Raw genomic sequence first — 115,343 nt, forward strand, 5'->3', positions numbered from 1 at the left:
CGGCGAGCCGTTGCTGAGCGTGAATGCGCTGCATGCTGCGACCGAGGATCTCTTCGCCGCGACGCAGAAGGAAAATTTCTATCCTTACCAGCTGCCGGCGCGGAAGACCGTGACGCTGAATCTCGACCTGAAGCAGCGGGGTTTGGGCGGCGACAATTCATGGGGAGCGATGCCCCATGATGCGTTCATGCTCTGGCTCTGGCCGACCACCTATCGGTATCGCCTGCACGTGCTGAACGGCGGCGAGGATCTGGCGACGCTGGGCCGCACGCGTGTCGACGATTGAGGCGGCCGCGCGCAATCAGCGCTGGTAAAGGCGGGGCGCGGCGGGGTTCCGCCTCTCCATGTGCGTTTCGGGATGAGGCAGCGGCGTGAATCCGAATTGCGAATACAGGCCGTGCGCGTCCTGCGTGCCGAGGGCGAGCCGACGCACGGTTTGCAGCCGCGGATGATCGAGCACGGCGCGGACGAGGGCCTTGCCGAGACCGTGACGCCGGTGCGTTTCGAGCACGAAGACGTCGCAGAGCCAGCCATACGTCGCGAAGTCCGTGATCACCCGCGCCAGTCCCACCTGTTCGCCGGTGGACGTGTAGACGCCGAGGCAGAGCGAGTGGTCGAGGGAGCGGTCCACGATTTCGCGGGGAATGCCTTTCGCCCAATAGCTGGTGCGATTCAGGTAGGCGTGAATCGCCGCCCGATCGAGGCGGGCGGGATCGTCCGAGACAAGATAGTCGCCGTGACGGAGCTCGAACGACATGGTGCGGGCCGTTCGCAGTCGGATCAGAGTTTCGCGAAGTCAGCAGCGAACGCCGCTTTGTCGGTTGCTTTGAAAAACGACGTGCCGGCGACAAACGTGTCGGCACCGGCGGCGCGGCATTGCGGCGCGGTCACGAGATCGACGCCACCGTCAACCTCGAGGCGGAACGAGAGCTGGCGTTCGCGCCGCCAGGTGTCGATTTGCTGGATTTTGGGCAGCACGTCGGTGCGAAACGCCTGGCCGCCAAAGCCGGGTTGCACGGTCATCACGAGCACGAGGTCGACGAGCGGCAGCACGGCTTCGATCGCCGACGCGGGGGTATCGGGGTTGAGGACAATGCCGGGATGGCAGCCGAGCTCGCGGATGTGTGCGAGCGTGGCGGCATGGTCGTAGTCCGGCTCGATGTGGATTGTGATCTGGTTGGAGCCGGCCTTGGCGAACGCTTCGACGTAGCGGTGCGGTTCGTCGAGCATCAGGTGCGTGTCGAAGAAGAGCTTAATGCCGTGCTGGCGCAGCGCGTTCACGGTGCCGGGCCCGAACGTCAGATTCGGCACGAAATGCCCGTCCATGATGTCGACGTGCAGCCACGGTAGTTCGAGTTCCTCCACCAAGCGCGCGCTGGAGGCGAGGTGGGCGTGATCGCCGGCGAGGAGGGAAGGAGCGAGGAGGGGAGCGTGCATCGTGGCGGGTTACCAGACGTCGAGCACGGTGTGTGCGACCTTTTTCGCGAGCGCTTCCGCGAGGAGCGGCAGGGTTTGATATTCGGATTGGAGCTGGCCGCCGTCGACGAACGCGTCGCGCTGGCTCGTGATGGTGCGTTCGGTGAACAGCGCCTGGCCGGTGCGGCGATCGCGGAGCGTGCAGTCCACCGCGAGCGTGAGGGTCAGTTTGCGGGCGAGGGCCGTGTCGGCTTCCTGCACGGACGTGACGTCGCGATGGTAGTCGCGCACGGAGAGTCGCAGGGTCGCATCGGCCGCTTCGGGCGAGGCGACGAGCGTCACGCGACCGTCGCGTTCGAACGCGGCGCGCACCTGCGTGCCGATGACGGCGTGGGCCTGCGGCAGGAGGGTCTTGTTCTGGACCGGCTCGATGTAGAGCGTGCTGAAACCGGGCTGGGCGTCGGTGCCGAGCTGGTAATGGCCGCAGCCGGTCAAGGCGGCGAAGGCCAGTGCGGCCAGGCAGAGAGAGGAGAGAAAAAGCCGGCGAGTCATTCCGCGTCGGAGTGGACGGGAGCGTCGCGGCCGGAGCAAGACTGAGTTTGCCGGCCGCTGCGCGGCGCGCCGGGCAGGGAACTCAGAAGAAGAAGAAACGTTTCTTCTTCTTGAGGTTTTCGCCGCCTGCGGCGCTGGCCTCGACCTGCGCGAGCTTGACCCGGGCGCGCTCGGCCACGGGGGAATCGGGGTAGGCGGTGATCGCCTCGTTGTAGAAGACGCGCGCGGCGGTGTAATTGCGGCGCTTGTGGAAATAGAAATCGCCGATGACGATTTTGCTCTCGGAGAGCACCTGTTTCATCTTGTCCAGGCCTTCGGCGGCCTTGGGAACGTTGGCATCGTTCGGGAAGAGGATGAGGAAATCCTCGAAATAGGTGATGGCTTCCTTGGTCGAACCCTGATCGTAGCGGGGACCGTCGACGAGCTGCGCGTGGGTTTGGGCGAGGCGGAGGTAGGCGTCGGGCGCGAGCAGGCTGTTGGGATAAAGATTGATCATGCGATCGAGCGAATCGATCGCCTCCTCGATGTCGCGTTGCTTGAGCTGGCCGCGCGCCTTGTTCATCAGCGCGAGCGGTGCGTAGTCGCTGTAGGGTGCGCTTTGGACGATGACCTCGAAATATTCGAGCGCGCGGGTGCGATTCTGGAAGCCGGGGATGATGCCCCAGTAGCGGTTGCGCGCGCCGTCGAGCAGGGCGCTGGCGATGCGGTATTCCTCGCCGATGATGTCGTTAAAGTGCTTGGTATTCGGATACGTCGCGATGGTCTGCGCGAAGGCCGTGAACGATTTGAAATACTGCTTGCGCAGCAGGTAGAGCTTGCCGGTGCGGTAGAGCGCCTCGGAAGCATAGGCGGACGACGGGTGCTTCTTCGTGACGCGCTTGTAGGACCGGAGGGCCGAGCCGATGCTGCCGCGTTCCTCCGCTTCGCGGGCGCGGTTCATCAACTCGAGGGCGTTGCGCGCGGCCGGGCCGGTGACGCCGGCGAGCACGCCCCCTTCAATCTGCCATCCGGTATCGGGATGCCAGACGACATCGGCACGGGCCGTGGCGGCGAAGAGCAGGCAGAGGCTGGAAAGGAAGAGCCAGAAGCGCGGGGCGCGTGCGGAATCGAAACGCATTTAGAAAGGGAATTACCAGCGAATCAGCGCGCTTGCGTAGGTCAAGCCCGCCCCAAACGCGACGAGGAGAGTGAGGTCCCCGGGCTTGATCCGGCCAGCGCGACGGGCCTCGTCGAGGGCGATCGGAATCGAGGCGGCGGAAGTGTTGCCGTAACGGTCCACGTTGACGAAGAACCGATCCATGGGCAGCTCGAGGTATTGCGAGATGGCTTCAATGATGCGCTGGTTCGCCTGATGCGGGATCACCAGCGCGATCTGATCCGCCGTCACGCCGTGTTGTTCCAGGATATCCCGGGCGGCTTCGTCCATCGCGCGCACCGCGAGTTTGAAGACTTCCCTGCCCTTCATCTTGATCACGCCGCCGGGAGTGGGGGTGGGATGCTGGGCGGAGCCGTTCACGCCGTGGCCGGTGGAAACGTAAAGCAGGTCGGCGCTTTCCCCGGACGCGCCGAGTTTCGCGCCGAGCAGACCGACGCCGGGGCGCTCGCTCAATCCGATCACTGCGGCGCCCGCGCCGTCGCCAAAGAGCACGCAGGTCGTGCGGTCCTGCCAGTCAAGGATGGTCGAAAGCTTCTCGACGCCGATCACCAGGGCGTGCCGATGGCGCCCCGAAGCGAGCATGGCGCACGCGGTGTCGAGCGCGTAGATGAAGCCGGAGCAAGCGGCGTTGAGGTCGAAGCAGGCGACGTCGGTCCGCAATCCGAGCTGATGCTGGATCAGACAGGCGGTCGCGGGCATCGCCATGTCGGGCGTGACGGTCGCGACGATCAACAGATCGATCTTCTCCGGGGCGAGCTTCGCGTCGGCGAGCGCGGCCTGCGCCGCTTTCAGGCCCATGTCGGAGGTTTTTTCATCCGGCGCGGCGATGCGTCGCTCGCGAATGCCGGTGCGGGTGCGGATCCATTCGTCGGACGTGTCGACCGTCAATGAAAGTTCGTCGTTGCTCAACACTCGGGCCGGAGCGTAGGCGCCGGTGCCGAGAATGACAGTGGAGGCGTTAGCCATGAGAATGGTCGCAGCGGTGCCGGAACGCGCAGCAGGCGCGTCAGGCCACGGGCACGGCGAGCAAATCGTTGGCGCGAGCGATGTCCGCCTCGATGTGCTGGTTCATGTCGGCGCGGATGATCTGGCCGGCGGCGTGGATCGCGCTCTTGATCGCGTGGCGATTGGACGAGCCGTGCGCCTTAAGGATGTTGCCGCGCAACCCGAGCAGCGGGGCGCCGCCATAGCGTTCGGGATTGATGCGCTCCTTCAACGCGGCGAAAGCGCCTTTCGAAAGCAGCGCGCCGGTCGCGCGCATCGGGTTCGCCTGCAACTCCTCGCGCAGCATCCCCGAGAAAAATTTCACGAGCGACTCCCAGCTCTTGAGCATGATGTTGCCGACGAAACCATCGCACACGACGACGTCCACATGCTCGGCAAACACATGAAACCCTTCGATTGGCCCGGCGTAATTGAGCAGGTCGCCGGTGCGGCGGAGCAGGTCGTTCGTCTCGGTGATGAGAGCGTTGCCCTTGCCCTCTTCGGTGCCGATCGTCATCAGGCCCACGCGGGGCGACTTCACGCCAAGCATCACGCGGCAGTAATGGCTGCCGAGGATCGCGTTGTGCACCAGGTGCTCCGGTTTCGCTTCGGGATTGGCGCCGGCATCGATCAGAATGAAATGACCGTTCTCGCGCGGGACGACCGCGGCGAGCGCGGGGCGGGCGACTCCGTCCATGGTGCGGAGGCGAAGCGTGCCCGCGGCCATCAAGGCGCCCGTGTTGCCGCAACTGACGACGACCTTGGCGGCGCCGTCCTTCACGAGCTCGATGGCGCGGACCATGGACGAGTCCTTTTTGCGCTTCAGCGCCATGATCGGCTTGTCCTCCATCGTCACGACCTCGGAGGCGTGATGCACGGAGACGTTGGCCCGATGAGCGAGCCCGGCGCGTTGCAGCAAGGGGTTCAGCACCCCTTTGTCGCCGACCAGCGTGATTGGGTTAAGCGACGGATACTGGCGCAACGCCAGACGGACGGCTTCTACCACCTCGGCGGGGCCGAGGTCGCCGCCCATGGCGTCGACTGCGATTCGCCCTGTTGCGCCCGAAGAGGTGACCATTCGTGGGAACGGTAAACCGTGGGGCTGGGGCGAGGTCAGACCTCGACGTTCAGAACCTGGCGACCGCGATACATCCCATTCTTCGGGTTCACGCGGTGAGGACGGAACAGACTGCCGTCCGTCGGATCTTTGGCGAATTCAGGAGCTTTGAAAGCGTTTGCGGCGCGGCGGTTGGCGCTGCGGCGTTTCGACTGCTTGCGTTTCGGATTGGCCATGGGAGAAAGTTTATTTGTGACAGCTGGCGCTCGCGGAGAAACGCCTGGTTTTAGAGTGAAAGGGTCGGAGTAAAGAGCGGCGTTTGGGGCCGTCAAGCGTCATCATTGTGACGCCGGACGCGGCGAGGCGAGCTTCGAGCGGACTAGAACCAGCCGGCGGCCGCCAGCCCCGACAACAAGGCGGCGAGCGCCAGGCGATAATAGGCGAACAGCGCCATCCCGTGACGTGACAGCCAGCCCACGAGGAACTTCACCGCGAGCGCGGCGGTGAGGGCCGCGACGATGCAGCCGAAAAGGAGGTGCGACCAGCCGAAGACCGCGATCATGGCACCGCCGCTCTTGTAGCTCTTGTAAACCGTCGCCGCCGTGAGCGTGACCAAGCCGAGGAGAAAACTGAACTCTGCGGAACGGCGCGGATCGAGACCGGCCAGGTAACCGCCGATGATTGTCATCATGGAGCGGCTGGTGCCCGGCCACAGGGCGACGCATTGCAGCAGGCCGATGTTGAGCGCCTGCCGCAGGGTCAATTCTGCGCCGGGATCGGCCGAAACGGATCGACGCGCGGCGTGACGCTTGCGCCAAGCTTCCGCCCACAAAATCAAGAACGCCCCGCCGACTTGGGCGGCGATGACTGCGCCGACCGAGAAGAGGTAAGTGTCGATCCAATCGTGCAACGCCAGGCCGATCACCGCCGCCGGGAGAAACGCGACGACCAGATTGCGCAGGAGTCGCGCGCCGGCTTCGTCGCGGCCGAACAAGCCCCGCAGGATCGAGAACACCTGCCGCCAATAAAGCAGCGCGACCGCGGCGATCGCGCCGAACTGGATCACGATCGTATAGGTGTCGGCGGCGAGCTTCACCGTGAGCGGCGTGCCTTGCGGATGTTTTTCGCTGGGCCGCACGTGCCAGCGGGTTTGTCCATCGGCGGTGACCAGCGGCGCGGGCGAATCGAGTTTCAGCGCACGGGACGCGACGATCAGGTGTCCGGTTGACGAAATGGGCAGATATTCCGAGACGCCTTCGATCGTGCCCAGGATCGCGGCGTCGGCGAGCGACAGCTCCGCGGCGGGCGCGTCCGCGGGAGGCCGGGCGTCCTGCAGTGCAGGTTGCGCGAGCGCAAGCGACGCGGTAAATGCGAGCGGGAGAAGGAGTCGGAGGCGCACGCGCGTCTGTTTCAATTTTCAGCCGGCGGAGCAAATGTATTTGCCGGCGGCTCCTCCCGGTATTTGTCAGCGGGTGTCCTCGCGTGCGCAGTTCGGACTTTATATGCGGCGGAGACGGTGTTTTCTCGAATTGCCACATGCCTCCCCTGACCGAACTCACCGCCTCGCTTTCCGCCGGACAAGACCTGACCCCTGCCGAGGTGGAGGCCGCGGCGGCGGCCTTGTCGGCGGCGGCCGACCCGGACGAGGTGAAGGCCGCGTTCCTCACCGCGCTGGCGACGAAGGGCGAAACCGCGGAGGAGGTGGCGGCGTTTGCGCGCGCCTTCCGCGATCGCGCCATCAATCCCGGGGTCGAGCGCTGGGCGGCCGACGCGATCGACATTGTCGGCACCGGCGGCGATCACGCGGGCGGGTTCAATATTTCGAGCCTCGTGGTGCTCGTGCTGGCGAGCGCGGGCGTGACGGTAATGAAGCACGGCAACCGCGGCGTCACTTCGAAGTCCGGCAGCGCCGACCTGCTTGCGGCGATGGGCGTCGACCTCGATGCGCCTCCGGCAAAACTCCATCGCGCGCTCGACGAGCTCGGCTACGTCTTCTTTTTCGCGCCGGCGTATCATCCGGCCTTCAAACATATCGCGGGGGTTCGCAAAACCCTCGCCGCGCGCGGGCAGCGGACGGTGTTCAACATCCTCGGACCGCTGATCAACCCTGGTCGCCCGGCGCATGTCGTGCTCGGCGTGTTTTCTCCGGCCTGGGTGGCGAAGCTGGCCGATGCGATGCACGAACTCGGCGCGACGGCCGGTCTCGCGGCGCACGGCGTCATCGACGCGCAGCGCGGCATCGACGAACTCACGACCGCAACCCGGAACCGCGTGCGCGGCTTCGGCCGGTTGCGGCATATCGACGCGGATTGGAACGGCACCGATTTCGGCCTGCCGGCGGCACCGTTTTCGGAACTGCAGGGGGGCGATGTCGCCGCCAACCTCGCACTCGCCGAGGCCGTGCTGGCCGGACGCGCGCCCGGCGGGCTGGTCGATACGATCGTGCTCAATGCGGCCATCGGCCTGTGGGTGGCCGGAAAAACGGCGAACGTGCGCGAGGGCATCGCGCCGGCGCGCGAGCTGCTCCTTGGCGGCGCCGTCGAGAAGAAGATTGCCGACACCCGGGAGTTCTACCGGTCGTGAACGGCGGCCCAGCGTCGGCCGCGAGGCGTGGCGACGAACTCGGGCGGGAGCGACCCGGCGGATACCTTTTCCAGCAAACATGAAACGTCAGTATTTCGGCACGGATGGCGTGCGCGGCCCGTATGGCGGCCCGGTGATCAACGAAGCGTTTGCCGAGCGGCTCGGTCGCGCGGCGGCCGCGTGGATGCCGGGCGGCGGCACGGTCTTGATCGGACGCGACACCCGTAGCTCTGGCCCCGCGCTCGAAAAAGCGCTGGCGCGCGGCCTGCGGGCCGGCGGGGCGGATCCGGTTTCGCTCGGCGTCGTCCCGACGCCTGCCGTCGCCCGCGCGGTGGTGAACGAAAAGGCGGCGCTGGGCATCGTGATCACGGCGTCGCACAATCCGGCCGCGGACAACGGCATCAAATTTTTCGGGCCGCGCGGCCTCAAGCTCACCGACGAGGACGAGGCGGCGATCGAAGCCAGGCTCCCGGCGACCCTGCCGCACGAGGAGCCGGTCCAGGCGCTGCCGACGCTGGCCGGCGCCGCGGACAATTACATGACCCGCGTGAAAGCCATTCTGCCCGATCGCAGTCTCGCGGGTTGGCGCATCGTGCTCGACACGGCCAACGGAGCGACGTGCGCGACCAGTCCGCTGGTGCTGCGGGCACTCGGCGCGGAAGTGACCGGGATCGGCGACATTCCCACCGGCGAAAACATCAACGCCGGCGTGGGCAGCGAACACCCCGGGCCACTGGCCGCGAAAGTGCGGTCGCTCGGCGCCTGCGTCGGCATCGCGCACGATGGCGACGGCGATCGTTGCGTATTGTGCGACGAGACGGGCAGCGTGCTCGATGGCGACGAGATGATGACGATCGTGGCGACGCATGCGCTGCGAACCGGCGCGCTGCCGAAATCGACGCTCGTGGTCACGGTGCAGAGCAATCTCGGCGTCGACGCGGCGATCCGCGCCGCCGGCGGGCGCGTGTTTCGCACCGCGGTCGGCGATCGCTATGTGATTCAGGGCATGCTCGCCGAAGGAGCGCTGCTCGGCGGCGAATCGAGCGGACATCTCATCTGCGCCGACATTTCGCCCACGGGCGACGGGCTCGTGGCCGCGTTGAAAGTGCTCGAAGTGATGCTGGCGACGGGCCGGCCGTTGTCGGAACTGCGTCGCAGCCTGCGAAAATTTCCGCAGCTCACCGCGGCGCTGAAGGTGAAGGAAAAAATCCCGGTCGAGCGTCTCCCCGGCCTGACCGCGGCGATCCGTGACCTGGAAACCGAACTGGGTGAAACCGGTCGCGTGCTGGTGCGCTATTCCGGCACCGAGGCGAAACTGCGGCTGCTGGTGGAAGGTCCGTCCGACGCGATCGTGCGGGCCGGACTGCAGCGGCTCGACGCGGCGGTCCGTGCCGAGCTGCAGGTTCTCTGAACGGTCGCGCGTCTACTCGCGGAATTCGTCGTAGGCCGGTTTGGCGGCGAGCGACGCCGCGCGGACCTGCAGGTCTTCCTCGCGCTGTTCGAGCGCGATTTCCTTTTCCTGCTGCTCCTGCACTTTCGCGAACAGGCGCGTTTCGCTTTCCTCGAGAAACTTTTCCCGCTCGCGCAGCGCCTGCCGCGATTCGCGGAGCGTCGCTTCCTGCCGGTCGAGTTCCTCTTTCAACTGATACAAGGCCTCGGCTTCGCGGTGGGTGACGACGTGGCGGCCCTCGTTTCGCCGGGCCTGGGCGGAGGCAAACAACGCTTCACGGGCGCGCAGGAGCGCCTCCGACTCGGCGAGGTCGCGCAGCCGCTCGGCCAGGCGCGCTTCGGCTTCGGTGACGGTGCGTTCGCGCTCGACCAGGCCCTGTTCCATCTGGCGGAGCAGCCGCTCGGCGTCCGCCACGGAGGGTGCGGGAAAACGCGGCCCCCAATCGGCCGGCGGGGCGGTGCGCTGGCGTCGTGGAAGTTCCAATACGGGAGCCGGCGGGAAGCGGGTCGGGAACGGTGGCGCGGTGCGGGAATGCGGGGCGGACATGGTTTCCGGAGGTTGAGGTGGACGTGAAACTCAGCGTTTGAACCAGCGCGCGAGGCCGGACCAGCGGCCGGGCTTGGTCGTGTAGTCGCCCAAATGCGGGATCAGCAGGCGCGTGATCGTGTCGGCGAACGCGCGGTCTTCGAGGACCGAGAGCTGGCGGGGTAGAAACTCGCGGTCGGTCTTCACTTCGCGCTGCCAGTCTGCGAATTCCTCCGCGAACCAGGCGACCGCACGCGCGGTGTTGTCGACCGGCTCGGAACTGGCGGCGGCGTGCGCGAGCGACTCCGGCAGATGCAGCCCGCTGGAACCGGGCCGGTAGGGCAGCAGCTCGGCGAGCGTCTTTTCGTCGAAGTTCGCGAGCGCGTTGAGCAGGCGTTTCAGGTCGCCGCCGACGATCACGCCCTGCGAAAGCCGCTGCGCCAGGAGCGCGAACTGGCCGAGGGTCTCGATTTCCTCGAGCAGGCAGAGATCGCGCGCGGGGGCGTCGAGCGCGCAGAGCGCGATCGGAAAATCGTCGGGAATGCCGGCGCGCGCGAGGGCGCGGAGGTGCGGATTGTCGCGCTCGGCAAACGCCTCCGTCTGCTGCACCATTTCCCCGAACGGCTGGTCGAACGCGAGGGTCTCGCGCAGGATCTGGAGCAGCAGTTCGGCGGCGTTGGGATGACCGCGCGCCTGGAATTCGAGGCAGAGCTCCTCGTAGGTAAAATCCAGATACGCGGAGGGCGTTTCCGCGCAGGATTTGAGCGGCCAGTCGAGGCCGTCGAGATTCTGGGCGAGGCTCGGGAGCGAGGTTTCCACCATCAGCGACGACGCGAACGCGGCGCGCAGACGGTCCCACTCCTGGGCGAGGGCGGCGGGTGTGGTCGGGGAGTTCATAGGAGGGAAGGGGTCAATCGACGACCACCGACGGATGCCGCGTGCCGGTGGACGGGCGCGGGAACGGCGAACGGGTCGTGCGCGACGGCGCGGGGGAACGCCGGTCGGCGGCGGATTCGATCTGCGCGCCGTGGCGGACGAGCTCCTCGGCGAGCTTGCGATAGTCGGTCACGACGTTGTCGGCATCGGGCGCGGCGTTGGCGTCCTGCGCGACGAGGTTGACCGGCAGTCCGAGCGTGACGGCGCGGCGGACGATCATCGCGTCGCGGATCTGCGTATCGAAGATCCTGGCGCTCGGGGCGACGCGGCGCGCGGATTTGAACTGGTTCAGCCGGAGCTGCATTCGCATCCGCGGGACCTCGATGTCGCTGCCGGTCTTGATCGCGTTCATGATCACGCCCTGGACCTGCGCCGGCGGACCCATGTCGGCGCGGCGGAAGCTGGCGGAAAGTGCGTGGAAGCGCTGCAGCTTCTCGATCAGCAACGTGAAACCGATCAGGCTCAACGCGTCCGGGTTCGCGGGGACGTAGATTTCGTGCGACGCAAACACACCGCACTGCGACGCGCGCAGGATGTTGGGCGGGCAGTCGAAGAGGATGAAATCGTAATCGCGTTCGACGACGGCGAGCTGCTCCTGGAACAGCAGATACGACGGACGCTTCGGATCGCCGCGGTATTCGCCCTCGAGGTCCACGAGGTTGAAGGTGGTCGGCACGAGATCGAGTCCGGGCAAGAGCTTCTCGCCGGATTTGCCCTCGAGGACGTCGCGGATGATGAGGTCTTTTACGTGCGCGCGGCCGGGATCGAAGATGGAAAAGATGTGGCCGGCGTCGTCGGCGTTGAGCTTGTTCCAGCGCTCGAGCCGCATGAGCCAGATGGAGGCGTTGGACTGCGTGTCGAAATCGAACAGCAGGACGCGGTGGCCGAGGCGCGCGAGGCACGCGGCGGTGTTGACGATCAGGGAGGTTTTGCCGACTCCGCCCTTGTAGTTGAGAAAGGAAATTTTCCGAGGCATGCGTGGCTGCCGGGTTGAACGCGTGGACGATGCGAACGGCTTTCCTCCTGCGGCCCGATCGCAACCGGCGCGAGGGCGAAAGGCGCCGGCGCCCGGCTTTTACGGTTTCTTGGTAAAGAAACGGTAAGTCTTTCGCGCGGCGAAACCTGTAGTGGAAAAGTTACGACGAAAGCGGGGGCAAACGCGCGCCTTGCTCCGCGCCGGAGGTTGGGCCATTCAGGCGCGCATGACGAATTCCGGTCACGCCGCGGGACTGGCTCCGTCCGGCGCGCGCGGCGCCGGCGGGGGCTTGTCGCCGTCGCGGGTTTACTGGACGGCGTTCATCGGGCTCTTCTTCGATTACTACGACCTGTATCTGTTCGTGTATCTGGAGAAGGTGCTCGCGGCGCATTTCGGATTGAGCGTCGCGGAGAGCAATGCGCTCCAATTCACGGGCCTCGCGGGCGTCGGCCTGGGGGCGCTGGCGTTTGGCTTTCTCGCGGATCGCTTCGGCCGTGGGCGGATGATGCTGGTGGTCTTCGGCGTGTATGTGCTCGGCATCGGCGGATTGAGCGTCGCGTGGGATTTCGGCAGCGTGCTCGCGTTTCGGCTCGTGGCGTCGCTCGCGCTCGGCGCCGAGTGGGGCATCAGCCATGCGTTCATGAGCGAAAACGTCGGTCCGGAGCGCCGCTATCGTTATGCGGCGTGGCTGCAGTTTTCCATTCTCGGCGGACTGCTGGCGGCGCTGGCCACGCGTTATGTGTTGCCGGAGATCGGCTGGCGCTGGCTGTTCGCGGGGTCGCTCGTGCCGATCGTTGCGCTGTCGGCGGCGCGGTGGCGGTTTCTCGTCGGAGATCGGAAATCGGAGCTCGAAGATCGGAGATCGGAGATCGGGGGGCGCGGGGCGGAGATCGGACGAAATACGAAACTGGTCGGGCCGTTTTTGCGGTGTCTCGGGATCGCGAGCCTCACGATCGCGAGCGGGACGGTGAACGTGTTTTTTGCGAAGGAGCTGCCGCAGTCGCCGCTCTACACCGTGCTGTTCTGGGCCAACGTCGCACCGGGAATGCTGCTCGGCGCGTGGGTCGTGCGACGGCTGGGCGTGCGCCGCGCGCTGATCGGCTACGCGGTGGCGTTGCTGGCGCTGTCGGCGTTTGCGTGGACGAGCGAATGGGACGGCCGGAAGCTGGCGTTCGCGCTGGTGCTGCCGTTGTTGAACGGCGTGCCGTTCGGTCTGATGGGCGCGTATTTCAACGAGGTGTTCGCACGCTATCGCACGATGCTGTCCGGCGGCGCGTATAATCTCGGACGCATCCTCGCGGGGTTTTCGCCGGTGCTGGTGACCGCGCTCGGATTGCACACCGGCGGGCACTATTTTCTGTTCACGGCGGCGATCGCTGCGGGCGTGCTGGTGATCGGCTGGGGAATGGCGGCCGAGGAGCGCTGAGCTGCGCTTACACGCGGAAGATGGCGCCGAGTTTCTTGCCGAGCAGCACGCTCAAACCGGCAATCGTGATACCGAGAAACACCATGGCCCAGACGCCGAGCGCGCTCGCGAGGAACTTGCCGTCGCCGAGCAGTTGGAAGAGTTCCATGATCGCTTTCGTGATCGGGTAGAACGCCTGCTTTTGCGCGAGGATGAGCGAGTCGCTGACCTCGAGCATGGCGAACGCAAACGCGAGCAGGCCGCCGGCGATGAGGTTGGCGGCGATGAGCGGCAGAGTCACGCGCGCGACGGCCTTGAGCGGCGGACAGCCGAGATTCTGCGCGGCTTCCTCGAGGGTCTCGCTCGTTTGTTGAAAGCCCGCCGCCGCGGCGCGCACGACGTAAGGCAGGCGGCGGATCGAGTAGGCGACGATCAGGAGAAAGGTCGGGTTTTCGACGGGATTGAGAAACGCGAACAGCCGGCCTTCCTGCGACATCGCGAGGTAACCGAACGCGAGCACGAGTCCCGGCACCGCCAGCGGCAGCATCGCGAGAAAATCGAGCAGCTGCCGGCCGGCGATTTTCGAACGCACGACCACATACGCGATCGCGATCCCGAGCACGACGTCGACGATCGTCGAGATGCTGGCGAACTTCAGGCTGTTCGCGATCGAGCTGACGGTGAGATCGTGACTCAGCGCGAGCTGGAAGTTTTCCAGCGTGTAATTCTGCGGCAGCACGGAGCCATACCACTCGCGGGAAAACGCGACCAGGATCACGCCGAGATGCGGGATGACCGCGAGCAGCGTGACGCCGCCAAACGCCGCCGTGCACAGCAGCGCCCAGCCGCGGGGCAGCGAGCGCGGACCGGCGGAGCTGGTGGCCTTGGCCATCATCGCGTAGCTGTTGCGTCCGAAGATGCCCTTCCCGAGCGCGTAGAGTGCGACCGAGCTGGCGAGCATCACGGCAACGAGCGCGTAGGGAAACGGATTCCCTCCGATGTCGCGCAAGCCGTAATAGATCTGCACGCTAGTCACCTGCGCATAATCGAAGATCAGCGGCGTGCCGAGCTCCGTGAACGACCAGATGAAGACGATCGTGCCGCCGGCGAACAGGCCGGGCTTGATCAGCGGCAGCGTGATTTTCATGAAGCGCCGCAGGCCGGTGCAGCCGAGGTTCTGCGCGGCCTCCTCCATCGCGGGATCGATGTTGGCCAGCGCCGCGACGGCGTTGAGATAAATGATGGGATAAAGCGACAATGCCTGCACGACTGCGACGCCCCAGAACTGGCTGACCGCGAACCAGTCGAACGCCCAACCCTCCGGCCGCAGACCGAGCGCGATGAGCAGGGAATTGAACGCGCCGTATTGTCCAAAGATCTGCTTGATGCCGATCGCGCCGACAAAGGGTGGCAGGATCATCGGAATCAGCACGAGCGAGCTGAGGAGGTTCTTGCCGGGAAACAGGAACCGGTCGCTGATCGTCGCGAGCGGCAGTGCGATCAGCAACGCGAGGCAGGTCGTCGCGCATGCGAGCAGGAAGGAGTTGCGCAACGCGGTGAGATAAACGGGGTCCGCCAGCAACGCGGTCACATACGCGAAGGTCAGCCGGCCGTCGGCGTCGATGAAGCCGCCCTTCAAAATCTGCAGGATCGGCCAGAGAAAAAACGCGCCGAAGAATGCGATCGTGACCACGAGGATCGTGCGGGCGAAGGACTGCGACATCGGCGGGAGAGTGGCGGGAGCGAAGGAGGTCCGGCAAGAAAAGTCCGGCACTGTGGCCCGGCGTGGGGTTTGGGCTGGCGACCGGTGCCGTTCTCCGCTTGTGACAGCGTGGGCATGCAAATCCGGTCATCGCAATGTCTGCCGGTAATCTGGCTCTGGTTCGCCTGTGCGGCGCTGCCGCTGGACGCCGCGGCGCAAGCCACCGAGTCCGCCGGAACCGTCGGCGTGAGACGCGCGATGATCGAGGTGGATGTGTTGAGCTTCGCGCACGATCACGACCGCGGGAGCGGCGAGAGGAGGGAAACTTGGAACGTCGCGGCGACGATCCTGAGCGTCGGCTTGCGCGCCGATCTCGATGCGCAGATTCAGTTCGACGTTTTCAATCACGAGCGAATCGAGGCGGTCGGATTGCGCGAATTTCATTCGGGGCACGGCGACGTGAGCCTGCGCGCGAAATGGGCGGTGTGGCAGGACGAACGCTGGGGTGCGTTGAGCCTGATTCCCTACGTGAAGTTGCCGACGAAAAATCCGAACGGAAACAACCACGTCGAAGGCGGCATCATTGTGCCATGGGCGAGCTCGCGTCGGGAGGGATGGATTCCCGGCGCGATGATTCAAGCCGATGTAATTCGTCGCGACACCGGCGACGGCTACACGTCGCAGTGGCTCGCGTCGGGCTTCGCGGAACACGCGTTGGGACGCGGTTGGACGATCTACGGCGAGGCGCTGGTCGAAACGGAACGCGGCTGGATGGACGCCGCCTTTACCGCCGGAGCGGGAGTTCGCTGGGCGTGGTCGGACCGGATCGAACTCGATTGGGAAACGCTCCGCGGCGTCAGCCGGCGCGCGACGGATTGGACGCAGGTTTTGCGGCTGACGGCGACGTGGTGACGCGTCTCGCCGGCGTGAGCCTTATTTCAGCGGTTCGACGAGAATCTTGCCGGCGGCAGCGAGGCTCAGCGGCGTGGAAGGTCCGGAGCTTCGTTTGAGGGTCACGAGACTAGCGGCGAGATTACGATCCGCGACTCGCACGCTCGCGCCGGGCAACAGGCCATGTTGTTCGGCAAACTGGAGGAACTCCGCCGACTGGTCGGTGATGCGCACGATCCGCAGCGGTTTGGCGACGAGGCAGGTCGCGAGCGTCGCATAAACCTGGGAGCTCAGCTTGCCCTGGGCGCTGGGAATCGGATCGCCGTGCGGATCGGTCGACGGGCGGCCGAGCAACGCGTCGAGCCGGTCGAGGACGTCGTCAGAAATCGCGTGTTCAAGCTGCTCGGCCTCCATGTGGACGCTGGCCCAGTCCATTTTCAGGACGTTGACCAGAAACGTCTCCACCAACCGGTGACGACGGATGACGCTCAGCGCCAGCAGCCGGCCCTTTTCGGTCAGGCGGACGCCCTGACGCGGCCGGTGCTCGACGAATTTCTCGCTGGCGAGGGCTTTCACCATCGTGGTCACCGTGCCCGGCACCACCTCGAGGGACGCCGCCAGGGCACCCATGGACACGAGGCCGTCCGTCTCCTCGGCGAGCAGCAGGATGTGTTTCAAATAATTCTCGACCGTGATCGAGGCCATGTCGGAACCGATAACGTGCTCCGTGTTCGAGGCAATCAAACGTTTGTCTTTGACTAATCAAAATAACGCCTTTGGCTCCCCGTCGCTTTATGCTGGTTCTCAATTCGCGCTCGCTCGGGAATGTGCGGCGCCGCCCTCGCCGTTGGTGGGGCGGGCTGGTGGCGCTGCCCCTGCTGATGGCCGCGGAGGTCGAGGGCGGACGCCCGGACGGGATGGGCCGGGCGGCCGCGGCGAAGCCGGGACTGCGCGAGATGACGACCGATCGCCCGGATGCGACGGAAAGTCCGTTCACGATCGATCCAGGACATGTGCAGTTGGAGATGGATTTTGCGCGTTACGGTCGCGATCGGAACGCGGGTCGGAAAGCGGAGGTGTGGGAGGCGGCGTCGTTCAACGTGCGCGTCGGTCTCGCGCCACAGTGGGAGGCCGGCGTGTTCATCGTGCCGTTCCAGAGCGAAAGGGAAACGGCGGTCGGACGGCGCGAGCGAAGGAGTGGTTTCGGGGATATGGTGCTGCGCGCGAAATGGAACGCGCGTGGGAGTGACGGCGGCGATTTCGGGCTCGGGATCATCGCGGATGTGAAACTGCCGACCGCGGCCGAGGATTTAGCCAATGGAAAAATCGAAGGAGGCCTGACGCTGCCGGTCGCGTTTCCGCTAGCCGGCAACTGGAGTGGCGGGGCGATGACCTCGGTGCAGGCGGTCTACCACGAAGCCGGCGGCTATCGCGCGGTGTGGCACAACACGGTCACCGCCGGTCGGGGGCTGGCCCGGAACTGGGGTGGGTTTCTGGAGCTGACCTCCTCGACGGGAGACGGCCGTCACGTGGCGACGTTCAACTGCGGCGTCACGCGTCGCATCGATTCTGATACACAATGGGATGCCGGGGTGAACTTCGGGCTGAGCCGCGCCGCGGAGGATGCCGTCGTGTTCTCGGGACTCTCGCGGCGCTTCTAGAACTTATGAACACACGATGCCAGTCGATGGGACGGAGATGGTGGCGGTTGACGATCCTGGGGGTTGCGGCGTTCGTCGGCCTTGTCGTCGTCACGGCTGAGGCGGCCCCAAAAAAGCGGGTGGTCACGACCTTCACGATCATCCAGGACATGGCGCAGAACGTTGCGGGAGACGCGGCGATCGTCGAATCGATCACGAAGCCCGGCGCGGAGATTCACGGTTATGAACCGACTCCGCAGGATATCGTGAAGGCGCAAAAGGCGGACCTGGTGTTGTGGAACGGACTCAATCTCGAACGCTGGTTCGCGCGGTTTTTCCGCAACTTGAAAAACGTGCCGGGCGCGGTGGTCAGCGACGGCATCGAGCCGATCGGGATCGCCGAAGGGCCCTACACGGGAAAACCGAATCCGCACGCATGGATGTCGCCGGGGAATGCGCGGATCTATGTCGAAAACATCCGCCAGGCGCTCGTCGCGGTGGATCCGGAGAACGAGGCAACCTACAACGCCAACGCCGCGGCCTACGCGGCCCGGTTTGCGCAACTCGAGGAGACCGTGCGTGCCGAGCTGGCGCGGATCCCGGCCGAGCAGCGCTGGCTCGTGACGAGCGAGGGGGCGTTCCCGTATCTGGCGCGAAGTTTCGGGTTGAAGGAGCTTTTTCTGTGGGCGGTGAACGCGGACCAGCAGGGCACGCCGCAGCAGGTGAGAAAGGTGATCGATGCCGTGCGAGAAAACCGGATACCGGTTGTCTTCAGCGAGAGCACGATCAGCGACAAGCCGGCCCGACAGGTCGCGGCGGAAACGGGTGCGCGTTACGGGGGCGTTCTGTATGTGGATTCGCTCACGACGCCGGACGACGCGGCGCCGACTTATCTGCAGCTGATGGAGTATAACGCGCGCACGATCGTGAAAGGACTGAGGGGCGAATGAACGCAGCGGATTTCAAACTCGATCTCGCGGTCGACGGCGTGACGGTGGCGTATCCGAACGGCCATCGCGCGCTGCACGACGCAACCTTCCGGCTCGAATCGGGCACGATTTGCGGACTGGTCGGCGTCAACGGCAGCGGCAAGTCGACGCTGTTCAAGTCGATCATGGGTCTGCTGCGTCCGGGCGCGGGCGCGGTGCGCGTCGGCGGCAAGCCGGTCGGCGTCGCCTTGAAGGAAAACCTCATCGCGTATGTGCCGCAGGCGGAGGAGGTCGACTGGACGTTTCCGGTGAGCGTCTGGGATGTCGTGATGATGGGACGCTACGGCTACATGAATTTTCTGCGGATTCCGCGGGCGGAGGATCGGCGGGCGGTGGAGGAAAGCCTGGCGCGCGTCGGTTTGTGGGAGCTGCGCGAACGGCAGATCGGCGAGCTCTCGGGCGGTCAGCGCAAACGTGTGTTTCTCGCGCGAGCGCTGGCGCAGCGCGGACGCATCATTCTGCTCGACGAGCCGTTCACGGGCGTCGATGTGAAGACCGAGGTCGCGATCGTCGCGCTTCTGCGCGAACTCCGCGCCGAGGGACGCATCATGCTCGTGTCGACGCACAACCTGGGATCCGTGCCGGAGTTTTGCGACCAGGTGGTGTTGATCAATCGCACCGTGCTCGCGGCGGGGCCGACGGCGGACGTGTTCACGCAGGAGAACCTGAGCCGCGCGTTCGGCGGGGTGTTGCGGCATTTCCGTTTCGATGAATCCACCGTGCAGAAACACGACGGCCGCGCAGTGACGCTGCTGAGCGACGACGAGCGGCCCCTGGTTTTGGGAAAAGACGGGCACGTCGAATTCAGCGAGCGGCGTGGACGCGAGGACGTGCTGCGCGAGCGAGCGGAAGACGACCGCGATACGTGAGCGTGGACATGATCGAGACGCTGCTCACGCCGTTGCAGTATGATTACATGCTGAAGGCCATTCTGGTCAGCGGCGTGATCGGGACGGTGTGCGCGTTTCTGTCGTGCTTCGTGACGCTGAAAGGCTGGTCGTTGATGGGCGATGCGCTGTCCCATGCGGTGGTGCCGGGTGTGGCCGTCGCCCACTACGTCGGCTGGCCGTTTGCGGTGGGAGCGTTTCTCACCGGGCTCCTTGCCGCGGCCGGAATGGGTTTTGTGAAAATGAAAACGCCGCTGCGCGAGGATGCGGTGATCGGTGTCGTGTTCACCGCGTTCTTCGCGTTCGGACTTTTTCTCATTTCGGTCCATCCCAGCGAGGTCGATCTCCGCGCGATCGTGTTCGGCAACATCCTCGGCATCTCGGACGCAGACATCGTGCAGATGCTTGCGATCAGCGTGCTCACGCTCGGCGTCCTCGGCTTGAAATGGCGCGACCTGCTGCTGCTGTGTTTCGACGCGACGCAGGCGCGTGCGCTCGGCTTGAGTGCGACGCGGCTGCACGCGCTGCTGCTGGCGCTGCTGGCGGCGACGGCCGTGGCAGCGCTGCAAGCAGTGGGCGCGGTGCTGGTGGTGGCGATGTTGGTCACGCCGGGCGCGACGGCGTATTTGTTGACGGACCGGTTTGGGCGGATGATCGGACTCGCGACTGCGATGGGCGCGGGCACGTCGATGCTCGGCGCGTATGCGAGCTACTTTTTCGACGGCTCGACGGGCGGTTGCATCGTGACGTTGCAGAGCGCGATGTTTGTTGTGGCGTGGATTTTTGCGCCGAAACACGGTGTGCGCGCGTCGCGGATGCGCGCGCGGCTCGCCTCGGAGGGCGAGGGAACATGAGCCGGGTCCTCGAGCCGTTGCAGTATCCGTTCATGGTGGACGCGATGATCGTCGGCGCCGCCGTGGGTGCGGTGTGCGCGGTGTTGTCGTGTTATCTCGTGCTGAAAGGCTGGTCGCTGATGGGGGACGCGGTGTCGCATGCGGTGCTGCCGGGCATCGTCGGCGCCTACGCGATCGGCGTGCCGCTGGCGCTGGGAGCGTTTGCGTCGGGTTTGTTGTGCGCGGTGCTGACGGGCTATGTGAAAGCCAACAGCCGGGTGAAGGAGGATACGGCGATGGGCGTGGTCTTCACGGGGCTGTTTGCGCTCGGGCTGGTGATGTTCACGAAGGTGCCGAGCGACTTGCACCTCGATCACATTCTCTTTGGCAACATCCTGGGACTCGAGGAGGGCGATTTGCGCAACACGCTGATCACAGCCGGGGCGACGCTCGCGGTCGTGCTCGGGCTGCGGCGGGATCTGCTCCTGTTCTGTTTCGATCCCGGCCACGCGCGGACGATCGGGCTCCCGACGCAGCTGTTGTATTATTTGCTGCTCTCGCTGCTCGCGGTCACGATTGTGGTGTCGTTGCAAGCGGTCGGCGTGATTCTCGTGATCGCGATGCTCGTGACACCGGGTTGCATCGGTTATCTGTGGAGCGATCGTTTTGGACGCATGATAGCCATTGCGACGGGAAGCGCGATCGGTGCGAGCGTGCTCGGGGTGTATGCGAGCTTCTTTCTGAACGCATCGACCGGCGCGTGCATCGTGCTGCTCGAGGCGCTCATGTTTGCAGTGGCGCTGGTCACGTCGCGGAAGCGCGGATTGCGGCGCAACCGCCGGACGGCGACAGCGACGGTTGCCAAGCTTGATGGTAACGGTTTGGGGTTCCCGCAGAATCCTTTTTGACGACTCAAACTAAACGCGCCACGCTGCGGGAACGTGAACAGCGATCCGGATGGTCAGTTCGGAGAGTCAACGGCCGGTGCGCCGCCGAGCTTGGCGGAGTCGCACCGCACGATTGCGATTCCGGCCGGCGCGGGTTTCTGGCGGAAGCTGCTGGCGTTTTCGGGGCCGGGTTACCTCGTGGCCGTCGGTTACATGGATCCGGGAAACTGGGCGACGGACCTGGCGGGCGGATCGCAGTTTGGCTACACGCTGTTGAGCGTGATCCTGCTGTCGAACCTGATGGCGATCCTGCTTCAGTCGCTCTGCGCGAAGCTCGGCATCGTGACGGGACGCGACCTGGCGCAGGCGTGCCGGGAGCATTACTCGCGGCCGGTGGCGATGGGACTTTGGTTCTTGTGCGAGATCGCGATTTGCGCGTGCGATCTCGCGGAGGTGATCGGGACGGCGATCGCGTTGAATCTGTTGTTCGGGATTCCGCTCGTGTGGGGCGTGTTACTGACGGCGCTCGATGTGCTGGTGGTGTTGTGGCTCGCGAATCACGGTTTTCGCTGGCTGGAGGCGCTGGTCGTTTCGCTGGTGCTGTTGATCGGCGTGTGTTTCGGACTGGAGATTATTTTTTCGAAGCCATCGGTGACCGAGATCCTGGGCGGGTTTGTGCCGACCGCGGAAATCGTGCGGAATCCCGCGATGCTGTATGTCGCGATCGGCATTCTCGGCGCCACGGTGATGCCGCATAATCTCTACCTGCATTCCTCGATCGTGCAGACGCGAAAATACGAGCAGGACGCGGGCGGCAAGGCCGAGGCGATCAAGTTCGCGACGCTCGACGCGACGGTGGCGTTGATGTTCGCGCTGTTTATCAATGGCGGGATTCTCGTGGTCGCGGCCGCGACGTTTCACACGTCGGGGCAGACGCAGGTCGCGGAAATCCAGGACGCCTACAAACTCCTCTCGCCGACGCTCGGCGTCGGGGCGGCGAGTGTGCTTTTCGCCGTGGCGCTGCTGGCATCGGGGCAAAACTCGACCATCACCGGCACGCTCGCGGGCCAGATCGTGATGGAAGGATTTCTCAACCTGCGGTTGCGGCCGTGGCTGCGGCGCTTGATCACGCGGGCGATCGCGATCGTGCCCGCGGCGATTGTCGCGGGCGTTTACGGCGAAAGCGGCACGGCGCATTTGCTGATCCTGAGTCAGGTGGTGCTGAGTCTGCAGCTGCCGTTTGCGGTGATTCCGCTGGTGCAATTCACCAGCTCGAAGACGAAGATGGGCGTCTTTGCGAATCCACGCTGGATCAAGGTGCTCGCGTGGCTGACGGCGGCGCTGATCGTCGCGCTGAACTTGAAACTGCTGCTGGATTTCGTTGGCGCCACCGGCGCCGTGGAGTAGAAGGAACGCGGCGGCTCACCCGCGTCACACCTCAACCTCCCGAGCCATGTATAAGCGAATCCTCGTTGCGTTGGAGAACGGACGCGCCGACGACACGCTGGTCCCGCACATCGCGCAGCTGGCGCACACGCTCGGCTCGACGCTCCTGCTCCTGCACGTCGCGGACGGTTTTGCGGCGCGAAACTACAACCAGCTGAAACTCGCGGAATCCGACGAGATGAAGGGCGACCGAATTTATCTGGAAACGATCGCGGCGCGGCTGCGGGACGAAGGCCTCGACGTCGAAGCGGAACTGGCGTTGGGCAATCCGCCGACCGAGATCCTGAAGACGGCGATCGACAGGAACTGCGATCTCATCGCGATGACGTCGCACGGGCACAAAGTCATCGGGGATTTTTTTCTCGGCAGCACGATTGAGCGCGTGCGCCACAACACCTCGATCCCCATTCTCGTCGTGCGTGCCGGCAGCGGAAAAACGGCGGCGACTCCTTCGAATCTCTCGTCATAAAAGAACGCGCGACCGGACATCAGCCGAACTTGCGTCATGGCGAAATCCGGACTTTCGCCGCGCCGCGGAATGACTCTAGTAACGCCATGCTAACGCGTTTCTCCGTTCCCCCGCTGCACACGTTGACCCGCACCCTGGCCGCCGTCGCGATGGAAAAGGCGGCGCCGGACCTCGTCATCACCGACGCGCGCATCCTGTCGACCTACACGGAACGGATTCACCCCGGACGCGAAGTGTGGATCAAGAGCGGGCGCATCGCCGCGGTGAAACCTGCGGGGACGTTCAAGAAATCGAAGCTCGGCGGTGCGAAAATTTACGATGCGCGCGACGGCATCGTCGCGCCCGGCCTGGTCGATCCCCACGTGCACATCGAAAGCAGCATGATGACGGCGTGCGCGTTTGCCGAAGCGGCGCTGCTCAATGGAACCACGACGGTGTTCTGCGACAGCCATGAGATCGGGAACGTGTGCGACGTCGCGGGCATCGAGTGGATGCTCGAGGATGCCCGGCGCGCGCCGCTCTCGATTTACCTCACGGTTCCGAGCACCGTCCCGGCGACGAACGCGAAACTCGAAACCGCCGGTGGCGATCTGACGCCGGCGAAGATCGGCCGGCTCTTCGACCGCTGGCCCGAGGCGGCCGCGCTCGGCGAGAAGATGGATTACGTGTCCGTCGCCATGGGCGATGCGCGCAGCCATGCGATCCTGGCGGAGGCGTTGAAACGCGGCCGGCCCGTGTGCGGGCATATTTACGGACGCGAGTTCGTCGCGGCTTGTGCGGCAAGCGGCGTGACCGACACGCACGAGGCGATCGATCGCGAAATCAGCAACGATTTCCTGGAGGCCGGCGTGTGGGTGTTCCTGCGCGGCGGCAATCCGCAGACGCCGTGGCATTCGCTCCCGCAGGCGATCAAGGCGGTGACGGAGCTCGGCGCGAACGCGAAACGCGTGTGCGTGTGCACCGACGATCGCGATGCGGACGATCTGTTCCTGTTCGGGATGGACTGGGTCGTGCGGCAGGCGGTCGCCGCGGGACTGCGCACGACGACCGCGTGGAGCATGGGCTCGCTGCATCCGGCGACGCGCTACGGCTTCGACGGCGAATTCGGCGGCGTCGCGCCCGCGCGCCGCGCGGACCTCGTGTTGCTCGACGACGCGCTCGAAGTGCAGAACACCTGGTATGGCGGCGAACTCGTGGTGGAACGGCGAAAAATCACGCCGATGCTCGAGCGGGCGCTGCAACGTCGCTATCGGTATCCACGCGCGGCCTACGCCACCGTGAAGCTGCCGCGCAAAGTGTTGCTCACCCCGGCGCTGCCGAAAACGGAAACCACCGCCAACGTGATCCGCGTGGTGCCGCCGGGCATCGTGACGGCGCACGATCGGGTGACGTTGAGGGCCGGCCGCACCTGGGCGGAACACGCGGCCGAGCACGACCTGTGTTTTCTGACGGTGGTCGAGCGTCACGGCCGCAATGGCGGCGTGGCGCATGGCTTGTTGCGCGATTTCGGACTGCGCGACGGTGCGGTCGCGAGCAGCGTCGGCCACGACGCGCACAACATCGTGCTCGCCGGCACGAACGAACGCGACCTGCAGCTGGCGCTCGCGACGGTGAAAAAATTGCGCGGCGGCGTCTGTGTGGTTCGCCAAGGGAAGGTGCTCGCGAGTGTCGCGCTGCCGATCGCCGGGCTGTTGTCGGACAAACGCGCGACAGCCGTGGCGAAGGAGACGACGGCGTTGAAACGCGCATGGGCCAAGCTCGGCTGCAAGGTCCCGTATATGGGTTTCAACCTGCTGCCGCTGTCGGTGATCCCGGATCTGCGCCTCACCGACAAGGGACTCGTCGATGTGAAAGCGATGAAGCTCGTGCCGCTGTTCGAATCCTGATTCGGCCCGCAGCGGACTCGGGCCGCCGGTTTACTGGCTGAACGGCCAGATCTTGAAAAACGAGAGGAAGAACACAGCGGCGACCGCGTAGCCGAGCGCGGTCATGCGTTTCGGTTCGCCGAGCGCGAGGGCGAGCAGCGAGGCGGCGATCAGCCCGAGGCCGATGCCCTCGGCGATGCTGAACATGAGCGGAATGCCCAGAATCGTCAGCACCGCGGGGGCGGCGACTTTGAAATCGGCCATGTCGATTTCCGTTACCGATTGCATCATGAAAATGCCGACAATCACGAGCGCCGGTGCGGTCGCGGCGGCAGGAATCGCGAGGATCAGCGGCGTGAGAAACAGCGCCAGCAACATCAGCGCGGCGGTCGTGAGCGTGGTGAGGCCGGTGCGTCCGCCGGCCTCCACGCCGGACGCGGATTCGATGTAGCTGACGACCGTCGAGGTGCCGCAGAGCGCGCTGAGCAGCGTCGCGGTCGAATCCGCGACGAGCGCGCGACCGGCCTTCGGCAGCGTGCCGTCGGGTTGAAGATAACCGGCGCGTTTCGTGACGCCGATCAGCGTGCCGATGTTGTCGAACATATCGACGAGCAGAAGCGTGAGAATCAGCGGCAGCGCGACGAGAAATGCGGTCGAACTGGCGAGAAATCCGAAAGTCAGTTTGAGAAACACCGGCTCGGGCGAGGCGGGCAACGACAGGAGTTGGGCGGGCAGTTGCGTCACCATGTGCCCGTCGCCAGCGGGCACAACGAGCCCCGCGAGCGTGGTGGCAAAGATGCCGAGGATGATGGCGCCGGGAATGCGGCGCGCGACCAGGACGGCCGTGAGCAGCACGCCGCCGAGACAGAGTGCGACCGGACCGGCCGTGAACTCGCCGTGCGTGACAAACGTCGCGGGATGGCTCGCGACGATGCCGCCGTTCTTCAGGCCGATGAACGCGATGAACAGGCCGATGCCACAGGTGACGGCGATCTTCAGCGAATGCGGGATGGCGGCGATGATCTTCTCGCGCACGCCTGTCAGCGAAAGCACGAGAAACAGGACGCCGTTGACGAACACCATCCCGAGCGCCTCGGACCACGGCACGCCGCGGCCGAGGCAGATCGTGAAGGTAAAGTAGGCGTTGATGCCCATGCCCGGCGCGAGCGCGATGGGGTAATTGGTGAGCAACGCCATCAGCGTCGTGGCGATCGCGGCGGTGATCGCGGTAACGGTGACGAGGGCGGCCTGGTCCATCCCGGTGTTGGCGAGGATCGAAGGATTCACCGCGAGGATGTAGGCCATCGCGGCAAACGTCGTGAATCCGGCCTGGATCTCGCGACCGACGGTGGTGCGATGCTGCTCGAGACGGAAGATGCGATTTAGCATGGTGGGAGGAACCACGAGAGCCACGAATCACAGGAAAGCGGTGGCGTGGCGAGCGGAAGGTGTGAGCCGCGGATGGACAGGCGCGAAAGGGCCTGGCAAGTATCGCGCCGTGAAAAACCGAGCGGCGTTCACCGGGAATTTTTCGAATTCGGAAGGCGGCCGATGATCGTCGACGCCCATGTGCACCTGTATCCGGCGGAGGTGGACCGCGATCCGGCGGGTTGGGCGGCGGCGTGCGGCGAAAAGCATTGGGCGCTGTTGTGCACGCGGCGCCGGCGCGACGGCCGGCCGGTGCAGTCGCTGCCGACGCTCGACGCGCTGTTGCGGGCGATGGATGAGGCCCACGTGGAACGCGCGGTGCTGCTCGGTTGGTATTGGGAAAAGCCCGACACCTGTGTCTGGCAGAACCGGTTTTACGCGGACTGCGTGCGTGCGCATCCGCAGCGGCTGGCGGCGTTTGCCACGCTCCATCCGGCGGCCGGACGCGAACAGGCCCTTGCGGAAATCTGGCGGGCGCGGGACGACGGGCTGATCGGACTCGGGGAGTTGTCGCCGCATTCGCAGGGCCACTCCGTGGACGATCCGGTGTTGAGCGCCGCGCTCGATCTGGCCGCGGAATTGAGGATGCCGGTGAACCTGCACGTCACGGATCCGGCCAGCCGCCGTTATCCCGGCTGGGTGGAGACGCCGGCGGAGGATTTCGTGCGGCTCGCGCAGCGGCATCCGGCGACGACCTTCGTGCTGGCGCACTGGGGCGGCTTGCTCGCGCTGCAGGACGAGCGCTTTCGCCAATGCGCGAATGTTTACTACGACACCGCGGCGTCGCCGCTCATGTATGGACCGGAGATTTGGCCCCGGATGTTGGCGGCGCTCGGCCCGGAGCGAGTGTTGTTCGGATCGGATTATCCGCTGAATCTTTATCCGCGTGTTTCGGTGGCGGCAGAGATGGCGCGTTTCGTGGCCGAGGCGAAACTCGGCGCCGCGGGCGACGCGGTGCTGGGGGGCAACGCGCGACGCGTGCTGGGACTGCGCGGCTGAACGCGGCGTTACTGCGAGAGCGCCCAGTCGATAACGGGGCTTCGCGGATCTTTGACGACGATCTGAAGTCCGCTCGTGAGACCGGAGGGCAACGGCACGGGAATCGTGAGGACGGGCAATCCACCGAGACTCGCCGGCGCGGTGAGCGCGAGCAGGCGGTTGCGGTTCGCGAGTGTGCATTCCGGCTTCGTCAGCGCGCCAAACGGCGTCGCAGGAAGAACGAGGAAGTCGTAACTTTGGAAAAACTTTGCCCAGAGATCGCGGGTGGCTGCGAGCCGGCGCTGCGCCGCATCGATCTGTGCGGCGGTGAGCGTGTGCACGCGATTGAGTCGCTGCCAGACGGCGGGATCGTAGCGGTTGCGAAAACGCTGCGCCCAGGCTTGGTGCACCTGCCAGGCTTCGACGGCGACGATCGTGTTGTAAGCGTCGGCGTCCGACGAAAAGCCTGCGAGCAGGGCGTCGCCGGTTTCGCGGTCGGCGGGAGGAGCGAAGCGGGTGGCTGATTCGCGGCAGGCGCGTGCGACGTCGGACTCGAGGTCGGGCCAGTCGAGATAGCAGCCGCGCGGCGCCGGTGCGGGCGGCTCGACGTCGATCAGGGCAGAGATCGCGAGGCGCATGTCGGCGGCGTTCGCCGTGAACCAACCGGCGGTGTCGAACGACGGCGCGAGCGGAAAGGCGTCGGCAATCCAGGAATCGCGCGGTTGTAACCTGAATCCGAATACGCCGCAGAACGCCGCGGGCACGCGGACCGAGCCGCCGGTGTCGGTGCCGATGGCGAACGGCACGACTCCGACGGCGACGGCGGCCGCGGAGCCGCTGCTCGAACCGCCGGAGGTGCGGCCCGGAAAACGCGGATGCTCGCAATCGCCGTAATGCGGATTCTCGCCGGTGATGCCGTAGGCGAATTCGTGGAGCTGCGCTTTTCCGGCGAACACGGCACCGGCGCTCTGCAGCGTGCGGACGAGGGCGGCGTTGGTGGTGGAGGCGGGCCGGACTTCGGGGAGAAACGTGGAGCCGGCGAACGTCGGCAGCCCGGCCACATCGAAAAGATCCTTGAGCAGATATGGCACGCCTCCGAGCGGCGTGGCGCGATTGCTGGCGGCGAAGGCGCGCGTCAGCGACGGTTCGTCGGGCAGAAAAGCGAGCACGGCGCGTTGTTGCGCGGACGAGAGCCGCTCGCGGACGCGATGGTGCAGTTCACGGGCGGCGGCGTCGGGGGCGAGGAGTTGCCAGTCGCGGAAAGTCATGCAGGCGGCGGAGGTGGACGAGGTTCGCGGATCGGCGGGCGGCCGTAAAGGCCGGGCTGCGCGGGCGCAACGGTGACGCACTTCGGCTTTGCGTCGCGCGGTCGAATCGCGAGGTTGGCGGCACGATGAATCCTGAAGCGAAACTGGCTGAACTTGGTTTGACGCTCCCGCCGCCGCCCGCGGCCGCCGGCAGTTACGTGCCGACCGTGCGCACGGGCAACCTGCTGTATTGCGCGGGCACGATCGCGATGCTGAACGGGCAAATGACGCACACCGGTCAGGTGGGGAAGGAGCAGACGATCGAGACGGCGAAGAAGTCCGCCGAAGTCTGCGCCCTCAACACGCTCGCGAATATCAAGGCCGCGCTCGGCTCGCTGGAGCGCGTGAAGCGCGTCGTGATGCTCAACGGATTCGTGAACGCGATCGACGGCTTTGGCGACAGCCCGGCGGTGATCAACGGCGCGAGCGATCTGTTCGTCGCGGTGTTCGGCGAGGCGGGCAAACATGCGCGCGCGGCCGTCGCGGTGAACGGATTGCCCCGCGGCTCGACGACCGAAGTGCAGGTGGTCGTCGAAGTCGGCTAAGCGATCGCGGTCGCGATCGGAGATCGGAGTTCGGAGCTCGGGGAAGCAGCGGGCGGCGCGGGTGATCGCGTTCAGCTCAACTGTTTCATGAGGACCTTCGGATTCCGGCCGCTGTCGTCGTAGGATTTGAGGCGCGCTTCGGGGAGGATCGACTTGTCGGTCTCCTCGAAGCCACAGACGTTCTGGAAGAAGCCGAAGCTCTGGGTCGAGAGCGCGATGACGGTTTTCGCCCCGCGCTGTTTTGCCATCAAGGTGGCGTATTCGACCATTTTCTTGCCGATGCCGCGGTTGTGGTAGAACGGCATCACGTAGAGCGAACCGATCTCCGCCATCTGCGGTTTGTCCGGATAGAAATACAGCGTGACGCACGCGATGATGTTCTCGTCGATTTCGAAGACGAAGAACTGGTCGATGTTCTTTTCGATCGCCTGCTGCGTGCGATGCAGCAGCTCCTCGCGGCGGACGGCGGCGCGCGTGAGATTATAGAGGAGCCGGACGTCGCTTTTCCGCGCTTTCCGGATCTGCTGGTATTCGTTGCCGTAGACGAGCGAGCCGACGCCCTCGTTCGAGAAGATCTCGTTGAGCAGGCCGTCGAAGATCCGGCCGTCGACGATGTGCACGCGCGGTGTGCCGGTCTCGATCGCCTTCACGGCATGCATCGCCTTGCTGCGGGTCACGTCGGCGATGCGCTCGGGTTCGGCGGCGAGGATGTTGCGGACAGCGTCGACAGAAATTTCGCGGCGGACTTCGCCATCGATCTCGAGGCCCGCGTGCGGGGCGAGATAAATGATTTTCGTCGCCTGCAACGCTTCCGCGAGCTCGGCGGCGAGCAGGTCGGAGTTGACGCGCAGGGATTTCCCGTCGGGGCCGAACGCGATCGGTGAGACGACGGGCACGACATCGCGGTCGATCAGCTCGAACAGGAAGTCCTTGTCGATGCGCTCGACGCGGGCGGTGAACTGCTGGTCGACGCCTTTGATGATGCCGAACGGCAGCGCGCGCACGGCGTTGGTGACGGCGCATTTCAGGGAGTTTTGCGTGAGACCCTCGACGAGGGCGTGGGCGACGCGGGAGGACGCGCGGATGCCGAGATCAAGCGTGGCGGCGTCGGTGACGCCGGTGCCGTCGACATTCGTGATCGCGATGCTGCGCGCGATCGCGAGCTCCTGGAGCTGGTGGCCGATGCCGTGGACGATGACGAGTTTGATATCGAGCGAGCGCAGGACGGCGACGTCGACGAGCAGATTGGCGAAGTTTTCGTCGGCGACGATCGAACCGTCGATCGCGATCACGAAGATCTGTCCCTGGAAACGCGGCACGTATTGGAGAATGCCGCGGAGATCCGTGGGTTTGAACGTAGTCGAAGGCGCGTTCGTCGCTGAAGAGGAAGACTGGCCGTTGCCGTTGCTCATTGCCGTGGGCGTCGGTTTTCGGGGAAGCGACCCGGCGCGTCAATAGTCGCGGGGCTCCCGGCGCAGCGCAGGGCGCGCGGCTATTTGACCTCGAGTGACCAGGATTTCGCGGTGTGGGAGCCGACCAGCGTCACGCGATAGCGACCGGTCTTCAAGGTGCCGGGCGGCACGTTGAGGCGGACGAGGGACGTGCGGGAGCGTGCGAGGAGGTCGCCATTGAGCTTTTCAAAATCGACGACGACGTAGATCTCGCTGCTCCGGATATAAAGATGAGCCTCGTTGATCTGCTGCTTGTTGTCGGGCACCGTGCAGGTGAAACCGATGGAGTAGGGCAGCAGCGGATTTGCGGTCGCGGCTGCGGAAACGGAAACGATGTCGCCGGGCAGGAGCGGTTCGTCGACCAGCGATGCCGCGAGCGCCGGCGGAAGGCCGGCGGCGGCGTCGGTGACGGTGGCGGTGGACGGCAGCGAGATGGGATCGGCGGGGCGCTCGGCCTCGATCGTGACGCGTTGAAACCCGGCGGACAACAGCCGCAGGGTGTTCGCGCGATCCTTCATGTCGTGATACGGCTCGAAGGCGTGGCCGGGCTTGCGATAGTGCCAGCGGATGAAGGTGTAGGGCACGATCACGAGGAGGATCGCGACGACGATCCATTTCATCGACCAAGGCTGGCGGCGCTGGGACATGCCAGCAGGGAGAAGCGACGGGCGAGGAGGGGGCAAGCCGTTTTCGGCGGAGACGGGAGCCGCGCCTTGCTCCTTGCTCCGCGCGCGCGGGCCTGTTTGCCTGCCCGACTTCATGAAACTCTGGTCGCAGTATTTCATCCCGACGTTGAAGGAAAGTCCCGCCGACGCGGAGATCGCGTCGCACAAGCTGCTCGTGCGCGCGGGGCTCGTGCGCAAGCTCGGCGGCGGCCTCTACACGTATCTGCCGTTCGGCCTCCGCGTGATGCAGAAGCTCACGCAGATCTGTCGTGAGGAAATGGAGCGCGCCGGCGCGATCGAGTTGTGGATGCCGCACGTGCATCCGGTGGAGCTCTGGGAGCAGGGGCCGCGCTGGGCAGCGGCGCGCGAGATCATGTTTCGCGCCGACAGCGCCGGCGACGGCAAACGGGCGCCGCGGGATCCGGAATTCGTGCTCGGGCCCACGCACGAGGAAGTGATCACGCCGCTCGTGAAAACCGAGATCACGAGCTATCGCGATCTGCCGAAAAACTTTTTCCAAATCGCGACCAAGTTTCGCAACGAGATCCGGCCGCGCTACGGCCTGATGCGCGCGCGCGAGTTCGTGATGATGGACGCGTATTCGTTCGACGTGAACGACGACGCGGCGGTCAAGAGCTACTTCGCGATGAAGAGCGCGTATGAGGCGTTTTTCAAACGCATCGGCGTGACGGCGATCGCGGTTGAAGCCGACACCGGCGTGATGGGCGGCAGCTTCTCGCACGAGTTCATGGTGCCGGCGGAGATCGGCGACGACGACGTGATCTACAACGAGGCGAGCGGCTACGCGGCGAATCGCGAGAAGGCGACCAGCGCGCTCGTGCCCGCGGATCTCAAAGACGCGGACCCGGTCGGCGCGATCGAGGAATTCGCCACGCCGGGCGTGGTGACGATCGCCGCGCTCGAGGCGGCGCCGTATTCCGTGCCGGCTGACCGGCAGTTCAAGACGCTCGTCTTCATCGGCGACGGGAAACCGTTCCTCGTGGTGCTGCGCGGTTGCGACGAACTCGAGGAAGCGAAACTCGGCGCGCTCGGCTTCACGCTGTTCCGCCCGGCGACGGCGGAAGAGATCGAGCCCATCATGGGCGCGAAGCCCGGCAGCCTCGGGGCGGTGAAAGGCACGATCAAGGACGCGGGGGCGCTGGCGGGGATTTTCGCCGACCACGCGATCCGGTTGATCGGCAACGGCACCACCGGTGCGAACAAGGACGGCTTCCATTTGCGCAACGTGAACGTCGCCCGCGATCTCGCGGTCACGAAGTTCGGCGATTTCCGACGCGTGCGCGCGGGCGAACCCGACGTGAAGTCCGGTGAGCCGCTGCAGCTCCGGCGCGGCATCGAAGTCGGCCACATATTCAAGCTCGGCACGAAGTATTCCGAGAAGTTCGGCGCGGTCTATACCGACGACCAGAAGCAGACGCATCCCATGGTGATGGGCTGCTTTGGCATCGGCGTGAGCCGGACGATGCAGGCGGTCATCGAGCAGACTCACGACAACGACGGCATCGTCTGGCCGTGGAATGCCGCGCCGTTTCACGTGCTCATCTGCGTGCTCGACCCGCAACTGCCCGAAGCGATGGAACTCGCGCGAAAGCTCGGCGCCGCGGCCGAGAAAGCCGGCGCCGACGTGTTGATCGACGACCGTGTGGAGCGGCCGGGCGTGAAGTTCAAGGACGCCGACCTGATCGGCATTCCGCTGCGGCTGACCGTAGGCGGGAAAGGTTTGAAGGAAGGCGTGATCGAACTGAAGTGGCGCGCGCAAAAGGACGTCGCGAAAATCCCTGTCGCCGAAGCGGAGGCGAAAGTCGCGGCGGCGGTGACGGACGCGGCGGCGAAAGCCGGCGCTTAAACGCGAAGATGCGGGCAATCGCCGGAGCCGGCTTGCAGGCTCCGGTGTGACGCCTTCATTTTTCGCCAGCGGAACCTCGCCCGACCTGGGGCGACCCCCCGTCCAGATCACGCATGGCCTATTTTGCCGAATCGAGTCCACGAACCACCACCGCACCCCAAGCCGACACCGCGCTGGCGTTGGAGGGAGTGTGGCGTGTGGTCGTCCTGAACGACCCCGTCAACCTGATGTCGTATGTCGTCATGGTTTTTAAAAAGGTGTTCGGCTTCGACGAGACGAAGGCGCGACGGCACATGCTCGAAGTTCACGAACTCGGCCGCTCCGTGGTCTGGAGCGGTTTGCGGGAAAAGGCGGAGGCGTATGCCTACACGCTGCAACAGTGGCACCTAACGGCAGTGCTCGAGCCCGATGAAACGCATTGAAGTCAAACTGAGCCTCGCGATCGTCGCGCCGCTGCTCGATGTGATCCGCGAAGTGTCGTCCGGCTTGAGCGAACGCCTTGCCGCGCCACTGTCGATCGACGATCTCGATCCGGAGTTTCGCGATGCCTGGACCGCGGATCTGGTCGCGAGCCAGAGCTCGGACGTGCGGATGCTGCTGGGCTTGTTCGACGAAAATTTTTTCGCGGAGGGCGTGATCGGTCTGGACGAGACCAATGCCGAACAGGTGCTGCGCGCGTGTGCGGCGGTGCGGCTTCGGCTGCGGGAGAAATACCTGAAGGGGCTCGGCGACGACACGCTCGAGTCCAGCGAGATCGAGCTGGAGGAACTGGAGGAACCGGTGCGAAAGGCCTTTCTGTGTTACCTCTTTCTCGCGACGCTTCAGGAGTTGATCATCCAGCATCTGGACGCGACGATTCTCGAGGGTTGAAACGAGCGTGCGGGCGGAAAAAAGCGGCGGCGCGATGGAACGCGTCCGCGGATTTTCCAAAAGCGCAAACCGCGTTTGACGGACGGTGGGTGGCTTCTACCTTCACAGCCGACACCCTGCAGTGTTCGAGGTGCTTTCAATAACTGCTCTTTGCCTTAGAATAATCATGGGAGCTGAAACCGCCGCGGAAGATGCCAGGCCGTAAATCGGAAGGCAGATGACGCGGAGGAGGCGCCCACCTTAACCTAAAAAGGTCTTGAGCCTTTGGGCATACGGCACAGGCGGGGTGTCTTCACTTTCACGAGCCGGTCAACACGACCGGCTCGTTCTGTTGAAAAGCGTCGACGCTGGACGGATCTCGCACTCAGCTGCGGGCTTCGCTAGCCTTTCTCCCTCACATGAATCCCGCCGAATACAACGCCCTCCACATCCTCCACGTGCTCTCCGTCATCGTCATGGGAGCGACCGTGTTTTACGCCTGCGCCGGTGCGCCGGAAACGCGCAAGAAAACCTTGATGTGGAGCGGCGTCGCCAGCGTCGTGGCGTTGCTCACGGGTATTCGCATGTGGCAGGCGCTTTACGAGTTTTCCGGCGGCTGGGCCATCGTGAAGCTGGTGTGCTGGCTGGGACTCTCGGCGTTCGTCGGCCTCGCCTACAAGCGCCGCGCCAAGGCGGGCCTGTGGATCACGCTGACGCTGCTGCTGACCGCGATCGCGGTCGTGATGGTCTACACGCGGCCGTTCTGACGATCGTCGCGCGGGCGTGACGTCCGAAACCAAAACGCCGGCGGGCTCGCTCTGCGGCGTGTGGATCGCCGCCGACGGTACGGTGCACGTCACGCGCGCCCGGCCCGACGGCTCGCGCGTCCACGAGACGCTTTCCTTCCGGCCCTTTGGCTGGCTCGGTGACAGACCTGCGCCCGAGCCGCCGCCGGAAATCGGAATCGAGCCGCTCGGCGGCGAGGGGCCGTTCAACCGGCTCTTTCACGCCGACAGTCTGGAGAATTTCGACGCGTTCCTGAAGGCCGCCCGCGGCGCGGGCGCGGGCGTCGACGCGATCCGTCCGCTCGAGAGCCAGTTCCTGCTGCAACAACGCGAGCGGCTCTATCGCGATCTCGCGTTTCACGAACTCCGACGCTGCCAGCTCGATATCGAAACGGCGTCGTCGGACGACGGTTTTTGCGATCCGGCGCGCCCCGACGATCGCGTGCTGGCGATCGGTCTGCGCACCGGTGGTCAAAATCGTCTCCTCGTGCTGGAGGAAATGACCGACGCGGCGGAAAAGAAATTGCTCGGTGACTTCAACGCCGCGCTCGCCGAGATCGATCCCGACGTGATCGAAGGGCATAACGTCTTCAAATTCGATTTCGATTACCTGCGTCAGCGGTGTCGCCGCTTCAAGGTGCCGTGCGCGTGGGGCCGCTACGGACAGAAGGCAAGTTTCAGGAGCAGCCGGCTGAAGGTGGCCGAGCGCTGGATCGACTTCCTTCGCTGCGATCTGCCCGGTCGTGCGATCGTGGATACGTATCTGCTCGTGCAACTCTACGACATCACGACGCGCGAGCTGACGTCCTACGGGTTGAAGGACGTCGCGGTGTATTTCGGTATCACGGAGGAGGACAGCGCGACGCGCACCTACATCGAAGGTCCGCGGATCAAGGACGTGTATCTCAGCGATCGCGCGCGTTTCTGTGCGTATTTGTCGGACGACTTGCGCGAAACCGAGGGACTCGCAGGCCAGTTGCTGCCGACGTATTTCGAGCAGGCGCGGACGTTTCCGATTCTGCTGCAGGAGGCCACGCTGCGCGGGGCGACCTCGAAGATCGACCTCCTGTTTCTCGAAGAATACTACCACGCGCGGCAGGCGTGCCCGGTGCCGCCGGAAGTGCGGCCCTTCGAAGGCGGCTACACGCGGAGTTTCCAGGAAGGCGTGTTTCGCCACGTGCTGCATTTCGACGTGGCGTCGCTGTATCCGAGCCTCCTGCTGCATATCGGACGCAATCCCCGCAACGACACCCTGGGCGTCTTCATTCCTTTGCTGAAGCGGTTGCGCGAGTATCGGCTGAAATACAAGCAGCTCGCGCGGACCGGCCCGACGGAAATCGAACGCAGCGAGGCGCAGGCACGGCAGACAAATTTCAAGATCCTGATCAATTCGTTCTACGGTTACCTTGGGTTTTCCGGGGCGCGGTTTGGCGACGGCGAACTGGCGGCGGAGGTCACGCGACGCGGCCGTGAGTTGCTGCAGGCGCTGATCGACGAGTTTTCCAAGCACGGCTGCACGATCCTCGAAGCGGACACCGACGGGATTTATCTCTCATCGGAGCACTACTACGAGAAACCGGAGGAGTTGCTCGCGCTCGTGGAGACGATTCTGCCCAAGGGCATCGAGCTCGAATACGACGGCCGCTACCGGGCGATGTGGTGTTACAAGGCGAAGAACTATGCGCTCTACGACGGCGAGAAAGTGACGCTCCGCGGCAGCGCGCTGCGCTCGCGCGGGATCGAGCCGTATCTCAAGAGGCTCAGCGATCGGCTGATCACGTTTCTCGTCGGAGCGAGCGACGTGTCGCCGCTTGCTCTGCTCGAAGATTATCGGGCCAGACTGAGAAAGGGTGAGGTGCCCGTCGAGGAACTGGCGAAAAGCGAAACGCTGAATCAAAACCCCGATGCGTATGAACGGTTGATCGCGGAAGGGGGGAAGCCGCGGCGCGCGTCGGCCGAGGTTGCGCTGCAGATGAATCCGCGGCCGCGCATGGGCGATCGCGTGAGCTATTACGTGACGGCGAAAACCAAGGGCCGCGCGAGCGACTGGCAACGCGCCCGGGCGCTGTCGCTCTACGATCCGGAGGCGGCGCCGTATGATCCAAGTTATTACCTCGAAAAACTCGACGACTGGATCGAGCGGTATGGCAGTTTTCTCGGCGTGAAAACAACCGAGCCGGAGGCGCCGGTGCAGGGCGAGCTGTTTTAGTGACCGGCGCGCTCGACCGCGGCGAGCAGATCGCGCGTCCCGGCATCGAGCGGCGTGTCGGCGAGAAGTGCGAGCAGGGCGTCGGTCTTCGGCGCGAACTCCGGCAGTTCGCCGCCGGGAAATTGCAGACGGGCTTTCAAGACCAGCCGCAGTGCGCTGAGGAAGGATTGTTGCGCGAGCTTCGGCTGGCCGAGCGTCACGTAGCAATGTCCGGCTTCGGCAGTGAGCGCGGCATACATCAGCACTTTCTCGCGTGCCGTTTCGGGCAGCTCGCCGTCGGCGAGCATCGCGATGTGCTGGTCGGGCGTGAACTGAAAGATCTGCACGGCCTCGAGTCCGAACAGCCGTTCGAACGCGGCCATGATCGTCTGCAGCGCTTCCTGTGGCGCGTTTTGCTTTCGCTGCTGCAGCACGCGCGCGAGGAACTGCCCGAGCTGCTCGATCAGACGAAGAATGTAATCGCGTTGCGGCATGGAGACACCGTGGACCGCCGCGCGGGGATGTCAGCTCAGGACCAGCTCAGATCCGTCCGGCTGATCGGCAGCGAGCGCACGCGTTTGCCGGTGGCGGCGAAGATCGCGTTGCACACAGCGGGCGCGAGCGGCGGGAGTGCCGGTTCTCCCAGGCCGGTCGTCGGATGGTCCGTGCGATGGAAATGGACCTCAATCTTCGCGGGCGTATCCGGCATCCGGATCATCGGGTAATCGTGGAAATTGCTCTGCACGATCCGGCCGCGCTCGATGGTGAGATCCTGGAAGAGCGCCGCGCCGAGTCCGTCGACGATCGAGCCCTCGACCTGGTTCTCCGCACCGCTGAGGTTCACGATCTGCGAGCCGACGTCGCAGACGCAGACGACGCGATCGACCTTGAGCGTGCCGTCGCGGCTGACGGTGATCTCCGCGACCTGGGCGACGTAACCGCGATGGCTGAAGTGAAATGCGAGCCCCTGGCCTTGGCCGCGCGGAAGCTTTTTGCCCCAACCGGCTTTTTCGGCCGCGAGTTTCACCACGGTGCGCATGCGGCCGGCGTCGTAGGTCTGGCCGCGCGGGCCGGTGCCGGGCACGACGTCGCGATCGCCGAGCAACGCGAGTTGAAACTCGAGCGGATCGCGCTTTGCCGCGTGCGCGAGCTCGTCTATGAAACTCTGAAACACCCACGCGAGCGAGCAGCTGCCGGGCGCGCGCCACCAGCCCATGGGCGTGACGGTCTCGAGGATCGTCATACCGCTGTGGAAGTGGGGCACCCAGCGTCCCGGAAACTCGTCGCCGCTCAGCGCCCCGCCGGAGCCCGGCGTTTCGGTCGTGTTGCCGAAGGTGACGAAATGATTGCGCCAGGCCTCGACCGCGCCGTTCGCGTTGAGACCGGCCTTGAGGAAATGGAAACCGCCGGGGCGATAGGCGTCGTGACGAAGGTCGTCCTCGCGGCTCCAGGTGAGTTTCACCGGCGCGTCGACGCGCTGCGCGATCGCGGCTGCTTCGATCATGAAATCGGCTTCGAGCCGCCGGCCGAAACCGCCGCCGACGCGCGTGACGTGGATCTTCACCTTGTCGGGTTTCACACCGAGGGTCTTTTCGATGAGACCGAGGCCGGCGCCGGGATTCTGGGTCGGCGACCAGATCTCGAAACCACCATCTTTGAACCACGCGGTGGTGTTCTGCGGCTCGAGGTTGGCGTGCGAGATAAATGGATACGAATAGGAGGCCTCGACAACCTGCGCCGCGCGGGCGAGGGCGGCCTCGGCATCGCCGTCCTTGCGCAGCTCGACGGCGGGCGCTTTCGGACCGAGCGCCTCGGCCTGCGCGATATAGTCGTCCCAGTTTTGCGAGGCGCCCTTGCCCTCATCCCACGTCACGCGCAGCCGCTGCCGCGCGCTGAAGGCGGCCCACGTGGAGTTGGCCACGATGGCGACGCCGGGCATCAAGCCCCTCACCTCGGAGGTGCCCTCGATGACAAACGCGTCGCGGACACCCGGAAGCGTTTTGATGCGGTCGAGATTGGCGCTGACGACCTTGCCGCCGAAGACGGGACATTTCTCGTAAACCGCGTAGAGCATCCCGGGCAGTTTCACGTCGATGCCGAAGAGAGGCTGGCCGGTGACGATCTTGCGGTTGTCGACGCCGGTGATGCGTTTGCCCAGGAGCTTGTAGTCGGCGGGATCTTTCAACGTGACCGATTTCTCGTCGGGCACGGGCAGCGTCGCGGCTTTCGCGACGAGTTCGCGATAGGCGAGCGTGCGTCCGCTGCTGCGATGATGGATCGCGCCCTCGGCGGCGGAACATTCGCTCTCCGGGACGCCCCACGTCCGGGCGGCGGCGGCGATGAGCATCGTGCGCGCGGTCGCGCCGGCGCGGCGGAAAACGTCGTAGTGATTCGGCGTCGAAGTGCTGCCGCCGGCGCCATACCACGGCTGGCTGTATTGCGGCGTGACGGGCGCCTGCTCGATCGTGACGTCCTGCCAGTTCACTTCGAGCTCCTCGGCGATGACCATCGGCAGCGAGGTTTTGATGCCCTGGCCGATCTCGGGCACCTTGGAGAAAATCGTGACCGCGCCGTCCGGCGAAATACGCAGGAAGGCGTTGGGCGCGAAATCGCCGGTGGCGGCTTCGGCCGTTTCGACGCCGAACGCGCGGCTCGCGGAGCGCAGATAGAAACCGAGCATCAGTCCGCCCCCGGCGAGCGCGGATAATTTCAGGAAACTGCGCCGGTCGAGCGCGACATCGAGGCGGGGAGTGGACGTGTTCATGACGCGACCTCCTTGCCGGTGGCGATGTCGGCGGCACGGCGAATGCCCTGACGAATCCGGTAATACGTGGCGCAGCGGCAAAGATTGCCCGCCATGGCGTCGTTGATGTCGGAGTCGGAAGGCTGCGGATTGCGTTTCAACAACGCGGCAGCGGTCAAGATCTGACCGGCCTGGCAGTAGCCGCACTGCGCAACATCGAGCTCGACCCACGCTTGCTGGAGCGGATGCAGGGGCCCGGCCTCGGCGGCGAGTCCTTCGATGGTGGTGATTTGCATACCGGTCGCGGTGGAAACCGGCGTGAGGCAGGAGCGGGTGGGGACGCCGTCGAGATGCACGGTGCAGGCGCCGCACTGGCCGATGCCGCAACCGAACTTGGTGCCAACGAGATCGAGGTGGTCGCGCAGGACCCACAACAGCGGAGTGTCGGCGGCGACCTCCACGGTGCGCGCCTGACCGTTAACCTGAAGCGTGTATTTGGGCATGGCCGGGAGAGGGGGGAAAGCGGGCGGCGGGTGCTGGGCCGGCTGACGTGACCGGTGCGGAAAAGTTGCGTTCCGGGCGCAGCGTGTCGCGTAAAAAAAGACGGAGCGCGAGGGCGCTCCGTCGAGGGCGGTAAAGTCAGAGGTTTGCGGGCGGGCGTGGCGCCGCCGAAAGTCTCAAACCGGGCTGCGCGTGCGGTTCGCGCTGCGGGCGGCGACCCATTCGACGATCGCGTTGTCGTCGTTCTGAAGTCGCCAGACCAGGCTGAGGAATTCCGCCGGCAGGATGTCGTGCGCTTTCAGGAAGCGCCGATCGCCGCCGCAGCAATACATCAGCGACGCCGGCAACTCGCCGCGGAGCTTGGCTTTCGCCTTCGGGATGATGCGCGGGAGCCATTCGATGCCGCGCACCGCGTCGGTTTTCGCCGGCAGCTTCGATTCGTCGAGCACGACCGCGGACGGACGACCGTTTTGCGCGTTCAGGAAATAGTCGCGCCGCACGAGCTCGATGCCCAGCGCGTGTTCGAAACCGGGTTCGCCGTCGTAGCCGTTGTGATCCTCGGCATAATCGTAAAGGTGCTGCGCGGTGATGCCGTTGGCGGCGAGGAACGCGCGCTGTTCGGCGTCGAAGAACGTGTCCGCGCCGCGCTGGCCCTTGGCGTAGAGCGCGACCGCGCGGTCGTAGAGTTTCCGAAACTGGGCCGGGAAGTTGTAGTGAGCCATGGCGATGGGAAGTGGAAAGGCCAATGGACGCGAAGCGGCGAGAATTTCAAGCGCGAGCCGCAGACGCGGGGCTCACGCGGGGCGGAAATCGATGAGGCGTTTGAAGCGATCGACGCGCTCGACGACGACCTCGAGCCGGTCGTTGATCGCGAACCGGCGTTTCCGCCGCCGGCCGGTGAGCATCGTCTGCGCGTTGTTCAACGTGTAGTGGTCGTCGGTCAGCGTCGCCAGGGAAACAAAGCCGAAGGTCATCGATTCGATGAGCTCGACGAAGAAGCCGTTTTGCCGGACGTCGGTGATGACGGCGGCGAAGCGCGTCTTGGTCTTCTTCTCGAGTTCGCGTTCGAAGAACTCGAGGAGCTTGATCTTCACGCTCTCCCGCTCGGCCTCGGCGCTGTTGATTTCGGTGAGGCTGAGGTGTTCGCCGAGGCTTTCGACGTGGCCGAGATTGTAGTGCGTCTGGCCGTGGGCGGGCCGGTGGCCCTCGTGCTTCGCGAGGTAGGAATCGAAGACGCGATGGACCACGAGATCCGCGTATCGACGGATCGGAGACGTGAAATGCGTGTAGTCCTTTTTGTTCAGCCCGTAGTGACCGTCGGGCGTGGCGCGGTAGGCGGCTTTTTTCAAACTGCGCAGCAATTGCGTGCGCAACGTGTAGCCCTGCGGATGCGTGCTGAGCGTGGCGAGCAGCTTGATGACTTCCTGCCGCCGCGTGAGATCGCCGGCGTGGATGTCGAAGCTTTCGAGCAGCTGCTGCAATTCCTCGAGTTTCTCGGGATCGGGTTCGTCGTGGACGCGGTAGAGCGACGGCAGCGAACGCGTGCGCGTGAGGCGCGCGACGGCCTCGTTGGCCGCGAGCATGAACTCTTCGATCAACTGGTGGCTCTCGTCGTGCTCGACCTTTTCGAGCCGGTCGGCGTAGCCCTGCTCGTCGACGTAGATCTTCGTTTCCGGCATCTCGAGATCGAGGCTGCCGTGGGCGAAACGGTCGCGACGGAGCCGGCTGGCGATTCTCCAGAGCCCGCGTATCCAGGTTTGCAGGTCGACGAGCTCGAGATCGGTCAATGAGGAAAGCGCGCGCCCGGTCGAGCCGGTCTGGTGTTTCGCCGGCAGCGGCAGCGCGCGGATACGATCCAGATCGTTCTCGAAAAGCAGCGCGTAGGCTTGTTTGTAGGTGAGGCGCTTGCGGCTGCGGATGACGGTGTTGGCGAATCTGGTTTCTTTCAGACGGCCGTTTTTTCCGAAGGTAAGAAACACCGCTTTGCACAGACGATCCTGGCCCTCGACGAGCGAGCAGAGACCGTTGGAGAGCTTTTCCGGCAGCATCGGGATCACCACGCCGACGAGGTAGGTCGAGTTGCCGCGCCGCTGCGCTTCGCGATCGAGCGCCGAGCCGGCGCGCACGTAGGAGGAAACGTCGGCGATGTGCACGCCGACGCGGACGTCGCCGCGTTCGAGCACCTCGTAGGAAAGCGCGTCGTCGAAATCCTTCGCGTCGTCCGGATCGATCGTGAAGACCGACGACTCGCGGTAGTCGAGCCGGTGCGCGAGTTCGCGTGGATGAACTTCGTTCGGCAGCATCGCGGCCTCGCGTTCCACGTCGGCCGGGAAGCTCGTCGCGAGATTGAACTTCTCGAAAATGCCGAGGAGTTCGGCGCGCGGTTCGTGAGTGCGGCCGAGGCGGTTGACGATCTCGCCGGTGATGCGGTCGCGGCGGTGTTTCCAGTCGTGGAGTTGGACGACGACCTTGTCGCCCGGCTCCGGGACGGGCTTCAATCGCGAGGTCGCCGGATCGGCCACGTAGATCTCGTAGACGAAACGCGGATCGTCGGGGATGACGACGAAGTCGCGGCCGCTGCGACGCAGGTCGCCGACGATGTTCTCGCGTCCGCGCTCGAGCACGCGTTCGACGCCGCCGATTTTCTCGCCGGCGCGTTTGCCGCGTCGGCCGGCGTGGATACGCACGACCACGCGATCGCCTGGCAACGCCGTGTCGGTGTCTTCCGCAAAAATCTGGATCGGCGGCTCGCTCGGCTCCGGCACGTCGCTGTCGCGTTTCTCCGGGATGACAAACGCCGAACCGCCGGCGCGAAACTGGATGCGGCCGAGCACTTCGTCGCGACCGAGCCGGCGCGGGGCCGCGGGTTTCGCCGGCGTCGCCGCGATCGGGAGCGGAGCGGAAGTCGTCGTCGCGCTGGCAGGCGTGGCCGCGCGTCGCCGCGTGGGCGTGAAGATGGGGCGGCCACCGGGCGCCGTGGGAACGTCCGGCGAAGCGTCGCCGCGGCGGCCGGCCGTGCTTTTGCCGGCGGACGGTTTGCCAGGACGGGAGGTCGCGGTTTCGCCGGACGCGATCCGGGCACCGTGTCGTTTCGCCAGTCCGTTGGAGAGCAGGAGCCTGATCTCGTGCGCGAGCGAGGCGCGACGCTTCGTCGGCAGGCCCAACTGACGGAGCAGCTCGGTTTCGGTGGAAGGCGAGTAGTGGGGCTCGCGCAGGAGGGCGAGCAGGCGATCGCGAAGAGTCATGTGATAATTCCGAGGCGAAGCGCGCAGGCAGTGCTTTCGGATTGGCCAGACCAAAGACCGCCGCCTAGATTGTCGCGATGAAAATCGTCCACGTGGCCAGTGAATTGTTCCCCTACGTCAAAACCGGCGGGTTGGCTGACGCGGCGAGCTCATTGGCGGGCGCGTTGGCGGACAACGGTCACGACATCTCGGTTTTTCTGCCGGGGTATCGGGCGGCACTGGAACACAAGCACGCGGCGAATGCGGAGCGCCGGCTGCGCCTGAAGATCGAGATGGGCTCGCAGTTCCTCACGGGGGACGTGCGGGTATTTTCGCCGCGGAAGAATCTCACGGTTTACCTGATCTGCCGCGAAGAATTCTTCGATCGCCGCGGGCTCTACGGCAACGGCGAGCGCGACTTCGAGGACAATGCGGATCGCTTCATCTTCTTTTGCAAAGGCGTGGTGGAGACGCTGCGGCTGGCCGACATGCAGGCCGATGTCGTCCATGCGCACGACTGGCAGACGGCGTTGCTGCCGGTGCTGCTGCGCGACACGGAGCGGCGGCAGGGCCTGACGCTCGCGGTGCGCACCGTTTTCACGATCCACAACATCGCCTTTCAGGGCGTGTTTCCGCGCGCGACCTTCGCGCGGACGAACCTGCCGGACGAGTTGAACACGGTCGACGGGCTCGAGTATTACGAGCAGATCAGCTTCATGAAGGCGGGCATCCTTTTCGCCGATCGCGTGACCACGGTCAGTCCGCGCTACGCGCAGGAGATCCAGACGCCGGAGTTCGGTTGCGGGCTCGATGGCGTCGTGCAGACGCGCAGCGACGACCTGATCGGTTTGCTCAACGGCGTGGATACGGCGGTCTGGAATCCGGCGAGCGATCCGCTGCTGCCGGTGCGCTATGCGGCGGGCAACATGGCTGGCAAGCAGGCGTGCCGCGAGAAGCTGCTGCAGGAGGCCGGGATGGATCCTGCATTTGCGGGACCGGTGTTCGGCATGGTGTGCCGGTTGACCGAGCAGAAGGGCGTCGATCTGGTGCTCGCGAACCAGGAGTTCTTCCTGAAGGAAAACTGTCGCTTCGTGATCCTCGGGTCCGGCGAACGCCGGTATGAGGAGGCGGTGCGCGCCTTCGTCGCGCGCTCGGGCGGACGCGTGTCGCTGACCGCGAAACTCGACGAAGCCATGAGCCATCTGATCGAGGCCGGCAGCGATTTCTTCGTGATGCCGTCGCTGTTCGAACCCTGCGGACTCAACCAGATGTATTCACAATTGTATGGCACGGTGCCGATCGTCAGCCGCGTGGGCGGGCTGGTCGACACCGTGACCGACGTGGATGCGGAGCCCCAGACCGGGACGGGCCTGATGTGCGATCCGAACGCGGTCTCGCTGCGCGATGCGCTCGAGCGGGCGTTGAAACTTCATGCGGACAAGCCGCGCTACCAGGCGACGCAGCAGCGCGGAATGGCGCGTAACTTCAGCTGGAAAGTCGCATCAGCCGCTTACGAGACGCTGTATCGAGAATCGCTCTGAGCGGCGGCGTCGCGATCGAACCGAGTCGTTTCGCCTGCCGTCACGATGAGCGCGACGATCGTCTGGTTTCGGCACGACCTGCGGTTGCGGGACAACCCGGCGCTGCACGCTGCAGTGGCGCGCGGCTTGCCCGTCATCCCCGTCTTCATCCTCGATGGCGCCGGCGAAGGCCGCTGGGCGCCCGGCGGGGCCTCGTGCTGGTGGCTGCACCGCTCGCTGGCGGCGCTGGATGAAGCGCTGCGCGAGCGAGGTTCGCGGCTGATTCTGCGGCGAGGCGGGGCGGAGGCCCTGGCCGCGTTACTACGCGAGACGAAGGCGTCGGCGGTGTATTGGAATCGTCGTTACGAACCCGCGATCGTGAGCCGGGACGGCGAAATCAAAACCTCGCTCGCCGCCGCCGGGGTGGACGCGCGGAGTTTCAACGGCGCGCTGCTGCACGAGCCGCACACGATTCAGAACCGCCAGGGACGGCCGTTTCAGGTGTTCTCGCCGTATTGGCGGCATTGCCTGACGTTGCGGGTGGAGCCGCCGCTGAAATTGAGTGCGGCGACGTGGCCCGCGCCCGCGGCGTGGCCGCGCTCGCTGTCGCTCGAAGAACTGGAGCTGCAGCCGAAGATCGGGTGGGACGAAGGCCTGCGCGAAACCTGGGAGCCGGGCGAGGCGGCGGCGAGGAAGCGGCTGGCAGCGTTTTGTGCGCGAGCGCTCGACGATTATGCGACGCAGCGCGACCGACCCGCCGAAGCGGGCACGTCGCGGCTTTCGGCCGCGCTGCATTTCGGCGAGCTCTCGCCGCGGCAGATCTGGGCTGCGATCAAGGCGCGAGCGAAGGAGTCCGGCGTATTTCCGCCGAGCAACGGCGCGCGGGTGTTCCTGACCGAGCTGGGCTGGCGCGAATTCGCGCATCACCTGCTTTTCCATTTCCCTCCAACCGCCGAAGCGCCGCTGCGGCCGGAGTTCGCGCGGTTTCCGTGGGCGGACGATCCGGGCGGCGTGAAATTACGAGCATGGCAGCGGGGGCGCACCGGTTACCCGATCGTCGACGCGGGCCTGCGCGAACTCTGGCGGACGGGCTGGATGCACAACCGCGTGCGGATGATTGTCGCCTCGTTTCTGGTGAAACACCTGCGCCTGAACTGGACGCACGGCGCGGCGTGGTTTTGGGACACGCTCGTCGACGCCGATCTCGCGAACAACACGCTCGGCTGGCAATGGAGCGCGGGCTGCGGAGCGGATGCAGCGCCGTATTTCCGCATCTTTGCGCCGGTGCTGCAGGGACAGAAATTCGATGCCGATGGGGCGTATGTGCGGCGGTGGCTTCCGGAACTCGCGCGTTTGCCGGCGAAGCATATCCACGCGCCTTGGACGGCTCCCGCCGAGATGCTGGCGGCGGCGGGCGTGACGCTGGGGGAAAATTACCCGCGTCCGATCGTCGATCACGCCAAGGCGCGGGCGGAGGCGCTGGCGGCATTCCAGGAGTTGCGGTCGGCGAAGATCGGCGGACGTTGAGCCGAGCAGCGAACGTGCGGACGATGAACGACGATCAATCGACGAGCGGCGGGCTGGAAACGGTGGTGATTGCGGGTGCGTCCGGTTTGATCGGACGCGCTCTGGTGTCGGCGTTGGAGAAATCCGGGAAACGCGTGGTGCGCCTGGTGCGTCGCGCGCCCGGGGCAGGCGAGGCGCGGTGGGACCCGGCGGCGGGCGAGCTTGCTCCGCGCGTGCTCGCGGGCGCGACCGCGGTCGTGAATCTTTCCGGTGAAAATATCGGACATCGCTGGACCGCGCCGCGGCGCGAGGCGATCCGGAGCAGCCGGATTGAGGCGACGCGCACGCTGGTGACGGCGCTGCGCGCGGCGTCGCCGCGGCCCGCGGTGCTCGTGAACGCATCGGCGGTGGGTTTTTACGGCGACCGCGGCGAGGAGATCGTCGACGAACATTCGACAGCGGGCACAGGCTTTCTCGCGGAGGTCTGTGCGGCGTGGGAAACCGAGGCGCGGGCGGCGGAAGCGCTCGGCGTGCGGGTCGCGATGCTGCGGTTTGGCACGGTGTTGACGCGCGATGGCGGCGCGCTCGCCCAAATGCTGCCGCTGTTTCGGCTCGGGCTCGGCGGACGACTCGGTTCCGGGCGGCAGTGGATGAGTTGGGTAGCGTTGCACGATCTCGTGCGCGCGGTCGCGTGGGTCATGGCGGATGCCGGGTGCACGGGCGCTTTCAATGTTGTGGCGCCCGAGCCGGTGCGAAATGCCGATTTCACACGGGCGCTGGCTCGCAGTCTGCACCGGCCGGCGCTGTTGCCGGCGCCGGCGTGGGCGTTGCGCGCGGTGTTGGGCGGAATGGCCGACGAGGCGCTGCTCGCAAGCACGCGGGCCGTGCCACGGCGGCTGGAGGAGAGTGGGTTTCGCTTTGAAGAGCCAACGCTCGCCGCGGCGTTGCGAGAGAGTGTGAGCGGCGAGTGATCCGCGTGGCGGAGTTTCCGGAAGCGAGCGCCGGGTTTTCCCGGCCGCCTTTAGGCTAGCCAAATGGAAGGCCAAGCCTACGTTGGGCCCTTCGTATGCAGAAAACGTTCATTATCTTTAAGCCCGATTGCATGGAGAAGCGTGTCGTCGGCACGGTGCTCAGTCGCTTCGAAGCCGAGGGCTTCGACGTGATCGGCTGCAAGATGACGCGCCTCACGCCGGCGTTGTTGCGCGAGCACTACGCGCACGTCGCGAGCAAGCCGTTCTATCCCGAGATCGAGCAGTTCATGAGCTCGCGTCCGGTGATCGTCATGGCGCTCCAGGGCGAAAACATCGTGCAACGCGTGCGCGATCTGCTCGGCCCGACCGATTCGCGCAAGGCCGCGAAGGGCACGATTCGCGGCGACTTCGGCACCGAGATGATGAAGAACGTGGTGCACGCGTCCGACAGCGACGAGAACGCCAAGGCCGAACTCGCCCGCTTCTTCAAACCCGAAGAGCTGTTCGCCTAAGACACTTTCTCCCAAAGCCCGGCCGCGCGCCGGGTTTTTTTTGCCTGTATTCGGCGGAGAAAACTGCGGTTTTGCGTCGGGCGCGGCAGCGTGTTTCGCTGGTCGACGTGAAACCCCGATCCCTGCTGTTTTGTTTTCTGGCCCTCAATATCCTTCCGCTCGGCGCCGTGCTCCAGGCTGCGACCGACAATAATGCGACGACGGCGGACGCCGAAGATCGCTTCGAAATTCCCGCGACGGACGACGGTCTTCCCGGATCCGGTCCGATCCGGCGCTACGACTGGTTTCGCAATCTCTGGCGCGAGCGACGCAGCACGTGGGCGCAAAATGTGAAGAAGGATCAGGGCGCGCTGGTGTTCCTCGGCGACTCGATCACGCAGGGCTGGGGCGACGTCGGCAGTATTTTCCCAGGTGTGAAAATAGCCAATCGCGGTATCAGCGGTGACACGACACGGGGCGTGTTGATCCGCCTGCAGGAGGACGTGATCGCGCTGAATCCGGCGGGCGTCGTGTTGCTGATCGGCACGAACGATCTCGAGGAATGGGGCTCGCCCGAAATCGCAGCGGGCAACGTGAAATTGATCGTCGCCGCGCTGAAGGCGCACAATCCCGCGATGCCGATCGTGCTCTGCCGCGTGATGCCGAGCTCGCTGACGATGCGCCGGCCCGCGACGCAGATTCGCAAGATGAACGATCTCTACACCGCGGCCGTGGGCGCCGAGCCGCAGGTCACGATCGTCGACACCTATTCGCTGTTCGCCACGCAGCAGGGCGATGCGCCGGCGGACGAGTTTCCCGATTTGCTCCATCCGAACGCGGCCGGCTACGCGCGCTGGGCCAAGGCGCTGCGGCCCACGCTGGAAACACTCGGGCTCGTGCCCGCGTGGCCCGACGATTTTACGCCGGAGCCGGGGTTCGTCAGCCTGTTCAACGGTCGCGATTTCGCCGGGTGGACCTACCCGGACGGAGCGGCATTCGAGGCCAAACCCGCGACCCCGGACCGGCGCTTTATCGCGGCGAACGGACGGCTGGTCGTGAACGCCGCGCACGGTCCTGAAGGTATCCGGAAACTGATTACGGCGCAGACCTTTCCGCGTGACTTCGCGCTGCGCTTCGAGTTTCGCGCGAGTCCGAATGCCGACAGCGGCGCCTACATCCGCGGCGTGCAGCTGCAGGTCCGCGACTATCCGCTGGCGGGGCCGTTCCGCCAGTTGCAGAACTATCGCCCCTACGATTGGAACGAAGTCGTGGTGACGGTGAAGGGCGGTTTGGCCCACGCCACCTGCAACGGCGAGGTGCTCGTCGATGCGATGGCGGTCCCGGCGGACGGCGCGATCGGCTTCGAAAGCGATCGCGGACAGGTCGAGTATCGCCGGATCCGCGTGCAGGAACTGCGTTAAGCCATCACGCCGGCGAATCTGCCAAGCGGCGCTCGGCAGCGCGGCCGAGCTCGAGCAGTTGGGAGATGCGATCGGCGTCGTAAACGCAACCGCTCCAGCTGCCGCCGCTCGCATCCTGAAGCGCGGCCCAGAGCCGCGTGTCAGCCGGCACGCGTTCGTCGCGGCGCAGATCAGGATGGATCGGCCGCGCGAGGAATTCGGCGGCGGTCGGTCCGATCACATCGATCGCACCCTCGAGCGAATTCGTGTCGATCCGCACGCGGATCAGATCGCCGTTGCGCACGCGTCCGATCGGACCGCCGGCCCAGGCTTCCGGACTCGCGTGACCGATGCACGCGCCGGTGGACACGCCGGAGAAACGCCCGTCGGTGATGAGCGCGATTCGCGAACCGTCCTTCACATATTTGAGCGCCGACGTGATCTGATACGTTTCCGGCATACCGCAGCCCGGGCCGATGCCGATCAGGACCATGATGTCGCCGGCTTTGACCGAGCCGCTCTTGATTGCGGCGATCGCGTGCGCCTCGCTGGTGAACACCCGCGCCGGACCTTCGTGGAGGTAAACGCCATCCGCACCGATGCGCTCGGGCGCGATGGCGGTGCTTTTGACGAGCGCGCCCTCGGGCGCGAGGTTGCCGCGGAGAAACGTGATCGTACTGGTGAGCCCGCGCTCGCGCGCGCGCGGCGGCGGGAGGATCACGTCGAGCGGATCGATGCCATCGAGCTCGGTTAACTTGGCGCGCAAGCGACGGCGTCGTTCGCTGGTCTCCCACCACGCGAGATTCTCGCCAAGTGTGCGGCCGGTGACCGTGCGGGCGTCGAGTCGCAGTAGATCCAGGTCGCGAAGATGAAGCATCGCTTCCGGCACGCCGCCGGCCAGGAATACCTGCACGGTTGCGAAATGGCGCGGACCGTTCGGCAGCGCATCGACGAGCCGGGGAACGGCGCGATTGATGTGCGCCCAATCGTCGACCGTTGGGCGGCGCACACCGGCGGCGTGCGCGATCGCGGGCACGTGCAACACGAGATTGGTCGACCCGCCGAACGCGGCGTGCACGACCATGGCGTTATGAATTGAATCCTCGGTGAGCAGATCGCGCGTGACGACGCCCGCGGCGTCGAGCGCCATCAGCGCCGTTGCAGAGCGTCGGGCAAGGTCGCGCCAGATCTCGGAGCCGGACGGACTCAGCGCCGCGTGGGGCAAGGCGAGCCCGAGCGCTTCGGCGACGACCTGGGAGGTCGCCGCGGTGCCCATGAACTGGCAGCCGCCGCCCGGCGAACCGCACGCGCGGCAGCCCATCTCGGCGGCGTAATCGAGGGAGATTTCGTCGCGCGCGAAACGCGTGGCGAGCGTTTGCACCTTGCCGGTGTCCTCGGCCTCCTCGGCGAGCAGCGTGACGCCGCCGGGCACGAGCACCGTCGGAAGATCCGGCGTGCCCGCGAGCGCCATCAACATCGCGGGCAGACCCTTGTCGCACGTCGCCACGCCCAGCACGCCGCGCCGTGTGGGGAGCGAGCGTATCAGCCGGCGTAGGACAATCGCGGCGTCGTTGCGATACGGCAGGCTGTCGAGCATGCCGGCGGTGCCGTTGGTGCGGCCGTCGCACGGATCGCTGACATAGCCGGCGAACGGCACGGCGCCGGCGGCGGAAAACGTGCGCGCGGCTTCCTCCATCAGCAGGCCGACCTCCCAGTGGCCCGTGTGATAACCAAGAGCGACCGGCGTGCCGTCGGGCGCGCGGATGCCGCCCTGCGTGCTGAGGACGAGAAACTGTCGGCCGAGCAGCTGGCGCGGGTCCCAGCCCATGCCGGCATTTTGCGTCCAACCGAACAGCTCGCCGCTGCTCATCGCGCGCAGCCGCTCCGCGGTGACCGGCAGTTTGCCGGTGGGACCGGGCGCGGTGGTGCGCAGCGTGTAGATCGCGTCGTTGCCGGAATCGAAGATCGCGTCGCTCATGCGCTGGGGCGGTCGAAAGGTGAATGGCTGGACGGTCGTGCTCAGGTCCGGCGCACCGGCTCGCGCGTGGGAACGTTGTTCACCAGCCGGAGCAGGCCGAGCGGATTGGCGTCCTGCAACTCAGCCGGCAGCAGCCCGTCCGGATAACCTTGGTAGCAAACCGGACGCGCGAAACGCAGGATCGCAGCGGTGCCGACCGACGTGAAACGAACGTCCGTGGTTGCTGGATACGGTCCGCCGTGATTCATCGCGGCGCACACTTCGACTCCGGTGGGAAATCCGTTCAAGAGCACGCGACCGGCTTTTTGTTCGAGTGTCGCCAGCAGCGGACGGGCGTTCTCCAAGTCTTCGGGCGTGCCGTGAACCGTTGCGGTGAGCTGGCCCTCCAGGGCCGAAGCGCAGGCGGCGAGCTGTTCCGCGGAGTCGGCGAGCACCACGAGCGTGAACGGACCGAACGCTTCGGTGGCGAGCTCGGGATGAGCGAGGAAGTTTTCGGCGGTCGTGCTCGCGACGCTGGCGTGCATGGCGGCGGCGGCACCGGCCGGAGCGGCGGGGCTTTGCGCGACGAGGGACACGCCGGGAATAGCGGTGATGGTGTCGCGATGACGCGCGAAGGCGTCGCGAATGCCGGCCGTCAGCATGGTGCCGCACGGCGCGGCCCGCACGGCTTGCGCGAGCGCCGAAAGCAGCGCGTCCGTGTGGGAGCTGCGTTGGGCAAACACGAGTCCCGGTTTGGTGCAGAACTGGCCGACGCCGAGCGTGAACGAGCCGAGCAATCCTTGCGCGAGCGCGGGGCCGCGGGTTTCGACGGCGCCGGCGAGCAGGAATACCGGATTGACGCTGCTCATCTCCGCGAAAACGGGAATGGGATGCGGACGCGAGACGGCGGCGTCGAACAGCGCGCGACCCGCGGTGTGCGAGCCGGTAAAACCGACCGCAGTCGTCGCGGGGTGTTTTACCAGGGCGATCCCGATGGTCGCGCCGTCGCCGTGCAGCAGCGAGAAAAGCCCTGGAGGCAATCCGCAGTTCGCGATCGCGCGGGTGATCGCGCCGGCGACGAGCTCGGACGTGCCGGGATGCGCGGGATGGGCTTTTACGACGACCGGGCAACCGGCCGCGAGGGCCGACGCCGTGTCGCCGCCGGCCACGGAGAAGGCGAGCGGGAAATTGCTCGCGCCAAACACGACCACCGGACCGAGCGGACGCAGCATCCGGCGCAGGTCGGGTCGCGGCAGCGGCTGACGATCGGGCAACGCCGGATCGATGCGCGCATCGACCCACGAACCCTCGCGCACGAGTTGCGCGAAAAGCCGCAACTGGCCGCACGTGCGGGCGCGTTCGCCGGTGAGGCGGGCGAGCGGCAGGCCGGTTTCGGCGACCGCGCGCTCCAGCAGAGCATCGCCGAGCGCTTCGATTTCGGTGGCGATCGCTTCGAGCAGGTGCGCGCGATCAGCGCCGGAAAGTTCGCGATAACGGCCGAACGCCTGGGCGGCGGCGTTCATGGCGGCGTCGACGTCGGCCAGTGAGGCGGAATGAAAATCGGGCGCGAGCGTTTCGCCGGTCGCGGGATTGGCGGCGCGGGAAATCGCACCGCCCGTGGGGCCGGGTTGTCCAGCCAGGAAGCTTCGTCCGTGCAGAGTCATGGGATCAGGCGACGGTGTTGATCAAGGTGCCGACGGGCTCGAGCGTGATACGAATCTCGTCGCGCGGTTGGAGGGTGAACGAGTCGGGCGGCACGATGCCGGTGCCGGTCATGAGATAGCAGCCGTGCGGAAAACTCTGATCGCGGAAAAGCCATTCGGCCAGCGACGGCAGCGGGCGCTTGATCCGGCCGACGGTCGTTTCTCCGGCAAACACGTCCGTGTCCGCGCGCCGGATACACAAACGGATCGCGGTGTCGGCCGACGGCAGCTCGGCGGAGAGGACGAGGCCGGGACCGATCGCGGCGCTGCGGTCGTAAACCTTGGCTTGCGGCAGGTAGAGCGGATTTTCGCCCTCGATGTCGCGCGAACTCATGTCGTTGCCGATGGTGAAGCCGAAGATGCGTCCGCGGGCATCGATCGCGAGCGTGAGCTCGGGCTCGGGGACGTTCCATCTCGAGTCGGTGCGGATGCGGACCGTTTCGCCGGGACCGGCGGTGCGGTGCGGCGTGGATTTGAAGAACAGCTCCGGCCGGTCGGCGGCGTAAACGCGATCGTAGAAACTGCCACCGCCGGCGACCTTCGATTCCTCCATGCGCGCGGTCATGCTGCGGAGATAAGTGACGCCGGCGGCCCAGATTTCCTGATGGTCGATGGGAGCGCGGAGGGCGTTGCTGGCGGGTGCCTCGGTCGGTTGGCCGGTAGCGAAGGCGTGGGCGGCGAAAGCGAGCGGATCGTCGGCTTGGAAGAGGGCGCTGAGCGTGAACGACGTCGGCGCGAGGGCGAAGCGGCGGTCGGACTCGAGGACGAGACCGGAGCGGGTGGAAAACAGGCGGAGCGGGGGGCGCATGGGGATTGGGGAATGCGATCCACGTTGGCCGCCGCCGCGAGTTATTTCAGCCGCGAATTCTGTCGAACGTTGGACTGGGGGCGGTCGAGCCGGTCCGGGAACGAAACGACGCACAGAAACAGGATGCGAAACGGCGCGGCAGCGCTACGGCGACGACAGGTTTTTCGTTTCAAGGGTCCACTTCGAATCGCGGCTGAGTTCGCTGTTCTCGCCGACGAACATCCTGGCGGCGGCGGTTTCTCCTTTCAGTTGCCAATCGAGCCAGGCGAGCGCGACGCGGGTGAAGTCGCCGCCGTGGGGCTGGCCGTAGGTGCCGCCGTGCCCGACGTCGAGATTGGCCATCGCGATCGGCACATGATTCACGCGCGCGAAATCATCCATCGCGTTTTTGTAAGCGATATCGGAAGGCCCGCCCATGAGGTAGAGCACCGGCGCGTGGAACTGGCCGAGGACGTCCTTCGAGAGCGATGGCATGCCTTTCAACGCAGACGGCTCCGGGAGCACGCCGCTGTTGCACACAATGGTCGTGCGGATGCGGTGATCGCCTGAAATCTCGATCGCCTGCAGACCGCCGCAGGACATGCCCATGGCGGCGACCTGCGAGGTTTCGATTTTGCCGAAGTAACGGCTGTCGGGCACCGCGGCTTGCGCGAGGATCCAGTCGAGCGCGGCGATCAGCTGACGGGAGTGAGTGGGCTGCCGGGCGCGGTCGTCGCGGCTGTCGATCTGATCCAGCCGGCCGATCGCGAGGATGACGTATCCGTGCGAGGCGATCTCGTTGAGGAAATTCTTGTGCTCCTGCGTCGTGTTGGCGCACGCGCCGTTGCCCCACAGCAGGATCGGAAGTTTCGTGTCGCGACCAAACGCCGTGAGATCGCGCGGGCGAAAAACCGTCATGCCGGGCAACGTCGATTCCTCCGTGGCGATCGCGGAATAAGGACCGGTCCCACCGTTTTCGACGACGACGACTGCCGGTTGTTGCGCGTCGGTGTCGCTGTGCGCGGTTGCGAATGAGCGAAAAGCCTCGGCGAGGAACGGTGGATACAGCTGCGCCGGGGAAGCGACGGTTGAGGCATCGGTTCGGACCGTGGTGGGAGCCATGTGATCAGCCAACGACTGCGGCGCGGCGAAAACCTGAACGAACGAAGCCGCGAAGCAGAGAAACAGGCGACGGGGACGTTGGAGGGAGTGCATCGGTGAAATGGACGAACGAAGCGCCGTGTCGTTTATCTTAACCGCGGCTCACGCGGCGCGCGTGGAAGCCTGGCGGGAGAGCGCGGGCGCTTTTCGTTTTGGTCGGGTCCGAGACTGGGCGAAGGTGTGGAGCACCGTGGCATGACCGGGCGCCAGCTGCTCGACGCCGACGGCCTGCAGAGTCTGGTCGCTGAACCGGCGAAAAGCGAGAGTCGCGCGCGCGGAGCAGAACGGCAGGTCGTCGGGAACGGGGCGGATCGCAGCCATGGGGAGGGGCGGAGTTATTTCGACTCCGAAATAGACCGTCCGGAGGGTCAACGGGATTTCGAGCCGAGGAGGCCGTTGTAGTGGCGGCGACGATCGGCTTGTTCTCGCAACGTCGGAAAGATTCGGGGACGCGTTGCGGCCGGGAAACCGAAATCGCCAAAATAGATTTTCAACGTCCAATGAATAAGCCTTTGCGCCCTTACAGCCGGTGGCCGGAATGCGGCCATGCGTGCAGGCCCCCGAAATGCTTCTTCCCCCAGATTCGCTGGATATTTTCTACTCGCCGGGACCGTCGTCGCGTCGGTTCCGGTCGGACAACTGGCTGCGAAGGACGTTTCGCCAAACCTCTTCGTGACCGCGGCGCCTGCGAGTGCCATCTACCACGACGGATGGATCGACTTTAACAAAAATGGGGCGAAGGATCCCTATGAGGATCCGGCTCTCCCGCGAGCGGCGCGCATCGAAGACTTGTTGCGGAGCATGAGTCCGGATGAAAAGACGGCCCAGATGGTGACACTTTACGGCTATCCGCGCGTGGTGAAGGACGAGCTTCCGACGGCGGAGTGGAAAAACGCGTTTTGGAAGGACGGAATCGGTAACATTGACGAGCATGGCAACGGCCATTCCGGCTGGATCGAACGCTATAAAAACCTTCCCTTGGCGCGTTATGCATGGCCCTGGTCGCGACATGCCCAGGCTCGCAACGAGGTGCAGCGCTGGTTCGTTGAGCAAACGCGTCTCGGCATCCCGGTTGATTTCACGAACGAGGGAATCCGCGGCCTCGCGCACTCCAAAGCCACCAGTTTCCCGGCGCAACTCGGCGTGGCCAGTGCGTTCGATCGCGAACTGGTCAACGGCATTGGCCGCGCCACGGGCGCCGAGGCTCGCGCGCTCGGCTATACGAATGTCTATTCGCCGATCCTGGATCTGGCGCGCGATCCACGCTGGGGGCGCACGACGGAAACGTATGGCGAAGACCCGTTTCTCGCTGGTGAACTCGGCATGGCTCAGGTCCGCGGCCTGCAAGATGAACGCGTGGTCTCAACCCTGAAGCACTTCGCCGTCTACAGCGTAATGAAGGGGTCGCGCGACGGCGATGCCCGCGCCGACCCTCAGGTCTCCTGGCGCGAAGTCCAGACCACGCTGCTGTATCCGTTCCGCAAAGCGGTGCGTGACGCCGGCGCATTGGGCGTGATGGCGTCTTACAACGACTACGATGGCATCCCCGTGCAGGCCAGCCGTCAGTTCCTGACTGATATCCTCCGCAACGAATACGGCTTCAAAGGTTACGTGGTCTCCGACAGCGGCTCGGTCGAGCGCGTGCACTATCATCACCGGGTGGCTCCGACGGCGCTTGAGGCGGTGCGACAGTCGGTAGAGGCGGGACTAAACGTCCGAACGAATTTCACCGCCCCCGAGGATTACGGCCGCCTGTTGCGTCAGTTGGTCGCCGAGGGACGGCTTTCGATGGACGTGATCGATTCCCGGGTGCGAGACATTTTGCGCGTGAAATTCTGGCTGGGCCTTTTCGACCAGCCGTATGTCGCGGATCCGGCGGCGGCGGAGAACGTTGTCCGCTCGCCCAAGCATCTTGCGCTCGCCGCCCGTGCCGCCCGCGAGTCGATCGTGCTGCTAAAGAATGAGGGACAACTGCTGCCCCTGCGCGGCGATTTGAAAAAGATCCTGGTGGTGGGCCCGATGGCAGACGATGCGGTGGGCTGGTGGTCGCGCTACGGTCCACCGTGGATCGATTTCGTCACCCCGCTCGCCGGCCTGCGGCAGAAGCTCGGCCCGCAAGTCGAGGTGAGATACGCGAAAGGCTGCGACATCGTCGACGCGCGCTTTCCGGAGAGCGACGTGTTCAAGCTGCCGCCATCGGAAAAGGTAAAGGCGGGGATCGCCGAGGCGGTGGCCGCCGCGCGAGAGGCGGAAGTCGTGATCGCCGTGCTCGGTGAGGACGAACTCATCAGCCGCGAGGACGCTTCACGGATCAGCCTCGACCTGCCGGGATTTCAGGAAGACCTGCTCCGTGCGCTTCATGAGACGGGCAAACCGATCGTGCTCGTGCTGACCAACGGTCGGCCGCTTAGCATCAATTGGGCGCAACGCTTCGTGCCAGCGATCGTGGAGATGTGGTTTCCGGGCGAGCTGGGCGGCGCGGCGCTGGCCGACGTGTTGGTCGGCGACCACAATCCTTCCGGCAAACTGCCGATCACCTTTCCGAAATCCGTGGGACAGATCCCCTTCAACTTTCCCGCCAAACCGGGCTCGCAGGGCCGCGATGGCGGCCAGGTGCAAGGAGCGCTGTTCCCTTTTGGGCACGGCCTCAGTTATACGACTTTTCACTACGCGAATCTCCAAGTCGGACCCGAAACAATTGACGCGGAAGGCCGCGTCGAGGTGAGCTGTGAGGTCACCAATCGCGGAGACCGCGCCGGCGTTGAGATCGTCCAATTGTATTTGCGGGACGACTACAGCAGCGTGACCACCTACGACAAGATGCTGCGCGGGTTTGCGCGGCTGTCGCTAAAGCCGGGCGAGACCGCCACCGCCCGCTTCACGATCACGCCCGAGCATCTCGAGCTGTATGACCGCGCGGGCCACTGGACCGTCGAACCCGGGCGTTTCACCGTGATGATCGGCGCCTCGTCGGAGGACATCCGGCTGCAGGGGAACTTCACCGTGGCCGCGGATGACGGTTCCGTCCCCGAGGAGGAACCGGTGCGCGAGTCACAGCCGCTCACGATGTGAACGGCAGGATTTTGTCCGCGAATCGTTGCCGGCGAAATGGAGACGAAGCCATCTGCATGATATGAAGCCAACCCTCAAAGTGCCCGGACTGCGGTGGTATGTCGCCGTCATGCTCTGCTTCGCCTCGGAGTTGAACTATTTCGACCGTCAGACGCTGTCGGTGCTGGCCCACACCATTCAGGAGGAGCTCCACCTGAGCACGGTGGACTATGCGCAGATCACGACGGCGTTTCTCATCAGCTACACGGTGATGTATGCGGTGAGCGGGCGGTTGGTGGATTTCCTCGGAACGCGCTGGTCGCTGTTGACCTTCGTCACCAGCTGGTCGGTGGCGAACATCCTGCACGCCTTCGCGCGGACGGCGCTGCAGTTCTCGGTGGTGCGGTTCCTCCTCGGCGCCGCCGAGCCGGCAAGTTTTCCCGCGGGAGTGCGCGCGGTTTCGGAGTGGTTTCCGGTGAAGGAGCGCGCGCTCGCTGTCGGCATTTTCAACGGCGGCACGGCGGTTGGCGCCGCACTTGCCGCGCCGCTGGTGTCATGGATTGCCCTGACGTGGGGTTGGCGCTGGGCTTTCGTGGTCGGCGGCGGGTTTGGTTTTGTCTGGGTCGCGATCTGGGCCGTGGTTTACCGGCTGCCGAAGAACCATCCCTGGCTGACGAAAGAAGAGGGGGTGTTGATCGCCGCGGACCAGAAGGCGGAAGTGGGTGAAAAGCCGGTCCCGCTGCGGCAGTTGCTGCGTCTTCGCGAGGTCTGGGGCTGCCTCCTCGTGCGGATGCTGCTGGATCCCATTTCGTATTTTTTCATCTTTTGGACGCCGCAGTTTCTGCAGCAGGAGCGGGGCTTCGATCTGGCGGACATCGGCAAGTATAGCGGCATCCCGTTCGTCGCGCTGGCGATCGGAAACATCGTCGGCGGGTTGATTCCGCGTTACCTGGTCGGCAGGAACTGGTCGCTCAACCGGGCCCGCAAGACGGTGATCTTCGCCGTGTCGTGCCTGACGCCGATTTGCTGCCTGTTGATCACGCGGGTGGCCACGCCGGCTTGGGCGGTGGCACTGATCAGTGTGGTGATGTTCGGGCACGCGGCTTGGGGGTTCATGGCGCTGCCGGCGGAGATTTTCCCGAAGCGGATGATCGGCACCGTGACGGGACTCGCCGGCACCCTCGGCGGCGTGGCGGGCATCGTTACTCAGCAGATGATCGGGTGGACGGTGCAGAACGTGTCCTTCACCCCGGTCTTCAGCGTATGTGCGGTGATGCACCTCACGGCTTTCGTCGTCATGTGCTGGCTGATCGGCGAACTGGGCTGGATCCGGGAGCTGCCTCGCGCCGTCTGAGCGCCGCATCGGGTCGGGGGGCGGCGGGCGGCCGGCGGTTTCTGAAACGACCGCTTACGGCTGAAAGCCCTTTTCGAGCAGCGCGAGCTGCAGGATCAGGCTCCGCGGAAGGTGAAAGGGGTCTTTCACCGGCAACGCAATGACCTCATCCACCGGCGCGAGCGAACGATCGAGTTTTTGACGCCATTCGCCGTGCTGCCAGTCGACGTAGTGGTCCAGACACAACGTCCAGAGTTTTTCATACCAGTCGAGAAACTCAGGGCGGTGGGTCCGCTCCCAGCCGAGCAGCGTGCTGTAGAGGGCTTCGGTGTGAGGCCACCACAGCTTGCTGTCGGCAAACCCCCACGCGACATCGGTGCGGCCGTCCGCATCGATCGCGAGCCGGATGCCCCCCGGTGGTTCGCGGTCCCAGCCCAGCTCAAGATGGCGCAGCGTCAGATTGTGAAGAGCGGCCTCGCCGGCGGGATCGCGGACTCCGAGCAGATGCCGCACATGGACCTGGAACCACATGTCCTCGATCACGTGACCAGGCACGACGGCCGTGCCGGCGGGCGGAGGCAGTTCGCAACCCTCAGGGCTCACCTGTTCCAGGATCAGATTGCGATCCGGCCGGTGGAAGTCGCGGAATATTTCCGCAGAGAGTGCCGCCGCCGCGTCGAGAAAGCGTTGTTCGCCGGCGACGCGGCCGAGTTCCGCCAAGGTGAGCGACCACAGCATGGGGATGCCGTGGGGTTTGGTGCCCGGCGGGATGGGATACGGAAAGTGCGGGATGCGGTCATACGGCCCCGCGAGCTTCTGCAGGGCGGCGTCCGCCGTCCGGACGGCCAACTGCAACATGTGCGCGTCTCCACCTGCCTGGTACAGCTCAGCCAGCGCATAGACGGCGAAGGCGTCGACATACGTGCTTTCGCAGCCGCGCAGAATGCGACCGTCCCGCGCCAGCAGCAGGACCCAGCCCTGCGATTGTTCGTCCCAGCCGTGTCGCAGGCAGAACTCGGCGATGCCGGTGGCCCGCTGCAGCCATTTCGGCGCGCGTTCCAGTTGGCGATATACGCGGCTGAACACCCACACGGCCCGCCACTGGCTCCACAGCCATTTTTCCGTGCTGAGGACGGCGCCCCGATCGTCGAGGCACGTAAGCAGTCCGCCTTTCTCGTCGACGCCATGACGCTCCCAAAACGACAGGACATGCTCGAACAAATGCTGCCGCAGCCAGGCGGCCAGGGGCGCCTGATCTGATAGCCGCACGCGGCGCACGGCATCGAGACAGGCGGAGCGCTGGACGTTCTGGGGAGGAGAGCCGGGCGAGGAGAGCATTAATTGGAAAGCGGATACGGGCGCGCGGCCGCGGGGCGGCCGTCTGCGAGGGAGACGAACGGGAAACGGCTTTACGCCGACCGCGGACCGGCGGCTGACGCCGGATCGAGATACAAGGTGGCGTTCGGATGGAGGCGCAGTACGGAGGCCGGACACGCGGTGGAGATCGGGTCCATCAGGGCGGTGTGGACGGCCGCGGCTTTGCGCGGACCGGGAACCTGGACGGTCAGGCGGCGCGCCTGCCGGAATACTGGGACGGTGAGCGTGATGGCCCGCGTCGGCACCGCCGCGAAGGTGGCGAAGCAGCCGTCGTTGACCTGCTGCTGCCGGCAAGCCCGGTCGAGCTCGACAACCTTGACCAGCGCCGGATCGTCGAAATCGGCAACCGGCGGGTCGTTGAAGGCGATGTGACCGTTCTCCCCGATGCCGAGGCAGATCAGGTCGATCGGTCGCTCGGTCAGCTTGCGGGAGTAGTTCGCGCACATGGCGTCGACGTCGGACGCTTCGCCGGCGAGCGGGTGGAACTCGCCGACCGCGACGTGGCGAAGCAGATGCTCGCGCAGATAGTGACGAAAGCTTTGCGGGCTCTCGGCGGTGAGGCCGAGGTAGTCGTCCATGTGAAAGACCACGATGCGCCGCCAGTCGAGTGCCACGCCGCTCAATCGTGGATCGATCAGCGCGGCGAGAAAGTCGTCTTGTGACGGCGCGCAGCCGAAGACGATCCGGGCCTGGCCTTGGGTAGAGAGGACGTCGCGCAGGTAGGCCGCAGCGGCGCGGGCGCCGGCGCAGCCGGCCTCATGGCGGTCGCGATGAACTTCAACCGCGAGACGGTCGACGCTGAAATAGCGGGGCAGATTGCTCATGACAGAGGTGAGGCGGCGAGCGTCACGCCGAAGACATGGGCCGGGATATCGGACCACAGGCGGCGGGCGACCGAGCGGGGCAGGTCCAACCACGCCGCAACGTGAGCGATCCCGGTGTCGGGTGTGAGCGTGGATCCGGCGAACCCGGTGTTGCCTGGCTGACGTGCGATCCCATCGGCGCCGATCTGAACCTCCATCCGGCCGAGGCGATACGTCCCGGGAGGCGCGCCGGCGCCAGCCATCGCGTCCGTGGTGAAAAGCACCCGGTCGGCGGGCTTGGCGCGAACAAAGTTGCGCAAGACGTGAGCGGGCAGGTGAACGCCGTCCGGGATGAAGCAGGCGTATAGTTCGTCACGGGCGAGCAGCCGCTGGATGATGTTGTCGTGCCGCGGCAGAATCGACGGCACGCCGTTGCCGAGGTGGGTCGCGAAGCGCGCGCCGGCGGCGATCGCCCGATCGATCTCCTGCTCGCTGGCATCGGTATGGCCGAGCGCGACATGTACTCTGTCGGCAGTGAGCGCGCTGATGAACTCCGGGCAGCCCGGCCATTCCGGGGCGAGTGTGACGAGCCGGATCCGGCCCCGTGCGGCGTTTTGGAGTCGCTGAAAATCGGTATAGACGGGGGCGCGCATCGCTTCCGCCGGATGGGCACCACAGTAGCCGGGCTCGGGCCGAAGCCACGGTCCTTCCAAATGATAACCCACAATACAGGCCCGGGCCGCGGGATCGCGGGCGCAAAGTTGTTCGAGGCGTTCCAACTTCCGGCAGAGCGCATCGATCCCGTCGGTGATCAGCGTCGCGAAGATTGCGGCCACGCCGTGCGCCCCCAAGCAACGCAACGCCTGCTGGAGTTGAGCGGCCGTCAGGTCTTCGGATTGGAAGTCGACGCCGCCGAAACCGTTGACCTGAAAATCGAACAGGCCGGCGGCCGCCGCATCGTCAGCGGAAACGAAATCGGGCGGCGGGGGCGGAAGGGACGACATGGGCGGGATGGCGCAGGAAGCTTGCGCCACCACCCCGAGGAAGAACGAACGGTTTCTTGTTGGACGTTGAACGCTGCGGCGCACCGCCCGTCATCAGGCCTTGGGAGCGCGGCGCAGCGACCGGCCTTCAATCCAGCGGCGCTCAACCATCTCGATGCGCGGGTGGGCGGGAATGCCGAAGTCGTGGTTCATGATACGGGTGACCACGAGCTCCACGCTCCACGCCCCGATCACGTGCTGGTTCTCCTGCAGACCGGAGAATTTGGTGCCATCGAGCGACTGGCTGATGGCGAGTACCCCGAGGTCGCCAGGCACGCGGATGCGGTGCTGCTCGAGCAGGCGTTCGAAACGCGTGAGCATCTCGTGGTGATGGACAAGAATCACGGCGTCCGGCTCGTGCTGCCGCTGCCACTCGAGAAAGGGTCTCTCCTCCAGGCTGTCCACCTGCAGGATCGGGATGTTGGCGGTCGTGCCTAGCATGAGCTGCCACCATCCGAGATAGACGCAGAGGTAGCCGTGCGCGCTGCGCATTTCTTCATACCGCCCGATCAGCAGACCGGGCCGCCGATAGCCGAGCGTGTGGAGCCGATTCAAGGCGCGCCACATGTCGTTGTAGACATGGCTCACGACGCGATGCAGGGGGGTCTTGATGCTCAGCCCCTGCGTGACGATCGCGTAATGATCCAGCTCGTCGGGGAACTCCTCGTCGAGGTTTGGACTGCCAAAGCAGACCAGGCCTTCAACGCCGCGGGCATCGAGCATCGAGCGGAATCGGCGATAGGTCATGCCCGGCGCCCGCAGCCACAGCGGCTCCAGGCGGTAGCCAAGCGCATCGGCGCGCGCCGTCATGCCGTCGTAAATACGCGAGAGATGCGCCGACTTTTCCCACGGTCGGGCTTCGTCGTAGAATGAGATCACGCCGAGGCAGGCCTCGCGCTTGGAGCCGCGGCTGATTCGCACATGGCTCATCAACTCGGTGACTTTGGCGTTGCGGCGATAACCGATGCGCTTGGCTGCCTTCAACACGGCGTCCCGGGTTTCCTTCAAAAGCTTGGGGCTGCCGTTCAACGCCAGCGACACCGTGCTCGGCGAGAGTCCCGTGAGTTTGGCGATCTGGCGGACGCTCATGGTCATTCAACGTCCATCGAATTTGATTTTGCAGGCAATGCCTTTTTGCGGGAGATGGGGCCATGAACCGGTTTTTTCCTCTCGCCCTTCGACGCCGGGCCGGCGCGTTCTTCGCGTGGAGCGCCATGGCCGCGTCACTCCTCGGCAGCGCGAGCGGTGCAACCGCACAAGAGGGGATGGGCTCCGGCGGCATCGAGGTGAGGAAGGACGTCGACTACCTAGAAGTGGGGCGCGCGGAAAAGCTGGATCTGTATCTGCCGCCTGCCTCAGACCCGCTGTCGCGTCGCGCGGCGGTGGTTTGGATTCACGGTGGCGGCTGGACCGGCGGGACCAAGGACGCGAGGCGGGAGGTCCAGGTGTGCTCGACGCTGGCGGAGGCGGGCTACGTTTGCGTCAGCGTTGCGTACAAGTTGGGCCGCGGGGCATGGCCCCAGAACCTTTTCGACTGCAAGAACGCCGTGCGCTATCTGCGCGTCCACGCCGACGAACTTGGCATCGACCCGGATCGGATCGCAGTGGGCGGCGGCTCGGCCGGCGGGCACCTCGCGTTGATGGTCGCTTTCACCGCGGGGCAACCCGCACTCGAGCCGATGACTCCCTATCCAGGCATTTCCAGCCGGGTGCGGTGCGTCTTCGACCTCTATGGCATCTCCAATCTGCTCACCCGGCAGGAAACTAAACCTGACGGCACCCCGGCGGGCGGAAGGAAGGAGGGTGGGGCGCCCAATGTTTTTGCCGAAGGCCACACGGAGCGGGACGAGATCTTTCGCCGGGCGTCTCCCGTCACTTACGTCACGCCGGATTCGCCCCCCGTGCTGATTCTGCACGGCCGCGCGGATACGACCGTGGATTACGAACAGTCTACCGAGCTTGCCCGCGTGCTGAAGAAGCGGGGCGTGCTGCACGAACTCGTGCTGCTCGACGGCGTGGGGCACACCTTCGATTTGCAGACCTGGAACAGGAAGCCGCTGCCGCGGGATTTGCGACCAGTCGTGCTCGGCTTCCTGCGGCAACACCTGCAAGGCAACTGATCCTCATGGTGCACATCACGTGGCGCCTGGTGCTCCTTTCGCTGGTGCTTCCGGCGGTTGCGTGGGCGGAGGAGATGACGGGGGACACCGAAGTGGGTCGGGTGGACGCGGCGATCGTGACTGCGCGGGAGTACGTAGAGGCTCTGCGCCGTGTACGCTTCCGTGCGCAGCCCGTGGCGGAGATGCGCCAGGCGGCGTGGGAGGAGTGTCTGCGTTTCAAATTCGTGCAGATCTTCGCGCGGGAGTTGGGGCGCCTCGAGGAGGCCAGTGACGAGGCGCTGCGCGCCGTGTATGTCCAGGAGAACGACCTCCGGGCGGCCCGACTCGCACGAGGCGATGTGATTTACGGGCCGAAGCGCCTCAGCTGGGAGCAATTTCGTGCGACTTGGGAGGATGGCATCGAGCGGGACTATGGGCGGCAGCTGCTCGACTCAGGCGCGGCCGAGGGCGATAACTACGCCGCTTTCGCCATGGCCCTGCGCCGGGCCCGCGATCAGGCGAAGGTGAGTGTCCGGACCGAGTGTCTGCTCCACCTCGAGGCCACAACCGAGCTTCGCTGAAGCTCCCCCCGCGGCGTTGATCGCCTGACCGGGCGCGCGAAGAGGCGACGACCGACGCGCCGGGGCGACCTCGCATCTCAGCGTATCCGCTTTTCGGATCGCAGCGGAGAACTTCCGACTGTGGCCAGATTACGAGAGCGTTCAACGTCCAACGAAATACCGTTTGCGAGCGATCCGGCGGGACACGAGGGTCGGCACGCACTCAGGCGCGCCGACTCTACCCCTCGGGTCGCTGAGATCAGGCAGTTCCTCCCCATTCCGCCAATCCCCCATGAGCACATTCCCCTTTTCCGCCAGATCCCTTCTCGGTTGCGCCTTGTTGTCGTTTGCCTCGCTGACCGGCTTCGGCGCCACCTACTACGTCGATGCCGATGACGGCAATGATGCCAATGCGGGGACGAGCGCGGCGACCGCCTGGCGGACGCTGGCAAAGGTGAACGCCATCACGGCTTTCACGCCGGGCGACACGATCCTTTTCGAGCGGGGCGGGCAGTGGACCGGGCAGCTCGCACCCCGTGGGTCCGGCGCGTCCGGCGCTCCGATCGTCATCGACGCCTACGGCAGTGTTTCACTGCCGCTGCCGCAGATCAACGGGCAGGGCACGGTTGGCGCGAGCGGGATCGATGCGGCGGTCTATTTCAAGAATCAGCCGTTCTGGGAGATCAAGAATCTCGAAATCACCAATACGGGTGCGACGCCCTCCTCGCGTTACGGACTTTATATTGCGGCGGAGGACTACGGCAAAGTGGAGCACATCCACTTGCTCGGTCTGATCATCCACGACGTGAACGGCGATGATGTGACTTGGAACGGCACGCCAGGCGGTGCTTATATCCATATCACCGGAGACACGGTCCCGACCTGGTATGACGACATCCTGATCGAGGGCTGCTATGTGTACAACTGCTCCCAGCGCGGCATCACCGGTCCCTATTCTTTCTGGGCCACTCGCACGCTGACCGGCAACACCAACTGGACGCCGAGTACGAACGTGGTCATCCGCAACAACGTGTTCTCGCATTGCCGGCGGCAGGGGCTGATCTGGCGCGTGGCCAAGGATGTGCTGATCGAGCACAACATCTTCGCGAACTGCAGTGACGGCTCCCACGGTAACGCGATGTTCGTGTTCAATACCGACGACGCCGTCATCCAGTTCAACGAGGCCTACGGCACGCGCTTCGAGCCCGGAAATCCCGAGCCCGGCCAGGATGCCTCCGGCATCGACGTCGATTTCCGCACCAAGCGCACCATTGTTCAGTATAACTACTGCCACGACAACGGGGAGGGCGGCATCATCGCGACGGGAGGCCCAACGAGCACGCCCGGTGCGGAGTCGTTTTGCGACGGCACGATCATTCGGTACAACATCCTCCAGAACAATCATCGCGCAGCGTTCCGCTTCTCGGGCCGGCTGACGAACACTCACGTCTACAACAATACGATCTATATCAGCTCCACGCTGCCCGAACCGGTGGATCGGATTATCGAGATGAACGACTGGTCCGGTCAGTGGCCCGATACCACGAAGTTCTATAATAACATTTTTTCCAACTATTCCTACAATGCCGCCTACGTGTTGAGCGCGAGCGCGACGAACACGGTCTTCGATTACAATATTTTCTACGACGCCAACGATCCCGCGACCAACGAGCCGGCCGGCTCCCATCAAAGCACGGCCGACCCGCTCTTCGTGGCCGGCGGCACGGGCGGGTTTGGCTGGGACACCGTGGATGGCTACAAGCTCAAGACAGGTTCGCCAGCGCTCGCCAGCGGCAAGGTCATCAGCACGAACGGCGGCTGGGACTACTATGGGAGTGCAGTCTCGTCGACCGCGAGCCCGAACCTCGGTGCCTACGGCGGGTCGGCCGTGAGCGCCGTGGCCGCGCCGACGTTCAGCCCGATCGGAGGTGCATTCTCCAGCGGCCAGTCGGTCACGATCAGCACGGCGACCAGCGGCGCGTCTATCTACTACACCACGGATGGAAGCACGCCCAGCCCGCTTCAAGGCACGCTTTATGCCGGACCGGTCTCCATCGGCTCCACGGCCACGCTTCAGGCGGTTGCGGTCAAATCAGGATTGGCGAACAGCGTCGTCACCTCCGCGCCGTTTGTCATTCCGGCCGGCCAGACCGTGATGTTCGAGGCGGAGGACTTGACGGTCGCTACGAGCGGCGCCACGGCCGCAAATCTATACGACGATCTCGCGAGCGGAGGTGCGTGCAAGGTCATGACCGCCACCTACATTACAGGTGACGATATTCACGACGCTACCAATCAGTGGATCGAATTCACGACCAGCAGCATCGCGGCGGGGACTTACGAACTCGCGATGCGCTACAAAGGCGCGAACACTCGCGTGCAGGTTGAGGTGATGCTCGACGGTTTTCAGATTGGCGAAACGGTGGACGAGTACTCGGCGGCATCGTCCTATTCCACGGTGAGCCTCGGTCGCGTGACGTTCCCCGCCGCCGGCGCACATAGCATCCGTCTCGTCATCAACGGCCAGAACCCGGCGTCGAGCGGCTTCACGCTCACCGCCGACTCCTTCACCTTCACGGCGCCGGGCGAGGCCAGGTTCGAGACGGAGGACTTGGCGCGCACGGTTGGCGGAGCCACCGCGAGTACGGGACCGGACGCGAACGCCAGCGGGTTTCGTTGGGTCTCGTTCTCGGCCGACAGCGTGAACGACTATGTCGAATTTACGACCTATCACCTCCCGGCCGGTACCTATGATCTGAGGCTTCGCTACAAGGCCTTCACCAATCGCGGCATCGCCGCGGTGAGCGTGGACGGCACAAACGTCGGGTCGGTGGACCAATACGCCGCCTCCACCAGCTGGCTCACGTCTAAGGTTGCAACCGTCACGCTCGCGAGCAGCGGCACGCACACGGTGCGTCTCACCGTTAGCGGAAAGAACGCCTCGTCGAGCGGTTACCTTCTGGCACCCGATCTGATTACTTTTGCCCCGCCGACCATCACGCTCGAAGCCGAGAGCATGTTTCGCACTTCCGCCGGTGCGACCAGTTCGCTCCTGACGGGCGATGCCAACGCCAGCAATACGCAATTGATCGTGCTGAATGCCGATGGGGTTGGCGATTATATCGAATTTACTACTCCGAGTCTTCCGGCCGGTTCCTACGACCTTTACCTCGGGTATAAGGGCTATGCTAATCGCGGCACTCTACAGGTGACTGTGGATGGCATCGAGATCGGTGGATTGGTGGATGAGTACTCTACTACCAGCTCCTACCCGACGGCAAAAATCGGCCCGGTTGGATTCACCACGGCCGGAACTCATACCATCCGTCTGACGGTTAACGGCCAGGGCTCCTCGTCGTCCGGCTATCTTCTGACGGCGGACGTTTTCAAACTGACGCCGCCATGATCTCCGGCTGCTCCTGCCTTCTTTTCTTCCAGACCACCCCCGTAAAATGACGCTTACATCCTGCAATCCAGCCCGCCTTCTTGCGGGCGCGTTCCTGGCCACTCTCGCGGTCCACGCCCAACCTGCATCACCCGACGCGACCAATGCGTCTGCTGACGACCCGTACGTTCTGTCCCCCTTCGTCGTGAACGACACGCAGGATGACGGTTGGGTCGCCTCGTCCACGCTGGTTGGCAACCGCACCAACACCCAGCTCGCGAAGGTTCCGATGACGGTGGACGCGATTACCAGTGATTTCATGCGGGAGTTGGGGGCGTTTACACTCGAGGACGCGTCGCGCTGGATTGCCAACGTCGATGTCGTCAGCGCCAACGAGACTGCGGCCGAAGAGGGCAGGGTGAATTTCCGCGGCATGCAGCTGGGCGGCCGCGAATCCAGTCAAGCCTCGCGCAACTTCTTTCCCTGGTTCACGCCGACCGATGCCTACAACATCGACCGCATCGACTACAGCAAGGGATCGAACTCCCTCATGTTCGGCGATTCCATTCCGGGCGGCATGGCCACGAGCTACACCAAGCGGGCGCGCTTCCGGAACTTCGGCGAGGTCACCGCACTTTACGGCAGTCACGACAGCTACCGCGTGCAGCTCGATCTCAACCGCAAGATCACCGACAAACTCGCATTGCGCCTCAACCTCGTCGACCGCGATGACAAAAGCTACATGCGCTATGCGCACTCGAGCCTGCGCGCGTTGCAGGGTGCGCTGACGTTCCGGCCTTTTCCGCACACTGAGATCCGGCTCGACGGCGAGACGGGCCGCTACGAGCGCCGACGCGCATCCAGCCTCGTCCGGATCCGGCCTAACTCGGCGCCGGGCCGCGGGTTCAACACCAACAATCGCTGGTATGTCACTTCGGACGGCGACATCGTACAGAGCACTGCCGCCACGCTGCCCGCCATCGATCGTGCGGCCGCCGGCGGCACCGCGGTGTCGCTGATGGAGGGTCAGTCCGCGACCGTAAACCTGATGTCCAGCGCGACCGTATCCACCGGCCAGACCCTCACGTTCGCGGGCTATCCGAAGGACACCAATTTGCGCGGCTCGATCGATTTCCTCGACCGCCCTTACCACAACTTCACCGCCTACTTCGAGCAGCAGGTCGGCAAGCTGAATGTGGAGCTGTCCTTCAACTACCAGAAACAGCAGCAGGACCGCACAGATCCGTCGTTCGATAGCACCATTTCGGTCGATCGCAACGGTCGTCCCTATCTCGATACGGCGATCAACCGCCGCACCTTCGGCGACCGGGTCCACATTTTTCGCGCGACGGCGTCATATCCGTTCGAGTTCGGCAATTGGAGCAAGCAGTTCCTCGTCGTCAGCGCGTCCAACCAGCGGCACGAGCTGTTCAACTTCCGGCAAAACCTCGCCAACTTCGCGGCGACCGACAAGGGCCCCGTGCCTATTGCCAACCACCAGATCCTGTTCCGGGCCTATCTCGACGATCCCCGCTATCCCTCGTCGGAGTTCTGGGAGCAGTTCCGGCCGGAGAATCTCCCGCGCACCGCGAACTTCCGCCCCGACTGGTACAACACCACCACCGCCGATCTGCCGTTCATCGACATCCGCTCGACCCGCTCCGCCACGGCGTCGCTTGCCGGCAGCTACTGGCGGGATCGCGTGCACACGGTGCTCGGTGTTCGCTACGATGCGTTCAACCGCAAGCGCATCACGGACCTGCCGACCGACGCCCTGGGCCAATACATCTTTCTCGGAGGTCCCGACGAGGTGCCCGAAGCCTACGAATACGACCCGCAGTTCGATCTTCACAACACGAGCTATACGGGCGGGCTGACCGTGGAAGTCCTGCCCGGGATCAATTTGTATGGCACTTACACGGAGTCCTTCCGCTGGGCCCCCGACGTGGACTTCACCGGCGCGGCCCTTGGTCCTGTGCTAGGCGAGACCAAGGAAATCGGCCTCAAGACCTCGCTCTTCCGGCAGAATCTTTTCCTGACGCTCGGAATCTATCGCACCGATCGGGCCAACGCCCGCTTTGTCTGGAGCCCGAACGATCTTTCCGCGGCCGAGATGGAGGATCTGTTTAATCCCAACGATCTCCAGCCCTCGAGCCCAAATTACTTCCGACCCGCCGAAGGAGCGAACAGCGAGTACCGTACCGTCACCGCGACCGAGCGGGCCGAAGGGGTGGAGACGACCTGGCAGCTGAAACGCATGGGCGGCTTCCAGGCGCGTCTGACGTATTCGTACAACGACATCGGAGTCATCCGTGACTTCAGTAAATTCGAAGCTCTATACAATGCCGCCGTTGCGCGTAACGACGCAGCGCTAGCGCCCGGCGGCAATGCTGCCATGGCCGAGAACGCGACGAGCCTCAACGACGCCAAAAACATCCTGCAGGCGAACAGCGGCGTGGAGCTCGTGACCGGCAGCCGCAGCGTCAAGAACATGGTCAACTGGATCGTCGATTACCAGTTGCCCCGCTCCGGCCTGCTCAACGGCGCCCGGCTGGCGATCTACGGCAACTGGCGCGACAATTATAATCTCACGCTGCTCAATGGCGTGCTCTACCGCGGCGGCGGCACGCACCCGATCGGTGCCTATGCGATCTACCAACGCAACATCGCCGGTCGTCCGACCACCTTCCGGCTCGGGCTCCGTAACATTGTCGATCTGGAGAACAACGACGACAAGCGCATCACCTCGATCGTCGCGGCGGATGCCGCCGGCGTTCCGACCAACTATCAATACCGGTATATCGATCCGTTTGTGGTGGATTTCAGCATCTCGGTCCGCTTCTGACCGGCCCTCGTTTGAACGGTATGGAAACCCGTCGTGCGTTCCTCGGCAAAAGCCTGCTCGCCGCGTGGCTGGGCAGCAGCGTTCTGCCCGTCCGCGCGGAGGAGTACGCGCGGCGTGAGAGCACGATCATTTCCGATCCCGCTTCCATCCGTGCGACTTGGTGTGATCAACTGCAACGGCTGGGCGCTCCGGTGCTCGAAGCCCTGGCGACAGGCCGGCTGAAAGCCACGATGCCGATGGAGGGGGCGCCGCCGCGTGCCGCCTTCACCCATCTCGAGGCGTTCGCCCGCCTGCTCGCCGGCGTTGCCCCGTGGCTGGAGCTTGGCGGTGACGAGACTCCCGAGGGCCGCGTCCGGGAGCATTTTGCCCAGCTGGCGCGCGAAGCGATCCGTTCTGCCACCGATCCTCGCTCCCCCGACCGGCTCAACTTCTCCGACGGTTTGCAGCCGCTCGTGGATACTGCATTTCTCGCCCAGGCGCTGCTGCGAGCGCCGCACGAACTTTGGGGCAAGCTCGATTCCGGCACGCAGGACAACCTGCTCGACTCTTTGGGCGCGAGCCGAGCGATCGCGCCGGGGCAGAACAACTGGCTGCTTTTTGCGGCGATGGTAGAGGCGACGCTGCATCGTTTCGGCCGCGATCGGGACGATGGGCGCCTGTTCGGTGCACTGGAAAACTTCCAATCCTGGTATGCGGGGGATGGATGGTATGGCGACGGCGCCGAGTTCCACACCGACTATTACAATGCGTTCGTCATCCATCCCATGCTGGTCGAAATCCTCGACGTCGTCGGCGACGAGGCCGACCGATGGAACCGCTGGCGCGAGACAGAGCGCGCGCGCTTTTCCCGGTTTGCCGCGATCCAGGAACGCCTGATTGCGCCCGACGGTACCTTTCCCGCGCTGGGCCGCTCGATCACCTATCGCTGCGGTGCCTTCCATGCGCTTGCGCTGGCGGCACTGCGCCGCGAACTGCCGCGGGCTCAGCTCCGGCCGGCGCAGGTCCGCACGGCTTTGACGGCCGTCATTCAGCGCACCCTCGGAGCGCCAGGAACCTTCGACTCGCGCGGCTGGCTTCGCATCGGGCTAAGCGGCCATCAGCCTTCGCTCGGTGAAAGCTACATTTCCACCGGCAGCCTCTATCTGTGCGCGGTCGTTTTCGTCCCGCTCGGTTTGCCCGCGGACGATCCGTTCTGGCGCGATCCGTCCGCTCCGAACACCTGGCAGGCCGTCTGGTCCGGCGCCGCCGTGGCGCCCGATCGTGCGCTCAAGTCCCTTATCTAATTTTTCCCATGATCAAACCACGTATCGCATTTTTGGTTAGTAGTTTCGTTTTGTCTGTTTCTGCGCTATTTGGCTCCTCTGCTCCGGCACCGGTCTTTATTGACGATGCGGTGGCCGGAAAAACGGCGCTCCGCGAGCTCTGCGACCATATTGTCGCGGAGAAAAAGGACTTTCCCATTATCTTTATTGGCGGTTACTATATGCGGACGCTGGTGGCGGCCTCGCAGATCCTGGACGAACCGCGCTACCTGGAGGCCGCGATCGCTTACGCCGACTTCCTCTTGGAGAAGCAGTCGCCGCGCGGCTACTGGGGCACCGGTTACGGCGATATCTTTCTCGCGGACACCGGCAGCGCGCTCGGCCTGTTCATCGTTCTCAGCAAGCACGTCTCCGCCGAGCGCCGAGAAAAATATCAGGCCGCTGTGGCCCGGTTCGTGAAGGCAATCGAGCAAGACGGTCTTGTGAATCCATCCGGTGCCTTCGGCGTCGGCTACCGCGCCACGCCGCAGGGTGAAGTCACCGGCATCATGTCGGAGGAGTACACGATTTCCTCAGTCCTTTCGGGCGGCGAAATCTTCACTTGGTACGGCCGGCAGACGGTGGACCCTCACTACCAAGAGGTCGCCTATCGCGCGCTGCGCTGGGTGATTTCGACGATGCGCGACGATGGCGTGATTCCCTACATTCTTCCCGCCATCGGCGCCGATCGCACGAAGATGGGAACGCCGAAAGCGGACGCAAAACTCTGGGATGACATGGCGTATCAGGTCGCCACCTACCTGGGTGAAGGCATCATCTCATTCGACCGGCACGCCACCTGGCCGGCGTGGAAAAACGAGATCCGCCTCGCCATCCGCCCGCACATCGAATTTCTGCTCCGCAGCCAGAACGCCGATGGGACTTGGGCCAAGCACGACAGCTATGACCAGAAGCGCAGCCCCGGCGTCGCAAATTTTCTGATCTGGTATTATCTCCACGTCGAGCGCGACGAGCGCATCCCGCCCGCGGTACGGCGCTTCGGCCGAGTGCTCGTCGATCCCGCCGCCGGCCGGGAATTTGGCCTCCTGCATCGGGGCGCGGTCACGAACTGGACCACGCGGGCCAACACCGTCGGGAAATTCGTTCCTAACGACATCGTCACCGCTCTGAGCGGCCGCGCGCTGGTTGAACTGCTCGCCCCCGGTATCGATTCCGAGTGGTAAGGCCCACGTCCTTTCTTTTCGCTCAACTTTCTCCTGATCGCCTGTGCTCATATTCTCTGTGCTTCGTCGTGTCGTGATTCTGGCCGTTATAGCGTTCGCCGCACTTCGGGCCGACGTGCTTGTGGTCGGCCCGACCCTGACGCGGTCGACCGCGCTGCAATCGCGTGTCGCGGCGGCGAATCTGGTCGTGCGGGCGGCGGGCTCCGATGCGCTCGATGCACTCGACCGCTCGGCGATCGACGTGGTGGTGCTCGCGTCGGACGAAACGCTGCCACCCGCATGCCGTCTCGGCCTCAGTCGTTACCTGGCTGAGGGCGGCCAGGTGGTGGTGGTCGGTCCCGCGCAATTCGATTACTCGCCGCATCCCGTGAACCTCGCTCCGCTGCCCCCGGCCGCGGCCGGGAGCTACCGCGTGATCGAGTCCGAACGCAAACCGGGCGGTCGCAAGGTCGAGCTTCCCGAGACGGCCCGGATCGAAACCCTCGCAACACCCGACGGGCGGCCCGCGCTCGGTTTTCGCACCTACTTGCGCGGCATGGACGATTTTCTCGTGGAGTTCGACGCCTCTACCGTGCGCTCGGCGCGCCGCTCCGTGCTGCAGTTCTGGGCGCGCGGCGATGCGTTCATGGATTTGCTCGCCATCGAGATTCGCGATGACGAGGGACGTCGTTGGTTCAGTTTTGTGCCGCTCGGCGACACGTGGCACCAGCATGCCGTTTCGCTGGCGGACTTCATCCCGGAGGGCTGGACGGATCCCTCTCGGCCTTATCCGCTGTTGCAGTCGCAATCCGTCGCCACCGTGGCGGTCGGCACCAACATGGCCACGGTGTGGCCGGAGCGCCCGATGTCGTTTGCCGTGGGCGGACTCGAGCTTGGCGAGGATGCTTCCGGTTTCTACGCGCCGACGTCGGCGCTCGCGGCATTGCGGCTGCCTTTCCGCGAGAGCGGGCTGGCAGTTCCCGATTGGCTTTTCGATCCGTTTGCCCGTGCGACTCGGACAACGTCGAAAACACTGCGGGTTGCAGGTTCACCACTCACCGTGTCGGAGGCTTGGCTTTGCCCGGTGCCCGACGTTGAACACCCCGGGCCGCGCATGGGCACGGATCACCGCGCCGAATACATATTGAAATTCCAGCGCGAGAGCCGCCGCATTCCCCTGTGGCAGTCGCTCGACACTGCGGAGAATCCTCCCGGCGCAGTCGCAGAGCTGCGTCTGCTCAGCGCGGGCCCGAATCAAGGCGCTGGTCTCGCGCTCTTTGGCGTTACGCCGGGCAGCCTGCTTGCAAACAAGGCATTGCTGGACTCGTTCGCCGAAACCATCGTGGCGCTTGCCCGTCAGCCGAAAATCGCCGGCGCCACCATCGATCTCCTGCGGCCGGAGGGGGGAGTGGCCACCGGACCGGCTTTGCAGGTGGTCGTGAGGAATCCGCTGGCGCAGCCCGTTTCCGGCCGCCTGATGGTCAATGTCGCGGGCGGAACGGTGCGTGGCGAGGCCGCCCTCACGGTGCCCGCCCGCGGCACGGTCACGGCGTTCGTGCCGCTCTCGGAGGTGCCGGAGGATTTTCCGTTCACGCGATTCGAGTGGCGGGTGACGTTCGCGTCCGAGGCCGGACGCGACGAACTGAGCGATGTCGTGGACGTCGAGCGCGGCCTCATTTACGCGCTGCGCCACCTGGTCGGAACGCAGCGCCGTTTTCCCGACGGGCGAATCAGCCATCATTACTTCGGCGACGCCTATGGCGTGCGCGCGATGTTCGCGTATGTCGACCTGCTGAAACGAGAGCCGGAGCGCCTGGACGCGAATCGCGATCTCTGGCGGACGGTCACGCCGGCCGAAATCGAGGCGTGCGGAACGCGCTTCTTCGACATGCTCGTCGAACGACAGAACGAGGACGGCTCCATCCCGATGGGCTACAGCGAGCATCTCAATGTCTACAATGTCGCCGATGGCGGTCAGATCACGATATCGGCCGGCCAAATCTTGCCGCTCCTCGCAGATCCGGCGCGTCGCGAACGCTATCTCCAATTCGTTCGTCGCTTTGCCGATTGGGCGGAGACGTTCTACATCGACGAGCAAAAGTCCGCCGAACTCGCGCGAAAGTATCCGCGTCAGGCGGAAAAAGGTGAAACGCGAGTCGGCCATTACGGGCTGGGGTGGGGACATCTCGAGCGCAACGAGACCGGTCCTTTCTGGGTCATGCCCGATGTTCTCGGCGTGCAGATGCTGCTAACTTATGTGGATTCGAATCCCGACTATCTGCGGATTGCGCATCGCAACCTGCGCAACTATCTCGACGCGGGGTATCGGACCGATGGTTACTTCTGGGCCGAAGCGCTCGTCTGGTCATGGCTGACGACCGAAAACGAAGTGGAACGTAAACGCATCGCCGACGCGGTGCAGCAGGGATTTCTCGGCAAGCTGCTCAAGGACGGGGCGCACGACATGTATGACCGGGGTGCACGCGCCAATCTCAACGCGCTGCCGTTGATCTATTGCCGGCGTTTTTTCGGCGACGACGCCGCTCAGCGCGCGGCGCTGCTGAAATACGTTTGGGCCTTCGCTTCGGAGGACGCGCCGAACGCAATGCGCCGTGTGTCCGAGACGTTTCCCAAGCCGGCCCACGGCGAATCGATCACGGCGGCCAAACAAGCGGCGTGCGGCGCGCTCTGGGCGATTGAACTGATCGAGCCCGGCTCGTCGCTGCTGCGGGTTGACGGGTTTCCCCGCGCTGCCGTGTCGCCGCGAACCGTACCATAGCATTCGGTTCATGCGATACGTTTCGGTTTTGCTTCTGGGCTGCGCGCTCGTGTCTGGCCTGCACGCCGCCGTGCAGCTGGCGGCACCGTTCTCCAATCACATGGTTCTTCAGGCCGGCCGGCCTCTGCCGGTGTGGGGCACGGCCGAAGCCGGCGAGCCGGTCACGGTCGAGTTCGCCGGCCAGCAGCAATCCACGGTCGCGGATGCCGACGGTCGCTGGCGGGTGCGCTTGCCGGCGCTGGATTATGCGCCGGACCACGCTGTGCAGATGCTCGCCGTACGCGGCCGCGATAGCGAGGTGCGCCTGACCGACGTACTGATTGGCGAGGTGTGGCTATGCTCCGGCCAGTCAAACATGCGCTTCACACTCGGCCGCCGGGTCGAGCCGCGCTCGGCCGATGCGCCGCGCCTGTTTCCCGCCGCGCTCGCCGGCTCGGCGAATGAGCGTATCCGGCTGCTGAATATATCCGGCGGCACGCCCGCAGACCGCCGGTGGGCGGTGTGCGGCCCCGAGACCGCCGCGGAATTCAGCGCCATCGGTTATTTTTTCGGCGCAGCCCTCGTGCGGTCGAGGGACGTGCCGGTCGGCCTGATCGATCTCGGGCGTGGCGGCGCTGCGATCCGGGCGTTTCTCCCGCCGGAAGCGTTTGCCGCGCGCCCTGATTTCGATCGTACCTATGCGCCGGAGAAACGTCCTGCCTTCCGTACCGGCGCGGTGTTCGAAAACGATCTGGCCACGCTCGGGCCTATTGGGCTGCGCGGCGTGCTCTGGTATCAGGGCGAGGGTGACGCATCTCGTGCCGCGCTGTATCCCGATCTTTTGCGCACAATGATCGCCGAATGGCGGAGGAGGCTCGAAGCGCCGGAACTGCCGTTCGTCATCGTACAGCTGCCACCGTGGGAGCGCCGCCGAAAAGATCCGCCGCGGACCTCAATCGGGATCACGTGGGCGGAGTTGCGCGAGGCGCAGCGAAAAGTGGTCGAGACCACACCGCACACGGTCCTCGCGGTCATCGCGGATTGCGGCGAACGACTCGACATCCACCCTCGTCGCAAACGCGAGGTGGGCGAGCGACTCGCACAAGTCGCGCGTGCCCGAGTTTATGGAGAGCCGGTTCCGTCGAGCGGGCCCGTGTTGCAGTCGGCCGAGGCGGGCGCCTCGTCCCTTGTGCTCACGTTCACACAGGTTGAAGGCGGGCTGTTCGCGCGGGCCGAGCAGTTGGAGAACTTCGAGATTGCAGGCGACGACGGGCGATTCAGGCCTGCGACGGCCGCGGTCACCGGCTACAATCAAGTGACGGTGACCGTGTCGCCGGGCGCAGGAGCCCGCTACGTGCGCTATGCGTGGCGCGACTATTTCGAGCCCTCGCTCCTGAACGGCGATGGCTGGCCTGCGGCGCCGTTTCGCACAGACGACTTTCCGTTCACCACGGCCAAAGTGGCCGCAACGGCGACGACCAACGGAGCCACCCCCAAAAGCCTCACCGAACTCGCGCGCGAGCAGTTCGCCTTCGCCGCCCGGCAGTACGCCGGTTTGTTGAAACGGGCGGAAGGGGAGCCCGGTCGCGCGCCCTATACATTTAACCAAGGCCGGTTGAAAACGGTCGCTCCGCGCGACTGGACATCGGGCTTTTTCCCGGGCTCGCTCTGGTTGCTTTATGAGCAAACCGGCGATTCGGCGTGGCGGGTAGCGGCGGAAGATTTCACTGCACGTCTCGAAGCAATCAAGGATTACACCGGCAACCACGACCTCGGTTTCATGCTCGGCTGCAGCTATGGGGAAGGGTGGCGCTTAACGCGCAATCCGGCTTATCGCGACGTGCTTGTACAAGGCGCGCGCAGCCTCTCGACGAGGTTTCGGCCCGCGGTCGGTCTCACGCGTTCGTGGGATGTCGGCTCCTGGCGGTATCCGGTGATCATCGACAACATGATGAATCTTGGGCTGCTATGGTTCGCTTACGCGGAGACGGGTGACGAATCGTTTCGGGACCGCGTGCTGAGCCATGCCGATCGGACCTTGGCGAATCACTTTCGCCCCGACGGCAGCAGCTTTCATCTGGTCGACTACGAGCCTGACACCGGCGCAGTCCTGCAGCGGCAGACGGTCCAGGGCTTTGCGGACGCATCGGCTTGGTCGCGCGGGCAGGGCTGGGCGCTCGCAGGCTACGCCGCCGCGGCACGTTGCACCAAGAACAGCGCTTACCTGGTTCAAGCGCAGAAGGTCGCCGACTTCATTCTTCATCATCCACGCCTTCCGGCCGATGGGATTCCGTATTGGGACTTTGACGCGCCCGACATTCCCGCGGCTCCGCGCGACACCGCGGCTGCGGCGGTGATGTCGCTCGGTTTGCTGGATTTGGCCGAGCTACTCGGAGCCGAGGCAGGCGCGCCGTATCGGGCGCTCGCTGAGAAGCAGCTGCGAAGTCTGGCAGGCCGGGAGTATCGCGCGCCGTTGGGTGAGAACGGCAATTTCCTGCTCCTCCATGCCGTCGCGCATTTTCCAAAGCAGCGCGAAGTCGATGTGCCGTTGAACTACGCGGATTATTACTTTCTCAAAAGCTTGTCGCGCGTGCTCGGTGCTGAGGCATCCACGGTCGGTGTCCCTTGAGGACGCAACGCGCATAGTCGTCAGATCGGTCGGACGGGGCCCACGAGCTTAGGTGCGGCCGTTTTCGAGCCAAACGACGACGGATAGTGCACCAGGTTCGAGACCGGGCCGCGCGTAAAACGCAAAAACGCCGCGAAGCGACTCGCGGCGTTCATGAAATTGGCGCCCCCACGGGGAATCGAACCCCGCTTTGAAGATTGAGAATCTCCTGTCCTAACCGATAGACGATGAGGGCGGCGTTGGGACGGATGACGGTCTGGATTTTGTCGCGTGCGTCAAGCGCGGGTTTGCACTGGCGGCGCGGGGGTGGGGCGCACATCGATCCTGACGGTGTCAGCTAACTCCAAAGGCGTTGATGAAGAAATTTTGCAGTGACCCCGCGGTTGCCCCGCGCTAGTCTCTGGCCATGAAACTCGCGTTCCAGCGGCGGGTGTTCGCAGCGTTGTTTGGCGCGATTTTCCTGATCGTCGCCGCCGGGTGCGCGACGCCACAGACGATCGACGGACGGCGCGTCATTGGCACGCGTTGGGTGAACGGCCGGATCGTCTACGTGCTCGAAGGCGACGAGGAGGCGCTGCGGCGCGGCGCGAATGAAGCGACCGAGGCGAGCGAGGGAATCGTGTTCGCGCCGCTGGCGCCCGAGCCTACGAAAAATCCCAAATCGCCATAAGGCAGGATTGGTTCCACGGCGCAGATCGCTACAACACGCGCCATGACGAATCCGAAGGAAGGTCTGGCACTGCTTTGTCTCGATCTGCAACCCGTGTTTCTCGACGTTGTGGCCGAGGGCGAACGTCTGCGGCGCCGCGCCGGACTCGCGATCGGCGGGGCGGCGGGATTGGGAATCCCGGTGCTGTTTACGGAGCAGGTGCCGCACAAACTCGGGGCGACAGAGCCGACGCTGTTGAGCGGCGCGCCCGGAGCCCGCGTGTTTCCCAAGGAAACGTTCTCGGCGATGGCGGACGAGGCGGTGCGAGCCGAATTGAAGGCGCGCGAGGTCGAGCACGTGCTGCTTTGCGGGCTCGAGACGCCGGTGTGCGTTTACCAAACAGCGCTCGACTTGCGGGCTTCGCGACGCGAGGTGACGCTGCTCGCCGACGCAGTGAGCGGACGGCGGCCCGACGATTCGGTGGCCTGCTTGCGCGCGCTCGAGCGCGCTGGCGTGCACGTGCTGCCGACGGAAACGGTTTTCTACGCCCTGCTGCACGATGCACGGCATCCGTTCTTCCGGACCTTCACGCAGCTGGTCAAAACGCAGGCCTGATGTCGGCGCCTGCGCGCGGCGCGCAACCGAGGCTTGTCGGCGTCGCGGCCGGAGGTTCTGCTGAAATGCATCCGGCGCGCGCCGTTCCTCTCATGTCTGAAGAAATCTGCCTCTCCTGCATCCGTGAATTGAAGGCGTTTGGCGCGGCCGCCGGCGCCCGACCGTTCGCCAGCCTGCTGGTGGTCAAGAAGCTGATCGCGAAGACCGCGTCGAACGGCAACACGTTCTTCAGCGCGGAGCTCGGCGATCGCACCGGATCGTGCAATTGCACGATCTTCGGAGACAGCCCCGTGTTCGAAATCCTCAAGCAGGCGGGTGAAGGCGCGGTGATGCGCGTCGAGGGGAAGCTCGACTATTATCAGGGGCGGCTCTCGCCGAAACTGACGCGTGCCACGGCGTTGTCGGAAGCCGAGCTGAGCGCGCCCGGCCTGCTCGACAACCTGGTCGAGAGTGCACCGGAAGATCCGCAAACGATGTGGCGCGAAGTGGAGGCGTTCATCGATGGCATCCAGCAAACGGAGCTGCGTGCGACGGTGCGCGGCGTGTTTGAGGAGGTCGGGGAGGTTTTTCGCTGGGTGCCGGCGGCCGTCTCGATGCACCACGCGTATCGCCACGGTTTGCTGGAGCACACGACGCACATGGCGCGTGCGTGTCAGGCGCTCCTGCCGCTCTACCCGGAGGTCAACGCCGACCTCGCGATGGCCGGCATCCTGCTCCACGATACGGGAAAGACGATCGAGTATGAAGGCACGCTCGCGACGCGGCGCAGCCGGCGCGGCATCCTGCAGGGACATGTCGTGCTCGGCTACCAACTCGCACGCAAGTCGGCCATGAAAGCGAAGCTGTCGCCGGATCTCCTCGAGCGGCTCGAACACATCATCCTCTCGCACCAAGGTGAACCGGAGTGGGGCGCGGCGGTGTATGCGGCGACGCCCGAGGCGGTGTTCGTTTCGATGATCGACAATCTCGACGCGCGCATGGGCATGGTGCAGCGCGCGCTGCGACAGGCGGTCGAGGGCGAGGAGTTTTCCGAACGTCTGCCGGGACTCAGTTCGCCGTTGCTCACGAAACCGTTGCCGGCGGCGCCGGAGGCCGGGGAGACGACCGCGTAGTCGCTTTCTGGATGCGCGGCGGATCCCGTCGCGTCACTGCAGGTGCTGGATGATCGAGACAATCGGCAGAAACAGCGCGATGACGATCGTGCCGACGACGGCGGCGAGAAGAATGATGAGGCACGGCTCGATGATTGAAGTCAGAGCCGCGACCGCCTGATCGACTTCGTCGTCGTAGGCATCGGCGATGCGGCCGAGCATCTCCGGGAGCGCACCGGTTTCTTCGCCGACCTCCACCATGCTGGCCAGCAGCGGCGGGAACACGCCGCTCGCCGCGAGCGGACGCGCGACGCTGTCGCCGGATTTCACGCGTTCTCGCACACGTTCCAGCGGCGCGGAAATGTGGACGTTTCCCGCGGTGTCGCGGGTGATCGCGAGCGCTTCGAGCATCGGCACGCCGCTGGAGAGCAGGGTGCCAAACGTGCGCGTGACGCGAGACACCGCCGACTTGAGCGAGAGATCGCCGATGACCGGCAAGCGCAGCGCCAGCAGATCGAAAACGCGCTCGCCCCGGCCGGTTCGGCGAAAAGCAACCAGCCCCGCGATGCCCCCGGCGGCAACGACGAACGCCAGCAGCGCGTGCTGCTGGAGAAACACGCTGATCGCGAGGACTCCGCGCGTGAGCGCCGGCAGCGGCTGGCCTTTCAGCATGCCGGCGAAGATCTGCTCGAACTGCGGCACAACGAAGACCAGCAACGCGGCGACAATTGCGGTGGCGAGCAGCAGGACGACGATTGGATAGGTGAGGGCGGACTTCACTTTGCCGCGCACGCGTTCGGCTTTCTCCTGAAATTGCGCGACGCGCTCGAGGACGAGCCCGAGCACGCCGCCGGCCTCGCCCGCGCGGACGAGATTGACGTAGAGCCGGTCAAAAATTGCGGGGTGTTGCGCGAACGCGGCGGACAGGTTGCCACCATTGCGAATGGTGGCGGCGAGATCCTCGATCGCGCCGCGAAACAACGGACTTTTTTCCTGCCGGGTCAGCGTCTCGAGCGCGCGGACCAGCGGCAGCCCCGCGCGAAGCAAGGTCGACAACTGGCGCGTGAAATAGGCGACGGATTTTCGGCTGACCGGCCGGCCGAAAACGCGCGGCGCGCGGAAGGCGGTGGATTTGCGGAGGGGGCGGGCGCGAATCGATTGCTCCTCAGTTGCGGACGGGCGTAATTCCAGCGGAGCGAGTCCGCGTGTTTTCAGAGTGCGGGCGGCTGCGTCGGCGCTCGTGCTGGCGAGCGAGCCCGTGCGTTCGCGTCCCGTGGCGGCGTCGATCGCTTTATAATGAAACGTCGGCATCGGGGAGGGGCTTCAAGTGTGGCGAAGCACTTCGCTCAGGGTGGTCGCGCCGGCGAGCGCCGCGCGCACGCCCTCCTCGCGGAGGGTGCGGAGTCCGCGGCGTTTCGCCGCCTCGCGCAAGGGCGGCAGCGGCGCACCGGCGCCGATCAACTCCCGCATTTCCTCGGTGATTTCCAGCCATTCGAACAGCCCGAGCCGGCCGCGGTAGCCTGTATTCGCACAACGGTGACAACCGACCGCTTCGAAAAACGTCGCCGTCGCGTCCGGCGGAAGTCCGATCTCCTCGCGCAACGAATCCGATGGCGTGTGCGGCCGGCGGCAATCGGGACAGAGCCGGCGCACGAGCCGTTGGGCGAGTACGGCTTCGAGCGTCGAGGCGATGAGGAACGGCTCCACGCCCATGTCGATCAACCGTGTCACCGCGCTCGTGGCGTCGTTGGTGTGCAGCGTCGTCAGCACCAAGTGGCCGGTGAGCGAGGCCTGAACCGCGATCTGCGCGGTTTCGAGATCGCGGATTTCGCCGACCATGATCACGTCCGGATCCTGCCGGAGAAACGCGCGCAGCGCGGAGGCGAAGGTGAGGCCGGCGATCGGGTTGACCGGCACCTGCATGATGCCGTCGATCTCGTATTCGACTGGATCCTCGACGGTGAGGATTTTCGTGTCGGACGCGTTGATGAGTTGGAGCACGCTGTAAAGCGTGGTGGTTTTGCCCGAGCCGGTGGGGCCGGTGACGACCACGATGCCGTGCGGATTGAGGGCGACGCGGCCCACGCCGGCGTGAACGTCGGCCGGCAAACCGAGACGGCCGAGATCCAGCTGCAGCGCCGCGCGGTCGAGCACCCGCAGCACGACGCTTTCGCCAAATTGCGTGGGAAGCGTCGAGACGCGGAGATCGACGGGATGACCGTTGACGGCCACGCGGAGGCGTCCGTCCTGGGGCAGACGACGCTCGGCGATGTCGAGCCCGGCGAGCACTTTCAAACGCGACGTAATCGGCAGCGCGAGGTGGCGCGGCGGCGGTGTCAGTTCGTGCAGCGCGCCGTCGACGCGGTAGCGGATCTTGAACTCGCGTTCAAACGGCTCGAAGTGCACATCGCTCGCGTGCGCTCGCACCGCCTGGCTCAACACCCAATCGACGAAGCGCACGATCGGCGTGCGGCGAGCGAGTGCTTCGAGTTCGCGGGCGGAGAGCGCCGCCGGCTCACCGGAGAATTTTGCGTCGGGCCCGAGTTCTGCGAGCACCTCGTCGAGCGTCGCCTCGGCGGGTCCATAATGCGTCGCAATCAAGCGGTCGATTTCGGCGGCATCGGCGAGCACGAGACGAATCTCACGACCGAGGACAAACGCGAGATCGTCGACCACGCGGCGGTCGAAAGGATCGCTCACGAGCAAATCGATCGTTTGGCCATTCGCACGGGACGGAATCGCGTGGTAGGTGCGGGCCTGTTGCGCGGTGAGGAGTGCGATTAGGTCTTCGGGGAGCCGGTCGGGCAGATCCGTCGCGCAACGACACCCCGCCGATTCGGCGACCAGGGCGAGGAGTTGCGCTTGGTCGACGAGGCCGCCGTCGATCGCGAGCGCGGCGAGAGGTTTGCCGGTCGCCACGTGCTCGGCCTGCAGCGCGTCCAATTCCTCGGCGGACGCGAGGCGTCGGTTGCGCAGGAGTTCGTAAACCGTGGGGCTGTGGTTTGCGAACATGGGAGCGCGGACGGCTAGAGGTCGCGGAGCTTCGCGCCCATCGCGACGAGCTTTTCGCGCATGACGACGGAGTCCTGCGCCTTTTCGACCGCCTCGTCGGGCGTGATGAGTTCGCGGTTCACGAGGCTCATGAGATGAGTATCCATCGTGATCATACCGAGATTCGCACCGGTCTGGATGTCCGACGGGATGCGGAAGGTTTTGTTCTCGCGAATGAGCGACGCGATCGAGGTCGTCGTCACCATGATCTCGTAACCGGCGATGCGGCCGCCGCCGACCTTCTTGCAGAGCACCTGGGAAATCACCGCCTGGACGGACGACGCGAGCTGCGTGCGGATCATGTCCTTCATGTTGGCAGGAAACGCATCGACGATGCGGTCGATGGTTTTAGCGGCGCTGTTGGTGTGCAGCGTGCCGAACACGAGGTGACCGGTTTCGGCGGCGCTGATCGCGGCTTCGATGGTTTCGAGGTCGCGCATTTCGCCGACGAGGATGATGTCCGGATCCTGGCGCAGCGCGCGGCGGATCGCCTCGGCAAAACTGGGAACGTCGGAACCGATTTCCCGCTGCGTGACCACACAGCGTTTGTGCGGGTGGTAATATTCGATCGGGTCTTCGATGGTGATGATGTGGCCGTCGCGGTTCTCGTTGATGTAATTGATCATCGAGGCGAGCGTGGTCGACTTGCCCGAGCCGGTCGGGCCCGTGACGAGGATGAGGCCGCGCGGACGGTAGAGGAGCTCGCGAATCTTGTCGGGCAGGCCAATGTCCCGCAGCCCAAACATCTTGTAGGGGATCTGGCGGAGCACCATGCCGTAGTTGCCTTTGGCCTTGAGCACGGAGACGCGGAAACGGGCCTTCTCGCCGAACGCGAAGCCGAAGTCGGCGCCGCCGTTGAGCTTCACGGCGCTGATGTGGCTGTCGGGCGTGATCGAGAGCATGAGCTTCTCGGTGTCGGCTGAGGTGAGATTCGGTCCCTCGATCGGCGTCATGCTGCCGCTCAGACGAAGCGTCGGCGGTTGCCCGACCTGAAGATGGAGATCCGAGGCGTTTTGCTCGACGACGAGATCGAGCAGTTCGTTCATTTCGTAACTCATGGCTGGAAAGGGCGAAGCAGGGCTGAACTCAGCGCGGATCGCCGGCGGTGATCGAGACGACTTCGTCGAGGGTGGTCAAACCAGCGCTGGCTTTGCACGCGCCGTCTTCGCGCAACGTGCGCAGGCCGGACGCGCGCGCGCGGGTGCGGATCTCCGATAAACGGGCGCCGTCGTGAATCGTGCGTTGCATCGGCTCGTCGCACATGAGCAATTCGAAAAGCCCGAGCCGTCCGCGATATCCGCTGCGTTGGCACGAAACGCAACCGACACCGCGTGCGAACGCCGGCGGTTCGTGGCGCGCGGGGATCGGTCCGAGCGCGTGCAGTTCGTGCGCGGCGGGCGTGAACGGACGCCGACACTTTTCACAGATTTTTCGGACGAGCCGCTGCGCGAGAACGGCCCGCAGCGACGCGGAAATGAGAAAGCGTTTCACGCCCAGATCGACGAGGCGCGTGACAGCGCCGGCGGCGTCGTTGGTGTGGAGCGTGGAGAACACCAGATGGCCCGTGAGTGATGCGTTGAGCGCGATCTCGGCGGTTTCGCGGTCGCGAATTTCGCCGAGCATGATGACGTTCGGTGCCTGGCGCAGCATGGCGCGCAAAGCGGCTGCGAACGTCATCCCGAGCTCGGGCCGCACGGGCACCTGGTTGATGCCGGTGAGCTGGTATTCGACGGGATCCTCGACGGTGATGATCTTGCGATCCGCGCGGTTGAGGTGGTGCAGGCAACTGTAGAGCGTGGTCGTCTTGCCCGAGCCGGTGGGACCGGTGACGAGCACGAGGCCGGCCGGCGATGAGATGACGCGTTCGAAGGCGGCGCGATCGTCAGGCCAGAAGCCGAGTTCGGGCAGGCCGAGTTGCAGGCCTTGCTGGTCGAGGATGCGCATCACGATGCTTTCGCCGTGCGTGGTCGGCAGCGACGAGACGCGGAGATCGAGCGCGCGGCCATCGAGCGCGATCTGGATGCGCCCGTCCTGGGGGATGCGTTTCTCGGCGATGGAAATATCGGCCATGATCTTCACGCGCGAGACGAGCGCGAGATGGAGCCGGCGCGGCTGGTCCTCGACTTCGACGAGGGCGCCGTCGATTCGATAGCGAACGCGGAAGCGACGTTCGAGCGGTTCGAGATGAATGTCGGATGCGCGCTGGCGCACGGCGGCGACGATCAGCGCGTGAACGCGCTGGATGACGGAGGCGTCGGATAACGCCTCCGCGGGAGTGTCGATCGTTGCGGGCGGCGGAGCGGCGCTCGTGTTTTCCGGATTGGCGGCGACGAGCTCCGCGAGACCGTAGCAGCGATCGATGGCGCGGAGAATCTCCGCGCGCGGCGCGAGCGCGATTTCGATGCGTCGACCGCAGCGGTGCGCGAGGACGTCGGGCGCGTGGACGTTGAGCGGATCGGCGAGTGCGATCTGCAGACGGTGCGCATCGACGTGCAGCGGCAGCAGCGCCTGGTCGCGCGCGAATTCCGGCGGCACGAGCGCGAGTGCGTCGGCCGACACGTCGAGCGACGACAGGTCGGCGATCGGCAGGGCAAACTCCTCGGCGAGGGAAGCGAGCGGAGCGGACTCGGAAAGGGAATCTTCGGCGTGGGGTAACACGAAGCGGACGCGCGAAGTATCGCGACGTCCGCTTCAAGATCAATCCTGCAAGTGGACGGCGTTTGAGGGGCGCCGCTCGGGACACTTCAGGTGCGGCTGAGTCCGAGGAGGAATTCGGCGTTCGATTTCGTTTTCCGGAGACGCGTGATGAGCATCTCCATCGACTCGATCGGGCCGAGTCCCTGCATCGCGCGGCGGAGTCCGTAGATGCGCTGCAGTTCTTCAGGATGGTAGATGAGCTCTTCCTTGCGTGTGCCGGAACGGTCGATGTTGATCGCCGGGAAAATCCGGCGCTCGACGAGACCGCGGTCGAGGTGCACCTCGCAATTACCGGTGCCTTTGAACTCCTCGAAGATGATTTCGTCCATGCGGCTGCCGGTGTCGATCAGCGCGCTGGCGATGATCGTGAGGCTGCCGCCGCCCTCGATGTTGCGGGCGGAGCCGAAGAAGCGCTTCGGTTTCTGGAGCGCGTTGGATTCGAGACCGCCGGACATCGTCTTGCCGCCGGTGGTGAGCGCGTTGTAGGCGCGGGCCAGGCGGGTGATCGAGTCGAGGAGGATGACGACGTGTTCGCCGAGCTCGACGCGACGGCGGGCGTTTTCGATCACCATCTCGGCGCAGTGAACGTGGCTCTCGGGCGTTTCGTCGAAGGTGGAAGAAACGACCTCGCCCTTCGTGTGGCGGCGGAAATCGGTGACTTCTTCGGGACGCTCGTCGATCAGCAGCAGAATCAGCTTCGCGTGCGGGCTGTTCGCCGTGATCGAGTTGGCGATGTTCTGGAGGAGGACGGTCTTGCCGGTGCGCGGCGGGGCGACGATCAGCGCGCGCTGGCCGAAGCCGATGGGCGTGAGGATGTCGATCGCGCGCATCGAGACGTCCTTCTGCGTTTCCTCGGATTCGAGCAGGATGCGCTGCAGCGGATAATAAGGAACGAGCTCCTCGAATGGTGTGATCTTCGAGATGTCGGCAGGCGGCATGCCCATGACCGACTCGACGCGCAGGACCGACGGGCAGCGTTCGCCCGGTTGCGGCGTTTGCAGCAGGACTTCGACCTGGTGGCCGCGCTTTAGACCGTGGAGTTTGACCAGACTTTCCGGCAGGTAAGGATCTTCCGGATACAAGCGGTAGTTCACGTGGTCGTGCACGATGAACGAGCCGCGGTCGGTGACGTCGATGTAGCCGCGATCCTTGAGCGGACGCTTCCGCTCGGCGACGTGTGCGAAGATCGCGGTGAGCAGCTGCTTCTTGTTGGGCACGCCCTCGAACGAGGCGCCGAGCTGGCGGGCGTAAGCGGTGAGGTCGCCGAGATTCTTGGCGTAAACCTCGTTGAGGTAAATGGGCTCGCCGCCGCCGGAGGAGACCTCGTTGGCGGTGTTTTCGAGCGCGGCGAGATCCTCGAAACGCGACGGGTTGGGGAGCTCGCCGGCGACCGGCGCGTTGCTGGGTGGGGGCGGTTGCGGCGGATGCTGTTCGCGACCCTGACCGCCTTGCTGCCAGGGACCGCCGCCGTGGCGGCCGCGTTTACGCTTGTTGCGTTTCCAGAAATCGCGACCGCCGCCGCGTTCCTGCCATTCTCCCTGCGGCTGTTGGTGCTGCTGGTGGTGCTGGCCACTGCTGGGGCGGGAGGCTTCCTGAGCGGGAGCGGACGAGGCGGCGGGCGCCTCGGGGGCGGGCGGGGTGTCGCCACCAGCCGCGGGTGTCTCAAGATTTACACTACGCGCCGGCGCCGCATCGGGTTCGCGTTCGGCGCGTTCCGGTCGTTCTGCGCGTTGGGGATGCTCCTCGCGCTCTGTGCGTTCCTCGCGGCGGGGCGGCTCGACTGCGGGCGGCGGAGCGGCGGGCTCAGGCGCGGGAGCGAGCTCCAGTTGCGCGGAGGAGGCTTCGGCCTTGGCGGCCTTCGCGGATTTGGTGCGCGTCGACGGGGCGCGCGTGGTGCGGCGCCGGACGGGCTTTTTCTTGCCGGTGGATTCGGCGCCGGCGTCAGCCGGAGAGGGGTCTTCGTCGTTTTTCGAAGGCATTGCGATGCGAATAGAGAAAAGGAAAGGGCGCCCGTTCGGAGGCGGAGAAACCGGACCGCGGCTGGTGTTTCTCAGCGACCTGTCGACAGCGAGTCGATCAATCGGCTGACCTGGGCGGCGAGAAACTCAGGCTTGCCGTCGTTCCACAGGACGAAGTCGGCCGATTCGATTTTGTGCGCCAGTGGCAGTTGCTTGGAAATACGTTGCTCGGCGAGCGCGCGAGGGAGACCGCGCTGCTCCAGTCGAACGAGTTGCTGGAGCGGAGCAGAGGCGACGCATATCGTGAAATCAAACCAATTCTCCAGGCGCTTTTCGAAAAGGAGCGGCACTTCGACGGCCCAGCGCGCTTTCGGTTCCGCGGCAAAAGCAGCGCGCCAGAGGGCGAATAGCGGTGGATGCGTGAGTGCTTCGAGCCAGCGGAGTTCCGTTTCATGGGGAAACACCCGGGCGGCCAGTTCGGGGCGGTTCACGGATCCATCCGGCGCCAGGATCGCGTCGCCGTAGCGCTCGCGCAAAGCCTGAAGCACGGGCGGCTGTGTGAGCACCGCGTGACGAATGGTGGCGTCGGCGTCGAGCCGGCGAAATCCTTGGTGCTCGAAAAGCGCCGCGGCGGTGGATTTGCCGCAGCCGATGCCGCCTGTGAGTCCGAGAATCATGTGGAAACACAGTGCGGAAGCGCCGGCGCGCGAGGCGCAACGGGGCTGAGGGGAAGGGTGGTGGTCACGCGGAAGAGTCGACGGGCGATGGCCGGAAACCCAGCAGATTTCAGCTTGCGCAGGTAATTCGCAAATCCTTAATCGGCGCGGTCCGGTCGCCGCCCTGGCTGGATCACGGTCCTCGTTTTCCTCTTCAACCAAGCATGTTTCCGCGGGTCGACACCAAGAGCACTCCGGCTGTGGCTGCCTTGGTCGTCGACGGTTTCCAGCGTTCGTATCCGGCGGCGAATCCCGCGTGGTTGCAGCGCCTTTTTGCCGACGTCGACGCGCTCTTCGGCGGCCGCCATCCGGACTACGGCGCGGTGGATCTCCAGTATCACGATCTTGAACACACGCTGCAGGCGACGGTTTGCCTCGCGTCGTTGCTCGCGGGCTGCAGCCGGTCGGGCGACGGCCCGCGAATCACGGCGCGGCAGTTCGAACTCGCGATGGCGGGGGCGCTGCTGCACGACACGGGTTATTTGAAGCTGCGGTCGGATACGGCCGGCACCGGCGCGAAATACACGTTTTGCCACGTCCTGCGGAGCTGCGCCTTCGCGGTGTCGTATCTGCCGACGCTCGGCGCGACGGAGCTTGAGATCGGCGGTGTGCTCGGCGCGATCAACTGCACCGGTCCGACGAAACAGATCAGCCGGCTGCATTTCCGCGATCCGATCGAGCGCTTCATCGGCTGTGCGCTCGCGACGGCGGATTATCTCGGGCAGATGGCGGCGGCGGACTACCCCGACGAACTGGAGATCCTGTTCCACGAGTTCGCCGAGTCGGACAACTTCATCCACGTCGCGCCTGAGCGCCGGGCGTTCAAGTCCGCCCGCGAGCTGATCGAGCGCACGCCGGCATTCTGGCGGCAATTCGTGCTGCCGAAGCTGGAGAACGATTTCCAGGGCGTGCACCGTTTCCTCGCGGATCCCTATCCCCACGGGGCCAATCCATATGTGCAGGCGGTGGAGCGCAACATCGCCACAATCGAGAGCCGCATCGCGGCGTTCGCGCCGTCGGCCTGAACTGCGTCGGTAAATTGCGGATACATGCTCGCGACCATCGCTTCCGCCGCGCTGCAGGGCATCGACGCCGAGTTGGTGCACGTCGAGGTGAACACGGGTGAGGCGGGCGAACCGAAACTGATTCTGGTGGGTCTGCCGGACGCCGCGGTGAAGGAGTCGGACGACCGCGTGTTTTCCGCGTTGAGCAACAGCGGTTACAAGCCGCCGCGGACGCGGACGACGATCAATCTCGCGCCGGGTCATCTGCGGAAGGAGGGGCCGTTCTACGATCTGCCGATCGCGCTCGGCATCCTGGCGGCGACGCTGCAACTCCGCGCGGATTCGCTCGGCGAATGGATGATTGCGGGCGAGCTGAGCTTGTCCGGCGCGACGCGTCCCGTGCGCGGCGCGCTCGCCATGGCGCGGCTGGCGCGACGACTCGGCAAACGCGGTTTGCTTCTGCCGGGCGTGTCGGCCGAGGAGGCGGCCTGCGTCGAAGGCGTGGAGGTGTTTCGCGTCGATTCGCTCGACGCCGCGGCGCGATTCCTGAGCGGCGAGAAGAAACTGGCGCCGACGCCTTCGCGCCGCGGGGTCGCGGCTGCCGCCGCGAACGAGAGCGGGGTGGATTTTTCCGAAATCAAAGGCCAGCACGCGTTGCGCCGCGCGGTCGAGGTGGCGGTCGCGGGTGGACACAATTTGCTGATGATCGGACCGCCGGGCGCGGGAAAATCGATGGTGGCGAAACGGGTGCCGACGATCATGCCCGCGCCGGCGCTCGAGGAGCAGCTCGAGATCGTCAGCATTCACTCCGCGGCGGGCCGGACGTTGAGCGGCGAGCTCGCATGGGGCGCGCGGCCGTTTCGCAGTCCGCACCACACGATTTCCGATGTCGGCCTGCTCGGCGGCGGCTCGATTCCCGGTCCCGGCGAAATCTCGCTCGCGCATCACGGCGTGCTGTTTCTTGACGAGTTGCCGGAGTTCAAGCGTTCCGCGTTGGAGGTGCTCCGCCAGCCGCTGGAGGACGGCGATGTGACGATCTCGCGCAGCGCGGGCAAGGTGACGCTCCCGTGCGCGTTCATGTTGATCGCGGCGATGAACCCGTGTCCGTGCGGTTATCTGGGCGACACGAAGCACGAGTGCCGCTGTTCGCCGACGCAGATCCAGCGCTATCGCTCGCGCATCAGCGGGCCGCTGCTGGACCGCATCGACATTCACATCGAGGCGCCGGCGCTGACGCTGACGGAGTTGCGCTCGGAGAAGAACGGCGAACCCTCGGCCGCGATTCGCGAACGCGTCGAGGCGGCCCGGGCGCGACAGCGGAGGCGTTTCGCCGACGGGAAGACCAACGCCAACGCGCGCATGACGCAGGCGCAGATCCGGAGGCATTGCGCGGTGTCGGCTGAACTGGGCGATTTGCTCCAGCACGCGATGGAACAGCTGAGCCTGTCCGCGCGTGCTTACGATCGCGTGCTGAAAGTGGCGCGCACCATTGCGGATCTCGCGGACGCGGAAAGCATCGCGTCGAATCATCTGCTCGAGGCGATTCAATACCGCAGCCTCGATCGCAACGTGTTTTACTGAGTCGTTCCGGGCGGCAGCGCTGCGGCTTTCGGTTCGGCAAATGCATTTGCGGCGCGCGACCGGTGGTCTAGACTGCGAGTGGGATAAAACGATCCTGTCCCGCATGAAAGCTTCCGCTACCGTCGTCGTTCGTTGGAGCTGGCTGTTTTTCTGCAGCGTCGGTGTGGTCCCGTTGGCGTGGGCCGAAACTTTCCTCGGGCGCCTCTTCCCGCAACCGGAGCTGGAGGCGGTCACTGTTACGGATGTAACCCCCGCGGGCCGGGAGCGGGGCGACGCTTCGCCGTCGCATCCGCTTTATTTCGCGGCGATCAGTGGCGGGTATCGCGACTTCGGCGCGATCAAGGCGGGCGAGAAACCGCTCGATCGCCGCGTGGCCGACGACACGGTGCTGAAGGTGCTCGCGAAGCGCGGGTATTTTCCCGCCGGCCCGGACCGCCGGCCCGACCTCATCCTGGCGTGGCATTGGGGCACGTTCAACACGCACTATTTTCTCGCCCCGAATGGCTTCACGTATCGCGGCTATCGCCGGGCGAAATTAAACTTCCTCGGCGGCTACAAGGTCGGCTTGCCCGACGCGCGCGATATGGCGTTTCCCGAGCAGGCGCTCGCGAACGGGTTGTCGTTTCAAAGCAGCGACGCGTCGCTCCTGCAGTCGATCGCGGACGACGATCTATATGTCGCGGTGATCACGGCCTTCGCCCCCCAGCTCACGGACGCCGGGCGGCCGGTGATGTTGTGGAGAACTCGCGTCAGTTGTCCGGCGACCGGCTTCTGGCTGCCGGAGGCGTTTCCGTCGATGCTGGCGATCGCCGCGCCCTACATCGGGCGCGAAACGGAAAAACCGGTGCGCATTCGTGCGAGCGAGCGCTTCCGGCCTGAAGTGAATTTCGGCGAGCTGCAACTCGTGGAATACCTCAAGAGCCAGGCTGCGCCTCCTGTCGTGGTGCAGGCCGGACGTTCGCGTTGAGCCAAGTCCGTGCGACAGTTCACCCGCTGTAATATTTCTCGTGGGCCTCGACCTGCACGATCTTGCGCTCCGGTAGAATGCAGGCGGTCAGGCGGCCGCCCATGACGCAGCTGGTGTCGATCCCGAGCGACCATTTCTGGGGATAGATTTTCGGGCGCGACGTGTGGCCGTAAATCACGAACGGCGGGCCCTCCCAGAGCGTTGACCAGTGCGGGCTGTGCGGGGCTTCGGAACGTTTCCGCGGGTTGCCGTCCTTGTCGATGTTCTGCACGCGGGTGACGATGCGCGCGGGCTGGCGCCGCCACGGAAGATTTGGCAGGAAACCGCCGTGCACGAGCACGATGCCGTGCCGCCGGTCGTAATACGTGAGCGGCATCGCATTCATGTAGGACCAGTCGCGCGCGCTGAGCTGTTTGAGCACCTCGTAGTCGCTTTTCTTCAGATGCGTCGGGTCGCCCGTCTTGCGGTAATTGAGCAGGCGAAGCTCGTGATTGCCGAGCAGCGAGAGCATGGCGTGCTTGCGGGCGAGAGCGATCACGCGCGCGCTCTCGGGGCCGCGGTTGATCAGGTCGCCGAGGAGAATCACGCGATCATGCGGCTCCAGCCGGAGCTTGTTGAGCAATTCCTCGAATTCGCGGGCGCAGCCATGGATGTCGCCGATTGCGATGAGTCTGCCTTTCATGAGCGGGAGAGGAGGATTGCGGGAGCGAAGCCGACGCCGATTCGAGTCGTGCGGCGCGAGGGCTTAACGCGCGAGATTTTTCTGTTCATTTCCTTTGAGTTCGCTTTCCCCGAAGCTAAACACACGCCCATGGAATTGACGCTTCATCCGCTCGCGAAAATCTGCCGGGTCACGGGCCGTGCCTTCGAGGAAGGCGACCGCGTGGTGTCGCGGTTGGTCCGCGAGGAGAGTGGCGAAATCGCGCGGCACGACGTGCTCGCGAGCGAGGAGGCGAATTACGCCCGGCCGGACTTTGTGTTTTGCACGTGGACGCTCGCGTTCAAGACGAAGCGGACGGAGGAAAATCCCGATCGGGCGATGAAGCTGACCGCGGAGAATCTGTTTGTGACGCTGGCGGATCCGACGGCGGAGCCGAACGAGGAAAACACGCCGCTGCTGCAATTTCTCGCGTTGATGCTCGAGCGCAAAAAAATCCTGAAGCCGCGCGGAAAAACGCCGGACGGCGCGCGTCAAATTTTCGAGCACGCGAAGAGTCGTCAGATCTACGAGATCCCCGCGGGCACGTTGGACGCGGCGTTTTTCGTGAAGATTCAAGGCCAGCTCGATCTGCTGGTTGGCGGGCCGAAGAAGAAGGCTGCGCCGGCGGACGCCGCTGCGACGGCCGTGCCAGCGCCGGACGTTGCGGCCACGGCTGAAGGCGGAGAGGCGGAGGCGGCGCCGGCGTCGGTCGAAGATGCACCGGCCGAGCAGGCTTCGACCGAACCGGAAGCCGCGGCGAGTCCGACTGAGGAATCGGCGACGACGCCCCCGGCGCAAAGCTGAGCGGCGCGCGGAGATTGGGAGCGCCGGGTCTGGCCGCGAAATTCGAGCGGCGGCGCCGCATGCGACGCGGCCGCGGAAGTCGCCCAACATCATCCGGCGGCGGCGGCGGGCGGGCTGCCGCGGAGAAGAGCGGCGGCCATGAAGAAACGCTGGGCCGAGAACGACGGTTCGTTGGCCGCGCGCGCCGGCGGCCGGTAGGAGGTATCGGGCTGGAGCTCGCGCGCGTCTTCGTTGTCGCGCAGTTCCGACGCGAGAATTTCGTCGACGAGCCGCTTGCGAAAGTCGGGGTCGTCGATCGGGAAGAGCGTTTCGACGCGGCGGAAAAAGTTGCGCGACATCCAGTCGGCGGAGCCGCAGTAGATGAGCGGCTGCCCGCCGTTCTCGAAGTAGTAGATGCGGGCGTGTTCGAGGAAGCGGCCGACGATATTGCGCAAGCGGATGTTCTCGCTGAGGCCTTTCACGCCGGGGACGAGGCAGCAGGTGGCGCGGACGATGAGGTCGATCTGCACGCCGGCTTGGGAAGCCGCGTAAAGGTTGTCGATCGTCACCTGGTCCACGAGCTTGTTCATCTTGGCGATTATGCGCGCGGGTTTGCCGGCGGCGGCATTCGCGGCTTCGTGGGCGATGAGTTCCTGGATCTTGGCGTGAAGATTGAAAGGCGCGACGAGCAGTCGCTTGAACTCGGGCGTGCGGCCGGCGCCAGTCAGCGTGTTGAAAAGTTGCGCGACCTCCTCGGTGATGGATTCGTTCGCGGTGAAGAAACTCAGGTCGGTGTAGAGCCGCGCCGTCTTCGGATTGTAATTGCCGGAGCCGAGGTGAACGTAACGTTTCAGCGCGCCGGCTTCGCGGCGGACGACGAGGCTGCATTTGCAGTGGGTCTTGTGGCCGATGAGACCGTAGACGACGTGGACGCCGGCTTCCTCCATCTGGCGCGCCCAGTGGATGTTGTTGGCCTCGTCGAAGCGCGCCTTCAGCTCGACGAGCGCGGTGACCTGTTTGCCGTTGTTGGAGGCGTCCATCAACGCGCGCACGATCGGCGAGTCGCCGCTGGTGCGGTAGAGCGTCTGCTTGATGGCGAAGACCTCGGGATCGCGCGCGGCCTGTTCGACGAAGTCGACCACCGGCATGAACGAGTCGTAAGGGTGGTGAAGCAGGATCTCGTGTTCGCGAATGGCGTCGAAGATTGACGGCTGCGTGCGAAGCCGCGGCAGGTCGGCGGGCGTGAAGGGCGGAAACTTGAGGTCGGGCCGGTCGACGAGATCGTAGAGGCTCATCAAGCGCAGGAGGTTGATCGGGGGAGCGACGCGAAAAGCGAACTCGCGCGGGAGGTTCAGGTGCGCGCAGAGCAACGTGAACACGTCCTCGTCGACGCCGTCCTCGATCTCGAGTCGCACGGTGGCGCCGCGGCGGAGATTGCGCAGCTCATCCTCGATCTTCTTCAGGAGATTTTCGACTTCCTCCTCGTCGATGTAGAGATCGCTGTTGCGCGTGATGCGGAACGCGTGCGCGGCGTTGACGCTATAGCCGGGAAACAGCGAGACCGCGCAGAGCTTGATGATTTCGCTGAGGAAAATGTAGCGCGCTGGACCGGGTGCATCGGGATCGAGCTGGACGATGCGCGGCAGGATGCGCGGGACGGGCAGGATCACGATGGTCTTCTCGATCTCGGGCGTCTCGGGATTGTCGAGCGAGAGCAGGACGTTGAGCGTCTTGTTGACGATCTGGGGAAACGGGTGCGACTGGTCGACGGCGAGCGGCGTGAGCACCGGCGAGACCTGCGTCTGGAAATAGTTTTTTACCCACGCGATTTCGCGTTCCGTGAGCTGCGGTGCGGTAGGGAAAACGAGGTTCTGCTGGGCGAGCGCGGGGACGAGTTGCTCGTGCCAGCAGCGATACTGGTCGTCGACGAGGGCGTTGGCGGCGCCGTGGATGCGTTTCAGCTGCTCGCGCGGAGAGAGGCCGTCGAGACTGATCTCGCCGGTGCCCGAGTCGGCCTGCTGGATCAGACCGGCGACGCGAATCTCGAAGAACTCGTCGAGATTGGAGCTGACGATCGCGAGGAACTTCACGCGCTCGAGGAGCGGGTTGGCTTCGTTCTGAGCCTGCTCGAGCACACGGCGGTTGAAGCTCAGCCAGCTCTGCTCGCGATTCGCGTAAACGGGGCGGTTGTCGTCCTGATTGCCGGTGCGGGGGATCGATTTGCCGGTGACGCCGGTGATGCGGTTGTATTTCTTAACGCGTTTCAAGACGTGGAATTGGGTTGGCGGCCAACGGCACCCTAGGCGCCGGTCGAGGCGAGCCCAGCGGGATCGGCGGGCGTCACGAAAATGTTACAGAACGCGCGCGAACGCAACGCGACCCGCGGTCGCAACGCAGGGCGCGCCGGCTCTTTTTGATCAATTCCGCTCGCGCCAAACGGGAGCGCGATCCGCGAAACGCTGCGCGAACTCAGGCGCGCACCGGCACGCCGCGGGTTTTCAGGTAATCTTTCACCTGCGGGATCGTGAGCGTGCCGAAATGGAAAAGGCTGGCGGCGAGAACGGCGCTGGCGTGGCCGGTTGCGAGCACATCGGCGAAATGTGGCAGGGTGCCGGCGCCGCCGCTGGCGATCACGGGCACGCTCACGGCATCGCTCACGGCGCGCGTGAGCTCGATGTCGTAACCGTCGCCGGTGCCATCGCGGTCCATGCTGGTGAGAAGGATTTCGCCGGCGCCGAGCTCGACGGCACGGCGGGCCCAGTTGACGGCGTCGAGTTCCGTGGGATTGCGTCCGCCGTGGGTGTAGACGCGCCAGGATTTGCCGTCGGGTTCGCGCTTCGCGTCGATCGCGAGCACGATGCACTGGGTGCCGAAGCGGTTCGAGGCCTCGGCGATGAGCTGCGGATTTTTGATCGCGGCGGTGTTGAGGGAAACCTTGTCGGCGCCGGCTTTCAGCATCGCTTCGATGTCGGGGACGGTGCGCAATCCGCCGCCGACGGTGAGCGGCATGAAGCAGTGCTCGGCGGTCGCGGCGACGACGTCGTGCATGATTTTGCGCTCGTCGCTGGACGCGGTGATGTCGAGGAACACGAGCTCGTCGGCTCCCTGCGCATCGTAGGCGCGCGCGCAATCGACGGGATCGCCGGCATCACGAAGTTGCTGAAACTTCACGCCCTTGACGACGCGACCGGCGTTGACGTCAAGACAGGGAATGATGCGGCGGGAGAGCACGGGCTGAAACAGGTTTTGGGTTCTAGGTTTTAGGTTTTGGGTTCGCAGGCGTGTTTCGCGTGTCGAACTTGTGGCCGGTAAGGTGTGCGTTTCGCAGGTAAGTCATGAAACCCCCGATAAGTCGGGCAGTGGAGTCGGCAAGACGATAGGTTTCCTCGAACTGGGTCTCCGTGATGTAGTTTTCGTCCCGCGCGCAGTAGAGCTGGTCTTTTATTTCCGCGACCGAGCCCTTCGCGGTTGAAAGGAACTGGATGAGTTCTCGATTCCCGCCCCGCTCGAAACCCTCCGCGATGTTTGAGCCGGGTGAAATCGCGGCGCGTCGAATCTGGTCGACCAGCGCGAAGTCCGACGAGAACGGTTTCGTGCGAGTCAGAGCGTAGACAGCTTGCCGGAGCTTCCGGGCGGATTGCCACGCCTCGATATCTTCAAATCGCTGGATGGCGGCCATGTTTCGACCCTCGCGAGACGAAACCCAAAACTCAAAACCCAAAACTCCAAACCGCCAGCTCGACGCTTACGCGTCGAGCTGCGCCACGTCGGGCTCGAAATTCACGATCAGGCGGTAGACGTGGCCCGGGCGCATGATGAGCGGGTGGTCGCGCACGAGATACTGCAGATAGTGGATCTTGCCGTAATTGGTGCGGTAGGTAGGATCCGCACTCACGACTTCCGTCTCGCGCCAGGTGCCTTGGAAATCGTCCTTCGCCACCGTGCAGCGATGACCCTGCGCGCCGAGCGTGAACGAGCCGGGCAGGTGATACTTCGAATGCGGCGCCGCGATCGCGATCACGTAGCGGAATTTATCCAGCGTGACCTGCTGCTTCACCGTGTAGGCGAACTCGGCGGTGATCTTGTTGCCGGCGAAGGTCCACTGGACCTTCACGTTGCCGAGGTTCTTCACGATCTCTTCCTTCGTGTTGATGAGATCGGGCTGCTCGTAGCGGAAATAGAAGCTGTTGCGCAGGCCGAGACCCGTGACGCAGTTCTTGCCGTAGAAGGCCGGCAGCGTGACTTGTTCGCCGAAGGTCAGCTCGGGCAGCATCACGGGCAGGTAAACATTGTTCGGCCAGTCGAACACGCCCGGGCAGTGCGGGAAGGGCAGCGAATCCGAGGTCAGGCGCGTGCCGGAACTGATGAGCGGGATCTGCGCGTGCAGGCCGCTCTCGGCGTCGCGATAAAGGAAAAGGCCCTGCTCTTTGCGGTTGGCCTTGTCGAAGATGACAAAACGGCCGCTGGTTTTCGTCGGCTCGATCTTCGGCATGCCGCTCGGCATCGAGACGGTCTTGGCGAGACGCGACCATTGGCAGAGATAACGCGCGGCGTCAAAGTTCGCCATGCGCGTCGTGTGCTTCTCGTAAGCCGTGCGCTCGGTGTCGCGGAGATCGAGGTAGCCGTGCTCCTGGTCGAGATACGTGCCGTAGAAGAACAGGAACAGGCGACGGAGGATGTCGAAATATTTGACCTTCTGGTCATCGGGAATCCAGCCGTCGCGGAGACCCTGCAGGATCAAGCTGATCGGGTGCATCTGTCCGTAGGCGCCACCGGCGCGGCCGAACGCCCAGCCGAGGCCGTCCGCGCGGACGAGGTCCGGCATCATCTTGATGTATTTCTCGGCGTAAGTGCGCAGCGTCGGCAGCTTGCGGTCGCGCACGCCGCTGTTGGCGTGGAGCTGCAGCGCGGAACGCGTGAAGACGAACACCCAGACACCGTAGAGATTGAAATTACCGCCGAGGCCCTCGGTGGCGTCGTCGAAGAAACCGGCCGAGCTCGTCTGCCCGATGCGATCGCACATGCGCTCGATGAGGCGGGAAGTCTCGTCCTTCTTGGAAAGGCCGAAGCTGAAACGCGCGACCGCCTTGGCGATGTTGAAGGCCTGCCAGTGGTTGTCGTAGTCGCTGCGGTGAAGGAGGGCCTTGTCGATGCGCTCCTGCGTTTCCGGCACGAGGCGTTCCCAGACGGGATTGCGCTCTTTGGAGGGACCGAAGCAGAGGAGGCCAAGCGCGGCGTAGGCGAGGCCGTTTTCCGTCGCCGGTTCCGTGAACATCTGCGCCGTGATGCAACGGGCGGCGAGATCGATGAGGTCGAAACCTTTCAGCGTGGTTTCGCCGGTGGCGCGGTAGAATTCCCCGAGGGCGTGGGCGACGTGTCCGGGTTCGTCGGGACGGGATTGTTCTCCAGCGATGGGAAGAAGGGTGCCGTCAGCTTGGATCGAGTCGAGATTGTGGCCCAACATCGAACGGGCCATGTCGAGACATTGCTCGGAGAAACTGTGCATGCGGTTTGGCGAAGGTGCTAGAAGGTCAGGCGCGTCGCGCTAGAGAAGGAGATGAATCTCAGGAGAATCCGCAGGGGGGCAAGAGGGAAGTTCGGGAAAACCCCGCAAAGTGGATGGAGGAACGAGACGGGAGACGGCCACCTAGCGACGATGCATACCATTGGCTGCGCGGCGCGCCTCACTCGGGTATCATCCGCAAAAAAGCCGCGGCGAGAGCGCCGCGGCTGAAGGTTGAAAACAGGCCAAGAGTCGGAGCGATCAGCGCGCGATGAGCTTCAGGAATTCGGCGTTGGTCTTCGTCTTCGAGAGCCGCGCGATCATCGTCTCGGTGGCCTCCTCGATCTTCTGCTGCACGAGCGCGCGGCGGAAGAAATGGATGCCCTCGAGTGTCTTCGCGTCGATCAGCAGCTCCTCCTTGCGGGTGCCGCTGGCGGCAATGTTGATCGCCGGCCACAGGCGCATCTCGGCGCATTTGCGGTCGAGCACGAGCTCCATGTTGCCGGTGCCTTTGAACTCCTGAAAGATCACGTCGTCCATGCGGCTGCCGGTTTCGACGAGCACCGACGCGACGATCGTGAGCGAACCGGCTTCCTCGGTGCGACGCGCGGTCGCGAAGAGTTGGCGGGGTTTTTCCAGCGCGCGGACATCGAGACCGCCGGAGCCGGTGCGGCCGGAATTGCGCGCGGTGTTGTGCGCGCGGGAAAGACGCGTGATCGAATCGACGAACAACACGACGTCACGGCCGGTTTCGACGAGGCGCTTTGCGCGCTCGATGCAAAGGTCGGCGATGCGGATATGATTTTCGATCTGCTCGTCGTTGGACGAAGCCCAGATCTCCGCGCCAGTGACGCTGCGTTTGAAATCGGTGACTTCCTCGGGACGTTCGTCGACGAGGAGGATCATGACGAAGCACTCCGGATTGTTCTCCAAAACGCCCAGCGCCATGTCGCGCAGCAGCGTGGTCTTGCCGGTGCGCGGCGGCGCGACGATGAGGCCGCGGGTGCCTTTGCCGATCGGGCAGAACAGATCGACCGCGCGCGTCGTCATGCGGCCGTCCTCCATTTCCATTTTCAGGTGCTGGTTCGGCGAGATCGTCGTCAGCGTGGTGAACTCGAATTTGCCGCGGCGTTCTTCAAGTGGGAGGCCGTCGACGGTCTCGATGAAGCGCATCTTCGGATTCGGGAAACGTCCATCGGGGGGAAACGCCGTGCCACCGATGATGGAGCCGGCGCGGAGCTTGAAACGGCGGATGAGCTCCTTCGGCACGAAAGGATCGGTGGGCCGGCGCTTGCCGCCTTTGCTGATGTCGATCAGCTGGCCGTTGCCTCCACGCTGCGTGTCGATGTCGAGGATGCCTTCGACGCGGATCGTCTCGACAGCCGGAGTCGCCACCGCCGTGGCGGGGGAGGAGCCGCCGTTTTCAGCGGCAGAAGATTGGGGCGCGGCGGTAGACGGCGCGGGGTTGTCCGCGGGGGCGGACGCAGTTTTCTTTTCCATACGCAAGAGGTTCGAAGCACCCGCGCTTGACGCTTCAAACTCATGTCGGGATAAGAGCCGCGAGTTGCGTCCCTAACCCCTTAAATCCGCACACACAGTGACAGATCAGACGATTACCTCAGTTTCCCGGGAACACCGGTTATTCAGGCCTTCGGCCGAGTTCAAAGCCCAAGCTAATCTTGGGAGCGATGCCGTTTACAAAAAGCTCTACGCCGAGTCTGTCAACTCCCCAGAAACGTTCTGGGCGCGCCAGGCGAAGGAACACCTGGTGTGGCGCAAGCCCTTCCGCAAGGTCCTCGACTGGAAGCCTCCGCACGCGAAATGGTTCGTCGGCGGCAAGCTCAACGTCTCCGAAAACTGCCTCGACCGCCACCTCGGCACGCACCGCGAAAACAAGGCTGCGCTGATCTTCGAAGGCGAGCCGGGCGACGTTCGCACGATCACCTACAAGCAGCTTCATTTTCACGTCTGCCGCCTCGCGCACATCTTCGAAAACATGGGCATCGGCAAAGGCGATCGCGTCGCGATCTACATGCCGATGATCCCGGAAGCCGTGATGGCCATGCTCGCGTGCGCGCGCGTCGGCGCCATCCACACCGTGATTTTCGGCGGCTTCAGCCCCGAGGCGCTGAAGGACCGCATCAACGACTGCCAGGCCAAGCTCGTCATCACTGCCGACGGCGGCTGGCGCCGCGGCAAGGTCATCGAGCTCAAGGCGAATGTGGACAAGGCCCTCGAGGGCGCGCCCACCGTGCACACGGTCATGGTCGTGAAACGCTGCGGCAATCCGATCAACATGGTCGAGGGCCGCGACGTCTGGTGGAAGGACGCGTGGGTCGGCGCGCCGAATACGCACGCCGCGAAGGCGTTCGATTCCGAGCATCCGCTTTTCATTCTCTACACCAGCGGCTCGACCGGAAAACCGAAGGGCGTGATGCACACGAGCGCCGGCTATCTCCTGGGTTGCAAGCTGAGCTCGCACTACGTTTTCGATCTCAAGGACAACGACCGCTACTTCTGTTCCGCCGACATCGGCTGGATCACCGGTCACAGCTATGTCGTCTACGGCCTGATGGCCAACGGCGCCACCATCTTCATCTACGAGGGTGCGCCGAACCAGCCGGAGCCGGACCGCTTCTGGCAGATGATCGACCGCCACGGTATCACGATTCTGTATACGGCGCCGACCGCGATCCGCGCATTCATGCGCTGGGGCGACAACTACGTCCTCCGCCACCGGCTCGATTCTCTGCGCCTGCTCGGCTCCGTCGGCGAACCGATCAATCCCGAGGCGTGGATGTGGTATTACAAGATGATCGGCAAGAAACGCTGCCCGATCGTCGACACGTGGTGGCAGACCGAAACCGGCTGCATCATGATTTCGCCGCTGCCCGGCATCACGCCGCTCAAGCCCGGCTCGGGCACGCGCCCGTTCTTCGGCGTGCTCCCGAAGGTGGTCGACGAAAAAGGCCGCGAGGTTCCCCGCAACACCGGCGGCAAGCTCGTCATCGCCAAGCCGTGGCCTTCGATGCTGCGCACCCTGTGGGGCGATGACGAACGCTACCAGAAGGCCTACTGGAGCGAGTATCCAGGAATCTACTTCACCGGCGACGGCGCGCGGCAGGACAAGGACGGCTATTTCTGGATCGTCGGCCGCATCGACGACGTGCTCAACATCTCCGGTCACCGCATCGGCACCGCCGAGGTCGAGAGCGCGCTCGTGTCGCACCCCGCCGTGGCGGAAGCGGCCGCAGTCGGCCGCCCGGATGAATTGAAGGGCCAGGCGCTGGTCGTCTTCGTCACGTTGAAAACGGGGCAGACCGCCAGCGACGCGTTGAAGGAAGAGCTGCGCAATCACGTCGGCAAGGAGATCGGTTCGCTCGCCAAGCCGGATGTCATCCGCTTCGCCGCCGCGCTGCCCAAGACTCGCAGCGGAAAAATCATGCGCCGCATCCTCAAGGAGATCGCCGCCGGCGGCACCGTGAAAGGCGACACGACCACGCTGGAAGACTTCAGCGTCGTCGCGAGCTTGCAGGCGGAGGAATAAATCGCGCGGTAAATGATGTGGAGACCGACCGGCTCACGGTCGGTCTCCCCCGCGCACGCGAAAACGCGGCGAAAACGGTTTGATCAGGCGCCTTATCGCCGTTTTATTGCGGCATGCGGGCGTCCAGCCTCTCCGTTCCGTCGCGGCGCGCGTTTACCCTGATCGAGTTGCTCGCCGTCCTTGCGATCGTGGCGATTCTCGCCGCGATTTTAATCGGGGCGGGCCGCGGCGCGGCGGAGGCTGGCCGACGTGGACGCGCGAAGGCAGAGCTCGCCGCAATCGCTGCCGCGCTGGAAAGTTACAAACGCGAACTCGGTGATTATCCGCGCACCGCGAACGCGGCGCACATGCTGCAGGCTCTGCTCGGCCGGAGGGGCCCCACCGGTGCGACGATTCGGACGAAGTTGTTTCTGGGGCTGGCGCGCTTTCGCACGCGCGAAGACCGCGATCCCTTCGCGGATCTGGGCGCCGAACTCGTCGATCCGTGGAACCGGCCGTATCGTTACGTCTACCAGAACGGCGACGCGCCCGCGTGGCTGCAGCCGGGCTTTGTTCTGTATTCGACCGGACCTGACGGCGCCGACCGTCCTCCCCCGACGGATACAGGCCGGGTCGATGCGTTCTCCCCGGAGAACGCCGACAACCTCTACGCGAATCCATGAGCGAGAAACGAAAGTTCCGGCCCCGGCCCGCCGGATTCACGCTGGTCGAGCTGCTCACCGTGGTGGCGATCCTCGGGATCCTGGCCGCAATCCTAGTTCCGGCGGTCGCTGCGGCACGTCGGTCGGCGGAGAAAGCGAAAACCCGCGTGCGTTTCGCGCAATGGGCGGCGGCGCTCGAATCGTTTCGCAATGAATACGGTTACTATCCGCGTCTGGACTCCTCGCAGCTCGTGAATGGCGGTGTCGCCGCCGCCGAGCATCCGTTTCACGACGTCCTGGCGGCCCGCCGCCGCGACGGAAATCCGTTGACGAGCGGCAGCGTGGCGATCGCCGACAATCCGAAGCGTATCGAGTTTCACGCGTTCGCGCCGGTGGAATTCGCCGGCGCGGACCCTGGAATTTTGTGCGACGCCGGCGGCAACACCGAGATCGCCGTGCTGGTCGATCGCAATCTCGACGGTGTGCTCGACGCGGCGGACTTCGGGTCGCTGCCGCGGGTGCGGGGACTGCAGCCGCCGCCCGACGATTTTCCCGCGGCCGGACTGCGAACCTCGATCGCCTTTTATGCGCCGGCGCCGGAGGCCTCCGAAACCAATCCCGCCTTTGTATTCAGTTGGAAATGACGCCCCGCCTCGCGCTGCGCGAAAGTCCCAGGTGCTCGGCCGCCGCACGCGGATACACGCTGGTTGAACTTTTGGTCGTCGTGGCGCTGATCGCCGGCCTCGCGGCGTTCCTGTTTCGCGGAATCGGCGGGAGCGGCGGCGCATCGCTGCAAACCGGGCAGGCGCTGCTGACAAATCTCTTCATCGTGGCGCGAACGAAAGCCGTGGCGACCGGCGCGACGACGCGGGTCTTGGTGCAGGTCGATCCGTCGATTCCTGACGATTTTCTGCGTATCTGCGCGGTGCAGATTGCGCGGGCGGGCGGATGGGAGACGGTCATGGAAACACGATTGCCGGAAGGCATCTTTGTCGTTCCCGGAAACGTTCCGAGTTTGCCCGCCGGCATGTTCGACGAACGCGACGCGGCCGGCTGGATCAAAGCCGATGGCTCGACCCCGCTGCGTTCGACGGCTTTACGCGCGGGCGCCGTCGTCACCGCGGTGGTCGGCGCGGGGACCCCCGCGCAATGGGCGGCGGTGTCCTTCGCGGCGGCCGGCACCACCGCCCACGCGGGCGACATCGTGCTCGCGCCAGGACGGCGGCGCCCGCCGGGAACGGTGTCGGCGGGTGCGTCGCCGATCGTGCTCGAGCAGCCGGAGCGCGTCCGCGGCCTCGCCCTCAGCACCTATGGGCTGGTCACGCTGATCGATGAACGCGCGAGCTTTTGAATGAAAACTCGCACGGCGCAGCGGGCGTTTTCGCTGGTGGAGGTCGTCATCGCGGTCGCGATCTTCGGCTTTGCGCTGACCGCGATGCTCGCGTTGCTGCCGGCGCTGACGCGTCAAGCCGCCGAATCCGCAGAAACGCTCGCGGCACAACGTCTGCCGGACGCCGTGCGGGTGGAACTCCGGGCGATCGCTGAACGAAACGGCTTTGGCGCACTCGCAACGATGCTGCCGGCGCTTTCGGCTCCGTTAAAAAATGGCGCGACGTTTGCAGCGCCGCGCGAGGGTTCGTGGGTGAAGCGGGTCGAGACTTCCGTCGCGATCGATGTCGCCGAAGCGTATTACGCGATCGAGATCTGGCGCTTCGCGGAAGCGACTGCGGGTCTCGAATCGGCGACCGCGCCGCTGGCCGCGTATGTGCGCGTCTCATGGCCGTGGCGTGCGCCGGGAGCGCTGGTGGATACGCCATTGGAGCAGCGGCATCAGTTCACGTTTGTCGTGGCGATCGACCGATGAAACCGGGAACGCGTTGGCCGGGATTCACGTTGGTGGAGCTGATCGTCGCGTTGGCGATCACGGCCGGAATCGCCGGAATTGTCCTGGCCGTGACCATCCACGTGCTCGGGGTGTGGCGGCGCGCGCAGGACGCATTCACGCTCGAAGCGCAGGCGGCGATCGTGCTCGACCACGTGGAACGGGATTTGCAGGCCGCGATTTTCCGGCCGGACGGCGCGACGTGGCTTGCGATCGATCTCTTCACGTCGCCGGCCAGCCTGGGTGCGCACGGCTGGCGGGAGAACGCGCGCGGCAAGCCTCCGGGGAATCCGAGCCATCGCCTGTTGCCGATGTCGCCGGGAGCAACCGAGCCGTCGATCGCCGCGGCGCGCTTCGGACTTGGCGGCGCGTGGCTGCGGTTTTTCACGACGAACGTGGAATCGAAAGGCTCCGGCAATCCCGGCGGCAGCTTGCCGGTTGCGGTCAGCTATCAGGTGATGCGGCGGCCCGTCTCGGGCGGGATCGCGGCTTCGAACCGGGCGGCGGTGCGCTACACGCTGTTCCGCTCAGCGGTCAGCAACACCGAAACGTTTCTCGCCGGCATGGACCTGCGCGCGGCCGCCTACACAAGTGCATCTCCCACGCCGGCTCCGGCCCGCAGCGCGCGTTCGCTGACGAATCCGGCGACGGGAGACGCCCTCGCCACCAACGCGATCGACTTCGGCGTCTATCTGTATCGCCGCAGCGTATCCGGACAGCTGCGACGGATCTTTCCGGACGCGGCCATGGCGACCGATCACGCGGCACGGGTGGCGGAGGAATTTCCGGAGGTCGTCGACGTGATGTTGCGGTTGCTGACGGAGGAGGGCGCCCGGATCCTGGCACAGATGGAGACGGAGCCCGGGCGGCTTTCCCGACCGTCGCGTTATGCGACGGATGCGGAGTGGTGGTGGGCGGTGGCCGAACAGTATTCGCACGTTTACGTGCGGCGCGTAGAACTGAGGGGCGGGCGATGACGCGACGAATCGAACGCAGGCGAGGGCGGGGCGAAGCGGGGATGGCGTTGGTGCTGACGCTCTCGCTGTTGGCGTTGCTCGTGCTCGCGGTTTACGGGTTGAGCGCGGTGGTGCGCGTGCACGGCAACGTATCCGAGACCGCGGGCGCGCAGCTTCGCGCGCGACAACATGCACTGTTGGGCTTGAGTATTGCGCTGGGGCAACTGCAGGGCCGCGCCGGCGAAGATGCGCGGGTGACCGCGATGGCGGGCGTCGCTGGAGCGGCGGTGGGCAGCGACCGGCGTCACTGGTGCGGAGTATGGCGCAGCGACGGCGCTTTTCTGGAATGGCTCGTTTCGGGTGCAGCCGAGCAGCCGAGTCCGCAACTGAATGCAACGGTTGCGTTCATCAAGTTGATTGCCAACGGCAGCGTGGGCGCGACGTCGGCGGATTCCGAGCACGTGATCGCGGGTCGCATCCCGCTGCAGGTTCCCGAGACGCCGGCCACGCCAGGCACGCGCGCGACGATCGGAGCTTACGCGTATCTCGTGCTCGACGAAGGGGTGAAGGTGAGTGCGTTCGTTCCGCCGGGACTCGAGCCGACGGGGATCGTGACGCCAAGGGTCGCGGTCGTGTCGTCCAACGCGGCGCAAGCAAAGTTGCGGGTGGCGCTGGAGACTCAGGCCACGGCGCTGCCCCGCGTGTTACTCTACGAGCAGCTGAGTCTGCTGCCCTCTCCCGCCGCGCCGCTCACGCCCTCCGTGCTGCAGGATAATTTTCATCACGTCACCTTGACGGCGACGACGGTGGCGGACGAGCAACTCACCGCCGGTAAGGTTAATCTGAATACGACCTCTGCTCACGTCTGGCGCAGCGTGTTCGAGGCCTACAACGCGGTGCCGGGCGTCGAACCCTTGACCGCCGACGAAATCGTCGCGGGCGCGTCGGGTGTCGCGAATGGCCTGGCGGCGTCGGCGTCGGGCAAAATGGCCCAGGCACCTTACGCGAGCGTGGCGGCCTTCGAGACGAGCGCGCTGCTCGTTGCGAACCTGCCGCCGCGTGTCGGCGCGGCGGAGTTCGTGGCGGCGATCGGCCCCATGCTCGGCGTGCGTTCGGACACGTTTCGAATTCGGGCGTATGGTGACGTCGTCGATCCGCTCGCGCCGGCCACGGTGAAAGCGACCGCTAATTGCGAGGCGGTGGTGCAGCGCACGACCGAGGCGGCCGCGGGCGGAGCGGGGCGGCGCTTCAGGATGCTTTTTTTCCGATGGCTCGGACCGGAGGATGTATGACGCGCACCATCGCCGACGGAGCGCTCGTCGCCGCGTAGTAGGCGGCGAGCTCCTGGTCGCTTTCCGCCGCCGACCATCCGCACAACTCTGCCATCCACTTGGCCACCTGCTCGGCCACCGAGGAAGGGTTTTCGACGTAGTAATGCCAGCTGCTGCGCCGCACCATCACATCGTCGAGATGCGTGGCCCATTCCTCCTGGACGTAATGAGCCACGGCTTCGTAGGTGCAGGGCGGCGGCACGAGGCCGCTGAACGCGTTGACTTGATCGGCCGGCAAAAGCGGCTCCGCCACGGTGCGGCACGCGGCAAGTTTTCGGCGCAGCTGGCGCGCCACGTTGTCGACGGTCTGCTCGGCCATGAGCCGGTAGGTCGTCAACTTTCCGCCGGTGACGTCCCACCAGCCCGGTTCGGGCGACGTGATCTGGTGCGCGCGGGAAATGTCGGAAGGCGTGCCGTCGGGGTTGGCGACCAGCGGGCGAAGTCCGGCCCAGGAGCTGATGACGTCGGAGGCGCCGAGCGTGATTTGCGGGAACGCCGCTTTGACGGTCCGGAGGACGTAGGCGATATCGTCCGCTTCGACCCGGACATTTTCCGGCGCATCGCGGTAATCCGTATCCGTCGTGCCGACGATCACGCGCTCGCCCCAGGGAATAAGAAACAAGATGCGTTTGCCCTCGGTGATCACGACGGCGTCGGTGACCGGTAGGCGGCTGCGATCGACGACGAGGTGAATGCCTTTGCTCAGCCGCAATTTCACGGCGCTGTGCGGAATCTGTTCGGCCCAGGGGCCGGTGGCGTTGACGAGCGCGCGGGCGCGGATGGAAAGCGTCTCGCCCGAGAGAACGTCCTCGAGTTCGCAGTTCCAGCCCTCGGGAGAGCGCTGGGCGGTGCGGAACCGCACGTAGTTCGCCAGGGTTGCGCCGTGCGTGGCGGCGGAGCGGAGCGTGTCGATCACGAGACGGGCGTCGTTGGTCAGCGCGTCGAAATAGCGCACGGATCCGATCAGTCCGTCCTGACTCAGCGCGGGCAATGCGTGCAGCGTCTCTTCGCGGGTGAAGCCGCGCGAGGGTTGGAAGTTCCGGCCGTTGCAGAGCAGATCGTAGATCTTCACGCCGACGCGCAACTGCCACAGCGGGCGTCCACCCTTGCGATAGGCGGGGAACATGAAGCCCATCGGTTGCGCCAGATGAGGCGCGATGGCGTGGATGGTTTTCTTTTCCACGCTGGCTTCGTGGACGAGGCCGACGCGGCCCTGTTCAAGATAACGCAGGCCGCCGTGCAACAGCCGGCTCGAGCGGCTGCTGGTGCCGTAGGCGAAATCGTGCCGGTCGACGAGGCCGGTGCGCAAGCCGCGCATGGCGGCGTCGCGGGCGATGCCGCTGCCGGTGATGCCGCCGCCGATCACGAGGAGATCGAGCGGGCGGTCCGCGAGAGCGCGGAGCGTTGCCGTGCGTCGTTCGAAAAATGACGTTTTCATGCGAAAGCGGGATCGCCGCGCGCCTGGGTCAGCGCATCGGCAAATTCGGCCAGCGTGGGAACGGTGAGATCGGGTGGTGGCGTCGCGCGGACGGCTTCCTCGGCGGTGGCCTCGCCGCTGAGCACGAGCACGCCGAACGCGGCGGCGCGCTGGGCCATCAACACGTCAGTATAGAGACGGTCGCCGACCATCGCGATCTGCCGCGGTTGCAGCCGGTGGCGCGTCAGGATGCCCGACAACATCGAGGGATCGGGTTTGCCCAGCACGATGTCGGGCGAACGGCCGGTGGCGGCCGCAAGTGCGGCGCAAATGGAGCCGCAATCGACCAGCACCGTCGGCTGATCGGTCGGACATACCCGGTCCGGATTGGTGGCGACGAAAAGCTTGCCGCGCTGGATCCACCACGCCGCGCGACAGAGTCGCGCGTAGGAAAGCGTGAGATCGAAACCGATCACCACCGCGTCCGGTTCGTCCGCCGCGTCCTCGCGCGCGATCGTGAAGCCGGCCTGCTCGAATTCGGCGAGCATGCTCGGCGTGCCGAGCGCGAACACCCGGCGCACCTGCGGATGCTGCGTCCGGAGAAAATCGATCGTCGCCTGCGCGGACGTGTAGAGCTCGTCCTTAGTCGCCTCGAGGCCCATGCGGCACAGGTGGGCGAGGTAGTCGGCGACGCTCTTGGACGGATTGTTCGTCAAAAACGAATAGCCGATGCCGAGCTTCCGCAGGCGTGCGAGAAATGGCAACGTCCAGGGAAACAGCGTCCCGCCCTTGTAGATCGTGCCGTCCATATCGAGCGCGACATGAACGATGTCGCGCAGACTTTGCCCGAGCGTTGAAGAGGTGGAGGTGGAAACGGCGGAGTGCATGTCGACCGAAGAGCGAAGACGGACCTGGATTTACGAGGCGTTGTCGTAACCGTGCGCCTTGGCGGGCCAGGCGAAGAGAAACAGAACCGTGCCGATGAACCCGGTGCCGACGAGCATGGCCAGGCCGGCGTTCCAGCCATGGAGTTCGACGAGGCGGCCCAGACCCCAGCCGGAAAGCAGGGTGCTCGCATAGCCGAACAAACCCGTGAAGCCCACGGCGGTGGCGGCCGCGCGGTTGGTGGCCAGATTCGCGGCGGCGATGCCAACGAGAGCCTGCGGGCCGTAGATGAAAAAGCCGGAGGCGCCGAGCAGGAGGGTCGCAAGCCACACTGGTTGATGCGGTATTTTCCAGAACAGGAAGAAGAAGACCGTGGCGAGGGCCATGCAGATGACGCACATGCGAACGGCGCGGCCCCGCAGCCAGCGATCCGTCAGCCAACCGGCGGCGAGCATGCCGACCAGGCCCGCGATCTCGAACGCGGCCACCATCCAGCCGGCGCGGTGAATTGCGAGGCCCTTGGATTCGTGGAGCAGCGTCGGACCCCAATCGAGCACGCCGTAACGCATCGTGTAGACGAAGAAATTCGCCGCCGCGATCAGCCACATCACCGGGCTGCCAAACACCTGCCGCCGCAGCACGCGGCGAAACTCTGCGGATTCTGCTTCGCCGCGGCGGCCGTTGGCGGGCGCGTTGGACCCGACGATTTCGGGCAGCCCGACGGAGCTGGGCGTATCGCGCAACGTGAGCCAGAGACCCGCCGCGACGACGAGGGCCAGTGCCGCCGGCAGCCAGAAACACCAGCGCCAGCCGAACCCGACGATGTATCCACAGGAAATGACAACGAGGCCCGCGCCGATCGAATGCGAGGTGTTCCAGATCGACATCTTGGTCGCGAGCTTCTCGGGCGGAAACCAGTGCGTCATCAGACGCGCGCAGGGAGGAAATCCCATGCCCTGCACCCAGCCGTTCATCATCCACACGATGCCGAGCACCAGCACCGCGGAGCTGAAGCCGAAGAAGATGTTGGCCACCGCCGAGAGCACGAGCCCGGTGACCATGAAAACGCGCGCGTTGCTGCGGTCACCCCAGAAGCCGTTGACGAATTTCGAAACGCCATACAGCAGGCCGTGCAGCGTCAGGAAAAGGCCGAGATCGGATTTGGTGATGCCGAGATCCGCCTGCATCGCCGGCATCGCGATGCTGAGATTTTTGCGGACAAAATAGAAGGCCGCGTAGCCGACCATCGTGGCGATCAACGTGCGCGTCTGCCAGTAACGGAAACGCGGGTCGCGTTCGGCGGCAGCGACGTCGCTCGAGCGGGTGGCGGTGGCGGGAAGGGCGGAGTCGCTCACGGGAAAGGCGTTCAGGAGGTGGGGGCCGTATCGACGGGCCAAATACCATTGGCGCCGAAAAGTTCATCGAGCAGCGGGGCCATGAGCCCGGTGCGGACGGCAAGGTCCAGCACGGTGAAGCGGCGACGAATGTGATACGCGCGCGAAAAGCTCGCGCGCAGCCGCGCGCGGTCGATGCCGATATCCTCCGGCTCCGCCGGCGCGCCGACGAGTTGGAGACGGCGCTTGAGTTCGTTCGACGGAATCAGTTGCGCCCGCAGCCGTCCGCGCAGCTCGGGCCACACCGCGCGCAAACGCTCCAGCTGGTTTGCGAGTTCCGTGCGCGTGGGATGTTTCGCGAGCGTTTCCCTGAGCGCGGTCGGGAGGAAATCGTTGGCCGCGAATTGCTGACGCACCGAGGCTTCGACGGCTGCGGACTCAGGCCAGCGCGCGCAGCAGGCGGCGACGTCGAGCCGCTCGAGCGGCTGCTCGAGCAAACGCTCGTAGAAGGCGGTGACGGCGAGGGTGGCGAGGCCCACCTTGAAACCGTGCGACGGCGGCTCTCCGCGGTGAGTGTGGTGCTCCATGTCCCACAGGTGGCTGAACTGATGTTCGGCGCCGGAAGCGGGACGACTCGAGCGGCTCCATTGCATCGCGAAGCCTCCGAGCATGAGTCCTTCCGTCAGCGGGGCGATCGCGGCGAGCCGACCCTCCCGCGCTCCGGCCGGATCGGCGAGAGCATCGCGGAGTCCTCCCTGCACGATTTCCCATGCCCGCGGATCGATCGCTTCAACCTGCAGCATGTCGGCGAGGATCCAGTCGGCTCCGGCGGTGATCTTCGCTTGCAAATCGGCGTAGCCGGACGCGGTCATTTCGGATGGCGCGCGCGCGATCACCTCGAGATCCGCCACAACGGCCTGCGGCGCGGGACAATCGAACGTCTGTTTCGCGCCCTCGAAGGTGATGGAAGCGCCGAACGCCGTATAGCCGTCCATCGACGCGGCCGTGGCGACACAGAGATAGGGGCGAGCGGTGCGATGCGCGGCGAGCTTTACCAGGTCGTTGATCGTGCCGGAACCGACTGCGACCGGCACGGCTGCGTGGTGACGGAAGGCTTCCTCGAGTTGTCGCACGAACGTGTGCTCCGCATAGAGGTTCGGATCGCTGAAGACAAACGGGGGGAGCATCGGTTGCCCGCTTCGTTCGAAAGCTTCGGCGACTTGTCGGCCGGCGGCTTGGAACGAAGCCGGGTCTGCGACGACAAGCGCGGTGCGATCGGAAAACTGCTCGCGGAAGAACCTCGGCACGCGGGCGATCAGGCCGGGGCTTACGAACAGGGCTTTGGTTTCGCGGGCGGAAGCGAGCGCGTCGCCCAGCGAAAGCCGTTGGGCGGACAGCGGGAAATGGGACGGTCGGGACGCCCCGGTGGACCGGGCCGTGTCAGGATTGGTCATGATACGAGAAAATCGAAACGAGCGGCAGTGCGTTCGCGGGGAAAAGCGGCGTCGGCGAGGGGGCGGGATGCTGCGGCGTGTGCATCGGCAAGCGGAACTGCGATCGGGCCAAGGCGGCGATTCGGGTCATTTGGCGCGAGCCCGGTAGGTTTTCGGTCCGGCATGGCTGCCTTCAATTCGACGAGCAGCGCGGTGGCAGCAGGGGATGGGTAATCGTCGGAATAATTATGCTGCATTACAAATCAAATACCGTCGCGCCGGGCGGCGCTGTCAAGCCCGATACCGCGGGGCCACAGGGAAAAGTGGGGCGTTCGTTCGTGTCCCCGCTGGCGCGGCGGGCGCACCCGTTTGGTGACGCCACAAATGGAAAGACGTCGAAGCTGAGCGCCGGCGAAGATGCGGAACGCGGAGGCAAGCGCGCCGCTCAAAACTGACGCCGTTTACCGGGCGGCCGTTGGCTGCGCCGCGGCCGATGCCGCGGGCGTGAAGGGGCGCCGCGGATGCGGCTCAGCTCTTGCGCTTCTTCATCTTGGCGGCGGCGGAGCTGGACATCGCCAGCAGCACGGTGGCTCCGGCTTCGTCGATGACCAGGCCCTTGACGAGTCGGCCGCGGATTGCGGCCAGAATCGCGTCGGAGCGATCGCTGCCCGACACGACGCCGAGCACGAGGGGGATGCGGCGCAGCTGCTCGACTTCGACGCTGATCGCCCGGTCGCGCCACGGCGTATCGCATTCGTTGCCCTTCGCGTCAAAAAAGCGGCCGCCGATCTCCCCGACCGCGCCCGCCTCCGCGAGTTCGTCCACGTCATCAGCGGTCAAGACACCGCGCTCGAGGAACACGGAATTTTCCAACGTGCCGATGCCCACGAGCGCCACGGCGGCGTCGCCGAGTCGCTGGTGCACGACGCGCACCTGCTCGAGCTGGAGCAGAGCATCGCGCGTGCGCTTGTCGGGCATGAACGCGGGCACGTTCAGAGTGAGAAACGAGCCGCCGAGCCGTTGTGCGAGCACGCGACCGACTTCCTGCGCGTCGAAGGCGTTGACGTGCGAATCGACGCTGCCCATCGCCTGCACGACCGTCAGCGCACGGTTTTTGGGTTCCGGCAGATGGTGCACCAGTTCGTGAATTGTTCGCCCGCCGGCGACCGCGACGACGTCCCTCGGTTTGATCAGGGCATCCACCGGGCCCGCGGCAAAGTGGCCGACAGCGCGCCGCAAATCGGAGGTGTTCAACCCGTCGATCGCCTTGAGCACCACCGCGGTGGCCAGGCCAAAACGCTCGCATAGCTGGCCCTCGAGATCGCGCCGGCGCGGGTCATACTCCGCCACCGAAATCCGGACGATCCCGCGTTCCCGGGCGAGGGCGAGCAGCCGCGACACTTTCGCCTGTGAAACCTTCACGAACTTCGCGACCTCGTTCTGTCCGAGACCATCGATATAGTAGAGGCGGGCGGCCAGGCGTAGCCGATCGTCGGAATAGTTATGCGGCATCGGGGGGAGGGCTGCATCTCAAAAACCTGCGAGGTCGCGTGTCAACCACCGGGTGGCACGACCGCCC

Annotated in this window: 96 protein-coding genes, 1 tRNA gene and 1 other RNA gene (1 of these 98 running past the window's edge); 49 read left to right on the plus strand and 49 right to left on the minus strand. The window is 65.1% G+C overall.

Features of this window, described 5'->3' with window-relative positions; genetic code table 11:
- A protein-coding gene (gene lacZ / locus AC6RV7_RS08885) for a beta-galactosidase, LacZ type (RefSeq protein ID WP_500093616.1) crosses the window boundary here: on the plus strand, nt 1–286 show its end. It extends 2,936 nt beyond the left edge of the window; 286 of the gene's 3,222 nt are visible here — the last part of the coding sequence; the start codon falls outside the window, past its left edge; the stop codon is at nt 284–286.
- Nucleotides 287–301: 15 nt separating this feature from the next.
- Here the strand turns inward: lacZ and AC6RV7_RS08890 are convergent, their stop codons facing one another.
- From AC6RV7_RS08890 to AC6RV7_RS08925, 8 genes are all read right to left on the minus strand, one after another.
- The gene (locus AC6RV7_RS08890) at nt 302–757 is read right to left on the minus strand and encodes a GNAT family N-acetyltransferase (RefSeq protein WP_500093617.1); all 456 of its coding nucleotides are present in this window, start codon (nt 755–757) and stop codon (nt 302–304) included.
- Nucleotides 758–780: 23 nt separating this feature from the next.
- The gene (gene rpe, locus AC6RV7_RS08895) at nt 781–1,437 is read right to left on the minus strand and encodes a ribulose-phosphate 3-epimerase (protein ID WP_500093618.1); all 657 of its coding nucleotides are present in this window, start codon (nt 1,435–1,437) and stop codon (nt 781–783) included.
- Nucleotides 1,438–1,446: 9 nt separating this feature from the next.
- Nucleotides 1,447–1,968 carry an LPS-assembly lipoprotein LptE gene (locus AC6RV7_RS08900; RefSeq protein ID WP_500093619.1) on the minus strand — a complete coding sequence of 174 codons (522 nt, stop codon included), beginning with the start codon at nt 1,966–1,968 and terminating at the stop codon, nt 1,447–1,449.
- A gap of 82 nt (nt 1,969–2,050) precedes the next feature.
- Nucleotides 2,051–3,085, minus strand: a complete 1,035-nt coding sequence (gene bamD / locus AC6RV7_RS08905) for an outer membrane protein assembly factor BamD (RefSeq protein WP_500093620.1) — start codon at nt 3,083–3,085, stop codon at nt 2,051–2,053.
- A 12-nt stretch (nt 3,086–3,097) separates the two neighbouring features.
- Nucleotides 3,098–4,090, minus strand: a complete 993-nt coding sequence (locus AC6RV7_RS08910; RefSeq protein ID WP_500093621.1) for a beta-ketoacyl-ACP synthase III — start codon at nt 4,088–4,090, stop codon at nt 3,098–3,100.
- 40 nt (nt 4,091–4,130) lie between these two features.
- Entirely contained in the window at nt 4,131–5,186 is a 1,056-nt protein-coding gene (gene plsX, locus AC6RV7_RS08915; RefSeq protein ID WP_500093622.1) for a phosphate acyltransferase PlsX, read from the minus strand.
- A gap of 35 nt (nt 5,187–5,221) precedes the next feature.
- Entirely contained in the window at nt 5,222–5,401 is a 180-nt protein-coding gene (gene rpmF / locus AC6RV7_RS08920; RefSeq protein WP_500093623.1) for a 50S ribosomal protein L32, read from the minus strand.
- A 143-nt stretch (nt 5,402–5,544) separates the two neighbouring features.
- Nucleotides 5,545–6,564 (minus strand): undecaprenyl-diphosphate phosphatase, encoded by a 1,020-nt coding sequence (locus tag AC6RV7_RS08925; protein WP_500093624.1) that lies wholly within the window; start codon nt 6,562–6,564, stop codon nt 5,545–5,547.
- 137 nt (nt 6,565–6,701) lie between these two features.
- On the opposite strand from AC6RV7_RS08925, the gene trpD reads away from it, so the two are divergent.
- Nucleotides 6,702–7,748, plus strand: coding sequence for an anthranilate phosphoribosyltransferase (gene trpD / locus AC6RV7_RS08930; RefSeq protein WP_500093625.1), 1,047 nt, complete (start codon nt 6,702–6,704; stop codon nt 7,746–7,748).
- Nucleotides 7,749–7,827: 79 nt separating this feature from the next.
- Nucleotides 7,828–9,159, plus strand: a complete 1,332-nt coding sequence (locus tag AC6RV7_RS08935) for a phosphohexomutase domain-containing protein (RefSeq protein ID WP_500093626.1) — start codon at nt 7,828–7,830, stop codon at nt 9,157–9,159.
- Between the two features lie 12 nt (nt 9,160–9,171).
- Here the strand turns inward: AC6RV7_RS08935 and AC6RV7_RS08940 are convergent, their stop codons facing one another.
- The 3 genes from AC6RV7_RS08940 to AC6RV7_RS08950 are packed head-to-tail and all read right to left on the minus strand — an operon-like array spanning nt 9,172 to nt 11,635.
- Nucleotides 9,172–9,744, minus strand: a complete 573-nt coding sequence (locus AC6RV7_RS08940; protein WP_500093627.1) for a hypothetical protein — start codon at nt 9,742–9,744, stop codon at nt 9,172–9,174.
- Between the two features lie 30 nt (nt 9,745–9,774).
- Nucleotides 9,775–10,620 carry a hypothetical protein gene (locus AC6RV7_RS08945; RefSeq protein WP_500093628.1) on the minus strand — a complete coding sequence of 282 codons (846 nt, stop codon included), beginning with the start codon at nt 10,618–10,620 and terminating at the stop codon, nt 9,775–9,777.
- Between the two features lie 13 nt (nt 10,621–10,633).
- Complete coding sequence (locus AC6RV7_RS08950; protein ID WP_500093629.1) at nt 10,634–11,635, minus strand: ParA family protein; 1,002 nt, start codon at nt 11,633–11,635, stop codon at nt 10,634–10,636.
- Between the two features lie 226 nt (nt 11,636–11,861).
- Here AC6RV7_RS08950 and AC6RV7_RS08955 point away from each other — a divergent pair, with 226 nt between their 5' ends.
- Entirely contained in the window at nt 11,862–13,061 is a 1,200-nt protein-coding gene (locus AC6RV7_RS08955) for an MFS transporter (RefSeq protein ID WP_500093630.1), read from the plus strand.
- 7 nt (nt 13,062–13,068) lie between these two features.
- Here AC6RV7_RS08955 and AC6RV7_RS08960 read toward each other — a convergent pair whose 3' ends face one another.
- Nucleotides 13,069–14,763: an ABC transporter permease gene (locus AC6RV7_RS08960; protein WP_500093631.1), complete on the minus strand. Its 1,695-nt coding sequence runs from the start codon at nt 14,761–14,763 to the stop codon at nt 13,069–13,071.
- A gap of 114 nt (nt 14,764–14,877) precedes the next feature.
- Here AC6RV7_RS08960 and AC6RV7_RS08965 point away from each other — a divergent pair, with 114 nt between their 5' ends.
- Entirely contained in the window at nt 14,878–15,654 is a 777-nt protein-coding gene (locus tag AC6RV7_RS08965) for a transporter (RefSeq protein WP_500093632.1), read from the plus strand.
- Nucleotides 15,655–15,675: 21 nt separating this feature from the next.
- Here the strand turns inward: AC6RV7_RS08965 and AC6RV7_RS08970 are convergent, their stop codons facing one another.
- On the minus strand, nt 15,676–16,338 hold the full coding sequence (locus tag AC6RV7_RS08970; protein ID WP_500093633.1) for a metal-dependent transcriptional regulator: 663 nt from the start codon (nt 16,336–16,338) through the stop codon (nt 15,676–15,678).
- An 89-nt stretch (nt 16,339–16,427) separates the two neighbouring features.
- Between AC6RV7_RS08970 and AC6RV7_RS08975 the strand changes: the two genes are divergently transcribed.
- The 8 genes from AC6RV7_RS08975 to AC6RV7_RS09010 all read left to right on the plus strand — a co-directional run bounded on the left by AC6RV7_RS08975 (nt 16,428) and on the right by AC6RV7_RS09010 (nt 24,670).
- Nucleotides 16,428–17,294: a transporter gene (locus AC6RV7_RS08975; protein WP_500093634.1), complete on the plus strand. Its 867-nt coding sequence runs from the start codon at nt 16,428–16,430 to the stop codon at nt 17,292–17,294.
- Nucleotides 17,295–17,299: 5 nt separating this feature from the next.
- Nucleotides 17,300–18,223: a metal ABC transporter substrate-binding protein gene (locus AC6RV7_RS08980; protein ID WP_500093635.1), complete on the plus strand. Its 924-nt coding sequence runs from the start codon at nt 17,300–17,302 to the stop codon at nt 18,221–18,223.
- Nucleotides 18,220–19,131, plus strand: coding sequence for an ATP-binding cassette domain-containing protein (locus AC6RV7_RS08985; protein WP_500093636.1), 912 nt, complete (start codon nt 18,220–18,222; stop codon nt 19,129–19,131). Before AC6RV7_RS08980 ends, AC6RV7_RS08985 begins: the two co-directional genes overlap by 4 nt.
- An 8-nt stretch (nt 19,132–19,139) precedes the next feature.
- Nucleotides 19,140–20,003, plus strand: a complete 864-nt coding sequence (locus tag AC6RV7_RS08990; protein ID WP_500094195.1) for a metal ABC transporter permease — start codon at nt 19,140–19,142, stop codon at nt 20,001–20,003.
- Nucleotides 20,000–20,890, plus strand: coding sequence for a metal ABC transporter permease (locus tag AC6RV7_RS08995; RefSeq protein WP_500093637.1), 891 nt, complete (start codon nt 20,000–20,002; stop codon nt 20,888–20,890). Before AC6RV7_RS08990 ends, AC6RV7_RS08995 begins: the two co-directional genes overlap by 4 nt.
- A gap of 33 nt (nt 20,891–20,923) precedes the next feature.
- Entirely contained in the window at nt 20,924–22,276 is a 1,353-nt protein-coding gene (locus AC6RV7_RS09000; protein WP_500093638.1) for an Nramp family divalent metal transporter, read from the plus strand.
- Between the two features lie 46 nt (nt 22,277–22,322).
- Nucleotides 22,323–22,784, plus strand: coding sequence for a universal stress protein (locus AC6RV7_RS09005; RefSeq protein ID WP_500093639.1), 462 nt, complete (start codon nt 22,323–22,325; stop codon nt 22,782–22,784).
- Between the two features lie 86 nt (nt 22,785–22,870).
- The gene (locus AC6RV7_RS09010) at nt 22,871–24,670 is read left to right on the plus strand and encodes an adenine deaminase (protein WP_500093640.1); all 1,800 of its coding nucleotides are present in this window, start codon (nt 22,871–22,873) and stop codon (nt 24,668–24,670) included.
- Between the two features lie 30 nt (nt 24,671–24,700).
- Here the strand turns inward: AC6RV7_RS09010 and AC6RV7_RS09015 are convergent, their stop codons facing one another.
- A complete protein-coding gene (locus AC6RV7_RS09015) occupies nt 24,701–26,038 on the minus strand; it encodes an NCS2 family permease (RefSeq protein WP_500093641.1) in 1,338 nt (445 codons plus the stop codon).
- A gap of 162 nt (nt 26,039–26,200) precedes the next feature.
- On the opposite strand from AC6RV7_RS09015, the gene AC6RV7_RS09020 reads away from it, so the two are divergent.
- Nucleotides 26,201–27,076 carry an amidohydrolase family protein gene (locus tag AC6RV7_RS09020; RefSeq protein WP_500093642.1) on the plus strand — a complete coding sequence of 292 codons (876 nt, stop codon included), beginning with the start codon at nt 26,201–26,203 and terminating at the stop codon, nt 27,074–27,076.
- A gap of 8 nt (nt 27,077–27,084) precedes the next feature.
- Here AC6RV7_RS09020 and AC6RV7_RS09025 read toward each other — a convergent pair whose 3' ends face one another.
- Nucleotides 27,085–28,323 (minus strand): amidase, encoded by a 1,239-nt coding sequence (locus tag AC6RV7_RS09025; protein WP_500093643.1) that lies wholly within the window; start codon nt 28,321–28,323, stop codon nt 27,085–27,087.
- 125 nt (nt 28,324–28,448) lie between these two features.
- Here AC6RV7_RS09025 and AC6RV7_RS09030 point away from each other — a divergent pair, with 125 nt between their 5' ends.
- Nucleotides 28,449–28,907: a RidA family protein gene (locus AC6RV7_RS09030; protein ID WP_500093644.1), complete on the plus strand. Its 459-nt coding sequence runs from the start codon at nt 28,449–28,451 to the stop codon at nt 28,905–28,907.
- Nucleotides 28,908–28,978: 71 nt separating this feature from the next.
- On the opposite strand, the gene argA is transcribed toward AC6RV7_RS09030, so the two are convergent.
- Complete coding sequence (gene argA / locus AC6RV7_RS09035) at nt 28,979–30,319, minus strand: amino-acid N-acetyltransferase (protein WP_500093645.1); 1,341 nt, start codon at nt 30,317–30,319, stop codon at nt 28,979–28,981.
- Between the two features lie 80 nt (nt 30,320–30,399).
- Nucleotides 30,400–31,005: a hypothetical protein gene (locus AC6RV7_RS09040; RefSeq protein ID WP_500093646.1), complete on the minus strand. Its 606-nt coding sequence runs from the start codon at nt 31,003–31,005 to the stop codon at nt 30,400–30,402.
- Between the two features lie 112 nt (nt 31,006–31,117).
- Here AC6RV7_RS09040 and AC6RV7_RS09045 point away from each other — a divergent pair, with 112 nt between their 5' ends.
- The 6 genes from AC6RV7_RS09045 (at nt 31,118) to AC6RV7_RS09070 (ending at nt 36,733) form a co-directional block, all read left to right on the plus strand.
- A complete protein-coding gene (locus AC6RV7_RS09045) occupies nt 31,118–32,890 on the plus strand; it encodes a proline--tRNA ligase (protein WP_500093647.1) in 1,773 nt (590 codons plus the stop codon).
- 113 nt (nt 32,891–33,003) lie between these two features.
- On the plus strand, nt 33,004–33,312 hold the full coding sequence (locus AC6RV7_RS09050; RefSeq protein ID WP_500093648.1) for an ATP-dependent Clp protease adaptor ClpS: 309 nt from the start codon (nt 33,004–33,006) through the stop codon (nt 33,310–33,312).
- Nucleotides 33,299–33,760: a DUF2017 family protein gene (locus tag AC6RV7_RS09055; RefSeq protein WP_500093649.1), complete on the plus strand. Its 462-nt coding sequence runs from the start codon at nt 33,299–33,301 to the stop codon at nt 33,758–33,760. Before AC6RV7_RS09050 ends, AC6RV7_RS09055 begins: the two co-directional genes overlap by 14 nt.
- Before the next feature lie 110 nt (nt 33,761–33,870).
- Nucleotides 33,871–34,052: non-coding RNA, 6S RNA (gene ssrS / locus AC6RV7_RS09060), on the plus strand.
- A gap of 106 nt (nt 34,053–34,158) precedes the next feature.
- Nucleotides 34,159–34,506, plus strand: a complete 348-nt coding sequence (locus AC6RV7_RS09065) for a hypothetical protein (protein WP_500093650.1) — start codon at nt 34,159–34,161, stop codon at nt 34,504–34,506.
- 16 nt (nt 34,507–34,522) lie between these two features.
- Nucleotides 34,523–36,733, plus strand: a complete 2,211-nt coding sequence (locus AC6RV7_RS09070; protein ID WP_500093651.1) for a DNA polymerase domain-containing protein — start codon at nt 34,523–34,525, stop codon at nt 36,731–36,733.
- Here the strand turns inward: AC6RV7_RS09070 and AC6RV7_RS09075 are convergent.
- The 5 genes from AC6RV7_RS09075 to AC6RV7_RS09095 form a co-directional block, all read right to left on the minus strand.
- A complete protein-coding gene (locus AC6RV7_RS09075; protein ID WP_500093652.1) occupies nt 36,730–37,206 on the minus strand; it encodes a hypothetical protein in 477 nt (158 codons plus the stop codon). The genes AC6RV7_RS09070 and AC6RV7_RS09075 overlap by 4 nt on opposite strands.
- Before the next feature lie 35 nt (nt 37,207–37,241).
- Nucleotides 37,242–39,476: a xanthine dehydrogenase family protein molybdopterin-binding subunit gene (locus AC6RV7_RS09080; RefSeq protein ID WP_500093653.1), complete on the minus strand. Its 2,235-nt coding sequence runs from the start codon at nt 39,474–39,476 to the stop codon at nt 37,242–37,244.
- Nucleotides 39,473–39,958: a (2Fe-2S)-binding protein gene (locus AC6RV7_RS09085; RefSeq protein ID WP_500093654.1), complete on the minus strand. Its 486-nt coding sequence runs from the start codon at nt 39,956–39,958 to the stop codon at nt 39,473–39,475. Before AC6RV7_RS09085 ends, AC6RV7_RS09080 begins: the two co-directional genes overlap by 4 nt.
- A 174-nt stretch (nt 39,959–40,132) precedes the next feature.
- Entirely contained in the window at nt 40,133–40,678 is a 546-nt protein-coding gene (locus AC6RV7_RS09090) for a DUF5069 domain-containing protein (RefSeq protein ID WP_500093655.1), read from the minus strand.
- A 72-nt stretch (nt 40,679–40,750) separates the two neighbouring features.
- Nucleotides 40,751–43,201, minus strand: coding sequence for a ribonuclease R family protein (locus AC6RV7_RS09095; protein ID WP_500093656.1), 2,451 nt, complete (start codon nt 43,199–43,201; stop codon nt 40,751–40,753).
- A 77-nt stretch (nt 43,202–43,278) separates the two neighbouring features.
- On the opposite strand from AC6RV7_RS09095, the gene glgA reads away from it, so the two are divergent.
- The 5 genes from glgA (at nt 43,279) to AC6RV7_RS09120 (ending at nt 49,089) form a co-directional block, all read left to right on the plus strand.
- Nucleotides 43,279–44,721, plus strand: a complete 1,443-nt coding sequence (gene glgA, locus AC6RV7_RS09100) for a glycogen synthase GlgA (protein ID WP_500093657.1) — start codon at nt 43,279–43,281, stop codon at nt 44,719–44,721.
- Nucleotides 44,722–44,766: 45 nt separating this feature from the next.
- The gene (locus tag AC6RV7_RS09105) at nt 44,767–46,227 is read left to right on the plus strand and encodes a cryptochrome/photolyase family protein (RefSeq protein ID WP_500093658.1); all 1,461 of its coding nucleotides are present in this window, start codon (nt 44,767–44,769) and stop codon (nt 46,225–46,227) included.
- 23 nt (nt 46,228–46,250) lie between these two features.
- Nucleotides 46,251–47,177: a TIGR01777 family oxidoreductase gene (locus AC6RV7_RS09110; RefSeq protein WP_500093659.1), complete on the plus strand. Its 927-nt coding sequence runs from the start codon at nt 46,251–46,253 to the stop codon at nt 47,175–47,177.
- Between the two features lie 95 nt (nt 47,178–47,272).
- Nucleotides 47,273–47,689, plus strand: a complete 417-nt coding sequence (ndk, locus tag AC6RV7_RS09115; protein WP_500093660.1) for a nucleoside-diphosphate kinase — start codon at nt 47,273–47,275, stop codon at nt 47,687–47,689.
- A gap of 107 nt (nt 47,690–47,796) precedes the next feature.
- On the plus strand, nt 47,797–49,089 hold the full coding sequence (locus AC6RV7_RS09120) for a GDSL-type esterase/lipase family protein (protein ID WP_500093661.1): 1,293 nt from the start codon (nt 47,797–47,799) through the stop codon (nt 49,087–49,089).
- Between the two features lie 4 nt (nt 49,090–49,093).
- On the opposite strand, the gene AC6RV7_RS09125 is transcribed toward AC6RV7_RS09120, so the two are convergent.
- The 5 genes from AC6RV7_RS09125 to AC6RV7_RS09145 all read right to left on the minus strand — a co-directional run bounded on the left by AC6RV7_RS09125 (nt 49,094) and on the right by AC6RV7_RS09145 (nt 54,997).
- Complete coding sequence (locus tag AC6RV7_RS09125) at nt 49,094–51,046, minus strand: YjhG/YagF family D-xylonate dehydratase (RefSeq protein ID WP_500093662.1); 1,953 nt, start codon at nt 51,044–51,046, stop codon at nt 49,094–49,096.
- Between the two features lie 41 nt (nt 51,047–51,087).
- On the minus strand, nt 51,088–52,689 hold the full coding sequence (locus AC6RV7_RS09130; RefSeq protein WP_500093663.1) for an aldehyde dehydrogenase (NADP(+)): 1,602 nt from the start codon (nt 52,687–52,689) through the stop codon (nt 51,088–51,090).
- Nucleotides 52,690–52,693: 4 nt separating this feature from the next.
- A complete protein-coding gene (locus AC6RV7_RS09135) occupies nt 52,694–53,536 on the minus strand; it encodes a fumarylacetoacetate hydrolase family protein (RefSeq protein ID WP_500093664.1) in 843 nt (280 codons plus the stop codon).
- A gap of 144 nt (nt 53,537–53,680) precedes the next feature.
- Nucleotides 53,681–54,730, minus strand: coding sequence for a poly(ethylene terephthalate) hydrolase family protein (locus AC6RV7_RS09140; protein ID WP_500093665.1), 1,050 nt, complete (start codon nt 54,728–54,730; stop codon nt 53,681–53,683).
- 48 nt (nt 54,731–54,778) lie between these two features.
- Nucleotides 54,779–54,997, minus strand: a complete 219-nt coding sequence (locus tag AC6RV7_RS09145; RefSeq protein WP_500093666.1) for a hypothetical protein — start codon at nt 54,995–54,997, stop codon at nt 54,779–54,781.
- Nucleotides 54,998–55,477: 480 nt separating this feature from the next.
- Here AC6RV7_RS09145 and AC6RV7_RS09150 point away from each other — a divergent pair, with 480 nt between their 5' ends.
- Both AC6RV7_RS09150 and AC6RV7_RS09155 read left to right on the plus strand, forming a co-directional pair.
- Nucleotides 55,478–57,748 carry a glycoside hydrolase family 3 N-terminal domain-containing protein gene (locus tag AC6RV7_RS09150; RefSeq protein WP_500093667.1) on the plus strand — a complete coding sequence of 757 codons (2,271 nt, stop codon included), beginning with the start codon at nt 55,478–55,480 and terminating at the stop codon, nt 57,746–57,748.
- A 61-nt stretch (nt 57,749–57,809) separates the two neighbouring features.
- A complete protein-coding gene (locus AC6RV7_RS09155; RefSeq protein ID WP_500093668.1) occupies nt 57,810–59,081 on the plus strand; it encodes an MFS transporter in 1,272 nt (423 codons plus the stop codon).
- A 54-nt stretch (nt 59,082–59,135) separates the two neighbouring features.
- Here the strand turns inward: AC6RV7_RS09155 and AC6RV7_RS09160 are convergent, their stop codons facing one another.
- The 4 genes from AC6RV7_RS09160 to AC6RV7_RS09175 form a co-directional block, all read right to left on the minus strand.
- A complete protein-coding gene (locus AC6RV7_RS09160; protein WP_500093669.1) occupies nt 59,136–60,398 on the minus strand; it encodes an AGE family epimerase/isomerase in 1,263 nt (420 codons plus the stop codon).
- A 71-nt stretch (nt 60,399–60,469) separates the two neighbouring features.
- On the minus strand, nt 60,470–61,261 hold the full coding sequence (locus tag AC6RV7_RS09165) for a glucosamine-6-phosphate deaminase (RefSeq protein ID WP_500093670.1): 792 nt from the start codon (nt 61,259–61,261) through the stop codon (nt 60,470–60,472).
- A complete protein-coding gene (locus AC6RV7_RS09170) occupies nt 61,258–62,244 on the minus strand; it encodes an N-acetylglucosamine-6-phosphate deacetylase (RefSeq protein WP_500093671.1) in 987 nt (328 codons plus the stop codon). Before AC6RV7_RS09170 ends, AC6RV7_RS09165 begins: the two co-directional genes overlap by 4 nt.
- A 93-nt stretch (nt 62,245–62,337) precedes the next feature.
- Entirely contained in the window at nt 62,338–63,372 is a 1,035-nt protein-coding gene (locus AC6RV7_RS09175; RefSeq protein WP_500093672.1) for a LacI family DNA-binding transcriptional regulator, read from the minus strand.
- A 62-nt stretch (nt 63,373–63,434) separates the two neighbouring features.
- Here AC6RV7_RS09175 and AC6RV7_RS09180 point away from each other — a divergent pair, with 62 nt between their 5' ends.
- The 7 genes from AC6RV7_RS09180 (at nt 63,435) to AC6RV7_RS09210 (ending at nt 79,023) form a co-directional block, all read left to right on the plus strand.
- Nucleotides 63,435–64,403, plus strand: a complete 969-nt coding sequence (locus AC6RV7_RS09180) for an alpha/beta fold hydrolase (RefSeq protein WP_500093673.1) — start codon at nt 63,435–63,437, stop codon at nt 64,401–64,403.
- A 5-nt stretch (nt 64,404–64,408) separates the two neighbouring features.
- Entirely contained in the window at nt 64,409–64,963 is a 555-nt protein-coding gene (locus AC6RV7_RS09185) for a hypothetical protein (protein WP_500093674.1), read from the plus strand.
- Between the two features lie 271 nt (nt 64,964–65,234).
- Nucleotides 65,235–68,348, plus strand: coding sequence for a chitobiase/beta-hexosaminidase C-terminal domain-containing protein (locus tag AC6RV7_RS09190; RefSeq protein WP_500093675.1), 3,114 nt, complete (start codon nt 65,235–65,237; stop codon nt 68,346–68,348).
- 184 nt (nt 68,349–68,532) lie between these two features.
- Complete coding sequence (locus AC6RV7_RS09195) at nt 68,533–71,172, plus strand: TonB-dependent siderophore receptor (protein ID WP_500093676.1); 2,640 nt, start codon at nt 68,533–68,535, stop codon at nt 71,170–71,172.
- A gap of 20 nt (nt 71,173–71,192) precedes the next feature.
- Nucleotides 71,193–72,455 (plus strand): DUF2264 domain-containing protein, encoded by a 1,263-nt coding sequence (locus tag AC6RV7_RS09200; RefSeq protein ID WP_500093677.1) that lies wholly within the window; start codon nt 71,193–71,195, stop codon nt 72,453–72,455.
- A 1,245-nt stretch (nt 72,456–73,700) separates the two neighbouring features.
- Entirely contained in the window at nt 73,701–76,415 is a 2,715-nt protein-coding gene (locus AC6RV7_RS09205) for a hypothetical protein (protein WP_500093678.1), read from the plus strand.
- Between the two features lie 10 nt (nt 76,416–76,425).
- Nucleotides 76,426–79,023 carry a sialate O-acetylesterase gene (locus AC6RV7_RS09210; protein WP_500093679.1) on the plus strand — a complete coding sequence of 866 codons (2,598 nt, stop codon included), beginning with the start codon at nt 76,426–76,428 and terminating at the stop codon, nt 79,021–79,023.
- A 160-nt stretch (nt 79,024–79,183) separates the two neighbouring features.
- Here the strand turns inward: AC6RV7_RS09210 and AC6RV7_RS09215 are convergent.
- A tRNA-Glu gene (locus AC6RV7_RS09215) sits at nt 79,184–79,258 on the minus strand.
- Between the two features lie 171 nt (nt 79,259–79,429).
- Here AC6RV7_RS09215 and AC6RV7_RS09220 point away from each other — a divergent pair.
- The 3 genes from AC6RV7_RS09220 to AC6RV7_RS09230 all read left to right on the plus strand — a co-directional run bounded on the left by AC6RV7_RS09220 (nt 79,430) and on the right by AC6RV7_RS09230 (nt 81,399).
- On the plus strand, nt 79,430–79,693 hold the full coding sequence (locus AC6RV7_RS09220) for a hypothetical protein (RefSeq protein ID WP_500093680.1): 264 nt from the start codon (nt 79,430–79,432) through the stop codon (nt 79,691–79,693).
- A 42-nt stretch (nt 79,694–79,735) separates the two neighbouring features.
- Nucleotides 79,736–80,287, plus strand: a complete 552-nt coding sequence (locus AC6RV7_RS09225; protein ID WP_500093681.1) for an isochorismatase family protein — start codon at nt 79,736–79,738, stop codon at nt 80,285–80,287.
- 92 nt (nt 80,288–80,379) lie between these two features.
- Nucleotides 80,380–81,399, plus strand: coding sequence for a 3'-5' exoribonuclease YhaM family protein (locus AC6RV7_RS09230; protein WP_500093682.1), 1,020 nt, complete (start codon nt 80,380–80,382; stop codon nt 81,397–81,399).
- Between the two features lie 33 nt (nt 81,400–81,432).
- On the opposite strand, the gene AC6RV7_RS09235 is transcribed toward AC6RV7_RS09230, so the two are convergent.
- The 6 genes from AC6RV7_RS09235 to coaE form a co-directional block, all read right to left on the minus strand.
- Complete coding sequence (locus AC6RV7_RS09235) at nt 81,433–82,689, minus strand: type II secretion system F family protein (protein ID WP_500093683.1); 1,257 nt, start codon at nt 82,687–82,689, stop codon at nt 81,433–81,435.
- 12 nt (nt 82,690–82,701) lie between these two features.
- Nucleotides 82,702–84,390, minus strand: a complete 1,689-nt coding sequence (locus tag AC6RV7_RS09240) for a GspE/PulE family protein (protein ID WP_500093684.1) — start codon at nt 84,388–84,390, stop codon at nt 82,702–82,704.
- A gap of 14 nt (nt 84,391–84,404) precedes the next feature.
- The gene (locus tag AC6RV7_RS09245; RefSeq protein ID WP_500093685.1) at nt 84,405–85,487 is read right to left on the minus strand and encodes a type IV pilus twitching motility protein PilT; all 1,083 of its coding nucleotides are present in this window, start codon (nt 85,485–85,487) and stop codon (nt 84,405–84,407) included.
- 28 nt (nt 85,488–85,515) lie between these two features.
- Nucleotides 85,516–87,087, minus strand: a complete 1,572-nt coding sequence (locus AC6RV7_RS09250) for a GspE/PulE family protein (protein ID WP_500093686.1) — start codon at nt 87,085–87,087, stop codon at nt 85,516–85,518.
- Nucleotides 87,088–87,173: 86 nt separating this feature from the next.
- The gene (rho, locus tag AC6RV7_RS09255; RefSeq protein ID WP_500093687.1) at nt 87,174–89,105 is read right to left on the minus strand and encodes a transcription termination factor Rho; all 1,932 of its coding nucleotides are present in this window, start codon (nt 89,103–89,105) and stop codon (nt 87,174–87,176) included.
- A 71-nt stretch (nt 89,106–89,176) separates the two neighbouring features.
- Nucleotides 89,177–89,761: a dephospho-CoA kinase gene (gene coaE, locus AC6RV7_RS09260; protein ID WP_500093688.1), complete on the minus strand. Its 585-nt coding sequence runs from the start codon at nt 89,759–89,761 to the stop codon at nt 89,177–89,179.
- A 203-nt stretch (nt 89,762–89,964) separates the two neighbouring features.
- Between coaE and AC6RV7_RS09265 the strand changes: the two genes are divergently transcribed.
- The 3 genes from AC6RV7_RS09265 (at nt 89,965) to AC6RV7_RS09275 (ending at nt 93,352) form a co-directional block, all read left to right on the plus strand.
- Nucleotides 89,965–90,825 carry a hypothetical protein gene (locus AC6RV7_RS09265; RefSeq protein ID WP_500093689.1) on the plus strand — a complete coding sequence of 287 codons (861 nt, stop codon included), beginning with the start codon at nt 89,965–89,967 and terminating at the stop codon, nt 90,823–90,825.
- 24 nt (nt 90,826–90,849) lie between these two features.
- Nucleotides 90,850–92,385, plus strand: coding sequence for a YifB family Mg chelatase-like AAA ATPase (locus AC6RV7_RS09270; protein WP_500093690.1), 1,536 nt, complete (start codon nt 90,850–90,852; stop codon nt 92,383–92,385).
- Nucleotides 92,386–92,488: 103 nt separating this feature from the next.
- Complete coding sequence (locus AC6RV7_RS09275; RefSeq protein WP_500093691.1) at nt 92,489–93,352, plus strand: hypothetical protein; 864 nt, start codon at nt 92,489–92,491, stop codon at nt 93,350–93,352.
- A gap of 19 nt (nt 93,353–93,371) precedes the next feature.
- On the opposite strand, the gene AC6RV7_RS09280 is transcribed toward AC6RV7_RS09275, so the two are convergent.
- Nucleotides 93,372–94,034, minus strand: coding sequence for a metallophosphoesterase (locus AC6RV7_RS09280; RefSeq protein ID WP_500093692.1), 663 nt, complete (start codon nt 94,032–94,034; stop codon nt 93,372–93,374).
- Nucleotides 94,035–94,163: 129 nt separating this feature from the next.
- Here AC6RV7_RS09280 and AC6RV7_RS09285 point away from each other — a divergent pair, with 129 nt between their 5' ends.
- The gene (locus tag AC6RV7_RS09285) at nt 94,164–94,856 is read left to right on the plus strand and encodes a hypothetical protein (RefSeq protein WP_500093693.1); all 693 of its coding nucleotides are present in this window, start codon (nt 94,164–94,166) and stop codon (nt 94,854–94,856) included.
- Between the two features lie 89 nt (nt 94,857–94,945).
- Here AC6RV7_RS09285 and ppk1 read toward each other — a convergent pair whose 3' ends face one another.
- The 5 genes from ppk1 to rho (AC6RV7_RS09310) form a co-directional block, all read right to left on the minus strand.
- Nucleotides 94,946–97,102: a polyphosphate kinase 1 gene (gene ppk1, locus AC6RV7_RS09290; RefSeq protein WP_500093694.1), complete on the minus strand. Its 2,157-nt coding sequence runs from the start codon at nt 97,100–97,102 to the stop codon at nt 94,946–94,948.
- 202 nt (nt 97,103–97,304) lie between these two features.
- Nucleotides 97,305–98,066 carry an imidazole glycerol phosphate synthase subunit HisF gene (gene hisF, locus AC6RV7_RS09295; RefSeq protein ID WP_500093695.1) on the minus strand — a complete coding sequence of 254 codons (762 nt, stop codon included), beginning with the start codon at nt 98,064–98,066 and terminating at the stop codon, nt 97,305–97,307.
- Nucleotides 98,067–98,088: 22 nt separating this feature from the next.
- Entirely contained in the window at nt 98,089–98,514 is a 426-nt protein-coding gene (locus tag AC6RV7_RS09300) for a four helix bundle protein (protein ID WP_500093696.1), read from the minus strand.
- A gap of 66 nt (nt 98,515–98,580) precedes the next feature.
- Entirely contained in the window at nt 98,581–100,341 is a 1,761-nt protein-coding gene (locus tag AC6RV7_RS09305; protein ID WP_500093697.1) for a hypothetical protein, read from the minus strand.
- A gap of 258 nt (nt 100,342–100,599) precedes the next feature.
- Entirely contained in the window at nt 100,600–101,838 is a 1,239-nt protein-coding gene (gene rho, locus AC6RV7_RS09310; protein WP_500093698.1) for a transcription termination factor Rho, read from the minus strand.
- A gap of 97 nt (nt 101,839–101,935) precedes the next feature.
- Here rho (AC6RV7_RS09310) and acs point away from each other — a divergent pair, with 97 nt between their 5' ends.
- The 7 genes from acs (at nt 101,936) to AC6RV7_RS09345 (ending at nt 108,656) form a co-directional block, all read left to right on the plus strand.
- Entirely contained in the window at nt 101,936–103,885 is a 1,950-nt protein-coding gene (gene acs, locus AC6RV7_RS09315) for an acetate--CoA ligase (RefSeq protein WP_500093699.1), read from the plus strand.
- A gap of 113 nt (nt 103,886–103,998) precedes the next feature.
- Nucleotides 103,999–104,547: a prepilin-type N-terminal cleavage/methylation domain-containing protein gene (locus AC6RV7_RS09320; RefSeq protein WP_500093700.1), complete on the plus strand. Its 549-nt coding sequence runs from the start codon at nt 103,999–104,001 to the stop codon at nt 104,545–104,547.
- A complete protein-coding gene (locus AC6RV7_RS09325; RefSeq protein ID WP_500093701.1) occupies nt 104,544–105,170 on the plus strand; it encodes a prepilin-type N-terminal cleavage/methylation domain-containing protein in 627 nt (208 codons plus the stop codon). The genes AC6RV7_RS09320 and AC6RV7_RS09325 overlap by 4 nt, the downstream gene beginning before the upstream one ends.
- Nucleotides 105,167–105,877 carry a prepilin-type N-terminal cleavage/methylation domain-containing protein gene (locus AC6RV7_RS09330; RefSeq protein WP_500093702.1) on the plus strand — a complete coding sequence of 237 codons (711 nt, stop codon included), beginning with the start codon at nt 105,167–105,169 and terminating at the stop codon, nt 105,875–105,877. Before AC6RV7_RS09325 ends, AC6RV7_RS09330 begins: the two co-directional genes overlap by 4 nt.
- On the plus strand, nt 105,878–106,390 hold the full coding sequence (locus AC6RV7_RS09335) for a type IV pilus modification PilV family protein (RefSeq protein ID WP_500093703.1): 513 nt from the start codon (nt 105,878–105,880) through the stop codon (nt 106,388–106,390).
- Nucleotides 106,387–107,385, plus strand: a complete 999-nt coding sequence (locus AC6RV7_RS09340) for a PulJ/GspJ family protein (protein ID WP_500093704.1) — start codon at nt 106,387–106,389, stop codon at nt 107,383–107,385. Before AC6RV7_RS09335 ends, AC6RV7_RS09340 begins: the two co-directional genes overlap by 4 nt.
- Nucleotides 107,382–108,656, plus strand: coding sequence for a hypothetical protein (locus AC6RV7_RS09345; protein ID WP_500093705.1), 1,275 nt, complete (start codon nt 107,382–107,384; stop codon nt 108,654–108,656). The genes AC6RV7_RS09340 and AC6RV7_RS09345 overlap by 4 nt, the downstream gene beginning before the upstream one ends.
- On the opposite strand, the gene AC6RV7_RS09350 is transcribed toward AC6RV7_RS09345, so the two are convergent.
- The 5 genes from AC6RV7_RS09350 to AC6RV7_RS09370 form a co-directional block, all read right to left on the minus strand.
- Nucleotides 108,613–110,133, minus strand: a complete 1,521-nt coding sequence (locus AC6RV7_RS09350) for a glycerol-3-phosphate dehydrogenase/oxidase (RefSeq protein ID WP_500093706.1) — start codon at nt 110,131–110,133, stop codon at nt 108,613–108,615. The genes AC6RV7_RS09345 and AC6RV7_RS09350 overlap by 44 nt on opposite strands.
- Nucleotides 110,130–110,999: an HAD-IIA family hydrolase gene (locus tag AC6RV7_RS09355; protein WP_500093707.1), complete on the minus strand. Its 870-nt coding sequence runs from the start codon at nt 110,997–110,999 to the stop codon at nt 110,130–110,132. Before AC6RV7_RS09355 ends, AC6RV7_RS09350 begins: the two co-directional genes overlap by 4 nt.
- 30 nt (nt 111,000–111,029) lie before the next feature.
- On the minus strand, nt 111,030–112,244 hold the full coding sequence (locus AC6RV7_RS09360; RefSeq protein WP_500094196.1) for an MFS transporter: 1,215 nt from the start codon (nt 112,242–112,244) through the stop codon (nt 111,030–111,032).
- 119 nt (nt 112,245–112,363) lie between these two features.
- A complete protein-coding gene (locus tag AC6RV7_RS09365; RefSeq protein ID WP_500093708.1) occupies nt 112,364–113,785 on the minus strand; it encodes a sn-glycerol-1-phosphate dehydrogenase in 1,422 nt (473 codons plus the stop codon).
- A gap of 507 nt (nt 113,786–114,292) precedes the next feature.
- Complete coding sequence (locus AC6RV7_RS09370) at nt 114,293–115,276, minus strand: sugar-binding transcriptional regulator (RefSeq protein ID WP_500093709.1); 984 nt, start codon at nt 115,274–115,276, stop codon at nt 114,293–114,295.
- Nucleotides 115,277–115,343: the final 67 nt, after the last annotated feature.

This window comes from Opitutus sp. sgz309028, assembly GCF_059821195.1.

Coding starts and splice junctions, on each gene's coding strand:
- AC6RV7_RS09110 (WP_500093659.1), top strand. CDS start 46,251: ATGAACGACGATCAATCGACGAGCGGCGGGCTGGAAACGGTGGTGATT.
- AC6RV7_RS09010 (WP_500093640.1), top strand. CDS start 22,871: ATGCTAACGCGTTTCTCCGTTCCCCCGCTGCACACGTTGACCCGCACC.
- AC6RV7_RS09230 (WP_500093682.1), top strand. CDS start 80,380: ATGTCTGAAGAAATCTGCCTCTCCTGCATCCGTGAATTGAAGGCGTTT.
- AC6RV7_RS08960 (WP_500093631.1), bottom strand. CDS start 14,763: ATGTCGCAGTCCTTCGCCCGCACGATCCTCGTGGTCACGATCGCATTC.
- AC6RV7_RS09105 (WP_500093658.1), top strand. CDS start 44,767: ATGAGCGCGACGATCGTCTGGTTTCGGCACGACCTGCGGTTGCGGGAC.
- AC6RV7_RS09355 (WP_500093707.1), bottom strand. CDS start 110,999: ATGCACTCCGCCGTTTCCACCTCCACCTCTTCAACGCTCGGGCAAAGT.
- AC6RV7_RS09340 (WP_500093704.1), top strand. CDS start 106,387: ATGAAACCGGGAACGCGTTGGCCGGGATTCACGTTGGTGGAGCTGATC.
- AC6RV7_RS09125 (WP_500093662.1), bottom strand. CDS start 51,046: ATGAGCGACGCGATCTTCGATTCCGGCAACGACGCGATCTACACGCTG.
- AC6RV7_RS09365 (WP_500093708.1), bottom strand. CDS start 113,785: ATGACCAATCCTGACACGGCCCGGTCCACCGGGGCGTCCCGACCGTCC.
- AC6RV7_RS09165 (WP_500093670.1), bottom strand. CDS start 61,261: ATGAGCAATCTGCCCCGCTATTTCAGCGTCGACCGTCTCGCGGTTGAA.
- AC6RV7_RS09305 (WP_500093697.1), bottom strand. CDS start 100,341: ATGCACAGTTTCTCCGAGCAATGTCTCGACATGGCCCGTTCGATGTTG.
- argA (WP_500093645.1), bottom strand. CDS start 30,319: ATGAGCAACGGCAACGGCCAGTCTTCCTCTTCAGCGACGAACGCGCCT.
- AC6RV7_RS09025 (WP_500093643.1), bottom strand. CDS start 28,323: ATGACTTTCCGCGACTGGCAACTCCTCGCCCCCGACGCCGCCGCCCGT.
- AC6RV7_RS09320 (WP_500093700.1), top strand. CDS start 103,999: ATGCGGGCGTCCAGCCTCTCCGTTCCGTCGCGGCGCGCGTTTACCCTG.
- AC6RV7_RS08935 (WP_500093626.1), top strand. CDS start 7,828: ATGAAACGTCAGTATTTCGGCACGGATGGCGTGCGCGGCCCGTATGGC.
- glgA (WP_500093657.1), top strand. CDS start 43,279: ATGAAAATCGTCCACGTGGCCAGTGAATTGTTCCCCTACGTCAAAACC.
- rpmF (WP_500093623.1), bottom strand. CDS start 5,401: ATGGCCAATCCGAAACGCAAGCAGTCGAAACGCCGCAGCGCCAACCGC.
- AC6RV7_RS09335 (WP_500093703.1), top strand. CDS start 105,878: ATGAAAACTCGCACGGCGCAGCGGGCGTTTTCGCTGGTGGAGGTCGTC.
- AC6RV7_RS09140 (WP_500093665.1), bottom strand. CDS start 54,730: ATGCACTCCCTCCAACGTCCCCGTCGCCTGTTTCTCTGCTTCGCGGCT.
- AC6RV7_RS09055 (WP_500093649.1), top strand. CDS start 33,299: ATGAAACGCATTGAAGTCAAACTGAGCCTCGCGATCGTCGCGCCGCTG.
- AC6RV7_RS08970 (WP_500093633.1), bottom strand. CDS start 16,338: ATGGCCTCGATCACGGTCGAGAATTATTTGAAACACATCCTGCTGCTC.
- AC6RV7_RS09155 (WP_500093668.1), top strand. CDS start 57,810: ATGAAGCCAACCCTCAAAGTGCCCGGACTGCGGTGGTATGTCGCCGTC.
- AC6RV7_RS08965 (WP_500093632.1), top strand. CDS start 14,878: ATGCAAATCCGGTCATCGCAATGTCTGCCGGTAATCTGGCTCTGGTTC.
- rho (WP_500093698.1), bottom strand. CDS start 101,838: ATGGAAAAGAAAACTGCGTCCGCCCCCGCGGACAACCCCGCGCCGTCT.
- trpD (WP_500093625.1), top strand. CDS start 6,702: ATGCCTCCCCTGACCGAACTCACCGCCTCGCTTTCCGCCGGACAAGAC.
- AC6RV7_RS09030 (WP_500093644.1), top strand. CDS start 28,449: ATGAATCCTGAAGCGAAACTGGCTGAACTTGGTTTGACGCTCCCGCCG.
- AC6RV7_RS08975 (WP_500093634.1), top strand. CDS start 16,428: ATGCTGGTTCTCAATTCGCGCTCGCTCGGGAATGTGCGGCGCCGCCCT.
- AC6RV7_RS09225 (WP_500093681.1), top strand. CDS start 79,736: ATGACGAATCCGAAGGAAGGTCTGGCACTGCTTTGTCTCGATCTGCAA.
- AC6RV7_RS09065 (WP_500093650.1), top strand. CDS start 34,159: ATGAATCCCGCCGAATACAACGCCCTCCACATCCTCCACGTGCTCTCC.
- AC6RV7_RS09240 (WP_500093684.1), bottom strand. CDS start 84,390: ATGTTCGCAAACCACAGCCCCACGGTTTACGAACTCCTGCGCAACCGA.
- AC6RV7_RS08940 (WP_500093627.1), bottom strand. CDS start 9,744: ATGTCCGCCCCGCATTCCCGCACCGCGCCACCGTTCCCGACCCGCTTC.
- AC6RV7_RS08910 (WP_500093621.1), bottom strand. CDS start 4,090: ATGGCTAACGCCTCCACTGTCATTCTCGGCACCGGCGCCTACGCTCCG.
- plsX (WP_500093622.1), bottom strand. CDS start 5,186: ATGGTCACCTCTTCGGGCGCAACAGGGCGAATCGCAGTCGACGCCATG.
- AC6RV7_RS09045 (WP_500093647.1), top strand. CDS start 31,118: ATGAAACTCTGGTCGCAGTATTTCATCCCGACGTTGAAGGAAAGTCCC.
- rho (WP_500093687.1), bottom strand. CDS start 89,105: ATGCCTTCGAAAAACGACGAAGACCCCTCTCCGGCTGACGCCGGCGCC.
- AC6RV7_RS09170 (WP_500093671.1), bottom strand. CDS start 62,244: ATGTCGTCCCTTCCGCCCCCGCCGCCCGATTTCGTTTCCGCTGACGAT.
- AC6RV7_RS09180 (WP_500093673.1), top strand. CDS start 63,435: ATGAACCGGTTTTTTCCTCTCGCCCTTCGACGCCGGGCCGGCGCGTTC.
- AC6RV7_RS09325 (WP_500093701.1), top strand. CDS start 104,544: ATGAGCGAGAAACGAAAGTTCCGGCCCCGGCCCGCCGGATTCACGCTG.
- AC6RV7_RS09090 (WP_500093655.1), bottom strand. CDS start 40,678: ATGGCTCACTACAACTTCCCGGCCCAGTTTCGGAAACTCTACGACCGC.
- AC6RV7_RS09160 (WP_500093669.1), bottom strand. CDS start 60,398: ATGCTCTCCTCGCCCGGCTCTCCTCCCCAGAACGTCCAGCGCTCCGCC.
- AC6RV7_RS09275 (WP_500093691.1), top strand. CDS start 92,489: ATGAAAGCTTCCGCTACCGTCGTCGTTCGTTGGAGCTGGCTGTTTTTC.
- AC6RV7_RS09350 (WP_500093706.1), bottom strand. CDS start 110,133: ATGAAAACGTCATTTTTCGAACGACGCACGGCAACGCTCCGCGCTCTC.
- bamD (WP_500093620.1), bottom strand. CDS start 3,085: ATGCGTTTCGATTCCGCACGCGCCCCGCGCTTCTGGCTCTTCCTTTCC.
- AC6RV7_RS08950 (WP_500093629.1), bottom strand. CDS start 11,635: ATGCCTCGGAAAATTTCCTTTCTCAACTACAAGGGCGGAGTCGGCAAA.
- AC6RV7_RS09370 (WP_500093709.1), bottom strand. CDS start 115,276: ATGCCGCATAACTATTCCGACGATCGGCTACGCCTGGCCGCCCGCCTC.
- AC6RV7_RS08955 (WP_500093630.1), top strand. CDS start 11,862: ATGACGAATTCCGGTCACGCCGCGGGACTGGCTCCGTCCGGCGCGCGC.
- AC6RV7_RS09280 (WP_500093692.1), bottom strand. CDS start 94,034: ATGAAAGGCAGACTCATCGCAATCGGCGACATCCATGGCTGCGCCCGC.
- AC6RV7_RS09185 (WP_500093674.1), top strand. CDS start 64,409: ATGGTGCACATCACGTGGCGCCTGGTGCTCCTTTCGCTGGTGCTTCCG.
- AC6RV7_RS09095 (WP_500093656.1), bottom strand. CDS start 43,201: ATGACTCTTCGCGATCGCCTGCTCGCCCTCCTGCGCGAGCCCCACTAC.
- AC6RV7_RS08990 (WP_500094195.1), top strand. CDS start 19,140: ATGATCGAGACGCTGCTCACGCCGTTGCAGTATGATTACATGCTGAAG.
- AC6RV7_RS09040 (WP_500093646.1), bottom strand. CDS start 31,005: ATGTCCCAGCGCCGCCAGCCTTGGTCGATGAAATGGATCGTCGTCGCG.
- AC6RV7_RS08985 (WP_500093636.1), top strand. CDS start 18,220: ATGAACGCAGCGGATTTCAAACTCGATCTCGCGGTCGACGGCGTGACG.
- AC6RV7_RS09135 (WP_500093664.1), bottom strand. CDS start 53,536: ATGCGCCCCCCGCTCCGCCTGTTTTCCACCCGCTCCGGTCTCGTCCTC.
- AC6RV7_RS09235 (WP_500093683.1), bottom strand. CDS start 82,689: ATGCCGACGTTTCATTATAAAGCGATCGACGCCGCCACGGGACGCGAA.
- coaE (WP_500093688.1), bottom strand. CDS start 89,761: ATGATTCTCGGACTCACAGGCGGCATCGGCTGCGGCAAATCCACCGCC.
- AC6RV7_RS09005 (WP_500093639.1), top strand. CDS start 22,323: ATGTATAAGCGAATCCTCGTTGCGTTGGAGAACGGACGCGCCGACGAC.
- AC6RV7_RS08980 (WP_500093635.1), top strand. CDS start 17,300: ATGAACACACGATGCCAGTCGATGGGACGGAGATGGTGGCGGTTGACG.
- AC6RV7_RS09130 (WP_500093663.1), bottom strand. CDS start 52,689: ATGACTCTGCACGGACGAAGCTTCCTGGCTGGACAACCCGGCCCCACG.
- AC6RV7_RS09285 (WP_500093693.1), top strand. CDS start 94,164: ATGGAATTGACGCTTCATCCGCTCGCGAAAATCTGCCGGGTCACGGGC.
- AC6RV7_RS08900 (WP_500093619.1), bottom strand. CDS start 1,968: ATGACTCGCCGGCTTTTTCTCTCCTCTCTCTGCCTGGCCGCACTGGCC.
- AC6RV7_RS09220 (WP_500093680.1), top strand. CDS start 79,430: ATGAAACTCGCGTTCCAGCGGCGGGTGTTCGCAGCGTTGTTTGGCGCG.
- AC6RV7_RS09210 (WP_500093679.1), top strand. CDS start 76,426: ATGCGATACGTTTCGGTTTTGCTTCTGGGCTGCGCGCTCGTGTCTGGC.
- AC6RV7_RS09150 (WP_500093667.1), top strand. CDS start 55,478: ATGAGTCCGGATGAAAAGACGGCCCAGATGGTGACACTTTACGGCTAT.
- AC6RV7_RS08995 (WP_500093637.1), top strand. CDS start 20,000: ATGAGCCGGGTCCTCGAGCCGTTGCAGTATCCGTTCATGGTGGACGCG.
- AC6RV7_RS08945 (WP_500093628.1), bottom strand. CDS start 10,620: ATGAACTCCCCGACCACACCCGCCGCCCTCGCCCAGGAGTGGGACCGT.
- AC6RV7_RS09190 (WP_500093675.1), top strand. CDS start 65,235: ATGAGCACATTCCCCTTTTCCGCCAGATCCCTTCTCGGTTGCGCCTTG.
- AC6RV7_RS09080 (WP_500093653.1), bottom strand. CDS start 39,476: ATGAACACGTCCACTCCCCGCCTCGATGTCGCGCTCGACCGGCGCAGT.
- AC6RV7_RS09015 (WP_500093641.1), bottom strand. CDS start 26,038: ATGCTAAATCGCATCTTCCGTCTCGAGCAGCATCGCACCACCGTCGGT.
- ndk (WP_500093660.1), top strand. CDS start 47,273: ATGCAGAAAACGTTCATTATCTTTAAGCCCGATTGCATGGAGAAGCGT.
- AC6RV7_RS09300 (WP_500093696.1), bottom strand. CDS start 98,514: ATGGCCGCCATCCAGCGATTTGAAGATATCGAGGCGTGGCAATCCGCC.
- AC6RV7_RS09050 (WP_500093648.1), top strand. CDS start 33,004: ATGGCCTATTTTGCCGAATCGAGTCCACGAACCACCACCGCACCCCAA.
- AC6RV7_RS09175 (WP_500093672.1), bottom strand. CDS start 63,372: ATGAGCGTCCGCCAGATCGCCAAACTCACGGGACTCTCGCCGAGCACG.
- AC6RV7_RS09085 (WP_500093654.1), bottom strand. CDS start 39,958: ATGCCCAAATACACGCTTCAGGTTAACGGTCAGGCGCGCACCGTGGAG.
- AC6RV7_RS09020 (WP_500093642.1), top strand. CDS start 26,201: ATGATCGTCGACGCCCATGTGCACCTGTATCCGGCGGAGGTGGACCGC.
- AC6RV7_RS09345 (WP_500093705.1), top strand. CDS start 107,382: ATGACGCGACGAATCGAACGCAGGCGAGGGCGGGGCGAAGCGGGGATG.
- AC6RV7_RS09245 (WP_500093685.1), bottom strand. CDS start 85,487: ATGAGTTACGAAATGAACGAACTGCTCGATCTCGTCGTCGAGCAAAAC.
- AC6RV7_RS09270 (WP_500093690.1), top strand. CDS start 90,850: ATGCTCGCGACCATCGCTTCCGCCGCGCTGCAGGGCATCGACGCCGAG.
- AC6RV7_RS09330 (WP_500093702.1), top strand. CDS start 105,167: ATGACGCCCCGCCTCGCGCTGCGCGAAAGTCCCAGGTGCTCGGCCGCC.
- rpe (WP_500093618.1), bottom strand. CDS start 1,437: ATGCACGCTCCCCTCCTCGCTCCTTCCCTCCTCGCCGGCGATCACGCC.
- AC6RV7_RS09265 (WP_500093689.1), top strand. CDS start 89,965: ATGTTTCCGCGGGTCGACACCAAGAGCACTCCGGCTGTGGCTGCCTTG.
- AC6RV7_RS08890 (WP_500093617.1), bottom strand. CDS start 757: ATGTCGTTCGAGCTCCGTCACGGCGACTATCTTGTCTCGGACGATCCC.
- AC6RV7_RS09360 (WP_500094196.1), bottom strand. CDS start 112,244: ATGGTCGGCTACGCGGCCTTCTATTTTGTCCGCAAAAATCTCAGCATC.
- AC6RV7_RS09145 (WP_500093666.1), bottom strand. CDS start 54,997: ATGGCTGCGATCCGCCCCGTTCCCGACGACCTGCCGTTCTGCTCCGCG.
- AC6RV7_RS09075 (WP_500093652.1), bottom strand. CDS start 37,206: ATGCCGCAACGCGATTACATTCTTCGTCTGATCGAGCAGCTCGGGCAG.
- AC6RV7_RS09200 (WP_500093677.1), top strand. CDS start 71,193: ATGGAAACCCGTCGTGCGTTCCTCGGCAAAAGCCTGCTCGCCGCGTGG.